This is a genomic window from Ruegeria marisrubri (assembly GCF_001507595.1).
Taxonomy (GTDB): domain Bacteria; phylum Pseudomonadota; class Alphaproteobacteria; order Rhodobacterales; family Rhodobacteraceae; genus Ruegeria; species Ruegeria marisrubri.
Genome location: NZ_LQBQ01000012.1, coordinates 338,048 through 449,981 on the forward strand (window position 1 = coordinate 338,048; position 111,934 = coordinate 449,981).

Here is a 111,934-nt window from a genome sequence, read left to right on the forward strand (position 1 = left end):
AACATCAGGAATTCGGTGCGCCTGTGATAGCGCGAAAAATGGGCGTCCTTCCAACTGGCTTCCAGCGATGCCGAATTGCCGGAAACGTGCAGGTTGAAGGAAAGCGTCGGGTCGATGAAACGGTGAAAGCGGGTGGTGTTTTCCATCACCTGCCTGAGATCGCGGGAATATTTGCTGATATAGCCGGCCAGGGTGGTCGTAGAAGTGAACTGCAGCCCGCTTCTTGCGGCAAAAGTGATATCGCCCAGGACGTCGCAGGCGTAACGTATGAACTTCGCCTCTGTTTCCGCGCTGACTTGAGTGGCTGGCGAAGAGATGTCCCTGTCCGCGATGCCGCTGAGCTCGTGCACGCGAGCCACGGCCTCTGGGCCGGGGGCTTCTTGTCTCAACTGGGTGTCCAGCAACTGAATTCTGGCGATTTCAACGTCCATCTGGTTTTCCGGTCAGGTTCGGTCCGCCAATAATGTGGCAGCTTTGCGCAAATGAATAGTGGGTTGCCCCCGGACGAGCCCTTGATGTGTGCCATTCACGTTGGCTCGGCGAATTTGGCGTGTTTTCGCAACAACCCGGCATCCCCTCGAATGAACGCGCAGTCCCGCGCGGTTACATGGCGGTCTGTGCCGGGTTGTTCCCCCAGGGGATGGGGCGAGCCGGGATAATCGCGCGCAAGACGAGATCCCAGGCTCCCCGGCACTCCACCATCAGTTTTCTGAACCTGCGGCAATTGAAACGCTGCGCGCCGGGCACGGGCCCGTTTGCCGGGATCGCGAAGTTACACAATGCCGTATGGTTGGTGAATTCAGGCTCGCGACAATGTCCGAAATGGGTATGATGTGTTCCGGTATCGGAATATCAGCGGATCGGTCTAGGCTGCACGCAGCAACAGGGAAAACTTCCAATATGAAGCGAACAATGAGAGTCCTTGCGCTGATTGCCACCGCAACGAGCTTTGTTTCGATGGCCGGCGCGGCCCCGAACGGATTTCGGGCGGAAGCCATAAACAGCACAGATTTCGAGGTCATTCCGCGGTCCCGAAACGATATCAGCGGCTACTGGTGCGCCGCGGCGGATTTCGCCCGGCGAAAGCTGGGGGCAGGGTGGACGCAACCTATTTATGTCCTGCGTGGTTTCGGGCCGAGCGTGACAACCGGGCGCAAGACGGCGGTTCAGTTCACGTTGGATCCGGGGGCCGCAGGGCTGGTTCCATCGGACCAGGGATGGATCCGAAGCGGCCTGAAGCCCGGCGACAGCATGTCCGTGCAACGGGCACAGGGGTTCTGTGAACCGGTTCCGGTCCGGCCCTGAGTGCAGTTCCGCAAGACACTGAGGGTGGGCGACAGGTCATGCAGACGGAGTTTCAGATTTCCACGCGGGGGCAGGGCCTTTACGAGTTCACGTCGCAGGTGCGCGGCTGGCTGGGCGACACCCGCGCGGATGGGCTGTTGACACTGTTTGTCAGGCATACGTCCTGCTCGCTCCTCATCCAGGAAAATGCCGACCCCGAGGTGCAGACGGACTTGCAGGCCTTCTTCGAGCGTCTCGTGCCACCGTCGGATCACCCTGAGATGTCCTATCTGCGGCACACCTACGAAGGGCCCGACGACATGCCGGCCCATATCAAGGCCGCCATGATGCCGGTGTCTCTGTCGATCCCGGTATCGGGCGGGGTGCTGGCCTTGGGCACATGGCAGGGGATTTACCTGTTCGAGCACAGGCGCGCCCCGCATATCCGCAGGGTCGCAGCGCATCTTGGATAGCCCCATTATTTAGGGGTGTGAATTTCCTTCTACCCAAACTCTAGCGGCTGTCCTATAGTTGTGGATAAGTGGGCCACAACACTCACAAAAAGAGGCGTTCAAGGGACGAGGAGACGGCGGATGCGCTGCCCGTTTTGCGGAAACATCGACACTCAGGTTAAGGATTCACGCCCGGCAGAGGACCATGTGGCGATCCGGCGGCGGCGTTTCTGCCCGGCATGTGGTGGCCGCTTTACCACTTACGAGCGGGTGCAGCTGCGCGACCTGGTGGTGATCAAGTCGAACGGCAAGCGCGAGGACTTCGACCGCGACAAGTTGGAGCGTTCGATCCGGATTTCCATGCAGAAACGGCCGATTGATCCCGAGCGGATCGACCAGATGATCTCGGGCATCGTCCGGCGCTTGGAAAGCATGGGCGAGACCGACATCCCCTCGAGCAAGATCGGCGAAATCGTCATGGAGGCGCTGGCGCGGATTGACACCGTGGCCTATGTTCGCTTTGCCAGCGTGTACAAGAATTTCCAGGCGGCCGACGATTTCGAGGAGTTCGTCCACGAGTTGCGACCGCCGCAGCCATCGACCGACGAGTGAGCGATTCAGACACCCGATACATGGCGTTGGCCCTGTCGCTGGGCCGACGCGGGCAGGGCACGTGCTGGCCGAACCCGGCGGTGGGATGTGTCATCGTGCGTGACGGCCGCATCGTCGGGCGTGGCTGGACACAGCCGGGCGGGCGTCCGCACGGGGAAACGCAGGCTCTGGCGCAGGCCGGCGAGGCGGCCCGGGGGGCGACGGCCTATGTCTCGCTTGAACCCTGCGCGCATCACGGCAAGACGCCGCCCTGCGCCGAGGCGCTGATCGCGGCTGGCGTGGCGCGTGTCGTCTGCGCGGTCGAGGACAGCGATCCGCGCGTGGCCGGGCAGGGCATTGCCATGCTGCGGGACGCAGGCGTCGAGGTGACGACGGGTGTTCTGCGGGACCAGGCGGCGCGCGATCACGCCGGGTTCTTCATGAAGACCGAACAGGGCCGCCCGCTGGTGACGCTCAAACTGGCCAGCAGCTTTGACGGCCGCATCGCCACGGCAACCGGGCAGAGCAAGTGGATCACCGGCCCCCAGGCGCGCCGTGTCGTCCATGCCATGCGCGCACGCCATGACGCGGTGCTGGTGGGGGGCGGAACGGCGCGGGCCGACGATCCGTCTCTGACCGTCAGGGACATCGGGGTCGAACATCAGCCGGTGCGCGTCGTCGTTTCACGCTATCTGGACCTGCCGCTGATGGGGCAGCTGGCCCGGACGGCCAAGGACAGCCCCGTCTGGCTGTGCCATGGCCCCGGCGCCGATGTCGAACGCGCCCGGGCGTGGGAAGGTCTGGGCGCGCGCCTCATCCCCTGCGCCGTTCACGGCGTGCAGATCGACACCACGGATCTGCTCCAGCAGCTTGGGAACGCGGGGTTGACGCGCGTGTTCTGCGAAGGCGGTTCGGCGTTGGCGGCCTCGTTGCTGGCCGACGATCTGGTCGATGAGCTTGTCGGGTTTTCCGCCGGCATCGCGATCGGCGCGGAAGGGTTGCCTGCGATCGGGGTTCTGGGCCTGAGCCGGCTCGAAGAAGCGCCCCGGTTCGAACTGGTTGAAACGCGCGCCGTGGGGCCGGATATCCTGCACCGGTGGGCCCGCCCTCTGCGGTAGCCGGCCGCGGGGAGTCAGCGCCAGAGATGCGCGTGGGTGGCCAAGACACCCTGAGCTTTCGCCAACAGCCGGTTGAGAAACCCGGTCTGGGCAGGCAGCCCCGCTTCCAGCCGATCCACGGCGACCTCAACCGGGCAGGGAAAGCCGGTTACCGGATCCAGATAGCGGGGATAGTCGATCAAGGCGGCATGGACGAGGCTCAGGAGCGAGGGGCGCGCGCCGCGTCGTGCCGGGACGACGCCCAGATCGGTCGTCAGCCCCCATCCCGCGTAGAACGGCGCGCCAAGCGTGGTGACGGGAACCCCCCGCATCAACGCCTCGAAGCCGATCAGCGAAGTCATCGTCCAGACCTCGTGCACCTGCGCCAGCAGCATGGCAGGGTCCGTGTTCGTGGCCACGACGTCGGCGAGACCGCCAGTGTCGATTGCCCCGTCCCGCAGCCCGGCTTCGACATCGGGATGGGGCTTGTAGATGATCACGGCATCGGGGTTCGCTTCGCGTGTTTTGCGCAGCAACTCCAGATTGGTCCTGACCTCTCCGGCGCCCTTGATGATCGAGGCGTCATCTTCGACCTGTCCGGGCACAAGGATGCGGTGTCCCTCGGGAAGCGTGGGAAGCGGCCCGCCGACATTGTATTTGCTCAGCCCCGCGCTGATCAGGCGTGCCACCAGCCGTTCCGCACGCAATTTCTGGTCCGGGCGCAGGGTTTCGCGCAAGGCAATCAGCGATTCCAGCCGGCTGGGCCGGGTCGGATCGTAGTAGATGCCCAGATCGTCGGTCACCAGCGACAGCGGCGGCACCAGGTCCGCGCCAAGGCCGCGTGACCGCAGGAACCCGTCCTCGACCCTGGTGATTCCATCCTCGGATCCAGCCTGCCCCGCCCAGACCATGTGGGGTCGCGCACCCGACAGATCGGGCTTGTCGGTGAAGCGGATTTTCTTCTGCTGCCCGAACATCCTCTGAAGGTGCGGGCGCTTCCACAGGCGCATACCCGAGGCGGTCCATCCCCTGTGATCCTCGCGCCAAGCCCGGGTCTGAGCCTCGAGCGTATCCAGCACCGTTTCGAGTTCACACAACTCGTCGCGATAGGGGTCATACCAGGTCGGGTAGAGCAGCATCGCCGCCCCGAACAGCTGCGCGCGGGTCAGGTTTCGCTGCCGGCGGGGCAGAGGGTTTTCGTCCTGCGTCAGCCCCCAGCCTGCATAGAATGGCTGGCCGAATACCCGTGGCTTGTGTCCGGCCAGTATGGCTTCGAAGCCGAACTGCGAGGACAGGGTGTAAACCGCAATGGCCCCTTCGAGCAGTTGCCACGGGCTGACCGGCTGATCCACGAGGGCCACGCGCTCGGACGTATCGGCCTGCGAGAAATAGCCGGCGCGATACCCGGCGGCCGTTTCCGGGTGGGACTTGATCAGGACGCGCGCGCCGGGGTTTTCCTCCTGCGCCAGAACGAGCATCTCGCGGAACAGCGCCTCGTTTCCTCCGCTGGCCAGCACCGAGGCATCATCGCGGGCCTGATCGACGACCAGAACATAGCCGGGCTCGGGCGGGGCTATGTCGGGGTCGAAGGCGGAATACTTGCTCAGCTGCAACTCTCGCATCCGCTCCATCGCTCCGCGCGCCCGGTTCAGCAGCGCGGTATCGTCCAAGGGGTGCGAGGTCAGCAACTGTTCCAGATCCGAGGGCGTTCGGGGGTCGAAATGCAGGCCGGAACGGTCCAGCAACAAACCCAGTGGCGGGTCGCCGCTGCGCCCCAGGTGCAGCGAGCGCAGAAAGGCGTCTTCGACACGCAGCAGCGGGACGTTTCGGTCTGCCGCAATGCGAATGCCGCGATGTGCGGTCGGGCTGTTGCCCCAGATACCGACCATATCGCCCGGACCCGGCAGGCCAAGCCGAACGTCATAGCCACTCAGCGACAGGATGCGGCGAACACGCCGCTGTGTCAGGAACCCTCCGTTGAAAACGAAAAGCCGAGAGCGTTCACTCTCGGCCTCATTGGTTTCGTCAGGGGGCATGTCCTCAGCCGCCTGTCAGGGTTGCCACATTGGCAAAGGGCGTCAGGCCGCCCGAGACCAGCGAGATGGTTTTCGTCCATTGCGAGTAGGGCGCTTCGGTCACATAGATCGTGTCATCGTCTCGGATCACGAAGTCGCGCGCCACGAACAGCCCGTTGGGGCTGGTCAGGTTCAGCACATAGACCATGCGCTGTTCGCCCTGCAATTCGGGCCGTCCCAGAACCTGTCTGGCAATGTCCTGACGTTCGTCGCGCAGAATGAAGATACCGGTCGGGTCGGACGACAGCGAGAGCAACCCGCCGACCTGCGCAAGCGCCTCGAGCGCCGAGAGGTCCTGACTTTCGAAGGCGACGCGGGCCTGGCTGCCGGTCGCGCCGAGCGCGGTATAGGAGCGGGTGTCTTTTTCGACCAAAATCCGGTCGCCACCCCGCAAGGCGATGTCGAGGCCGGGGTTTCTGAACAGATCCTGATACCACACCATGCCCCTCTGATCGCCGCGGATCACGGTCACCTGGGCAATTTCCGGGGCCACCGCGACCCCGCCGGCCTTTGCCAGCATGTTCGACAGGGTCCGCGTCGGGCGCTCGATCGGATAGACGCCGGGTGCGCCGACGGCGCCGGTCAGGGATACGGTCGCGCCGTCACCGGCAATGCGCCGAACCTGAACCTGCGGGTCCGGTGTCTGTTCCTCCAACTTGGCGGTGATCAGTTCCCTGAGTTGCTCGGGCGTGTTGCCTGACGCGCGCACGCGACCGGCATAGGGGACGAAGATGTAGCCTTCGCTGTCGACCTGCACCTCTTCCAGCGTTGTCGCGTTCCCGGTTTCGCCAGCCAGCAGACCGTCATCCACGTTTTCCCAGATCGTCAGCCCCAGCACGTCGCCCGGACGGACGGAATCAGAGGTCAGGTTGGCCGCACTGCGGAACGAAGACGAAAACCCCAATGCCGGGCTTACCGCGGTGGCCCGTGCGACCCGGTCATCGACGGCCACCACGAAAGCATCGCCGCCACTTTCAACAGAGCCGGCGAGAATCTCGCTCTTGTTCGGGCCGGATTTCGGCAGCTGACACGCTGCCGCGATGCTGCATAAGACGACAAGGGCGACCCGTTTCGCCCAACGCGCAGAGTAGGATTTCACCGCCGAGGTTCCTCAACCATTGTTCTTGCTGCTACGGATTCTATCGGCAATCTATCGGCTTCGTTCTTCAACATCCAGCCTCGGGCCCGCGGGAATGTCACTTGACCACCCGCAACTGGGGCTTTGGGAGCGATTGTCCGGCTTCAAGCGCCTCATAGGGATCTTTCTGGCTCAGAATCTTGTCAGCGACCCGCCGCAACAGCTGCCGTCTGCCTCTGTGGGAGTAATATCCCCCGGGTATCTGGCTGGTTTCGAGAAGATATCTGCGATAGGCGCGATAGGCAGCGCCATCGGGGCGTTGGGGCCGGTCAAAAAACTGGTCGATCGGTTGCGTCGAGACAATCTCGGGCTTGTCATAGACCGATCGGCCGAAGACCCTGAGCGGGATGCCGCGCCAGAGCGCCTGCTGGCCGGCGGTGGAGTTGATCGTTACTGCCGAGCGGGCGTCGTCCAGCAGCGCCGCGAGCTTGCCGCCGGGTATATAGTGCGTCCGATCACAGATCCCGTGCAGCCGGGCCAGCCGGCGTGCCTCGCGGCGCAGAGCCGTGCCCTGGCTTTCCAGGGGGTGCTCCTTGATGACCAGGTGATGATGGCGGGGGGCGCCCTTGGCGAAGCCTCTGAAAACCTGATCCAGAAACCCGCTCGCGCAGTCAAAGTCAGAATGGCTCTGCACCGAGCTGTCATGCGCCAGTTGCATCAGGACAAGATGATAGGGAGCGCCGCTCCGGTGAAGCCGGGCCGTGGCCCAGATGCGTTCCAGCCGATGTGCGGGCATCAGCAGAAGGCGCCGGAAATGCTGGCGGAATTCCTGCGCGACAGTCAGAGCGCGATGCGGGCGGAAGTTTCGATACTTGCGGTTCGCGAACATCACGAACCAGTGGTAAACCGCGCCGTAGAAGATGTGTTCGCGCATGTCGCCCCAATGGGCCGGGGGCGGTGGCGCTTCGGCGTCTGAATGGGTCAGCGCCTTGCGCATGTCGTCGATGTCCATGCTCATCAGGCGCGAGTTGCCGTTCGAACCACCCCTCTCATATGTGATCCACCACGGGCGCAGGTAGCCTTCTTCGAAGACGTGAATCTGCAATCCCCGGTTTCTGGCGATTTCCACCGCGGTGGCGTGAACGGGCCGGGTGTCGCCGTAAAGGATGACGTCGGTCACGCCAAGCTGGTCCAGCAGCTTCTGAAATGTTGCGGGCCAGTCCTCTGGGCGGCCGAAATAGGGGATATAGCTGCGTCGATCGAACCAGAAGGCACGGTCACCCGCGTTGAACCCGACACGCCAGACAGCGGCGCCGGTCTTGCGCAACATGCGGCCCAAGGAATGAAAGAACGGGCCGTGAGGGCCTTGCAGGAAAAGAAAGACGCGAGTCTCGGCCGAGCTGGCAGGTGTCGGGTTGTTCCGGTTCATGGTGTGCGGCTCGGCCTCTCTTCGCTCAACGAAATTTATGGACGCCTCACCTCTTGCTGGCAAGGCAGGGCTTGCCGGGGCGCGCTCATATCGTTACCTCGGCACCTGAGGCTAGGTCCAAGAGGGTTACCAAGATGTTTACTGGGATCATCTCCGATATCGGCACCGTGATCGAACTGGAGCAGAAGGGTGATCTTCGCGCCCGTATCCGGACGGGTTACGACACCGGCACCATCGACATCGGCGCATCCATCGCCAGCGATGGCGTATGCCTGACGGTGATCGCTCTGGGCGAGGACTGGTATGACGTTCAGATCAGCGCCGAAACCGTGTCCAAGACGAATCTGGGCGACTGGAAGGTTGGCAAGCGCGTGAACCTCGAACGGGCGCTGAAGGTCGGTGACGAGTTGGGCGGTCACATCGTCTCGGGGCACGTGGACGGCGTTGCCGAGGTGGTTTCTGTCGTTGACGAGGGCGACAGCACCCGTGTCACCCTGCGCGCGCCAAAGGACCTGGCGAAGTTCATTGCGCCCAAGGGATCGGTGGCGTTGAACGGCACTTCGCTGACGGTGAACGATGTCGAGGGCTGCGAGTTCGGAATCAACTTCATCCCCCACACCAAAGAGGCGACCACCTGGGGCGAGGTCGCCGTCGGTGACCGGGTGAACCTGGAAATAGACACGCTGGCCCGTTACGTGGCGCGCCTGGCCGACTGGAGTTAGTACGAGGGGTCGGAAAACCTTTTGGCGAGCGTTTTGGCGAACCACCAGCAGATGCCGGCGATCACGATGGAAAAGTAGCCGTCGACCGCATAGTGCCACCCAAGATGCACCGATCCGATCAGGATCGAGCCCGCGAAAACGGCCATTGCCCAACCCAATACACGGGAATAGCTGAAGGCGAAGAGGGCCAAGAGCACACTTGTGGCCACATGCATGCTGGGCATTGCGGAAATACCCCGGACCGGGCCGTCCGCCCTGTAGTTGTCCAGCAGGATCTGTTGTACCTCAAGCGACCAGACCGGGCTGATTTCGTTCAACTCCGCCAGCTTCTGCATTTGCGCGGCAAAAGTGTCCCCAAATCCGAAGGCCTGATAATACACGGGGCCGGCGGAAGAAAACAGCGTTGCCAGAACGGTGCCTCCGACGATCCAGGTCAGCGAGAAGGCCACCAGAAACGCCATTGATCTCTCGGGATCGCGCCGATCGAAGGCGGCGACGAACACGGCAACGTAAAGCAGGATGAACCACGCGTGATAGGCCGCGTTCAGCACCGTGGTGAAAAGCGGAGTCCCGAATACCGGCCAGAGCAACGTCCACGCGTCCACCCCGCCGTGCAGGAAACGGTCAAGCTCGGCGAATTGCGGATCCCACGAGAACGGCTGAAAGCTGGGTATCAGGTCTTTGAAAAAGGTGAAGGTGGCCGCCATGAAGCCGACGGCCATGAAGCACAGCGTGCCATCGACCAGGTTCATCGAATTCAGCACGGCTCCGCGCAGGTCGGCGAGCAGCCAGTGGATGGGCTTCTCGGGCTTTACGGACGTCGCCGCGTAGATGAACCGCCAGATTATCCAGATCGTCGCAAAGGAAATCAGCATCAGCTTGAAGATGTCGAGGATGCCGAGAAGAACCGGAACCGTGCCGGACCAGAACGAAACATTCTTGGCGAGGCTCACCCCCACTCCGGCCAGGACGTACAGCGCCACAATCGACAGGAAAAGCCGGTTCCGCCAGAATATGGCTCCCAGCAAGGATCGCTGGGCGGGAAGCTCGATCTGCATGGTCATGGCAGGTGTCTGTTCTCCGGATCACATTCGAGAGGACTCGGAAGGGACTGTGCTGCTGCAGTTTGACCGTTCATGGACGCCATTCGGGTATTTTTGCGGCGCGCAATTGAGCGGGTGCGGCCGGCCCGCGCCTTACCACATGTCGCCGACGGTATAGCCCGACGGGAAGGGATCGGTTGGATCAAGTGTCCAGTTGGCGGTTCCGTGGATCCAGCCCTGCCCGGACAGGGTCGGCACGATGGCGGGGTAGGGGCCGACCGTGGTCGTCTCGACGATGCGCCCGGTGAAGGTGGTGCCCAGCGGGCCGGCGTTCACATAGTTCTCGCCCACGCCCAGCAGACCCCGCGCGTGCAGAACCGCCATCTTGGCGCAGGTGCCGGTGCCGCAGGGGGAACGGTCCAGAATGCCCGAGGCATCCTGCGGTCTGGCCGGATCGAACGGGCCGGTCGAAAGGGTGATCGCGCCGCGCCCATGCGTGCCTTCGCCGACCGGCGCGCCCCAGAGATTGGTGATCGTCGGCCCGGTGATCGCGGGGTTGTCGGGGTGTGACACGGGAAGTTGCTCGGCCGTCGCGTGGCGGATCGCCTCGGAGACCCGGACGATCTCGGCCCCGTTTCCGGCGTCCAGCGACACGCCCAGCTTTTCGGCCTCGGCCAGAACGAAGAACATCCCGCCCCAGGCCACGTCCACGGTGACCGTGCCCAGCCCCGCAACCTCGACCGGCGCATCGAGGTGCACGGCAAAGGCGGGGACATTGCGGAACTCGACCCGCGTGACCTTGCCGTCGCTGCATTCCGCCCGAACGCGGATCAGGCCCGCCGGGGCTTCGAGTGTCAGTTCGGTGACCGGTTCGACCATCGGCAGGATGCCGGTTTCCAGCAGCACCGTGACCACGCAGATCGTGTTCGAGCCCGACATCGGCGGGTATTCCGTCTGCTCCATGATGATGAAGCCGGCATCCGCCGAAGGATCGCAGGGCGGCACCAGCGCGTTGCAGCACAGGCCGGGATTGCCGCGCGGCTCGCGCAGCATCAACAGGCGGACCTCGTCCAGGTTTTCCTGCATCCACTGCATCTTTTCGAACACCGAATTGCCCGGCATGTGGGGCAGACCGCCGGTGATGACGCGACCGGGCTCTCCCTCGGCATGGGCTTCGACGGCAGTGATCATGCGGGACAGGCGCATATCGTCCTCCTTGTTCCTCCGCCGCACGCTAGCGCCCGTGGCAACGCCGCGTCCAGTCCCCTCGATGCCGTTTGCGGTCTGGTCTTTGCGGCCCGGGTGGTCTATCCCGCCATGCAAGACATGCTCTGCGAAAGGCTGCCCCATGAGCTTTGAGACCCCCGGCCCGGTCGAGGCCCAGTTGCGCGATGCGATCAGCCCGATCGAGGAGATCATCGAAGAGGCCCGTCAGGGCCGGATGTACATCCTTGTCGACCACGAGGATCGCGAGAACGAGGGTGACCTGTGCATCGCCGCCGAGTTCGCCGATGCCGACGCGATCAACTTCATGGCCACCCATGGACGCGGGCTGATCTGCCTGCCGATGACGGCCGAGCGGATCGACCGTCTGGGCCTGCCGATGATGGCGGTGAACAACTCGTCGCGGCACGAGACGGCCTTTACCGTCTCGATCGAGGCGCGCGAGGGCGTCAGCACCGGCATTTCCGCCGCCGACCGGGCGCTGACCATCGCGACCGCCATCAACGAACAGAACACGATGGCGCATCTGGCCACGCCCGGCCATGTCTTTCCGCTGCGCGCCAAGCGGGGCGGGGTGCTGGTCCGGGCCGGCCATACCGAGGCCGCGGTCGACATCTCGCGGCTCGCGGGGCTGAACCCCTCGGGCGTGATCTGCGAAATCATGAAGCCGGACGGAACCATGGCGCGACTGCCCGATCTGGTCGACTTCGCCAAGGAACATGGGCTCAAGATCGGCACGATCAGCGACCTGATCGCCTATCGCTCGCGCAACGACAACTTGGTGGTCGAAACCTCGCGCGAGGTCGTCACCTCGGAATACGGCGGTGAATGGGAACTGCGCCTCTTTACCGACCAGACCCACGGCATCGAGCATGTGGTGATGATCAAGGGCGACATCACCACGCCCGAGCCGGTTCTGACCCGCACCCACGCGCTGCACGAGGCGTCGGACGTTCTGGGCATCGGCCCGAAATCCCCGCACGAGCTGCCCCGCGCGATGGAGAAGATCGCGGAAGAAGGCCGCGGTGTCGTGTGCCTGTTCCGGCAGCCGCGGAACTCTCTGTATGCCAGCGACGACGAAGGGCCCCGGACCATCAAGCAAACCGGTCTTGGGGCGCAGATCCTGTCCAAGATGGGGCTGCATGAACTCATCCTGCTGACCGATTCCCCCGAAACCAAGTATCTGGGTCTGGACGCCTTCGGGCTGTCCATCGTCGGGACCCGACCGATCCTGAAGGACGAATGATCATGGCCGGACAAGAAAGCCACTACATCCTGCCGCGCCCCGAATTCGACAAGCCGGTCAAGCTGTTGATCGTCGTGGCGCCGTATTACAAGGACATTGCCGACAACCTGGTTGCCGGCGCCAAGGCCGAGATCGAAGCCGTGGGCGGCAGCTGGGAAATCGTCGAGGTGCCTGGTGCATTGGAAGTGCCGACCGCGATCGCCATGGCCGATCGCCAATGCAACTTTGACGGCTACGTCGCGCTGGGCTGTGTCATCCGGGGCGAGACCACCCATTACGATACGGTCTGCAACGACTCCAGCCGGGCGATCCAGTTGATGGGGCTGCAGGGGCTTTGCATCGGCAACGGCATCCTGACCGTCGAAAACCGCAGACAGGCCGAAGTGCGCGCGGATCCGGCCGATCAGAACAAAGGCGGCGGCGCGGCGGCTGCGGCCTTGCATCTGATCGCACTCAGACGTAAGTGGGGCGCTTCGAAAGAGGGCGTCGGGTTCAAGCCGCCGTCCGAGTCCATCCTCGTGGCGGGCGACAGCAACGGATCAACGACAGCATGACCCAGACAGACACGCCGAAACCGGCCAACCGGAAACGCCTGATGAAATCCGCCGCGCGGCTTTACGCCGTGCAGGCGCTGTTCCAGATGGAGCAGTCGGGCCAGACGACCGAGCAGGTGGTCAACGAGTTTCTGGATCACCGGTTCGGCGCGGTCTACGAGGGCGAGGAAATGCTGGAGGGCGACATCTCGCTGTTCCGCAAGCTGGTGGATGACGCGGTCAACTACCAGGCGCCGATCGACCAGATGACCGACCGGGCGCTGGTTGCGAAATGGCCGATCGCGCGAATCGACCCGACGCTGCGCGCAACGTTCCGCGCCGCGGGGGCAGAATTGACGCAAGGCGATACGCCCCCCAAGGTGGTCATCAACGAGTTCGTCGATATTTCACGCGCCTTCTTTCCCGAAGGCAAGGAGCCGAAATTCGTCAACGCCGTTCTGGATCACATGGCGCGCGAGGCCCGGCCCGAGGCGTTCTGATTTTCCGTCCGGGTGCTTTACCTGAGTTTGATATGCGCTAAACTGAATGTCAGAGCGCAAGGAGACTCACCATGCCCAAACTGATCCGCCTTTACATCACCCAGGTTGCCATCGGATTTGCCGTCGCGGCCGTGTTCGTGGGATTGCTGCTTGCTCTGAACGTGGCCAACCTGCGGCATCTGATAACCGGGTCCGATAGCGGATTGATCGCGCTGGGCATGATCTGGTTCATGAACGGCATCGTTTTCGCCGGTGTTCAGTTTGCCTGGGCCATCATGAACATGGCGGAAAAGCCGAAGGGTCCGCGCGGGGGAGCACCCGTGGCGCATGGCCTCAAGCCTGCACCGGTCAAGCAGGAAGCGCGTGCGCAGCGCTGATATCCTGAAAATCTGGATGGGAGAAGTGGCGGGACCGCCGGTCAACCGTGGGGCGTTGATTCCCGAGGACCTGCATGTACAGGTGGGCGCCAGGTAATCAGGCCAGGACCTGAACAGAGCCAGCTCCCTCGGAAATGGTTAAGGCCACCGGAATGCTGCCTGACACGAGAAGGGCAGAACCCGCCACACGCCTAATTAGGGGGGGCGGACGGTTTGCACAAGGGGGAAGGCGAAAACTGTATCCCGCATCGCCCTGCCCAGTGGCCCGCGCGAGCGGTCAGGGTGTGAGGCACGGACGCGCCCTTGATTTTTGTTCACTTATTGTTCACATTTTGCCCATGACCTTGGAACTGCAGCCCGGACAGAGACTCGCGCGTGGGGTGGCCCGTCATCTGGCCAGTCATGGCTTTGTTTCCGTTGAGGAATTCGTGCCCACGCGCGGTCTGCGGGTCGATGTGATGGGGCTGGGGCCGAAAGGCGAACTCTGGGTGATCGAGTGCAAGTCGAGCCGCGCCGACTATCAGGCGGATTCGAAATGGCAGGGATACCTTGATTGGTGCGATCGGTTCTTCTGGGCGGTGGACACCGAGTTTCCGACCGATCTGTTGCCGGTGGAGACCGGTCTGATCATCGCAGACGCCTATGATGCCGAGATCATCCGCATGGCGCCCGAGGTCAAACTGGCGCCGGCGCGGCGCAAGAAGATGGTCCAGAAATTTGCAATGGATGCCGCGCGCAGGCTCAGGGCGCTGCGCGATCCGAGGCTTTGACGTCAGCCCTTGAGGCTGCGGGCGGCCTGCGCAGCGGCACGGATTTCTTCGGCGATCTCGTCGGCCTCTTCGGGGTCGAAATCCATCGGGATTTCTATGCCGTCCGCTTCGATGAAGAGGCGCACCATGCCCTTGTCGGTCGGGCCGATCTGCAGATTCGCTTCGATGTCGCGCTCGGTATTGATGCCCATGTCACCCTCCGGAATGAGCGTTCCTGCTAACCTGCAAATGCTTGAGAATCAAGCGCCCCACATATTCTTTCGGTGACTGAAGACCATGTTGGGGGTGCGCCTTTGCGGCCGTATGCGGACAATGTTCGACAGTCTGCAAAATGGCTCGAAGCCTTGGGGTTGTCTTGACCCGCGCGGGAGGAAATTTCGTCCATATTCCCCTTGCAATCCCCCGGCGCGTTGGTTACATCGCCCCTCACAAGTGCCGCCTTAGCTCAGTTGGTTAGAGCGCTGGATTGTGGATCCAGAGGTCCCCTGTTCAAGCCAGGGAGGCGGTACCACTCCTAGCCCCCCCGTGAAGTGCGAAAACACCCGTCAAGGCAATGGTCGCGCAGGATTCCATGGCCTATGGGATTTCGCGCTGCGCAGCTTGGCCAAGGGGCCAAGCGCACTGATATTTGGTCGGGGTGATCGCCCGTGTTCAGTTTTCGCGGAACGCGCGGGACATGCTGTCGACGATCGGCTTCGCGATATAGGCGGCGAAGGTTCGCTCTTCGGTCTGGATCATGATCTCGGCCGGCATCCCCGGTGTCGGGATGAACCCGCGGACCCGATCGATTTCGTCGGGCGTCAGGGAAATCCGCGCCAGATAAACCTCTTGCGGAATCCCGGATGTTTCCTCCAGCAGGGCATCCGCCGACACGTAGAAAACCTCGCCATAGAGGACAGGGGTCGTGCGCTGGTTCAGTGCCACCAGCCGCACCGTCGCTTGCTGTCCGGTGACAACGGTGTCGATGTCCGTCCTCGGAATTTGTGCTTCGATGATCAGCGGCGCATCCGCCGGCAGTATCTCCGCGATTGGCTCGCCGGTTTCGATCACGCCGCCGGGGGTGAAGAAGTGCAGGCGGACAACGGTTCCCGCGACGGGGGCTCTGACGACGGCGCGGTCAAGCACACTCCGGGCTTGCAGAGCCTTTTCGCGCACGCTTTCCAGATCCGCCTCGATCAGGCCCAGCTCGTCCAGCGCCGCCTGGCGGTAGGCCGAGCGGGTTCTGGTGATCTGTTCCTGGTATTTCAGCAACATCTGGCTGATTTCGTTGATCTCGGCCTGCAGCCGCGCCAGCTGACCGTCAGCCTCGGCCTGCACCCGCCGGATCGTATTCAGTTCGCCCTTTCGGACCAGCCCCTTTTCAAAGAGTGAGTTCTTGGTTTCGAATTCCTCCTTCAGAATTTCCGACCGCAGCTTCAACGCCTCAAGCTGCCCCGCGAAACCACTTTCCCGGATCTTCAGGGCTTCCATGTTGCGTTCGAGCAGGGCGATGTCGTTCAACAGGGTCTTGCGGGACACTTCGAAAGTCAGTTTCTGGGAATCCAGAATGGAGGCCACCTCGGTGTCCGTTGAAGCAGCGATCAATTCGTCGGAAAATTCGAGCTTGTCCTCCTCGTGATACTCAGCCAGCAGCCGTTCGGCCATGGCCTGCAGGCGGATCTTGCGAATGAACAGTTCGCGCTCGTTGGATTCGGCCGATGTCCGGTCCAGCGTCACCAGTATATCGCCGGCCTGGACAGTCTGGCCTTCGGCGACAAGAATCTTGTCGATGATGCCGCCCTCCAAGTGCTGGACGATCTTGTTGCGACCGGTGGCAACGAAACTGCCCTGCGCGATCACGGCGGCTGCGAGAGGGGCCGTGAACGACCAAACCCCGAAGCCGCCAAAGCAGACGGCCAGCAAGAGCATCCCGATCCAGATCAGGCGATTGATGGAGCGGGGCACATTCGAATACCACAGTGTCGGATCAGTTGATTGGGTCAGATCGGTCATTTCTCTTCACCCCCCTGATTGCCTTTCAGTTCCGGCGGTACCTTGGAACCGTGCAACTGTTGCAGGACCTTGTCGCGTTCACCGAACAGCGCCACGCGCCCGTCGTTGAGCAGCATGATCTTGTCGACGACATTCAGGAGTGTCGGTTTCTGGGTGATCACCACGACGGTGATCTTGTTGGCTTTGGCCTGCTCGATGGCCCGTGCCAGCGCCTTGTCACCGGCCACGTCAAGGTTCGAGTTGGGCTCGTCCAGCACCACCATGCGCGGATTTCCGAAGAAGGCCCGGGCCAGTGCAATCCGTTGCTTCTGGCCGCCCGACAGCGGCGAGCCATCGGCGGCCACGACCGTCTCGTAGCCCTGCGGCAAGGTCGCGATCATGTTGTGCACATCGGCCAGGACAGCGGCATCGTGGATCTGCTCGTCAGTGGCGTCGTCGCGCATCCGGCCGATATTTTCCTTGATGGTGCCGGGGAACAGCTGCACGTCCTGCGGCAGATACCCGATGCTTTCACCGAACTGGCGCGGATCCCAGTTGCGGATGTCCATCAAATCCAGCCGGACGCTGCCCGAAGTGGGCAGGATCGAGCCAACCAGCGTCTTGCCCAGCGTCGTCTTGCCGGCACCGGAATTTCCGATGATCGCAAGCGTTTCGCCAGGGCTGAGCGAGAAGGTTATTCCGTTGAGAACCACGCGTTTTGTCCCGCCTGGAACATAAAGCAGACGCTCCACGTCCAGACGTCCTTCGGGGCGGGGAAGGCGCAGTTTTTCGTATTGCAGTGCAGAATTGGCAAGAAGGTTGCGGATGCGCCCATATGCACCGCGGGACAGAAGGAACGTGTTCCACCCCTCGATGGAGCCCTCGATCGGCGCAAAGGCGCGGCCGGCGATGATGGATGCCGCGATCACCATGCCGCCGGTGATTTCACCCTGCAGAGCCAGGAATGCGCCCCAGCCGAGAATGCCGATCTGGGTGAACAGGCGCACCGTGCGCGAGACTGCGGCAAAGACGATGTTGCGATCCTGTGCCCTGACCTGCCAGGTCAGCGAGGCGGCCGTGTCTCGGCCCCAGATCCGCACGGCCTCGGGGATCATCGCCATGGCATTGATGATCTGGCTGTTTCGGGACATTGAATCGAGGTGCAGGTTTGCCTTGGACTGAGCCTGGTTCGCCTCGGCGAAAGGTTTGGCCGTCATTTTCTGGTTGATCAGCGCGATCGTCATCAAGACCAGCGCCGTCACGACCACGATCATTCCCAGGTCTGGATGTACGAGGAAGATCATCAGAATGAACAAGGGGGCAAAAGGCACGTCAAGGAACGAGATCAGAGTCCCCGACACGAGAAATCCGCGTACCTGCTGCAAGTCACCGAGCGTTTGATACTCGCGCCCCGAGCCGTGCAGCGACGCGTGCGCTGCGGCGCTCAGGATAGGCGCGCCGAGACGCGCGGCAACTTCAACCCCCGTGCGCATCAGCATGAAGCGGCGGATGGCGTCGAACGCGGACTGGAAGGCCACGGCTCCCAGTGCGATGATGGTCAGCATGATCAGCGTGTCCAGAGACCGGCTGGTCAGAACCCGGTCGCTGATCTGAAACAGGTAGACCGGGATCGCCAGAACCAGCAGGTTGGTCGCACAAGTGAGAACCAGCACGAAACCGAGGTTGCGCCTGACCGCCCGCAGGGCGGTTCGCAACAGGTTCTGGAAGTCTTCGGGCGGGGTGCGTCGGTGAAAGGACCGGGGCGGGCCACCGTTGTTGCCGCCGCCGCCACCGGACTTGAGCACCGGCTGGTTGGCCTTGCCTTCGATGGTCGTGCCGACCCGATTTTCGGAACCTGCCCGCGATGGGGGGGACGGTTGAACGGTCTGTTCCAAAAGCTTGTTCGGGTCGGCACGTTCGGCCACAGCCGGTTCGGCGGTGACATTGGCGCCGTCTTGTCCGGCATCGGAGGGACGCCGGTCGGGCGAAACACGATCTTCGTTTTCTCCGCGTGCAACACGAAAGTCAGACGACAGCACCAGCCTGGACGGCTTTGACTTTCCCGGTTCAGAGCCAGCCCAGCTGTTCGCCGGTTTCACCTCTTTCACTGAAGGCTTGCTCAAGTTCGCCTTGTTCGGTTGTTCAAGCGGCTCGTCGAATTGGGGGCGTCGTGACGAATTAACCGTTGCCATATTTGTAACCTTTTAAAAACTCGCATTCGTAACAGAGGCGTCATGCAAGCATGTTTTGCATGCCATCAGCGTCATCAAACTGGTTCATGTCCTTGGCAATGGACTTGTCGAAGCCTTTTCCGTTGTGCGCCGCTTCCGGAAGGAGGTCGTCTTCCATCAGGAAGGCGATGGCCTCGTTCACCAGTTCGTCGCCGCTCTCGGTTTCAGGCGTGTCAATCAGGCTGGCCTGATGCAGCAGCAAATCCGAATAGGTGTCCGAATTCGCCATGACGACGGAATCGACACCGTGTTTGGTGATATTTGCCTTGTTGAGCAGGGCGTTGCTGCTTTTGACGGTATGCAGTCCGCTCTTGCCCGGGCCGATCACCTGCACATCATCCTGATCGGCCAGAATGCCCACCTGTTCGATGATGTTCACCTGCAGCAGGCTGCCGTCGACCTTGAGAACCCGCAACTGCTCGAGCCCGGCAAACATCGGGTCATTCAGCAGCGCCTGCTCCAAGGCCTCCTGGTTCGAGTCCTCTATTGTCAGCATGTCGCTCAGACTTGCGGAAATGCTTTCCTTGCTGTCTTCGCCCAAGGTCTTCAGGCTGGCCTGATTCATCAACAGGTTGCCCTCGTCCGGTGCAGTTGTCGAAGAGGGGCCGGGTGCTTCTTCCTCCTCGTCTTCGACAGCGGCCAGCAGTTCCGGCGCGTCGGTCGAATGGTCGTCGTCATTCAAAACGAGCGTCTGGAAAACCATGTCGACCGAGATCATGTCCTCGCCAATCAGGATCATGTCGTAGTAGCTGCCGACCTCCACGATCTTGTTGCTGTTGACAAGTTCATTGTCGCCGAGCGCGAAATAGCTCGAAGTGGCGGATATCTCCGTGTTGATGTGATCAATATCGGTCGCTTCGGCGACTTGTTTCACGAAGTTGGCGACAAGCAGATCGCCCGTGATCCAGTCGATGTTCGCAAAGGTCGGTTGCGCATCGCCGGTTGGATCCTCTGGCAGCCAGGGCGCGGCGTTGCTCTCGTTCTCGATCTGAGCCGCCTGCACGACCTGCGTTCCGGAGGTGCTTTGCCCCTGGGCCCCCTGATCGCGGTCGGAAACGACGGCCACCTGGCTGATCATGGTGAGTTCCATGAGCTTGCCGCCGAGAGCAATGAAGGGCGCGTCAACCCAGCCGATCGAGATGTCCGTTTCGTTGATCAGAAGGTTGCCACCGGTGATCACGGTGTGGCCTGTCTCGAATTCCAGATCCTCCGATTGGTCCCATTCCTCTGGATAGGCGGATACTTCGTCCTCTGTGCTTTCAGTATCATCTGGCTGGTGGAAAAGCGGTAGGAGCGTCTCCCACTCGGGCATTTCCTCGACATGTTCGCCGTTCACGACCGTGCCGAGCGCATCCTCGCCGTAGAAACGGTGGATCGTGACGCCATCAACCTCTGTGTTGAACTCTGCGCGCATCGCCTCGGCCAGGGCTTCGACGTTGCTGATGGAGAGAAAATGCCCGATGGCCGATACCGGAACCGGCATGGCATGCAGGATCTCTGCCTGCATGTGTGCGGCCACGATCTGTTCGATCATTTCGCCGACATCGCGAAAATCCCCCTGGCCCAGGGTGTCATTGTCGCTCAGGTAAAGATACTGGGCCGTGAAGGTAAAAGCTGAGCCCTGAAATTCATCTACGGGATCGGGGTCCGCTGCCTGGCTGGCATGTGCCGCAATCGCCACCTGCTGGACGTCAACGTCACCGCCGCCCTGCTGTTCGACCACTTCGGTCTGTTCGTTGCCAAGCGGAGCCTGCGACGGGGGCAGGCTTTCATCGGGCAGGGAAACCTGCGGAGCTATCGGGGCGTCCTCGGAAGGGGCCTCCTGAAGCTCATGGGGCAGTGGCTTGTACTCGCCCGATTTCAGCTCAAGATCCGAATTGATATCTATCTTCGTCGGGTCCGCCAGCTTGTCCAGTTCTGCCTGCCGCCTGAGTGCCGTGAACTCCTCGTATTGTTCGCGAAGCCTGGCTTGTTCATTCGTCAGGTCAAATACGCCGATAAAATGAGCAATCGTCTCTGTAATCTTGTCGAGCGCCATGATGGTGTTCCTTGCCGCCCAGGCCGATGCCGGATGTAGGGCATCGGGAATGAAGGGTGTCCCAGGGCCAAGAATTTGGCCCTGGGTGCTGCGAATTGGGCGTTCTTAGACGTCGGTGTCGTCGCTTGCGTAGGACGAGGTCATCGAACCGCCAACCATGGTCGTGTCGACGTTGTTGCCGAGAACATTGGCACCCATCACGATCGACTGGTTGAAGGCCGAGGTGTCGACCACTGCGGCTGCCGAGGCGTAGGACTCGCCAGTGACGATGCCGTCGCCACCGTTGTTCGCGCCCCATGCGCCGCCGTTGCCGCCGGCTCCGCCGTCGCCCGAATAGGCACCAGCAGAATCGCCGCCGTCGGTCGCGCCGCCGTAGGTGTCACCGGACATGGCATCGGCCATCGAATAGCCGGAGGTTCCGCCCATCGACGTGCCGCCTTCGCCGCCGCCGCCGCCGCCGCCGCCTGCTTGGCCGCTGGCCTCGCCCGATCCGGCCGAGGTGGCGTCATTGTCGGCGCTCTGGGTGCCGCCGTAGCCGGCGATGGCTTCGGCAAGGCTGTCGGCCGTTCCGTCGGTGTCCGCGGTTGCAAAGACATCCGCGCCGCCGCCGCCGCCGCCGCCGCTCATCACGTCGGCATTGCCCGCGCCGCTGCCTGCGGAGTCGGCCGTCGAAGTGCCGGTCCCGCCGTCTCCGGCGCGGCCTTCATTCCCCGAATCTGCAGTGCCGGTGCCGTTTGCCGTGCCATTGGCGTTGTTGGCGCCGCCGTTGCCGGCGATGGTGTCAGCGTCCACAGCTGCATTGGCTGTGCCGTTGACGTCACCGGGGGCCTGGTTGACATTCGGGCCATCGCCCGTGGACTGGTCGCCTACGCCCTGGGCATCGGCGTTGCTTGCCGCGTTGCCCGCGCCGTCGCCGCCATTTCCGTCGCCCGCGTCAAGGGTATTGCCGCCGGCTGTGTCGGCTTCCGCGTCGCCCTTGTTTTCATTGTCATCTTCGGCGTCGCCGGTGATTTCCTGATACAGCGCGGCAACCGCAGCCTCGACGAGACCTGCAAAGCCGCCTTCACCGTTGCCGCCATCGCCGTCAGCATCGCTGTCGGAATCGCTGTCGGCATCGCCGTCGGCATCGTTGCTGCCGGCAGTGGCGTCGTTGGCTTCGGTGTCGGCTTCGCTGCGGTTGTCGGCCGCGCCGTCAGCCTGCGAGTCGGCATCGCCGCCATTCGCGCCTCTGGCCGACGAGTCGTTGTCGGCATCACCATCGCCGTCGGCGTCGGAATCCTGGTCGTTGTCACCGCCGTCCGCGCGGCTGCCCGCGCCGGAAAGTGACAATCCAAGGCCAGCGCCCAGGCCATGAGAGTCGGCATAGCCGCCGTCACCGGCCTCGCCATGGGCGTCGGAAGTGCTGTCGCCAGTGTTGTCGCTGTCAGCGTCGCTGTCAGCGTCGCCGCCGTTGGCGCCGTCGTTGTCGCCATCTGCGTCCGCTTCCGACCGGCCTTCGGCATCGACATCGTTGTCGGCGTCGCCGCCGTCACCGCCGCGGCCGCCGGAATCCCATGCGTCCGCGTCACCGGTCTCGCCGCTGTCGGCGTCGGCATCGCCCCCGTAGGTTTTTCCGCCATCTGCTGCACCGCCATAGCTGGTGCCGCCCTGGCCGGATTCACCACCGTCGTTCCGCGTGCTGATGCCTTCATCCGCATCCGCATCGCCGCCGGATGCATCACCCTTCTGGTAGAATTCACCGGAGTTTGACACCGAAGCGCCGTTGAGCACGTCGTTGTCGGTCAGGCTGGCGATCTGGCTGTTGATGGACGACAGGTCGTTGCCCGGACCATCCAAGGAGATGTCCAGGTCCATGTCGTCGCCGGGATCGTAGTTCAGGTCGTTTCCAGCAGTGATGACATCGCCGATTTCAGCATCGTCATCCATGTCGATGTCCACCTGATCGTCGTCACGCGGAATCCACTCGCCGCCACCAAAGTCGATGTTGACGTTGTTGGTGTTGGCGTTGGCGTTGCTGTCGTCGCCGCCATTGGTGTTTTGTTGCTGCTGGTTCTGGGCCTGGTCCTGACGTTGGTCCTGATCCTGATCCTGGTCCTGATCCTGATCGTTCTCGTTGTCAACGTCTGTCGACTGAGCCTGATCCTGATCCTGCTGCTGAGAATCCGACGTGTCGACGCGGTTGTCGACGTCCTGATCCTGCTCTTGCTGCTGAGCGTTCACGTCCGCTTCGACGTACGCTTCCTCGACGTTGACGTCCGTATCGAAGCTTGCTTCGAGGGATTCAACTTCCACTTCATCGATCACAATGGTCGTTTGAGAGGGATTGTGTCCGTTTCTTCTCATGGTAAATATCCGATCGTTAGACGCCGGACTGCCAGTCATCTCCAAGGCAGAATTCGGCGAGTTTCATATCGATTGATTGTTGATTGCAGTCTGCAGGCCATATCCGGCGGCCTGAACTCGTACTGCTGTGCTAGAATTAAGGCTGCTCCGTGCGTCACCTCCTTTCGCTCAAATCAATTTGGCGTGTGCTGGCCTGGTGCTGAAAAATGCAGTCGGCATCACGCAGGTCTGAAAATACGTTTCCCAATGAAACCAGAGTATCGTTGCAGTTGGGGGTCGGCATGCCTAGCTGATCAAAAGGTTTGGTTCCTGCAATGGCTTGAAAGAAAAGGAATAAGTCGCACAAGCGAAGGGCGTGCTGGAGGCGGGTTGCCCAAAAAATGCCGCAAAATCACCAAATAACGGCCTCGATTTGCTTGACCTGAACTATTGGTCAGGAGACGGCCTCGCCGGGCTTAAACCCTAAACAAATGGTTAAGAAATGGGTTTAGACCCGCCTCAATCTGTTGATCGGTGAGGAACTTTCGGATACCCTGAGCGTCGGAATATTTTTCTGTCTGGCACTTGGCCCCGCGTTTTGGGTGCGAAAGTTTTTCAATTGTTGGCGGTCTTTCCGCCGTTGTGTATCTTAGTTGGAGGAGTGTTATGAACCTCCCGGTTGCGAGTGAAGTATCTGATCAATTCCGCGAAGCAGAAGGCATCTCGATGCTTTTCCTGGGAAAGGAATTGTTCTTCTCAAATCAGACCCTGAGAAGCGTTCAGTCTGAATTTGGAGTTCTTGTCCGTCGTCAGGAAAATCTGGACCGCGCGTTGCATGTCTTTGGCGGCAACGTCCCGTCGCTGCGGGTGTTGGTCGTGGACCAACTGCTTGCGGAAGATCTCTTGCGCAGGCCGGAGCTGTATCTGGAAGTTGCCGGATCGGGGCGCATCGCCTTTGCCTATCGAAAGGAGGATGTGGCCCGGTCGCTGTTTGCGCGGTGGGACCGGCGGGAATATGGGGATATCGGCTATCTGCCGATGAATGTGACACCGGATGTCTGGCGTTCGATCCTGCGTCTGCTGCTGCATGATGAACTTTTCCTCCCGACCATTTTGGTCGATCCGAAAGAATCGGCTGACGGCGGCTCTGCCGGGCAAGAACAGTCCGGAGGAGGGGGGGGCAAAACCGAACCTGACCGCAAAGCGCTTTTCGAGAAGCTGACCCGCCGGGAGAAGCAGGTTCTGAGCCTTGTGTCAAAAGGCGAAAGCAACAAGGTCATTGCGTCGAGACTCGGCATTACCGAGCATACCGTCAAACTTCACATGCACAATGTCGTCGGAAAGCTCGGGGTCAGCAACCGGACGGCCGCAGCTCATTTCTTTTTCGAGGCGGCGCCGTCCGACGCGCGTCAAACGCGTCATGGATAGCGCGGCAGATCCCAGCTTCGACCGCCTGATCCTGCTGGTCGGGCGGTTGAACTACATGTGGACCAATACCGAAAGTCTTTTGATCCATCTGATCGCCGGGCTGACAGGGACGACCAAGGATGTCGCGGTCATCATATTCCTGACGCTGAACACGACGCGCGCCCGGGTCGATCTGGTGGAGCGGCTTGCAAAAATGGATGGGCGCGACCCCAAGGTGCGCGACCTCATCCTGGAGCAGACACAGCGTTTGATCAGGCTGTCAGGGGTCCGAAACAAGTACAACCATTGCATCTACTCGTTCGATTCTGACAGCGGCACTCCGAAAACGATCCTGATGCGCATCGCAGACCGGAAGACGGGCATCAAGCTGGGGCGCACGGATACGGTCGATGACGAAGCGATGGAGAAGATCGAGGACGTGCTGTCACAACTGAATCTGGCAAACCGGGAGATATGGCAGTTGATCGGTCAGCTAGGATATCCTCTCTGAATGCAATCCCCGTGGGCGTGCCCGTCAATCGCTCAGAATGACGTGCGTATCCCATTCCCTGCACTTTCGGGATAACTCGTCCGGCAGGGGGCGATCGGTATAAAACGTGTTCACGCTGGACAGCGAGGCAATTCGCGCCGGTGCGGTGCGCTGGAACTTCGAGTGATCCGCCACAAGATAGGTGCGCCGCGCCTGGTTGACGATGGTCTGGCTTACGCTGACTTCCTGAAAGTCGAAATCCAACAGATCCCCGTCCGCGTCGATGGCAGAGCAGCCGATGACCGCGAAATCGAACTTGAACTGTTCGATGACCGAAGCGGTGAGCGTGCCGACCAACCCGCCATCCGAACGCCGCAGCACGCCGCCTGCCACCACGATCTGGCAGTCGGGATTGGCGACGAGGATGTTGGCGACATTCATGTTGTTGGTGACGACCATCAGGTTCTTGTGGCCCAGCAGTTCGCGCGCCACCGCTTCGGTCGAAGTCCCGATGTTCAGGAACAATGAGGCGCCATCGGGGATGTCGGCCGCGCAACGCGCGGCGATCCGTGCCTTCTCTGCGTCATTCAGGCCGCGACGGTCCTCGTAGCCGATGTTCGACACGCCCGAGCGAAGCACGGCACCACCATGCACGCGGTCCAGCTTGCCGGCCTCGGCCAGCTCGCCCAGGTCGCGGCGGATGGTCTGAACCGTGACCCCGAACCGCTCGGCCAGATCGTCCACGGTCACCCGGCCTTCGCTGCGGGCGATCTCAAGAATGTCGGATTGGCGAAAGGATAGCGACATGACCGGGTCTCGAACCACGTTTTGAGTATAGGTTTTTGCCCTTTTGGCATATCCGGCAAGCGTTTTCGAGTCCGCTCTTTTGGGGCTGGAAGCAGGGATGTCAGAGCATATTGACGCCAAAACGGAAAAAAACGAAAAGAAAAGCTGATCATGGGAAATGCATTCGCGTGATTCCAACACATGCGCCCGCTTTGTAGGAGCTACCGACGTGAACGATACACGCGACGACATCTGTGACCTGTTTGTGATCGGCGGCGGCATCAACGGCTGCGGCATCGCCCGTGACGCGGCCGGGCGCGGTCTTTCTGTCACGCTGGCAGAAAAGGGCGATCTGGCGTCAGCCACGTCCTCGGCTTCGACCAAGCTGTTTCACGGCGGGCTGCGCTATCTGGAGTATTTCGAGATCCGGCTGGTGCGCGAGGCACTGAAGGAACGAGAGACCCTTCTTTCCGCCATGCCCCATATCAGCTGGCCGATGCGCTTTGTTCTGCCCTATCACAAGGACATGCGCTTCGACGCGGAAACGCCGGTGTCTCGCATCCTGGGCAGCGTCATTCCGTGGATGAAGGGGCGGCGGCCTGCCTGGCTCATCTGCCTCGGGCTGTTCCTCTATGACCACCTTGGCGGACGGAAGATCCTGCCGGGAACGCGCACGCTCGATCTGCGCTCGGCGCCCGAGGGCGAGCCGTTGCAGGAGAAGTATCGCAGGGCCTACGAGTATTCCGATTGCTGGGTCGAGGATTCCCGGCTGGTGGTGCTCAATGCCCGCGATGCCGAGGCGCGCGGGGCGACCATTCTCGTGCGAACCGAGGTCTTGTCGGCCAAGCGGGCAGGGGGGCTGTGGGAAGTATCCATTCAGGATCGAGAGCACGGCGAGACACGCACGGTTCGCGCAAGGGCCCTGGTGAACGCGGGCGGCCCCTGGGTCGGTGACATCATCCAGGACAGGATCCACATCGACTCGCGCGAGGGCGTCCGGCTGGACCGGGGCAGCCACATCGTGACGCGCCGTCTTTACGATCACGACAAATGCTATTTCTTTCAGGGCGAGGACGGGCGCATCATCTTTGCCATCCCCTATGAGCAGGATTTCACCCTGATCGGGACCACCGACTGCGAGCATCCCGACCCGTCGGTGCCGCCAGTCTGCACCGAGGAAGAACAGGATTATCTGTGCGCCTTTGCCTCGAAATACTTCAAGCGCCCGGTGACGCGCGAGGATATCGTCTGGACCTATTCCGGCGTGCGGCCGCTCTATGACGACGGATCAAGCAGCGCCACGGCGGCCACCCGGGACTATGTGCTGAGCATCGATGAACAGGGCGGGGCGCCGGTACTCAACGTGTTCGGCGGCAAGATCACCACCTACCGCAGGCTGGCCGAGCACGCGATGGACAAGCTGGCCGGCCATTTCCCCGGCCTGCCCGGTCCGTGGACTGCGGGTGTCCCGCTGCCCGGTGGCGACTTTGCCGTGGACGGGTTCGCGACTCTGGTTGCGCGTCTGCGGGCGGATTATGCTTTTCTCTCCGACTTCTGGGCGCACAGGCTGATCCGGGCCTATGGCACCGAGGCTTGGGGCGTGCTGGGGCAGGCAACGGCCCCAGGTGATCTGGGCGAGGATTTCGGCGCCAGCCTGACTGCGCGCGAAGTGTCATGGTTGATGGCGCGCGAATATGCCCGCACCGCCGAAGATGTGGTCTGGCGGCGCAACAAGCTGGGGCTGCGGCTGAGCCAGGAGCAGGTTGCGGCAATTGACGATTGGATGGCCCGGCAGGGCCGGAGCAACGCGCCAAGCGCGGCGTGACTTGAACCGGTCAGATTGGTCTGCATCCGAACTGCCCGCGAGAAAAAGCCCCGGCCGAGGGCCGGGGCTTTTCCAGTTACTTCCGATCACCTGGATCAAGCCGCGGTATCTTCCGTGGTTGCAGGGTCTTTTTTGCCAATTCCCTTTATCCATTCCCGGAATCCCTGCATCGTCGCATAAAGCACCGGCACCAACACCACACCGACGACAGTCGCGGCCAGCATTCCGCCAAAGACCGCAAAGCCGATGGCCTTCTGGCTGGCGGCGCCGGCACCGTTGGCAAGCATCAAGGGCACCACCCCCAGCAGGAAGGACAGCGCCGTCATCATCACGGCCCGGAACCGCTGATGCGCCGCTTCGGCCGCGGCGTCACGGATCGAAAGCCCGTGGGCCCTCTGCTCCATCGCGAACTCGACGATGAGAATGCCGTTTTTCGACGCCAGCCCCACCAGCATGATCATCCCGATCTGGGTATAGAGGTTGATGTCGCTGCCAACGATGGCAACGGCAGCCACCGCGCCGAACAGGGCCACGATGACCGACAACAGGATCGCGACCGGCATGCTCCAACTCTCGTACTGGCCCACCAGGAACAGGTAGCCGAACAGAATCGCCAACCCCAGGATCACGACCACAAGCCCGCCCGAGGCCAGCTGTTGCTGCGCCGTGCCGGTCCATTCAAAGGCATAGCCCGGGGGCAGCGCGGTCGCCGATTCCTCGGTCATCACCCGGATCGCGTCGCCGGTCGACAGGCCCTCGGCCTGCACCGCCGTGACCGTGGCCGAGCGGAACAGGTTGTGCCGTTTCAGCAGCACCGGCCCCAGCACGTTTTCGACATCGACGAGGGTGCCCAGCGGCACCATCTCACCCTTGGTCGAGCGCACCCACAGGTTCGAGATGTCGTCGACCTTGTCACGATACGACCCCTCGGCCTGGATCATCACCCGATAGACCCGACCGAACAGGTTGAAATCGTTGACGTAGAACGACCCCAGCTGCGCCTGCATGGTCTGGAAGATCTCGCCGACCGAAACCTGCAGCGTCTTGGCCTTTTCGCGGTCCAGATCGACGAAGAGTTGCGGGACGTTCGCACGGAAGGTCGTAAAGGCCTGCGCGATTTCGGGGCGCTGGTTGGCGGAATAGACCAGCGATCCTACGGCGGCGGCCAGATCCTGCGGAGAACCGCCGCCGGTCTGCTGCACCTCCATCTCGACCCCGGCGGACATGCCGAGGCCCTGGATCGGGGGCGGGTTGAAGGCGACGATCGAGGCGGCGGATTCCCCGTAGGCCACGCCCAGAACCTTCTGCAGAATGGCGTCGGCGCTCAGGTCTTCGTCCTGCCTGTCATCCCAGTTGTCGAGGTTGACGATGATCATCGCGCCGTTTGGCGTCAGGCCGTTCAGCAGCGAGAAACCATTGACCAGAACCGTATTCGCGACACCCGGAATGGCGCTCAGTTTTTCGTTCACGCGCGCGGTCACGACTTCGGTCCGGGTCAGGGTCGCCGCGTCGGGCAGTTGCACGTCCACGAACAGGTAACCGTTGTCCTCCAGCGGGATGAAGCCCTTGGAGGTGTTGCTCATGATGGTCCCGGCACCCATGGCGATCAGAACGATGATGCCGATCGAGACCACCGGGATCACCAGCAGCATCCGAACGATCGACACATAGCCGCTGCGGACCGTCCCGATCAGCCCTTCGAACAGGGCCAGAAGCCCTTTGGGCGGTCCCGAGCGGGGCTTGAGCACCAGACCGCACAGCGCCGGCGACAGCGTCAGCGCGTTGATCGACGAGATCACCACGGCGGTCGAGATCGTCACCGCGAACTGCGAATACAGCCGCCCGCTGATCCCGGGCATGAAAGTGACGGGCACGAAGACCGCCAGCAGAACCAGCGTGGTCGCGATCACCGGCCCGGTAATCTGCCCCATCGCCTTGCGGGTGGCCTCGGGGGGGCTGAGGCCCTCTTCGGCAATGATCCTCTCGACGTTTTCGACGACCACGATGGCGTCGTCCACCACGATCCCGATCGCCAGCACCAGGGCGAAAAGCGAGATGGTGTTCAGAGACATCCCGAACAGCAGAAGGAAGGCGAAGGTGCCGATCAGCGACACCGGGATGGCCACCGCCGGAATGACGGTCGCGCGCCAGTTGCCCAGAAAGACGAACACGACCGATATCACGAGGATGAAGGTCATGACGAGGGTCGAGACCACATCGTTCAGCGATTGCTCGACAAAGTCGGTGGTGTCGAAGGGCACCTGGTATTCCACGTCCGAGGGGAAGGCCCGCGAAAGGCGCTCCAACTCGGCCCGGACACGTTCGGATACCGCCAGCGCGTTGGCGCCGGGCGCCTGGTAGATACCCAGAACCGTGGCCGGCTGCCCCTGAAAGAAGCCGGACGCCGCGTAGAACTCGGCGCCCAGTTCGACCTTCCCTATGTCCTTGACGCGCACGATCGAACCGGCGTCGCCGGCGCGAACCACGATGTTGCCGAACTCTTCGGGCGTTGTCAGGCGGCCCTGCGTCTTGATCGTGTATTGAAAGGTCTGGCCCTCGGGCGCGGGCGGCGCGCCGATCGAGCCCGCCGAGACCTCGACGTTCTGTTCACGGATCGCGTTGATCACGTCGCCCGGTGTGATCGACAGGGCTGCCATCCTGTCCGGGTCCATCCAGACCCGCATGGCGTATTCCAGGTTGGTCAGAACATCCGCCTTGCCGACGCCCTGAACCCGGGCCAACGCATCCTTGAGGTTGATAGAGGCGTAGTTGGACAGGAACACGCTGTCATAGGTGCCGTTGGGCGAGGTCAGAGTGACCACCAACAGCATGTTGGTGGAGGCCTTTTCCGTCACCACGCCCGAGGCGGTCACCTCGGTGGGCAGCGAGGCCATGGCCTGCGCCACCCGGTTCTGCACGTTGACCGAGGCAATGTCGGGGTCGGTGCCAACTTCGAAAGTGACATTCAGCGAGTAGGCGCCATTGTCGCTGGAGGTGGACGTCATGTAGATCATGTCGTCCACGCCGTTGACCTGCGCCTCGATCGGCGCGGCGACCGTGTTTTCCACGGTGCCCGCATTGGCCCCGGTGTAATTGGCCGAGACGCTGACGACCGGCGGGGTGATGTCGGGGAATTGCGCCACCGGCAACACTGTATAGCCGATCATCCCCATGATGGTCAGAACCAGTGAAATGACCAGGGCCAGCTTTGGCCGGCTGATGAAAAGGGCAGAGAACATCGGTTATTCTCCCGGCTGTTCTGTTGCCAATACGGCATCGACGGCCACGCCAGGGCGAACCCTTTGCAGCCCTTCGACGATCACGCTTTCGCCTTCTCGCAGTCCGTCGAGCACGATCATCGAGGTTCCGTGGGGCTCTCCGGTGGTGATGTACCGCTGTTCAACCATTTGCTGGTCGGTGACCACCAGAACGAACTCGCCGCGTTGGTCGCGCTGCAAGGCGGCCTGTGGCACCAGCACCCGCAGCGTCGGCTCAAGTGCTTCGATCCGCACGTTCAGGAACGCTCCGTCTACAATGAGACTGGACTTGTTCTCGAACTCTGCCCGCATCGCGATTGCGCCGGTCAGCGGGTCGATCCGGTTGTCCACGAAAACGATCTTCCCGGTCTCGTCCAGTTCTCTTCCATTCGGTAGCGTCAGCCTGACGACCGGGCTTTTCCCGCTTTCCGCAAGCGTATTCGGGTTCTCTTCCAATGCCTCCAAGACGGAAACAAACTGTTTCTCGGTGAGCGAGAAGTTCACATAGATTGGCGCTTCGCGAACCAGTGTGACCAGTGGTGGCTCCGTCGGGCCGACCACGTCCCCGACGCTGGTTTCGATGCGCCCGATGCGCCCGGAGAAAGGCGCGGTGATCTTGGTGTAGCTGAGATCCAGTTCCGCCTTCTGGATTGCCGCCTGAGCTGCCCTAACCTCGGCCTCGGCCACCAACTCGTTGGCGCGGGCTACGTCGCGCTCGGCCTCCGGTGTCGCGCCGCGCTGGAACAGCTCTTCCTTGCGGGTCAGATCAAGCTTGGCCAGTTCCAGGTTCGCCTCGGCCCGCGCAAGATCCGCATTCGCAGCATCCAAGGCGGCTTGGTAAAAGTAGGGTTCGATCTCGAACAACAGATCGCCTTCCTGAACTTTCTGGCCGTCCTCGACGTGCCGCTTTTCCAGAAATCCGTTGACGCGGGCGACGATATCGACCTTGTCGATCGCCTCACCCCGGCCGATGAAAACCGCTTCATCGGTGATTTCCTCGGTATAGGCCGCGGCGACCGAGACTTTCGGAGGTTGTCCCTGTTCCTGCGCAACAGCCGGCACTGCGATGCTCAGACAGGCAAGTGCAGCGCCCAACCGGATGATTCTGCCTGGCAATCCAAGGGAGGCTGAATTTGTAGGCGACAAAGAAAGGGGCATGATGAAAGCCTCGTATTCTGTGCGAAAAAAGTACAACGAAGGGTCCGACCGGACGACCGAGTCGGCATATCTGATCGGCAGGATGGCCGGTTTGCCCTGTTATCTCAAGCTTAACTGCAGCGCATTTCGCATTGTTTTTTCGGGTGTTTCGCCGGAGCGCTCAAAATTTGCCGCCAACGACGGATTGCCGGCCGGAGGCCTCTATCGGCGCCGAAGGTCTTGAAGATGACCAATGCGCCAAAGAAAAACCGGCGCTCCGTCATTGGCGCGCCGGTTGGTTTGAGATCTGGCGTGTTGCCGGTCGATGGCTTGGATCAGGAACGGGTTCCCGCAAAGCGCTCCTGCCATTCCTCGCGCTGTTCGTCGGTGATCTTGGCGAACAGGACGTCCGGGACCGTGAACGCGTGACCGGCGGGCAGGGCGTTCAGCGCAGCAGCCACGTCCTCGGGCCAGCTGGTGTCGAGCGTGTTCATCGCGCTCAGCATCCTGGCCGAGGTCTCGGGGATGAAGGGCGCGCTCAGCACCGCGTAAAGCCGGATCAGGTTCAGGCCCAGCCGCACTTGTGCCGCGGCCTGTTCGGGGTCTTCCTTGAAGGTCGACCAGGGCGCGGCGGCCTGCAGGTATTCGTTGCCGGCCACCCAGATCGCGCGCAACTCCTGCGCCGATTTGCGGACTTCCATCGCCTCCATATGCGCCTCGTAGGCGCGGATGCGCTTGGTCAGTTCCTCGATCAGCGCCTGCTCGCGTTCGCCGTAGTCTCCGCCGGCGGGAACCTCTTCGCCGAATTTAGAGCGGCAGAACTTGGTGATGCGGCTGACGAAGTTGCCCAGAACGTCGGCCAGGTCCTTGTTCACCGATTGCTGGAAATTCTCCCAGGTGAATTCGCTGTCGCTGCTTTCGGGCGCGTGGCTCAGCAGCCACCAGCGCCAGTAGTCGGCGGGCAGGATGTCCAGCGCCTGATCCATGAACACGCCGCGACCCTGGCTGGTCGAGAACTGGCCGCCGTCATAGTTGAGGTAGTTGAACGACTTGATGTAATCGACCAGCTTCCACGGCTCGCCCGAGCCCAGGATGGTGGCCGGGAAGGACAGGGTGTGGAACGGCACGTTGTCCTTGCCCATGAACTGCACATAGCGCACGTCGTCGGCGCCCTTGTCGGTGCGCCACCAGCGTTCCCATTCCGCATCCGGCTTGCCGTGCGCGTCGGCCCATTCCTTGGCGCAAGCGATGTATTCGATCGGCGCGTCGAACCAGACGTAAAAGACCTTGCCCTCCATGCCGGGCCAGTCTTCGTCGCCTTTCTTGACCGGGATGCCCCAGTCCAGATCGCGGGTGATGCCGCGGTCCTGCAGGCCATCGCCGTCATGCAGCCATTTCTTGGCGATCGAGGTGGTCAGCACCGGCCAGTCGGTCTTGCTGTCGATCCAGGCGTCCAGCTGATCCTTCATCGCCGACTGGCGCAGATACAGGTGCTTGGTCTCGCGTACCTCAAGGTCGGTCGAGCCGGAAATCGCGCTGCGCGGATTGATCAGGTCGGTCGGGTCCAGCTGCTTGGTGCAGTTTTCGCACTGGTCGCCGCGGGCCTTTTCATAGCCGCAGTTGGGGCAGGTGCCCTCGATATAGCGGTCGGGAAGGAACCGGCCGTCGGCGTTGGAATAGACCTGCTTCTCGGTCACTTCGCGGATCAGCCCGGCCTCGGCCAGCTTGCCGGCGAAATGCTGGGTCAGCTTGTGGTTCTGCGGGCTGGAGGACCGCCCGAAATGATCGAAGCTGAGGCCAAAGCGCTTGGCGATGTCGGCCTGCACCTCGTGCATCTCGGCGCAATACTCGGCCACCGGCTTGCCCGCCTTTGCGGCGGCCAGTTCGGCCGGGGTGCCGTGCTCGTCGGTGGCGCACAGGAACATGACCTCGTGGCCGCGGCCGCGTTGGTAGCGCGCGAACAGATCCGCCGGCAGCTGCGAGCCGATCAGGTTGCCAAGGTGCTTGATCCCGTTGATGTAAGGGATCGCCGAGGTAATGAGAATTCGAGCCATTTTCCGTTTCCGCCTATCTGTCTGCGCGCGCTCTATCAAACCGGATCAGGAAATCCCAGCCCTTGTTTCCTAGCGCCCCTCGCGCGAGCGTTTCAGCAGACGGCCGATGGTGAAGGATGTGCGCGGCGCGTAGACATAGTGCGTGCGGTCCTCGGGCGTCGGGCGCGACCGCATGCGCGCCAGGCCAAAGGCGATCAGGACCACATGACCCAGCGCCACGAAGGCGAACAGCGCGCCGGGGCCGAATTGCTGGATCAGTGTCGAGGAGAGGTAAGGCGAAGCAATGGCACCCAGCGCGTACCAGAACATGAGTGCCGCTGACAGTTCGACCCGCTGTTCGGCGGTGGCGAAGTCGTTGGCATGGGCGGAGGAGATCGAGAAGATCGGGAAGGTGGTGATGCCGAACAGGCCGGCGGCCAGCATGACGCCCACGGTTCCGGTGCCGCTGGCGGCCATCGTCACGCCGCAGCTGGCGACGGCGGCAACGGACATCCAGATCAGAACCCAGCGGCGGTCGTATTTGTCGGCCAGCCAACCCACCGGGTACTGCGCCAGCGCGCCACCAAGGACGAAGGCCGCCAGGAAAAAGGCGATCTGGTCGACGACCAGCCCGACCTCTTGCCCATAGACCGGCCCGACCATCCGGAACGACGCCGAACTGAGCGCCGAGACGATCACGCCTGCCACCGCCAGCGGCGAACAGCGCCAGGCCAGGTTCGGGCGCAGGCGCGGGGCTTCGGGCGTCTTAGGCTGGTTGGCGCGCGTCAGCGTCAGCGGCAGCAGCGACGCGCAGCACAGGATGGCCAGCAGGTTGTACGAGACGTATGAGGCCGGCGGCAAAATTGCGATGATCAGCTGCGCGCTGAGCGATGCGCCCATGTCCACGATTCGATAGGTCCCCATCGCGCGACCGCGTGTTTCATTGGTCACCTTGTCGTTCAGCCAAGCCTCGATCACGGTATAGCAACCCGCCACGCACAGCCCCGACGCTACCCGCATGGCCGCCCAGGCATAGGGGGCTTCGGTCAGGGTGTGGCCGATCAGCCCCATGGCGCCCAGAGCGGTGCAGGCCGCGAAGGCGCGGGAATGGCCGACGCTGCCCATCAGGCGCGGTGCCCACCAGCAGCCGATGAAGAACCCCAGAAAATGCGCCGACCCCAGCAGGCCGATCTGTTCGGTGGAAAACTCCAGCTTCAGTCCGGAAATGGCGTCCAATGGACCGACGCCGCCGGTCGAAAGCTGCAACAGGATGACCGAGAGGAACAGGGCGGCAAAGGTTATGATCGTGCGCATAATGGGGCTACCTTGCCGGCCTTGTCAGGCGATGCGCGTGTATAATCGACCTTGGCGCGTCGGTTTTGGCCCTTGGCGCGCTCATGCGAGGGTCGCCGGGCGCCTGGGGCGCGAGCGGGCCAGCAACATGACCATGATCGCGATGTTCAGACCATTCCAGACAATGCCGTTGATGAACGCCATCTGGTAACTGCCGGTCACGTCGTAGATCCAGCCCGACAGCCAGCCCCCCAGCGCCATGCCCACGATGGTCATCATCATGACGAAGCCGACGCGGGCGCCGGCCTCGCGCGGGGGCATGTACTCGCGTACGACAAGCGCATAGCTGGGCACGATCCCGCCCTGCGCCAGGCCGAACAGGGCGCTGATGACATAGAGCGAGACCATCCCGTCATAGGGCAGGAACAGGAACAGCGCCGCGCATTGCAGGACCGATCCGGCCAGCAGGGTGCGGACGCCTCCGAACCTGTCGGCGACCAGTCCCGAGATCACCCGGCTGACCACGCCGCCCAGCAGCATCAGCGACAGCATCTCGGCGCCGACGGCGGGGCCATAGCCCAGCCCCACGCAATAGGCCACGATGTGAACCTGCGGCATCGACATGGCGATGCAGCACCCGATGCCGGCGATCCCCAGGATGTATTGCAGGGCACGTGGTGAGAACCCGGCGCTCTGCGCGTTCAGCTGTGCCGCGGCCTCGGCGGTGCCGTGGGCCTCGATCGGCACCTGCCGCCGCAGCAGCAGCGACAGGGGGATGACGGTCACCACCGTGATGACAGCCAGCACGAGGTAAACCTGCTGCCACCCGTTTTTCGCCAGGATTCCGGCCAGCACCATCGGCCAGATCGCCCCGGACAGGTAGTTGCCGCTGGCCACCAGCGCCACAGCGATGCCCCTCCGCCGCATGAACCAGTGCGAGATATCCGCGATCAGCGGACCGAACCCGACAGAGGTTCCCAGCCCCAGCAGCAGATGCGCCGCGGACAGCGTCAGCATCGAGGGCGCGAGCGTGGCCAGAACATAGCTCGCTGCACTCGTGACGGCCGCGCCGATCAGGGCCTTGGTCACGCCGAGCCGGTCCAGCAGCTGCCCCAGCCACATGTTGCCCAAGGCAAAGCCAACCATGGTCAGCGTGTAGGGCATCGAGGCCTCGGCCCGTCCGGCGCCGAACTGTGCCTCGATATCCGGCATGACGACGATCACCGCCCACATGCCGACATTCGCCACCGTGGCGATGGCGAGTGTTATCAGCAGTCTCAGCCACGAATACCGGCTGTCATGGATCGGGTGCGTCATGCGGGCACGCTAGAGAGGGGGCGGGGCTTTGACCAGTGGCAAGTTGCGCGGGGCGGGCCTTTTGCGTGGGCGTCACGCTGGTGCGGGCTCGCCGCCGATCCGCTCCAGTTCCATCCCGGTGCGTGGGGCGGTCTGGGTTGCCCGCCATGTGGCCGGGGGCAGGGCGCGGGCGCGGCGGCGGGCCAAGGTCCAGCAGCACACCTCGCCCCGATGCGCCGGGGCCATGTGCCAGCGCGTCTCGATCCCCTGCGCACCGCCCTCGCCGGGGGTCAGCAGCAGCCCCAGCGGCGCCCGCCCCATCGCGCCGCCCTGTTCGGCGGCCAGGTGCATCCGCCGCACCGGCGTCAGCCCCGGCGCCCCCGGCAGGTCGGCCACCACCAGCGGCACCGCCCCGCTGCGCAGGGTCTCTTCCATGCACCACAGCAGATCCTCGGGGCGGGTGGGGCGCACGAACAGGAACCGGGCCGGATCGGCAAAGGGCATCATCCCGTCCGGGTTCAGCTGGTCGGCCTCCCACGCGGGCGAGATCCACAGCACCGGCCCCTGCGCCCGACCGGCCAGCCACAGGGCGAAGCTGCGCCGGGCCGGGCCGCAGGCCTCGTGCACGCGGGCGAGCGGCAGGCTGATTTCGGGATGCAGGGCCAGCGCAGGAACGTCCCGCGCCGGCCTGCGGCTGAGCAGGTGAGTCGACATGGGGGGAGTTTAGCGCGTTCGCTTTTTGTTCTCAACGGCTCCGTTCGAGGGTCAGAGTTCGGCCATGGTCCGATCTGCAATGGCGAGGGTCGGACAAAGCCTGCCTCACACGCATGCTCACCGGCCGTCACCAAGGCCTGTTGGTTCGCTGGCTCTTGCGAAGTCGCCAAAGTCACCAGACAGCAGGCACCGCCTCACTCTCTATTCTCGACCCGTCCACCCTGCTTCACCCATTCGGTGAAGCCGCCCTCAAGGTGCATCACCGGGCTCAACCCCATCTCCTGTGCAACCTTGGCGCTCAGCGCCGAGCGCCAGGCGCTGGCGCAGTAGAAGACATAGGTCTTGTCCTGGTTGAAAATGTCCTTGTGGTAGGGGCTTTCGGGGTCGATCCAGAATTCCAGCATGCCGCGCGGGCAGGAAAAGGCGCCGGGGATCTGGCCCGAGCGTTGCAACTCGCGGATGTCGCGCAGATCGACGAAGACATAGTCGGGATTGTCATAGAGCGCCTTGGCCTTGGCAACGGGTAGTGTCCGGACGACCGCGTTTGCCTCGGCCAGCAAGCTCTTGATTCCCTTGGTGATCGATTGCGGCATCTTTCCCTCCATCGTGCTCGGGGGAACGCTGGCGGAATTTCCTTGCGGGCACAAGGGGGCTTGTCCGCGCCGGCCCCCTCGCTAGGGTTGCGCCATTGCGGCAGGAGGAAATGCGATGAAGAGGAAGCCTTTGGGGCGCACCGGGATGATGGTTTCGGAACTGTGCCTGGGCACGATGACTTTCGGCACCCAGACATCCGAGGCGGAGGCCCACGCCCAGATGGACATGGCGCTGGAGGCGGGCATCAACTTCGTCGATGCCGCCGAAATGTATCCGGTGAACCCGGTTTCGAAAGAGACGGTCGGACGGACGGAAGAAATCCTGGGCAACTGGAACGCCGCGCATCCCGGCCGACGGGGTGATTACATCCTGGCCACCAAGCACTCGGGAGAGGGATTCCAGCACGCGCGGGGCGGGGCTCCGATCTCGGGCAAGACCATCCCCGAGGCGGTGGAGGGCTCTTTGCGGCGGCTGAGGACGGATTACATCGACCTCTACCAGTTTCACTGGCCCAATCGCGGCAGCTACATGTTCCGCCAGAACTGGACCTATGACCCCTCAAAGCAGAACCGCGCCGAGACGCTGGCCAACATGGAAGAGTGCCTCCAGGCGCTGCAGGCGCAGGTGGACAAGGGTAACATCCGCGCCTTCGGCCTGTCGAACGAGAGCGCCTGGGGCACGGCGCAATGGCTGCGGATCGCGGAAGAGAGGGGGTGGCCACGGGTCGCCTCGGTTCAGAACGAGTATTCGTTGCTGTGTCGTCTGTTCGATACCGACATGGCCGAGCTGAGCGTGAACGAGGATGTGGGGCTGATGGCGTTTTCGCCGCTGGCGGCGGGTTTGCTGACCGGCAAGTATCAGGGCGGGGCGGTGCCCGAGGGCTCGCGCATGTCGCTGGTGTCGGAAATGGGCGGACGCAAGTCGCCGCGCGTGTTCGATGCGGTGGCGGCTTATCTGGGGATCGCGCAGCGGCATGGGCTGGATCCGATCCACATGGCGCTGGCCTGGTGCAACACGCGGCCCTTCATGATGTCGGCGATTTTCGGGGCGACAACGATAGGGCAGTTGGAGCACGTCTTGCGCGGGGCGGATTTGGAGTTATCCGAAGAGATTCTGGCGGAAATCAATGAGGCCCATCGGGCGCATCCCATGCCCTACTAGCAGGAAGGGGGCGCTGCCCCCGTCGCGCTTTGCGCGACTCCCCCGGAGTATTTGGGAAAAGATGAAGGTTCTGGGGCTTCAGTGATGGGTGGGCTGCGCTCTCTCCTGCCGCAGGTCACGCGCCGACAGGCCGTGGGCCGTGCGGAAGGCGCGGGCAAAGCTGGATTGCGAGGTGAAGCCGGTGGCCAGCGCCACGTCCATCAGGGGCATGTCGGTGTCGGTGACGAGGCGGCGTGCTTCGGCCAGGCGCAGTTGCAGGTAGTGGTCCTGCGGCGTGGTGTTCAGGCGCAGCCGGAACTGCTGTTGCAGGGTGCGCGTGCTGGTGCCCAGGGCTTCGGCGATCTCGGTCAGGGGGAGCGGTTCGTCCAGGGCCGCTTCCATCAGCGCGTTGGCCTTGGCCGTCAGCGCATTGTGGCGGTGCGGCGCGCCGATCCGGCTTTGCGGCCGGGAGGGCGCGGGGGCTCCGTCATAGAGAAATAGCCCCGAGACGCGCGAGGCGAAGCCCGCGCCGTGGCGGGCCGCGATGATATGCAGCATCATCTCGATCGCCGGGATCGCGCCGCCCGAGGTCAGGCGATTTTCCGACACGGCGAACCTGTCGCGCAGCACCGTCACTTCGGGAAACCGGGCAGCAAAGTTGTCGAGGTCTTCCCAATGTGTCGTGGCGCAATGGCCGTCCAGCAGCCCGGCTTCGGCCAGAAGCCATGGTCCTCCGTCTATCCCGGCCAAGGTCGCGCCCGTGCGGGCGATGCGGCGCAGCCCGGCCAGCAGGCTGGGGGTCGCGTGGCGGGCAAGCTGGAAACCAGCAACGACGATCAGCAGGTCGCAGCTTTCCAAGCGCGCCAGCGGGATGCCGGGGACACTCAGCGCGCTGGTCAGCATCGCGGGTGCGCCGGTTGCGGTGACATAATCCCAGTCGAAGGCGGGACGATCCGCGAGCCGGTTGGCCGCGCGCATGGGGTCGACCGCGGCGGCGAAGCTGAGCGTGTTGCAGTCGTCGAGCACCAGTACCGCCGTTTTCAGGGCGCGATGTTCCGGCTGGAGTATGTTTTTTGCGGATTTCATCAAGTGTGATTCGCATTTTGGAAAGTTGTCGGATCAAGGCTGCGCCAGAGTCGGGGCCAGACGCAAATCGGAATCCGGGGAGAAGTCTGGGGAAAACCCGGGGTGAAACCCGGTACAACTTGGGGAAAACGCCATGCCTCTGGAAATGAACCGCGAAGTCTTCATCACCTGTGCCGTCACCGGGTCGGGCAGTACGCAGGATCGCAGCCCGCATGTGCCGCGCTCGCCCAAGCAGATCGCCGACAGCGCGATCGCGGCGGCAAAGGCCGGGGCCGCCGTGGTGCATTGCCATGTGCGCGACCCGGAAACCGGCAAGCCGTCGCGCCGGCTGGACCTGTATCGCGAGGTGACGGACCGGATCCGCGACGCCGAAGTGGATGTCGTGCTGAACCTGACGGCCGGCATGGGCGGGGACATCGTCTTTGGCGGGGTCGAGAGCCCGTTCCCGGTGGACGAGGCCGGGACCGACATGATCGGCGCCTCTGAGCGCGTGGCGCATGTGGCCGAGTGCCTGCCCGAGATCTGTACGCTGGATTGCGGCACCATGAACTTTGCCGAGGCGGACTATGTGATGACCAACACGCCGGGCATGCTGACCGCGATGGGGAAGATGATGACCGAGCTTGGCGTCAAGCCCGAGATCGAGGCCTTTGATACCGGCCATCTTTGGTATGCCAAGCAGCTGGTGAAGGATGGCGTGCTGGAGCCCAACGCCCTGGTGCAGCTGTGCATGGGGGTGCCGTGGGGCGCGCCGGATGATCTGAATACCTTCATGGCGATGGTCAACAACGTGCCGGATGACTGGACCTTCAGCGCGTTTTCGCTGGGTCGCAACCAGATGGCCTATGTCGCGGCGGCCGTTCTGGCCGGCGGCAACGTGCGCGTGGGGCTCGAGGACAACCTTTGGTTGGACAAGGGCGTGCTGGCCGAGAACTGGCAGTTGGTCGAACGCGCGGGCACGATCATCGAGAACATGGGGGCGCGGGTGATCGGGCCGGCGGAGGTGCGCGAGAAGCTGGGGCTGGCCAAGCGCGCGCCGGTGGCGAAGTAGCACGTTGCACGTCCGGGCGGGATTGGGGGCCAGCCCCCAAACCCCCGGAGTATTTGGGAAAAGATGAAGAATTGGGGTGCGGCAAGGGTGCCGGGGCTGGAGGTTTGAGGATGACGACAGCGGCGATCATCGGTGGTGGTGTGATAGGCGGCGGTTGGGCCGCGCGGTTTTTGCTCAATGGCTGGGATGTGCGGGTGTTCGACCCCGACCCCGAGGCCGAGCGCAAGATCGGCGAGGTTCTGGACAATGCCCGGCGATCCTTGCCGGGGCTGAGCGACGTGCCGCTGCCGCCCGAGGGAAAGTTGAGCTTTCACACGGACATGGCCGAGGCGGTTCAGGGGGCGGCATGGATACAGGAAAGCGTACCGGAACGGCTGGACTTGAAGCTGAAGGTTTACAAGGGATTGCAGGAGGCCTGTGATCCAGGCGCTGTCATCGGGTCATCGACCAGCGGATTCAAGCCGTCGGAATTGCAGGAAGGTGCGCTGCGCCCTGAACAGATCGTGGTGACGCATCCGTTCAACCCGGTCTACCTGTTGCCGCTGATCGAGTTGGTTCCGACAGACAAGAACTCGCCCGAGATGGTCGAGCGCGCCAAGGAGATGTTGTCTTCGGTGGGGTTCTTTCCGCTGCACGTGAAGAAGGAGATCGACGCGCATATCGCCGACAGGTTCCTTGAGGCGGTCTGGCGCGAGGCTTTGTGGCTGGTCAAGGACGGTATTGCCACGACCGAGGAAATCGACGAGGCGATCCGTATGGGGTTCGGCATCCGCTGGGCGCAGATGGGCCTGTTCGAGACCTATCGCGTGGCCGGCGGCGAAGCCGGGATGCGGCATTTCATGGCGCAGTTCGGCCCGGCGCTGAAATGGCCCTGGACCAAGCTGATGGATGTGCCCGAGTTCACCGATGAGCTTGTGGACATGATTGCCGATCAGTCTGACGCGCAGTCGGGGCGATACTCCATCCGCGAACTCGAACGCATCCGCGACAACAACCTTGTCGGCATGATGCGGGCGCTCAAGCATCAGGACTGGGGCGCGGGCGCGGTGCTGAATCAGCATGACAAGCGCATCAAGGCGGGCGCGATGCCTTCGCACATCGACGAAATCGAGGATCTGTCGCAACCCATCCTCACGCTCTCGCGCGCGGTGCCGTTGGACTGGACCGACTACAATGGTCACATGACCGAGTCGAAATACCTTGAGGCCTTCGCCAACTCCACCGACAGGTTCATGGAACTTATCGGCTGCGATGCCGATTACATCGCCAATGGCGGCAGCTATTTCACAGCCGAAACCCATATCCGGCATCTTGACGAGACCCATGCAGGCGCTCGGATCGAGGTGCGGACGCAGATGCTGCTGGGACAGGGCAAGAAGCTGCACCTGTTCCACAGCATGTACGAGGGCGACAAGCTGCTGGCCACGGGCGAGAGCTTTCTGCTGCATGTCAGCCTGGAAACCCGGCGCCCCTGCGCGCCCTCTGCCGAGATCGAGGCCGCGATGGCGAAGATCGCCCAGGCGCAGGCCAAGTTGCCTTATCCCGAGGGGGCGGGCAGTTCGATCCGCAAGCCCGCATGAGCAGCCGGGTTCTGATCACCGCCGGGGCCTCGGGTGTCGGTCGGGCAATGGCCGAGGCTTTCGACGCGTCCGGTGCGCGGGTCTGGATCGCTGATGTGGACGAAGTGGCTCTGGCCGGGTGCCCGGATCACTGGCAACGCTCGCGAGCCGATGTTGCGGACGAAGCGGCGGTGTCTGCCCTGTTTCGCGAGGTCGAAGCGGAGTGGGGCGGGTTGGACGTGCTTTGCGCCAATGCGGGCATCGCTGGCCCGACCGCCCCGATCGAAGATGTCAGGCTGGACGACTGGCGCACCTGTCTGGCGGTCAATCTGGAAGGGGCGTTTCTGTGCTCGAAACATGCCGCGCCCGTGTTGAAACGGCAGGGCTGCGGGGTGGTCCTGATCACCTCGTCCACCGCAGGGCAATACGGCTATCCCAACCGTGCGCCCTATGCCGCGGCGAAATGGGGCGTCATCGGCTTGGGCAAGACGCTGGCGATGGAGCTTGGTCCGTTCGGGGTGCGCTGCAACGTGATCTGTCCCGGTGCCGTCGAAGGGCCGCGGATGGAGGGCGTTCTGGAGCGCGAAGCGGCGGCCAAGGGGATGACGCGGGACCAGGTTTACCAAGGCTATGCGTCGGGAACTTCGATGGGGCGCTTCGTGGAAGGACGCGACATCGCAAATATGGCCGTTTTCCTGGCCTCAGATGCGGCGCGGCTGGTGTCGGGGCAGGTGATCGCCGTGGATGGCCACACCGTAAACCCGGACCCGAAACTCTGACTCGCGTCCGGGGCCAGACGAAAAAAATACCGGCCCGCATTGCGGGGCGGCCTCAGTTTGTCATCGGGCGGTCTCAGCCCTGGTTTGGGCCGCGGATCTGCCGGATGGCCTGGCGTACCGCTTCCCAGTCTTTGGCTTCGCTCATGTTCCCGGCGGCCTCGCAGGCGCGCATTTTCTGCGCGGCTTCGGCCTCGGCCTTGTCGCCATGCGCCGAGTAGAGGGCACGTGCATATTCAGCAGCTTTGATTGCGTCCATTCGTCGAATCCTCCGTTGTTTGGTGCAACTGGTTGGAGTTCCTTTAGGCTCGCGCCGGACGACTATACTACATCGCTGGCCCTGCTGCACCTTTTGGTCGGGGACATCCGCGCCGCCTTTCAGGGCGCGGGTCAGGTGATGGCCACCCGCAGCTGCCGTAGATGCGTCGGCAGGTGACGGGCGGTCAGGTCAGCCTCGCGCACCAACGCGTCGAAATGGCGGGTGAAAATCTCGACCCGGTCGCGGTCACGGAACGCCATGTAATGGCTGCCGACATAGAACACGCAGAGCAGGGGGCCGAAAATCGTCAGCGGCGCGGAATAAAGCCGTTTGGCGTCAAACAGGTAGATGCGCAGGCGCGGGTATAGCTGCTCGCACAGATCCAACAGGTGGTCGATCTGCTCCAGCCGGACTGCCAGCGGAAGGCCGTCGTAATAGCCTGTCGCGTGGGCGAAGCTGTGGATTTCATACAGCGGCATGGCGATTTCATAGTCCGACTGGGCACTGCGCATCCATGACAGGCGGTCCTCCGAGGCGCCGATCGCCTGATCGGCGGTGCGCCCCAGATGCGGGGCATATTCCCATTCCAGCACCGCGCGGGTCTTGAGCATATCAGGCAGGGTGGCCGGCACATAGCGGATCTTGTAGCCCGCAGCCTCCTGGTGCCATTCGAAAATGCGTTCATCGACCAGCGCGCGGGGGGCCTCGGTCATCGTCAGCGAGCTTGCCAGCAACTCGGCGGCGCTTTCCGGCCGGTCGGACAGGCTGAGCAGCCAGTCGGCGGACACCCCCAGCGTTTCGGCGCAACTGCCGATCACATGGGCATTTGGCAGGCGCGCGCCCTGATCTGTCAGGAGCTGCGAAACCGTCGAACGGTCCACGCCGATACGACGGGCCAGTTCGCTCTGACTGACCTGCTTATCTTCCATTGCGCGCGCCAGGCGTTGGCGAAACTGGGCGGCGCGATCACGCTTGTCGATTTTGTCCTGCATGTGGTGATTTATATCATGTTTGATGAATTTTGTTAATCATATTCGGAATTCTCAACGATGTCAGAGCCGATTAACAAAAGTGCGAAAAGCAAGAAAAACGGGTAACGGAATGGAATCGCGGCAAAGATCGGTCGTGAAAGCAGTCATCTGGAACATCCTTGGTTTGGTCACCATGACGCTGGTCGGTTTGGTGGCCACGGGGTCGGCTGCGATCGGTGGAACATTGGCAATCGTGAACACGGTCATCGGGTTCACCCTGTATGTGCTTTATGAACGAGTGTGGGCGGGTATCCGTTGGGGGCGCAATGTCTGAGCGCCACACCAACGTGACTTCGCCCGAGTGGGGCACCTTTTTTCTGATCCTTGCCTGCTACGGCGCATGGCTGGGAGCGGTTTTCTGGCTTGCCGGGTGGAGCCTGTGGTTTGCCATCCCGGTGATGGGGCTGGTGGCCGCCCTGCATTCCTCGCTGACGCACGAGGTGCTGCACGGACACCCGTTCCGCTCCAAGTGGCTGAACGAAGCCCTGATGGCACTGCCGCTGACCCTGTGCATCCCATATAACCGGTTCCGCGACTTGCATCTGGCGCATCACCAGGACTCGAACCTGACCGACCCCTATGACGACCCGGAATCGAACTATCTGGACCCCGCCGTCTGGGTCGCCCTGCCGGACTGGAAGAAACGGCTTTACGCGGCCAACAACACGCTTTTGGGGCGGATGGTGCTGGGGCCGGCGATCGGGCAGGTGGCCTTCCTCCGCGACGAGTGGCGCGGCGCGGTCAATGGGGATCGCGCCATCTGGCTGGCCTGGGCGCTGCACATTCCCGGTGTGATTGCGGTGTTGTGGATCGTTTCCCTGTCCGCGATGCCCGTCTGGGCCTTCCTGCTGTCGGCCTATATCGGCCTCGGCCTGCTCAAGATCCGCACCTTCCTGGAGCACCGCGCGCACGAGAAGGCGCGGGGGCGCACGGTCATCATCGAGGATCGGGGCCCGCTGGCATTCCTGTTTCTGAACAACAACCTGCATGTCGTTCACCACATGAATCCCGGTGCCCCGTGGTATCGGCTGTCCGCCCTCTACCGCGAAGGCAAAGAGCGATACCTGGCCTGCAACGAGAACTACGTCTACCGCTCCTACGGCGAGGTTTTCCGCCGCTACTTCTTCAAGGCGAAAGATCCGGTGCCGCATCCGCTCTGGCCTCGGGGCTGATTTCACGCCACAAGAGACCCCATGAGCTTGTGGGTTCCCGTCACCATCGCCGCCGCCCTGTTCCAGACGGTGCGGTTCATGCTTCAGAAAACGCTCAGCACCGTGCGGCTGTCGGCCGCCGGGGCGACCTTTGCGCGCTTTGCCTATTCTGCGCCACTGGCGGTTCTGGCCTTGGGGCTTGCGGTCATGGCGGGCGGCGCCGAGGTGCCCGCGCTGTTGCCCAAGTTCTGGTTGTTCGTCGCGATCGGAGGAACGGCGCAGATTCTGGCGACGGTCTGCGTCGTGGCCCTGTTCAAACAGCGCAACTTTGCGGTCGGCATCACCTTCAAGAAAACCGAGGTGATCCAGACCGCCATCGTTGGCCTGATTATCTTGGGCGAGGGCGTGACGCTGGGCGCGCTAGGCGCGATCCTGTTGGGGTTGATGGCCGTTCTGCTGCTGTCCAGGACGCCGGGCGGCGGCGGGGCGTGGTGGAGGCACCTGACGAACCGCGCCTCGCAGCTTGGGCTGGGCTCGGGAGTGCTGTTCGCCTTTTCAGCCGTCAGTTATCGGGGCGCGTCGCTGCAACTGCAGGACACCGACGCATGGCTTCGGGCGCTGATCACGCTGGCGGCCGTGACCTCGTTCCAGTTGCTCAGCATGGGCCTGTGGTTGTTCTGGCGTGACCGGGCCGAGCTGCGCGCCGTGTGGGAGACGCGCCGCACCGGCATATTCGTGGGCCTGACCAGCCTCGGCGGCTCTTTCTGCTGGTTCCTCGCCTTCACGTTGCAGAACGCGGCCTACGTGAAGGCGCTGGGGCAGGTGGAACTGATCTTCAGCCTGCTGGCCTCGACCCTGTTTTTCCGCGAATCCATCACGCGCCGCGAACTCACGGGGATCGTGCTGTTGGGCCTGTCGATTCTGGCACTGGTGCTGGCGATCTAGCCCGCGCGGCGTTCGTCGAAACTCAGCGCGATGAAGCTGGGCAGATGGTCGCCCATGCCCACTACGGCCTGACCATTGTCCGCCTTGCGGTCGCGGCCACGCCCCTTGGAGTCCTTGGCCTTCCTGGCCTCTGCCGGCTTTTGGTCTTTCGCCTTCTTCTTCTCAGGCTTGGCCGTTTCCGCCTTGGCTTCGGCCTTTGCCTTTGGCTCTGCCTTTTTGCCTTTGACGGGGTTTTCCAGTCGCGGAATTTCCTTTTGGATCAGCTTCTCGATCGCATCCAGCGCCTTTTCATCGCGCGGTGAGCAGATCGTGATCGCCTTGCCTTCGCGACCGGCCCGGCCGGTGCGGCCGATGCGGTGCACATAGTCCTCGGCATGGCCGGGAACGTCGAAGTTGAACACGTGGCTGACCGAGGGGATGTCCAGGCCCCGCGCGGCGACGTCAGACGCCACCAGCAGCCGGAGCGAGCCGTCACGGAAACCGTCCAGCGTTTTCATGCGCTGCGATTGGTCCAGGTCGCCATGAATCGCCGCCGCGTTGTAGCCGTATTTCTTCAGCGACTTGGCGCAGATATCCACGTCGGTCTTGCGGTTGCAGAAGATGATGGCATTGGTGCACTTGTCGCCTTCGGCGTCGATCAGCGCGCGCAACACCTTGCGTTTTTCGCTGCCCTCGCGATCGCGGCGCGAGGGCTTGAACATCACCACGCCCTGTTCGATCGTTTCCGAAGCCGTGGCCTGACGGGCCACCTCGACCCGCGCGGGGGCCGACAGGAAGGTGTCGGTGATGCGCTCGATCTCGGGCGCCATGGTGGCCGAGAAGAACAGGGTCTGCCGGGTGAACGGCGTCAGCGAGAAGATGCGCTCGATATCGGGGATGAAGCCCATGTCGAGCATCCGGTCGGCCTCGTCCACCACCATGATCTGCACGCCGGTCAGCAGCAGCTTGCCGCGTTCGAAATGGTCCAGCAGGCGGCCCGGTGTGGCGATCAGAACGTCGACGCCCCGGTCGATCAGGGCCTCTTGTTCCTTGAAGCTGACGCCGCCGATCAGCAGCGCCTTGGTCAGCTTGAGGTGCTTTGCATAGGTGTCGAAGTTCTCGGCCACCTGTGCTGCCAGTTCCCGTGTCGGGCACAGCACCAGGCTGCGCGGCATCCGCGCCCGGGCGCGGCCGCGCGCCAGCAGGGTGATCATCGGCAGGACGAAGCTGGCGGTCTTGCCGGTTCCGGTCTGCGCAATGCCCAACACATCGCGCCCTTCGAGGGCGGGAGGAATGGCGCCTTCCTGAATCGGTGTGGGGGTTTCGTATCCGGCTTCCTCAATGGCCTTGAGGACCTTCGGGTTCAGGTTCAGTTCGTTGAATTTTGTCATATATGTCCGGTTCATGCGGACACTGATCCCGGCCCGCGCGTCTGAGAATAGCCGGGCCCGGATGGCCATGCGCCCCATGCGCGTTTCGGCTTGCGGGCGGACATAGCAAAAAGGCCGGGCCGGGTCAAATGCGCAAACGCGGCACCGCCCGGGCGGCTGGTTTCGTCAGGTTCCCCTACACAATCGAGGCGATTTCGCGAAAGTGTTTCCCGCCCCTTCCATCAGATGACCGTCTCAGGTCATCATCTCTTTGGTGGCCGACAGCCTGAGCGCGGGATAATCGCGCACCACGCGGTCGATGTCCCACTGAAGCCGGGTCAGATAGACGATGTCGCCGTCGTGGTCATGGGCGATGTGCTGCTTGTTGGCGGCCAGGAACTTGTTGATTTCGGCCTTGTCACCGGACACCCAGCGCGCGGACGTGAATTGCGAGGCTTCGAACCGAACCGGCAGGCCGTATTCCATCTCGATCCGGCTGGCCAGCACTTCGAATTGCAGCGCGCCCACGACGCCGACGATGAAGCCCGAGCCGATCGAGGGCTTGAACACCTTTGCCGCGCCTTCCTCGGCAAACTGCATCAGCGCCTTTTCCAGATGCTTGGCCTTCATCGGGTCGCCCGCGCGCACGCCTTGCAGCAGTTCCGGCGCGAAGGACGGGATGCCGGTCACGCGGATCGCCTCGCCCTCGGTCAGGGTGTCACCGATGCGCAGCTGGCCGTGGTTGGGGATGCCGATGATATCACCGGCCCAGGCCTCTTCGGCCAGTTCCCGGTCCGAGGCCAGGAACAGCACGGGGTTCGACACTGCCATAGGTTTCTTGGTGCGCACATGGGTCAGCTTCATGCCGCGCTTGAAATGGCCGCTGGCCATGCGCACGAAAGCCACCCGGTCGCGGTGCTTGGGGTCCATGTTGGCCTGCACCTTGAAGACAAAGCCCGCCACCTTCTTTTCGTCCGGCGAAATCTGGCGCGGTTCGGCCGATTGCACCTGCGGCTGCGGGCCGTACTGGCCGATGCCCTCCATCAGTTCCTTGACGCCGAACGAGTTGATGGCCGAGCCGAACCAGATCGGGGTCATGTGGCCTTCCAGAACCGCCTGCGGGTCCAGTGCGGGCAGTAGTTCGCGCGCCATCTCGACCTCTTCCAGCAGCTTGTCCAGCAGATGCGCGGGCACATGCTCGGCCAGTTTGGGGTCGTCCAGCCCATTGATCTCGATGCTTTCGGCCACCTTGTTGCGGTCGGCGCGGTCCATCAGCTCCAGCCGGTCGCGCAGCATGTCATAGCAGCCGATGAAGTCGCGCCCCATGCCGATGGGCCAGCTCGCCGGGGTCACGTCGATGGCCAGCATCTCCTGGATCTCGTCGATAATCTCGAACGTGTCGCGGCTTTCGCGGTCCATCTTGTTGCAGAAGGTCAGAATCGGCAGGTCGCGCAGGCGGCAGACCTCGAACAGCTTCTGCGTCTGGCTCTCCACGCCCTTGGCCCCGTCGATCACCATGATGGCGGCGTCGACGGCGGTCAGGGTGCGATAGGTGTCCTCGGAAAAATCCGAGTGGCCGGGCGTGTCCACCAGGTTGAACCGGTAGGGGCCATAGTCGAACGACATGGCCGAAGCCGAGACAGAAATGCCCCGGTCCTTCTCCATCTGCATGAAATCGGACCGCGTGCGCCGTGCCTCGCCCTTGGCGCGCACCTGTCCGGCCATCTGGATGGCGCCGCCATACAGCAGGAACTTCTCGGTCAAGGTCGTCTTGCCCGCATCCGGGTGCGAGATGATGGCAAAGGTGCGGCGCCGGGCGATCTCGGGCGGCAGGGTGGGTTGGTTCGAGGCGGTGTCAAGCATGAGCGCGCATATATGTAAGGTTGTGGGGCCACGCAAGGAAAAGCCGGCGCACAGCTCTGGCCTTGCGCTGCCCGTTGGTGCTACCCCGGTGGAAACAATGAAATCGACCACGGGGAGAAAGCAATGGATCTGGGAATCGCAGGAAAACGCGCGCTGGTCTGCGCCAGCAGCAAGGGGCTGGGTCTGGGCTGTGCCGAGGCGCTGGCGGGGGCGGGCGTCGATCTGGTGATGAACGCGCGCGGTGCCGAGGCGCTCGAAGAATCGGCCGACCGTATTCGCGCCGAATATGGTGTCGATGTGCAGACTGTGGCCTGCGACGTGACCACGCCCGAGGGGCAGGCGCAGGTGATCGAGGCGGCGCAGGGCGTCGATATCCTGGTCAACAACGCCGGTGGCCCGCCGCCGGGCATGTGGATGGACTGGGACCGCGAGGACTTCATCAAGGCGCTGGACGCCAACATGCTAACCCCGATTGCCTTCATGAAGGCGCTGATGCCGGGGATGATGGACAAGGGCTGGGGCAGGGTGGTCAACATCACCTCGCAATCCGTCCGGGCGCCGATTGCCGTTCTGGGGTTGTCCAACTCGGCGCGGACGGGCCTGACCGGCTATGTGGCCGGCACTTCTCGGCAGGTGGCGCCCTATGGCGTGACGATCAACAACCTGCTGCCGGGCATTCACGCCACCGACCGGGCGGATTCGCTGGATAGTGGCGTGGCGCAGCAGAAAGGCATTTCGATCGACGAGGCGCGGGCCGAGCGCGCGGCGACCATCCCGGCGCGGCGATACGGGACGCGGCAGGAATTCGGCGCGGCCTGCGCCTTTCTGTGCTCGCAACATGCCGGGTTCATCGTCGGGCAGAACATCCTGCTGGATGGTGGGGCGACCAACCTGACCATGTGACGATGGCGCAGGGTTTCTCGCTCAAGGACCAGCTCTTCAATCTTGAAAAGACCCGCTATCTGGCGGGTCTGTTCGCCTCAGCTGATGCGGGTTTCGATGCGCATAGGTTCGAGGCGCAGGTCATGGCGGAATTGTCGTCGCTGGAGCTCAAGCAGCGGATCACCTAGATCGCGGATTGCCTGGCCGAGGCGCTTCCCGGCGACCTGCCCGAGGTGGCGCCGGTGATCCTGCGCGCCTTGCCGCCGCCGCTCGACCCGACGCTCAAGGACGGTGATTTCGGTGATTTCATCTTTGCACCCGTGGGCGAGTGGGTCGCGGCAAGGGGGAGCGACCACCCGGAACTGGCGCTGGATCTGTTTGAGGAGTTGACGCAGCGATTTTCGATGGAATGGGCGATCCGGCCCTTCCTGAACCGCTGGCCGGATCTGGTGCTTGGACGGATGGGTGAGTGGTGCGACCACCCCAGCTATCACGTGCGCCGCCTGGTCAGCGAAGGCACCCGCCCGCGCCTGCCGTGGGGGATGTCGGTATCACTCGGGCTGGAAGACCCGCTGCACTTGCTCGACCGTCTTCATGCAGACGAAACCCGCTATGTCACACGATCCGTGGCGAACCACCTCAACGACATCGCAAGGAAAGACCCCGATCTGGTTTTCAGCCGTCTGGACCAATGGCGCCAAGAGGGCCGACAGCATCCTGGCGAACTTCGGTGGATGATGTCTCATGGCCTGCGGGGTCTTGTGAAATCCGGCCACCCGGCTGCCCTGCAGATGCTGGGATACGACCCGGATGCCCCGGTTGAGGTGACATTGGACCTGCCCGCCGAGGCGCGGATCGGCGAAGTTCTGGATTTCTCGGTGCAGATCGAAGGTCCGATTGGGCAGCCGGTTCTGGTCGATTACATCGTTTATTTTCAGCGATCTGGAGGGAAAACCTCACGCAAGGTTCACAAGCTGAAACAGGCGGCTATAGGCGACGGTCCGTTGCAACTGGTCAAGCGGCACAAACTCAAGGGCGATGCGACGACCTTTCGGCTGGTCCCCGGCCCGCACCGGCTCGAGGTGCAGGTCAATGGCCGGGTGCGGGCGGCTGGCGGTTTCGAGCTGCTGGAGTGACCGCCGCCCCATTGCCACGGCTGGGGTCGAGATGCTGTTGACGCCTTGCGCCTTGGGGGCATGGTTGCTATCCCGGCCAAGCCCGATGAATTTGATCGGGAAAGACAATGGGGCCCATCGTTGACGGACGCAGCTAAACCTCCTCGCCTGGAAATCCGCAACCTTGTGTGCTCGTTCGAGGGGCGCACCGTCGTGGACGACGTGTCCCTTTCCATCGAAGCGGGGCGGGTGACCTGCCTGTTGGGGCCGTCCGGTTGCGGCAAATCCACGACGCTCAGGGCGATCGCCGGCGTCGAGATGCAGAACTCGGGCGAGATTTACGTGGATGGCAAGCTGATCTGCGACACGGTGTTCCGCGTCCCGCCCGAGCGGCGCCAGATCGGCCTGATGTTCCAGGATTTCGCGCTGTTTCCCCACCTGAGCGTCGCCGAGAACGTCGCCTTCGGCCTGAAGGGCACGAAAGAGGAAAAGCGCGCCCGCGTCGAAGAGCTTTTGGACAAGGTGCATCTGCTTCGCTACATCGACGGCTATCCGCACCAACTGTCTGGCGGCGAGCAGCAGCGGGTGGCGCTGGCCCGCGCCCTTGCGCCGCGCCCGCGGATCATGCTGATGGACGAGCCCTTCTCGGGCCTCGACAACCGGCTGCGCGACGGTATCCGGGACGAGACGCTTGCCATTCTCAAGGAAGAGGATGCCGCCGTCCTGCTGGTCACGCACGAGCCCGAAGAGGCCATGCGCATGGCCGACGAGATCGCCCTGATGCGGCGCGGAAAGATCGTGCAGCAGGGCGCGCCCTACAACGTCTATACCCGTCCGGTGGACAAGGCGGCTGTCGCATTTTTCAGTGATGTCAATGTCTTGAAGGCGACAGTTAACGGGGCGCTTGCTCAGACCCCGTTCGGTCAGTTCCTGGCGCCCGGCATTCCTGACGGCACCGAGGTCGAGATCGTCTTTCGCCCGCAGCACCTGAGGCTGGATTTCGACCGCGGCGGCAAGGGGCCGGTGCCCACGCCCAGCGAGGGCGTGGCCGCGCGCGGCGTGGTGGAGCGCGCCCGGTTTCTGGGCAACGAAAGCCTCGTCGAGTTCCGGATGGACTATGACGGTTCGATCCTGAAGGCCACGGTTCCGAACGTGTTCGTTCCCCAAAAGGGCCGCGTCATGTGGCTGACGATCCGGCGTGACAAGTGCTTTGTCTTCCCGGCGTGACAGCGCCTGATCGAGGGCGACAGACCGCCGAGAACGTGCCGCAGGGCAAAGTTTCCGAATGACTGGTGCGGGAATGCCTCAGGTTGCGGCCAGCGACCGCTTGCCGCCTTGCCGGGGGGCGTCTATCAAGAGCCAAACGTGGGGTGGAGCGGTCCATGCGAATTCTTCTGACCAATGATGACGGCATCAACGCACCGGGCCTGAGCGTGCTCGAGGCGATTGCGACCCAACTGGCCGGTCCCGACGGTGAGGTCTGGACCGTGGCGCCGGCCTTCGAGCAGTCCGGGGTCGGGCATTGCATCAGCTACACGCACCCGATGATGATCGCCAAGCTGGGCGAGCGGCGCTTTGCCGCCGAGGGCTCTCCGGCGGATTGCGTGTTGGCGGGGCTCCACGACGTGATGAAGGATAACCCGCCGGATCTGGTTCTGTCCGGGGTCAACCGGGGCAACAACTCGGCCGAGAACGCGCTCTATTCCGGAACGCTTGGCGGCGCGATGGAGGCGGCGTTGCAGGGGCTTCCGGCGATCGCCCTGTCGCAGTATTTCGGTCCGCGCAATCTCGGGCTGGAAAACACCTTTGAAACCGCCGAGCGCCACGGCGCCGATCTGATCCGCCGCATTCTCGATGCAATGCCGCAGGAGGAAGCCGATTACCGGTTATTCTACAACGTGAATTTCCCTCCGGTCCCGGCCAGCGACGTGCTTGGCTTCCGCGTGGTTCCGCAGGGCTTCCGTCGTGGCTCGCGCTATAGCGTCGAGCCGCACAGCTCGCCCTCGGGGCGGCGCTTTCTGTGGATCAAGGGCGGCTATCAACACCATCCGACCGCGCCGGGCACGGATGCGGCGGTGAATCTGGACGGCTATGTCTCGATCACGCCGATGCGGGCGGACCTGACGGCGCATGACGCCCTGGAGGAACTGAAGGCAATCGAATGACCGGCCCCACCCCCGAAACCAAGATGCAGTTTCTCTTCGCGCTCCGTTCCAAGGGGGTGACGGATGCGCGCGTGCTGCGGGCGATGGAAGAGGTCGACCGTGGCCTGTTCGTCAAGGGGCTGTTTGCCGAGCGCGCCTATGAGGACACGCCGCTGCCGATCGCCTGCGGACAGACCATCAGCCAGCCATCGGTCGTGGGGCTGATGACGCAGGCGCTGCAGGTGGGGCCGCGGGACACGGTGCTCGAGGTTGGAACCGGCTCGGGCTATCAGGCGGCCGTCCTCGCCAAGCTGGCGCGGCGCGTCTACACCGTCGAACGTCATCGCCGGCTGGTGCGCGAAGCGGGGCAGTTGTTCCGCGAGCTTGGCCTGTCGAACATCACCGCGATGCTGTCGGACGGGTCACACGGGTTGTTCGAACAGGCACCGTTTGACCGTATCCTCGTCACCGCAGCCGCCGAAGACCCTCCGGGGCCGCTCTTGGCGCAACTCAAGATCGGCGGTATCATGGTCGTGCCGGTGGGGCAGTCGGATACCGTTCAGACGTTGATCCGGGTTCGGCGCACCGAGACCGGGTTCGAGTATGACGAGTTGCTGCCCGTCCGTTTTGTTCCTCTGCTGGAGGGGCTTGGCAAGGACGACAACTAGAATATGTTTTTGCTTTGAACGCCTGAACCCCGATCAACAGGGGACGGCACCGAGGATAGTGAGATGAGAGCAGTTTCCAGAACAGCAATGCCCCGCCTTCTGTCGGCCGTTGCGGCTTTGGCGGTATTGGCCGGGTGCGAGCAGCCGCTCGACTATGATCTTCGCGGACAGATCGGGGGGTTCAGCACGACCGAGGCCGCCCAATCCGCCACCGCAAACAGACCGGCGCCCGATGCGCGCGGGGTCATAACATACCCGAACTATCAGGTCGCAGTGGCCCGCAGCGGCGACCGCGTCAGCGACGTTGCCAGCCGCGTGGGTCTGCCGGTGGCCGAACTGGCGCGATACAACGGGCTCGAGCCGGACACGGTGCTGCGCGCAGGCGAGGTGCTGGCGCTGCCGCGTTCGGTCGGTTCGGCCGGTGGTTCGGTGGACATCGCCGCCGTGGCAGGCAGCGCCATCGAAGCGGCGCCGGGCGGCTCTCAGGTGCAGACCACGCCCCTCGAGCCTGCCAAACCGGCCTCGACCCCATCGGGCCCCGAGCCCGTGCGCCACAAGGTGAAACGGGGTGAGACGGTCTATACCATCTCGCGGCTGTACCAGGTGCCGGTCGAGGCGCTGGCCGAATGGAACGGGCTTGGCCCGGATTTTGCCGTGCGTGAAGGCCAGTATCTGCTGATCCCGGTCAAGCAGCAGTCGGCTTCGGCGAACAGCTCGGCTGCGGCAGCCACGCCTGTTGTCGTGACCCAGCCGGGGCAGGGGTCTCCGACCCCGACGCCGCCGAGCGCCACGCAGCCCTTGCCGGACGAGAAGGTGGCGCCGCTCAAGACACCCGAACCTGCCGTCACGACCGCAGCCCCCACCAGTTCGAGCAAATCGGCCCTTGCCCTGCCGGTCTCGGGCAAGATCATTCGCCCCTATCAGAAGGGCAAGAACGAAGGCATCGACATCGCGGGCACGCCCGGATCGCCGGTCTCGGCGGCCGAGGCCGGGACGGTGGCGGCAATCACTGCCGATGCCGACAAGGTCCCGATTATTGTCATCAAGCACAGCAAGGATCTGCTGACCGTCTACGCGAATGTGGATTCGATCACGGTCAAGAAAGGGGATCGGGTCAAGCGGGGCCAGAAGATCGCGAGTTTGCGCGGTGGCAACAAAGCCTATGTGCATTTCGAGGTTCGTAAGGGGTTCGATTCCGTCGATCCCCAGCCCTACCTGAAGTGAGCGGGGATGGCCCGTTCCGGGCCATGCCTCCGGCGGGAGTATTTTTGAAAAGATGAAGAGTGCGCTCAGGGCTGGTAGTCGCTTAGGCGCTTGCCCGGCTCGTCCGCAAAGAGTTCGGGCAAAGGGGTGACGTCCTCGATCAGGTCCAAGCGAAACACCCTGAAGGCCTGGCGCAGTTCACACCAGGCGGTCAGTGTCCAGACCCGGCCCCAGCTTTCCATTTGCAGCGGGCGGACGACCTGTTCGGAGGCGGTGCCTTCACTCTCCCGATACGTCAGGCGCAGCTTTTGCCGCGACTTGATGGCAGCGCGCAGAGGGGCCATGTGGGCAAGCCCGCGGGCGGCATCGGCAAAGGGGTGGAGCGCGATTTTCCATTCATCCGCCGCGGCGATGGTCTGGGCCGGAAGGCCAGTGTCGATCTTGTCCGCCAGTGCTTCGGCCGCGGCCCTGAGATCCGCGTCGGCGGCTTCGGCGACGATCGCTATCCCCAGGTTCAGGGCATCGAGTTCGGGCCGGGTCAGAGACAACGGTGGCAGGGTGATCTGATCGCGCAGCTGATAGCCCAGCCCGCGTTCGCCTTCGACCGGAACGCCCGATTGAGAGAGCGTTTCCATGTCACGATAGATGGTGCGGACGGACACGCCCAAACGGTCTGCTACATCGGACGCGCGGTGCAATTTTCCGTCGCGCAGAATCTGGATGATGTCGAACAGGCGGTCGGTGCGGCGCATGCCTACACCCTTGACGCCCCGTGGCTGCTCTCGTCAAGCGTCCAATCCCGTTTGCCGGGGTGGAGCGGGCGAAAACATACTGACAAAAACCTGTCAGGTGTGGTTCTGTGATCTGCCGGTCGCCGGAAAACGCGTGATTTCCGGGCGCATTTGGCTGGCTTGGCCCTTTGCCCCGCTGGCAGGCAGGCGTAAACACGAACCAAATTCGGATCACCGGCGCGAAACGTGCCGAGAAAAGAGGAGAAACATCATGCTCAACAATATCGGCCTTCCGGGTCTTCTGCTGATCGCCGTCGTGGTTCTGGTGCTTTTCGGGCGCGGCAAGATCAGCTCGCTGATGGGCGAAGTGGGCAAGGGCATCACCGCCTTCAAGAAGGGTGTCAAGGACGGCGCCGAGGAACTCGAGCAGGACAAGGCCGAGATCGCCAAGGACGTCACGCCCGAGTCCGAGAAAGACAAGGTTTAACCTCGCATGTTTGATCTTGGCTGGACCGAGCTTCTGGTCATCGGCATCGTTGCGTTGATCGTTGTCGGGCCGAAGGATCTTCCGATCCTGTTCCGCAATGTGGGGCGCTGGGTCGGCAAGGCCCGTGGCATGGCGCGCGAATTCAGCCGCGCCATGAACGAGGCAGCCGACGAAGCCGGCGTTAACGAGATCACGAAGGGTATCAAGGCTGCGACCAACCCGGTGAACACCGCGATGGACGGGGTGAAGAAGGCGGCACAGGACCTCACGTCCGAGATCGATCCTTCCAAGTTCGACCCGGACAGCGAAACCGGCAAGCTGGCTGCGGAGCGGGCCGAGCAGGCCAAGAAGATCCAGGCCGCGACCGCCCGTGCCGCCGCCGAGCGCAAGGCTCGTGAAGCCGCCGAGGCGCAGGCCAAGGCCGAGGAAGCCGAAGCCGCGCTGAAACCCGAGACGGACAAGACATGAGCAACACCGACGAGATCGACGACACTTCCGCGCCGCTGATCGAGCATCTGACCGAACTGCGCACGCGGCTGATCCACAGCGTGGTGGCCTTTCTGATCGGCATGGTGATCTGCTTTACGGTGGCCACGCCGATCTTCAACTTCCTGACCGCGCCCTTGTGTCAGGTGCTGTCCGAGCGCGGGCAGGATTGCGGCCTGATCTTCATTTCGCCGCAGGAGGGGTTCTTCGTGGCCATCAAGGTCTCGCTGCTGGGCGGGTTTATCCTGTCGTTCCCCTATATCGGAATGCAGATGTGGCGCTTCGTGGCGCCGGGGCTCTACAAGTCGGAAAAGAACGCCTTTCTGCCCTTTCTGCTGGCCTCGCCCTTCATGTTCCTTCTGGGTGCCAGTTTTGCCTTCTACGTGGTCACGCCGCTGGCCTATGATTTCTTCCTTGGATTCCAGCAGTTCGGGGCCGAGGGTGAAGTCGTTGCCGAAGGCGCCACAGCACCGCTCAGCGTCGTGTTCCAAGGCTCGGCGCAGGAATACCTGAACCTGACGATCAAATTCATCGTGGCCTTCGGCCTGTGCTTCCAGCTACCGGTTCTGCTGACCTTGATGGGCAAGGCTGGGCTGGTCAGCGCCGAGGGGCTGGGCGCGGTCCGCAAATACGCGGTCGTCGGCATCCTGATCCTCGCCGCGATCGTGACCCCGCCGGACGTGATTACCCAGATCATCCTCTTTACCGTGGTCTATGGGTTGTACGAGGTTTCCATCTTCCTCGTCGCTCGCGTCGAGAAAAAGCGCGAAGAGCAGCTGCGCGCCGATGGCTTCTATGATGACGAGGAAGCAGTGGATGATGAGTTGATGGCCGAGTTCGACGAGGAAGCGAAGTAACATCAGCCGTCTGGCTCGAGACAGGCGCGCGGGATGACCCGCGCGCCATTTTTTGTTCAACGCTCTTGTTGGCGACGCCCGAAAATGGTTTGAAACGCACCAGACAACTGGAGGAGCGCATGGACAGTCAGGCCCTGAACCGCATCGCCGAAGCCCTGGAACGGATTGCCCCGGCGCCGCTCGCCGCGCCCGATTTCGACGCCGCCCCGGCCTTCGTCTGGCATGTGGAGCCCGACCGCCTTGAACCGGTTGCCGAGGTCAACCGAGTCGATCTCGACCTGCTGGTGGGCATCAACCGCTCGCGCGACACGCTGCTCGACAACACCCGCCGTTTTGCCCAAGGGTTCAAGGCCAACAACGCGCTGCTCTGGGGCGCGCGCGGCATGGGGAAATCCAGCCTCGTCAAGGCGGTGCACGGCACACTTCAGGCCGATCATCCCGATTTGAAACTGGTCGAACTGCAGCGCGAGGACATGGGCTCGGTCGCGCGCCTGCTGAACCACCTGCGCGCCGCGCCGCACCGGTTCATCCTGTTCTGCGACGACCTGTCCTTCAGCCATGACGACCAGCACTACAAGTCGCTCAAGGCGGTTCTGGACGGCGGCATCGAAGGGCGGCCCGAAAACGTGGTCTTCTACGCCACCTCGAACCGCCGCCACTTGATGCCCCGTGACATGATCGAGAACGAACGCTCCAGCGCCATCAACCCGTCCGAGGCGGTCGAGGAAAAGGTCTCGCTCAGCGACCGTTTCGGCCTCTGGCTGGGCTTCCACCCCTGCAGTCAGGACGAATACCTCGCAATGATCGACCGCTATTGCAGCGCCTACGGCGTCAACGTCGACCCTGAAACCCTGCGCGCCGAGGCGATCGAGTGGCAGGCGACCCGTGGCGCCCGCTCGGGCCGGGTGGCCTGGCAGTTCTTCGTCGATCTGGCCGGGCGTCAGGGCGTCCACATCGCATAGAAAACGGCGCCTCGAAGGGCGCCGCCTGAACTTCATCTTTTCAAAAATACTCCCGCCGGAGGCATGGCCCGGCACGGGCCATTCCTACAGCATCGCCACGATGCGCGCGGCCTCATCCGCGGGCTTGGCCAGAACCGAGCGATCCTCTCCAGGATGGAACCGCGCCCGCAGGGCCGTGGCCATCGGCGCGGGTTGCACGATGGTCACATGCGGGCCTGTCCTGACGGCCTCGGCCGCCCAGCTGCGCGCCAGCGCCATCTGGGCCGCCTTGGTGGCACCGTAGGTGGAAAAGAACTTCTCGCCCGCCCTGGGGTCGTCAAAGAACACCGCCTGCCCGTCCTGTCCCAGCAGAGGCGCGACATAGGGGATCAGGACCGAGGTCGCGGTGGCGTTGATCGAGATGGATTTCTCCCAGTCCTTTGGGTCGATGAAGGGGGCGGGGGTCAGCGGTGCCGCGTGGATCGCCGTGTGCAGCCACAGATCCAGCTTGCCCCAGCGGTCATGGATGCCCCGGCACAGGGTCGCCATCGCGTTCGGGTCGGTGATGTCCATCGGCGCCAATGTGGCCGAGCCGCCCTTGGCCTGGATGCGGTCATCCAGTTCCTCCAGCGCGCCCGTGGTGCGGGCGACGGCCACGATGTGACAGGCGGGGGCAAGGGCCTCGGCCAATGCGGCGCCCAGTCCGCGCGAGGCTCCGGTAATCAGGGCGATTTTGGTCTGATCGGTCATGCGGGCGGTTTGAACCCGCACAGGCCAAGCGTCAAGAGAAGATCAGCTTCCAGGAATGGTGATCCGCTTGGTCTGGCCGCTTTGTCGCAGCATCACACCCGTTGCGTCGATGGCGATGACCTTGCCTGAGCCGACCCGGCTGCCGGGTTTCACTTCCTTTATGCGTCCGCCCGAAAGGCGCACCAGGGCGCGGAGATTGTTGGCGGGGCCGAAAACCCCCAGGACTGCAACAGAGTGCTTCGACAGCGCGCCCCGCTGCGTGGCCGCGCCATTCACTTTGGAGTTCGACATGATTTCGTCCCGGGGCATCGCGCCCCGGTTCCTTTTTCCCGGTGGTGGAACCGCTGCTGCCTATCAAAGGCCTCGCCCGACGAAAAGGGTGGCCAGAACGTGGTGGCAGAGTTCTGCCGCTCTCTTGCCAATGCACAAAAAAGGGGCAGGCGCCCCTTTTTTCGATCCCATTGTTTTCCCGCCCTATTTGGCTGCCGGCTGCATCTTGAAGCCCTGTTCGACCATATCTGCTGGGGTGACCGGGTAGTCCCCCGAAAAACAGGCATCGCAATATTGCGGGCACTTCCCGTCACGACCCTGCGATTCGCCGACCGCACGATAAAGCCCATCGAGCGTGATGAACTTGAGGCTGTCCACCGCCAGATACTTGGCCATTTCCTCTTCGGTCATGGTCGCGGCCAGCAGCTTTTCGCGCTGCGGCGTGTCCACGCCATAAAAGCAGGGCCAGGCGGTCGGTGGCGAGGCGATGCGGAAATGCACCTCTTTCGCGCCGGCGTCCAGGATCATCTCCTTGATCTTGCGGCTGGTGGTGCCGCGCACCACCGAGTCATCGACCAGGATCACCCGCTTGCCCTCGATCAGAGCGCGGTTCACGTTCAGCTTGAGCCGCACGCCCATGTTGCGGATCTGCTCGGTGGGTTCGATGAAGGTCCGGCCCATGTATTGGTTGCGGATGATCCCCATCGCATAGGGAATGCCGGATTCCAGCGAATAGCCGATCGCCGCCGGCGTGCCGCTGTCGGGCACCGGGCAGACCAGATCGGCCTCGACCGGGCTTTCCTTGGCCAGTTCGCGGCCAATGGCCTCGCGGGTTTCATAGACGGAACGCCCGCCCAGGATCGAGTCGGGGCGCGAGAAATAGACATGCTCGAAGATGCAGAACTTCGGCGGCTGCGGGCGGAAAGGGAAGTTGCTCTGAACGCCTTCCTCGGCGCTGATGACCACCATTTCGCCCGGCTCGATCTCGCGGACGAACTCGGCACCGATGATGTCCAGTGCGCAGGTTTCCGACGACAGGCACCAGCCGTCGCCCAACTTGCCCAGCACAAGCGGACGCACACCCATCGGGTCGCGCACGCCGATCAGCTTGGTGCGGGTCATCGCCACGACCGAGAAGGCCCCCTCGACCCGGCGCAGCGCGTCCTCCATCCGTTCGGGGATGTTGCGCTGCAACGACCGCGCCATCAGGTGGATGATGCATTCGCTGTCCGACGAGCTCTGGAAGATCGAGCCGCGCTCGATCAATTCGCGCCGCAGGGCGTTGGCATTGGTGATGTTGCCGTTGTGGGCGATTGCCGCGCCACCCATCGAGAACTCACCGAAAAAGGGCTGCACGTCACGGATCGCCGTCTGCCCCTTGGAGCCGGCGGTGGAGTAGCGAACATGGCCGATCCCCAGCGATCCGGGCAGGGCTTCGATGATGTCGGTCGAGGTGAAGTTGTCGCGCACATAGCCGAAGCGACGAACCGAGTTGAAACCCTTTTCGGCGTCGTGCGTGACGATCCCGCCTGCTTCCTGCCCCCGATGTTGGAGGGCATGCAGGCCAAGGGCGATGAAGCTGGCGGCGTCCTGAACGCCGATAACGCCGAAAACGCCGCACTCCTCGCGGAGTTTGTCATCGTCGAACGGGTGGGCGGGGGGCATCTGCGGGCTTTGCAAGTCGGGCAGCTCCGATTCCTTGGCGTATTTGGCCTTCACATAATGCCTTGGGCCGCATCTGTCATCAAAGGAACGCATTATTGTTGCGGCGCTGGTCGGGTGAATTGCCGCATCCTGCTTGCACATTTCGCCCGGATGGGGGCTTTCGCCAACTCGGCAGGCTGTTTGGTTGGGCGACCGCAAGAAAAATGCCCGGCGCGGTGACCGGGCATTTCCTGTGTCAATTCCTAGAGAGTTCAGCCGTCCTGCTGAGGCTGATCCGCATTGCAGCTTCCGACCAGTTCCTCGTACTGCCGCGTCACCCATCCAAGGGCTTCTTCCGGGTTTTGTTCCTGAATCTTTTCGCTGACCTGAGCAAATACCTGGGCCGAGCGGCTTTCATCCACGATGGTGAAGTTCTGGCCAGTCATGACCGTATCGTAGATGAAAAAGGCGATCGCGACCAAGAGAATGCCGCGCGCCACGCCGAAGAAGAACCCCAGAGCCTGATCCAGACCTCCAAGCGCCGAACGCTGGACGACCGACGAGAACAGCGGTGTGAAGATGCTCATCACGATCAATGCGACGGCGAACACGGCAGCGAAGGCCGTGATGACCGAGAGTTCGCAATTGCCTTCGAGGAACTCGTTGATGACCGGAATTTCCTTGATCAGCGGCATCGCCTGGGGCGCGAAGATGAAGGCCAGAACCGCCGCAGCGACCCAACCTGCTATTGCAAGTGTTTCCCGCACCAGCCCTCGGGAATAGGCCAGCAGTGCCGACACCACTATGATCAGGGCGACAACCCCGTCGATGATTGTAAAGCCTTCCATGGTCCTCGCCTGTCGTTGTTTTCCGCCCCTTTGCGGGGCGATCTTAACCTGCTCCGAAGGTTTCGCCAACAAACCCGACCAAATCAGACGGGCGAGTCAGTGACAGTCCTGCCACAGTGCCGGTTTTTCCTCCTGCCGGAGCAATTGCTTTCGAGAAACCAAGTTTTTGTGCTTCTTTCAACCTGTTTTCGGTTTGCGGCGCTGGGCGGAGTGCGCCAGAGAGCGAGATTTCCCCGAAAACAACCGTATCGGCGGGCAGGGCGGAATCCTCGCGGGCGCTGAGCAAGGCGGCCGCGACGGCAAGGTCGGCGGCCGGCTCCGAGATCTTCATCCCTCCCGCCACGTTCAAGTAAACGTCGAGCCCCGCAAACGGAATGCCGCAACGCGCCTCGAGCACGGCGAGGATCATCGCCAGACGCCCGCTGTCCCAACCAACCACCGTCCGACGGGGCTGCGAAAGCGGAGAGGGCGCAACCAGCGCCTGCAGTTCGACCAGAACGGGCCGGGTGCCCTCTATCCCGGCGAAGACCGCCGATCCGGGGCTGGGGGTGCCGCGTTCCGACAGGAACAGGGCAGAGGGGTTGTGGACCTCGGACAGCCCGCCGCCGGTCATTTCGAAGACCCCGATCTCGTCGGCGGGGCCGAAGCGGTTCTTGACGGCCCGCAGGATGCGGAACTGGTGGCCGCGTTCGCCTTCGAAATAGAGCACCGTATCCACCATGTGCTCGACCACGCGGGGGCCGGCAATCTGGCCTTCCTTGGTGACATGGCCGACCATGATGATCGAGACACCATGGCGCTTGGCAAAGGAAGTGAGTTCGTGCGCGGCGGCGCGCACCTGGGAGACCGAGCCCGGCGCGCTGTCGACATTGTCGGCCCACATGGTCTGGATCGAGTCGATGATGGCGAGGCCGGGTTTCTCGGCCTCGAGCGTCGTCAGGATGTCGCGAAGATTGGTCTCGGCGGCAAGCTGAACCGGTGCGTCGGACAGGCCAAGCCTGCGGGCGCGCATGCGCACCTGTGCGCTGGCTTCCTCGCCTGAGACGTAGATCGTCTTGAGCCCCGCGCGGGCGAACCGGGCCGCGGCCTGCAGCAGCAGGGTCGATTTGCCGATGCCCGGATCGCCACCCACCAGAATGGCCGAGGCGGGCACCAGCCCACCACCCAGCACCCGGTCCAGTTCGGCCATGCCGCATTGCGTGCGGGGCGGGGGCGCCTCGTCAGCCGCGAGGTCGCTGAGCCGGACCGGCTGGCCGCGCCTGCCGCCCAGAGTTTTCGATGCAGGGCCGGAAGACAGCGGAACGTCCTGCGTGATCGTGTTCCACTCGCCACAGGCGTCGCAGCGCCCCGACCAGCGCGAATGCGCCGCGCCACAGGCGGAGCAGGAGAAGGATTTCGTCTTTGCCATGAGCACCTTGGTGCCCGACTGCTGGCAGTTCTTCAAGCCCTTGCGGGCTTTCATCTCTGCCGGTGGCGCGGCGCCTCCTCAGACCCGGCGGGCCATCGTCGGCACCGGGCCGCCCTGACGGCCCTGTCGGGCCTTGGGTGGCCTGTCACTCTGCGGCGCGAGGCGGTTGCATGGCGATGACGCTGGCCGCTGCGGGATCGTCGCCGTCGGGGGGAGAGCGCAGCTGGGCTGAAAGCTCGGGCAGCAATTCGAACAACTCATCCCGCAGCCGCCCCAGCTGTGCCTTGGCGATCGACTCTTCGATATCAACGTCGCGCGTCCACTGCCTGAGCTCGTGCAGGATGATCTGAGCATCCTCCAGCCTGTCCTTGAACAGTTCGATCTCTTCCTGCCGCTGTTTCAGGAACGCGCGGGCGCGCTCGACCTTGGCGTCGGAATAGACCGTGGCCAGTTCGTGACTGATCTGGCTCATCTGTGAGGCCAACTCGAGCACTTCCGGTTCGAGACCTTGCAGATCGGGGTGGTCGCGCAGATAGGCCAGCCGCTCTTTGACCGCGTCGAACTCGGAGGCCAGCGTGAATACGCCGGAACGATCCGCCGCGTGGGCGACCTGGTAGGCGTGAACGATGTCCTGCATCTGCAGGTCGAATTTGCGATGCGTGTTCTCCAATGCCATGATCCGCCCATTTGCTGGCAGGTAGAAGGCCAGCATCAACACCAGGCAGGTCAGTCCGATCTGGGCGAACATCCCGGCGTTCGGATAGGCTGTTTCTCCGAACCCGGCCTCCAGTGTCAGCCAGGGCCAGATGCCCAGTGCGGAAAGTGTTGTCGCCGTCACGGCGAATAGCGCGGCGGCGCAGATCAGAAAAAATGTCAGTCGAAGAAATACCGTTTGAAACTGCAAAGTAAGTTGGTGGAACGAGGCCATAGCGCTCATCTCCTTTCGAAACCGGTTTTGAACCGGATCCAAAGCGGAGAAACAATGAACCAATCACGTCGATCCGCGGCGGATCCGATACTGAAAACACATGGCTGCTCGAATATGCAAACGATACTCAGGTTTTCCTGTCCGATCAATCAGGCCGAGAGATTTCCTGACCGTAGTTGCCTTTCCGTCATATGGCCCAGCACGAAAGAGGCCAGTATGCAGCCCGTGAACAGGTACAGGCCCCAGGCTGTTTCGACGGTGACATAAGAAATGCCCTTGGCCAAGGTAATGTAGAGCGCGATGAGAAAGATGTCGGCCATGGCCAGTTTGCCGAGAAGATGCAGAACCGGCTGAACCCGTGGATCAAGCAGATCCCACTGGACCAAGGCCAGGCCGATGGTCTTGAGATAGGGCGCGAAGAGCGCAAAGGCGGTGACCACCAGCGCCAGGAACACGTCCGATCCCCACAATGCCTGCAACCCGGTGATGACGCTGATCTCGGACAGGCCGAAGATCGGCAATATCCCCGCCCTCATCAGAGGCGCGAACCATGCGATGGGGTAGAGGATCAGCAGAGACAACGTGGCTAGGCGCAGGGGCATCTGGCAGAACCTTTGCGAAAACAATGCTCTCCACCTAGTAACTGTTGGCCAGACAGACAAGCAAACAGCGGGATTTGCTGCGGCAGCGCCAGCAAACTACCGTACTGACTCGATTGGCCCTTCGGCGCGGCCGTGGATGAACTGGTCCAGATAGGGATCGCCGCTGTCGTCCATCCGGGAAACGGGCCCGGTCCAGCGGATCTTGCCGCCGTGCAACATCGCCACGTTGTCGGCGATTGCCCGGACCGAGCTCATGTCGTGGGTGATGGTCATGGCGGTGGCGCCCATCTCGGTCACGATCTCGCGGATCAGTTCGTTGATGACGCCGGCCATGATCGGGTCCAGCCCGGTGGTGGGTTCGTCGAAAAAGATGATCTCGGGCTCGGCGGCGATGGCGCGGGCGAGGCCCACGCGCTTTTGCATGCCTCCCGACAGTTCCGCCGGATAGCGGTCGGCCACGTCGGGCTTCAGGCCCACGCGCCGCAGTTTCTCGATGGCGATGGCGCGGGCCTCGTCCACCGGGCGCTTGAGCGACCCGCGCAACAGGCGAAAGGCCACGTTCTGCCAGACGGTCAGCGAGTCGAACAGCGCGCCCCCCTGGAACAGCATGCCGAACTTGGCCAGAAAGGCATCACGGTCGCCGGTTGCCGCATCCTGACCATCGACGTAGATCTTGCCGCTGTCCGGGTTGATCAGGCCCAGAATGCATTTGAGCGCCACCGACTTGCCGGTTCCCGAGCCTCCGATGATCACCATCGAGGTGCCCGTCGGAATCTCGAGGTTCACGCCGCGCAGCACGTGATTGTCGCCAAAGGCTTTGTGTACGTTCTCCATCCGGATCATAGCGAGAAGAACACCCCCGTGAGAACGAAATTGGCGGCCAGGATCAGCACGGCGGCGGCCTCGACCGAGCTTTTGGTGGCGCGGCCCACACCCTGCGCGCCGCGGCCCGAATGCATGCCGAAATAGCAGCCCATGATCGCGGCGATCATCCCGAATGCCGCGCCCTTGACCAGCGACGAGACGATGTCCAGCGGTTCGAGGAAATCGGCAGTATTTTTCAGATAGGCCGCCGGGTTGAAGCCGAGGTTCTGCGTGGCCACCGCATAGCCGCCGGCGATGCCGATGATGTCGCCAACCGCCACCAGAGCGGGCACGGTGATCAGGGCCGCCAGAATGCGCGGGGCGGTGAGGTATTTCATCGGGTGGGTCGACAGGGTGACCAGCGCGTCGATCTGTTCGGTCACCTTCATCGTGGCGATTTCGGCCGCGATCGACGAGGTGACGCGTGCCGCGATCATCAGGCCGACCATGACGGGGCCAAGCTCGCGCACCATGCCGATGGCGACGATCTGGGGCACCACGGCCTCGGCGTTGAAACGGGCGCCGCCGGCATAGATCTGCAGCGCCAGCGCGCCGCCGGTAAAGATCGTGGTCAGCCCCACGACCGGCAGCGACAGCCAGCCGATATGCAGCAGGGCCGCGGCGAATTCACGCGGGTAGAAGGGCGGGCGAAAGATGTGAGACAGGGCGTCGAGCGCGAACAGGGTCACACGCCCGAAAACGGCAAGCAGCGTCAGAACCGAGCGGCCCAGCCCGGCCAACCAGGCGATGGGGCTCATTCCACGTAGCCCCGCGAATAGCGCGATCCAAGCGAGGTCAGGATTTCGTATCCGATGGTGCCGGCCGCCTCGGCCAGATCATCCACCGTCTGATGACCGTTGAGGATGCGCAGCGAGGTCGGCATTTCCTTGAGGTCGGTGACATCGACGGTGATCAGGTCCATCGAGATGCGCCCGACCACCGGGCAGGGCTGCCCGGCCGAGAACGCGTCTATGCCGCCACCGATGGCGCGATGCAGCCCGTCGGCATATCCCGCCGCAACGGTGGCGATCTTGGACGGGCGACGCGCTGTCCAGCTGTTGCCGTAACCGACCGTTTCGCCGACCGCGACATCGCGAATCTGGATCACCGGCAGATCGACGGTGACCACCGGGCGTGCCTCCTCGTAGGGCAGGCCGCCATACAGGCCGATGCCGGGGCGGCAGAGGTCGAAGTGATAGTCGCGCCCAAGCAGGATGCCACCCGTGGCCGAAAGAGACCGCGGCACATGAACTCCGTCCGTCATCTGTTTGAACGCACGCAATTGTTTCGCGTTCATCGGATGGTCGGGCTCGTCCGCACAGGCCAAGTGCGACATGATGAGAACCGGGTGTTGGCCCAGCACCAAGTCCCTGAGTTCCGCCCAGTCTGCGGGCTCCATTCCCAGCCGGTTCATGCCGGTGTCGAGCTGGATGCCGAAGGGATGAGCCGGAAGCGCCTCGAGGTGCCGTTTCAATTGCTGCGCCGAATTGAGCATCGGCACCAGCCCATGCTTGCGCAGCAATTCCGCGTCACCTTCCATGTGCCCCGAGAATACGCCGATCATGGGGCCGGGGCCGACGGCTTCGCGTACGGCCGCGCCTTCTTCGGCCACGGCGACAAAGAACTTGCGGACCCCCGCTTCGACCAGCGCGTCGGCGACCGGCTCGACGCCCAGACCGTAGGCGTCCGCCTTGACTACGGCTGCCGTCTCGGCGGCGGTCATCGCGTCGAGCGCCCGCCAGTTGCGGGCAATGGAATGCAGGTTGATCGTCAGGCGTGCGGTGGTCATGCCCTGTTCATGACACCGGCGCTTCTCAGGTCAAGAGGGAAAGCCGCCATACATGCCGGTTTGTGCCAGTTGCGGGCCGTTTCGACCCTGCGGAACGCGAGGATACACGGCTCGACGCAACCCGGAATTGCCGGCTGCCGTAACGGCACTCAAATCTTGGGACTGTTTTTGCACCGGCTCCAAAAAGGGATATCGGGCGGGATCGTTCACATCCCGGCACGGCTTGCAGTCCGGCGTCAATAGCCTTCGATCTGGCCGCCTTGTTGCCAGGGTTTCACCAGGTTGCCAAAGCGGGTGAACTGCGCCTCGAAGGCCAGCTCGACCGTGCCGATGGGGCCGTGGCGCTGCTTGCCGACGATGACTTCGGCCTTGCCGTGCAGCCGCTCCATCGCCTGCTTCCACTCTTCCATCTTCTCCAGCTCGTGATCGCCGGGCTTTTCGCGTTCCTTGTAGTATTCCTCGCGGAACACGAACATCACCACGTCGGCGTCCTGCTCGATCGAGCCGGATTCGCGCAGGTCGGACAGCTGCGGGCGCTTGTCGTCCCGGCTTTCGACCTGACGCGACAGCTGCGACAGGGCGATGACGGGGATGTTCAGTTCCTTGGCGATCGCCTTCATCCCCATCGAGATCTCGGCGATCTCGTTCACCCGGTTGTCGGACATGCCGCGGCACAGCTGCAGATAGTCGATCACAAGCAGGTCCAGCCCGTGGGTCCGCTTCAGCCGTCGCGCACGGGCGGCCAGTTGGCTGATCGGCAGGGCGGGGGTGTCGTCGATGAACAGCGGGCAGGCCTCAAGCTCCTTGGCGGCATCGACGAAACGCCGGAACTCGGCCTCGGTCATGTCGCCCTGGCGGATCTTGTGGCTGGAGATTTCGGATGCCTCGGCCAGAATACGGCCCGCCAGCTGCTCGGCGCTCATTTCCAGCGAGAAGAACCCGACCACGCCGCCGTCGATCGCGCCCTCGGTCCCGTCGGCCTTGATGCCGCGCTTGTAGGCCTTGGCCACGTTGAAGGCGATGTTCGTCGCAAGCGAGGTCTTCCCCATCGAGGGGCGACCGGCAAGGATGATCAGGTCGGACGGGTGCAAACCGCCCAGTTGCTTGTCCAGATCGACCAGACCGGTCGAGATTCCCGCCATGCCGCCGCCACGCTGGTAGGCCTCGTTGGTGACGTTCACGGCCTCGGTGACGGCCTTCAGAAAGGATTTGAACCCCGACTCGGTCTGGCCCTGCTCGGATAGTTGATAGAGTTTCTGCTCTGCTTCTACGATCTGCTCTTTCGGTTCACTTGCCACATCCACCCGCGCAGCCTTGTCCGAGATGTCGCGGCCCAGCCGGATCAACTCGCGCCGGATCGCGAGGTCATAGATCATCTGGGCATAGTCCCGCACGGCAAAGGCGCTGATCGAGGCGCCGGCCAGCTTGACCAGATAGGCGGGGCCGCCCAGTTCCTTGAGCCCCTCGTCGTCGGCCATGAACGACTTGAGCGTGACCGGAGAGGCCAGTGCGTTCTTTGCGATGCGGGCGGCCGCCACCTCGTAGATGCGGGCGTGGACCGGGTCATAGAAATGCTCGGCCCCGATGATCGAGGCGACCCGGTCATAGAGGTCGTTGTTGGTCAGGATCGCGCCCAGCAATTGCTGTTCGGCCTCGACCGAATGCGGCATCGTGTCTGGGTTCTGAATCTCGGCTGGTGCCTGCTCGAAACTGCGGATCTCGTTCATTGCTGCTCTAACCACCCCTCGGGTCCGGGTCATAACCGCACGTCCCGAGTCGGTGCAAATTGTATGTTTCTGGGGATAGATTGTGCATATCTTCCCGCCCCATCATATTGCAGGGTGGAAAGGGACGGCGTCAACATCTTGTGGCGGTCGCCGATCTGCTGAATAGGCGGGACGGACTGCCGCCCCACCTGACCCTGCGTCAGCCCTTGTGCGCCTCTTGCCAGGCGCGTGGGTCGTTCAGGAAGGCTTCGACCCCATCCAGCGTTTCCGGGTCAAAGGCACCCTGTGCCTTGGCCTCGGCCAGAACATCCCACCAGGTGCAGAGGTAGTGCAACTGAACCCCATGATCGCCCAGCGTTTTCTCGGTTTCCGGGAAGATGCCGTAATAGAAGATCACTGCCGTGTGGCCGCAGCTGGCGCCGGTTTCGCGGATCGCATCGACGAAGGACAGTTTCGAGCCTCCATCGGTGGTCAGGTCTTCGACCAGCAACACGCGCTGACCTTCGCTCATCGCGCCTTCGATCCGGGCGTTGCGGCCATAGCCCTTGGGCTTCTTGCGCACATAGGTCATCGGCAGGGCCATACGCTCGGCCACCATGGCGGCAAAGGGGATGCCCGCGGTCTCGCCGCCGGCGATGTTGTCGAAGGCCTCGAAACCTGCGTCGCGCATGACGGTGACGGTCAGGAAATCCATCAGCGCCGAGCGGATGCGCGGATACGAGATCAGCTTGCGGCAGTCGATATAGGTGGGGCTGGGCAGGCCGGATGCCAGCGTGAAGGGCTCGCGCGCGTTGAAATGCACGGCCTTGATTTCCAGCAGCATCCGCGCGGTCAGGCGGGCGATTTCCGATTTTTCGGGGAAACTGGCAGGGATCATCCTCAAATCCTTGGTCTGGGCGGAGAGTGCGGGAGCCTCCGGCGGGAGTATTTGTCGAAAAGATGAAGTCAGGCGACGCGCCAATGCAGCGGGAAGCCAGGGTCGAACACGGTGACGGGGCCATCGCCGGTTTCGATCTTGGCTGGGTAGGTCACCGGCTCGCCCTTGGTCAGAGTGATCGTCTCTTCGTTGACCGGCAGGCGGTAGAAGGCAGGGCCATGCAGCGAGGCAAAGCCTTCGAGCTTGTCCAGCGCGTTTTCGCGTTCGAAGACCTCGGCCAGCAGCGACATGGTGTTGGTGGCGGTGAAGCAGCCGGCGCAGCCGCAGGCCATCTCCTTGTTGGCGTCCGTATGCGGCGCGCTGTCGGTGCCGAGGAAGAACCGCGCGTCGCCCGAGGTGGCGGCGGCGACCAGTGCAAGGCGGTGCTCCTCGCGCTTTGCGACGGGCAGGCAGTAATAGTGCGGCTTGATCCCGCCAACCAGGATGTGGTTGCGGTTGATGATCAGGTGGTGCGCGGTGATCGTGGCGCCCAGATCGGCCTCGTTGGCGCGCACGTAGTCGACCCCGTTCGACGTGGTGATATGCTCCATGACCACGCGCAAACCCGGCGTGGCCTTGCGGATCGGGTCCAGAACCCGGTCGATGAACACCGCCTCTCGGTCGAAGATGTCGATCTCGGCATCCGTGACCTCGCCATGCACGCAGAGCGGCAGGCCGATCTCGGCCATCTTCTCCAGCACGCCCCGCACCTTTTCGAAGTCGCGCACGCCAGAGGCCGAATTCGTCGTGGCCCCGGCCGGATACAGCTTGACCGCCTTCACCAATCCGCTGGCATGGGCGGCGGCCACGTCTGCGGGGTCGGTGTCCTCGGTCAGATACAGCGTCATCAGCGGCTCGAAGGACATGCCCTCGGGCAGCGCCGTCATGATCCGGTCGCGGTAGGCGGCGGCCTGTGCCCCGGTCACCACCGGCGGCACCAGATTCGGCATGATGATCGCGCGCGCGAAATGGCGGGCGGTTTCGGGCAGGACGGCCTGCAACATGTCGCCATCGCGCAGGTGCAGATGCCAGTCGTCGGGGCGGCGGATCGTGAGGCTTTGGGTCATGCGGCACCCGCTATCACAGGCTTGCCACGCGGGAAAGCCCCACGGCCAGGGGGCGAGGCAATTTGCGCGGTTCCAAGGGGTGCCGCACCAATGCAGGCTGCAGGTCAGGGAGAGAGTCGTGAAACGCACGTTGACCTTCAGGCATGTCTATCCTGTGGATCCGGACCGGCTGTTCGAGCTGGTAACGGATCTCGATACGCTCGAAGCGGTGACAAAACCCTGGATGCGCTTTGATCACCTTCCGTCGGGTCCGGTGCGCGAAGGGCAGGTCATAGACGTGGACATGTCCCTTTTCGGTCTTTTCCCTGCGCGCCCTTACAAGATCGTGGTGACCAAATGCGCGGGGAGCCAGCATGTCATGACCTCGGACGAGACAGGCATGGGCTCTCACCTCGTCCACATGCTCGAAGTGCATCCCAGCGGGGAAGGTTCTGCGGAACTGGTGGACAGGATCGAAGTCGAAGCAGGCTGGGCGGCGCCATTGGTCGCGATGTGGCTATGGCTCACGCATCGCTGGCGACATCACGTCCGCCTGCGCCTGTTGCGAAGGTTGGCCGAGCAGCCAGAATGACCAATGCCGTCCGACCGTTCCGGCCGCGGCCATGCGGACTTGACGCGCCGGGTCAGCCGTGACCTGTTGGGCGCAACAGGAGGAAGAGAAATGGATCTGCCGCAAAACATCGACGCCGTGCAAGAGATGCTGGGCGCCCAGGGCTATGTCTGCGACCGTGCGCTTGCCACCGTCGTGTTCCTGGCGCTCAAGCTTGGCCGCCCACTGTTTCTCGAGGGTGAGGCCGGCGTCGGCAAGACCGAGATCGCCAAGGCGCTGGCGGCTGGCCTGAACCGTCGCCTGATCCGGCTGCAGTGTTACGAAGGTCTGGATGCGTCCTCGGCCGTCTACGAATGGAACTTCCCGGCGCAAATGGTGGCGATCCGCACCGCCGAGGCGGCAGGCGGTTCCGACCGCAAGGCATTGCAAGAGGAACTCTTCAGCGGTGACTACCTGATCCGCCGCCCGTTGCTGGAAGCGATGGAGCCTGACCCGCTCGGCCCGCCCGTGCTGCTGATCGACGAGCTCGACCGCACGGATGAACCCTTCGAGGCCTTCCTGCTCGAAGCCCTGTCCGATTTCCAGGTCACGATCCCCGAAATCGGCACCATCAAGGCCCCCGAGCCGCCCATCGTCATCCTGACCTCCAACCGCACGCGCGAGGTGCACGACGCGCTCAAGCGCCGCTGCCTGTATCACTGGGTCGATTACCCGGATTTCGAGCGCGAGGTCGAGATCCTGCACGCCCGCGCTCCCGAGGCGGCGGAGACCCTCAGCCGCGAGATCGTGGCCTTCGTCCAGCAGTTGCGCACCGAGGATCTGTTCAAGAAACCCGGCGTCGCCGAAACCATCGACTGGGCTAAGTGCCTGCTGGCGCTCGACGTGATCAACCTCAGCCCCGAGGTGATCGGCGACACGGTTGGCGCGATCCTGAAATACCAGGACGACATCCAGAAGCTTCAGGGCTCCGAGGCCAAGCGCATCCTCGATCAGGCCAGGGCATCGCTCGAGCCCGCCTGATGCTTCATCTTTTTCCAAATACTCCGGGGGTTTGGGGGCAGCGCCCCCAATCGGCGTGACCATGGCCGAACAACTCCCGCTCGATATCCCCGAAAACCCTAAGCTGGTGCAGAACATCACCCATTTCGCCCGCGCGCTGCGCAAGGCGGGCCTGCCGATCGGAACCGGCCGGGTGATCGACGCAATCCGCGCGGTCGAGGCGGCGGGGTTCACCGAGCGGCGCGATTTCTACTGGACCCTGCACGCCTGTTTCGTCAGCCGCCCCGAGCATCGCACGGTCTTTGCCCAGATCTTCCGCCTCTACTGGCGCGATCCACGCTATCTCGAACACATGATGTCGATGATGCTGCCCGCCATCCGCGGCGTGCAGGAAGAACGCGCAGCGCAAGCCGGCGAAAAACGCGCGGCCGAGGCGCTGCTGGATGGCGTCGAGCGTGACCTGCCCGAGTTCGAGGAACAGGAGGAAGGCTCCGAGATCGAGGTGGACGCCTCGCTCACCGCCTCGACCGAGGAACGGCTGCGCTCGCTGGATTTCGAACAGATGAGCACCGAAGAGATGGCGCAGGCCAAACGGATGCTCGTGCGGCTGTCTCTGCCGGTCAAGCCGATTCCGTCACGCCGGGGGCAGGCCAGCCATCTTGGGCTTCGTATCGACCGCGCCAGGACGCTGCGCAACGCCATGCGCCAGGGGGGAGAACTGCGCGACATTGCGCGAATGCAGCCCCGCCCGCGCTGGCCCAACCTGGTGGTGCTCTGCGACATTTCGGGTTCGATGAGCCAGTATAGCCGGGTGATCCTGCATTTCCTGCACGCCGTTTCCAACGCCAAGGGGGCCGGCTGGGCCAAGGTGCACGCCTTTACCTTCGGCACGCGGCTCACCAACATCACCCGCCACCTGCATCAGCGCGACGTGGACGCGGCGCTGGCCGCCGCCGGGGCCGAGGCGCAGGACTGGGAAGGCGGCACCCGGATCGGTGAGTGCCTGCACGAGTTCAACCGCGACTGGTCGCGCCGGGTCATGGGGCAGGGGGCGGTGGTGCTTCTGATCACCGACGGGCTGGACCGTGGCGACCCTGACCGATTGGCGCACGAGATGGAGCGGCTGCACCTCTCTTCGCGCCGCCTGATCTGGCTCAACCCGCTGCTGCGATGGGACGGTTTCGCGCCCAAGGCGCGCGGGGTCGCGGCGATGCTGCCGCATGTGGACAGTTTCCGCGCGGGTCATTCGATCGCGTCGCTCGAGGAACTGGCCGAGGCAATCTCGCGTCCCGACGACGTGGGCGAGAAAGCACGACTGATCGCCGCGCTTTCCGCCTGAAGGTCACTGAGTCTGCTTGGCGTTGCACTCGCGGGCCATCTCGATGGCCTTCTTGGTGCCGGTCAGATCGACGGTGAAACCAAAGGATTTTTCGGGGAATACGGCCATCACCTTTTCATTGGCAATGGCATCGACGAAGTCGGGATCGTCGGTCAGGACATAGCCGCCGGAATAACCCTTGGTGATGTTGCCGCGCATGCCGGTCGCTTCGCCCACGAACAGCTTGTCGCCCAGCATGATGCCGACGCCCTCGGTGTCGCCCTTCTTGATGTCGGTCTCGGCCTTGGTGAACACGCCCACATAGGCCACGCCGCGATCCTTTGTCAGGCCCATCTGGACCACGTTTTCGGCGCCATCGACGGCCTCGATCAGGCAGGACTTCTTGTCCTGATCCACATAGACCTTCCAACCATCGACCTCGCCATAGCGCAGAAAATTGTCCGCCCATGCGGAAGTCGAAGCAAGCAGTCCGAGGGTTGTTGTCCCAATTGCAAGAAAGCGTTTCAAATCCCTGTCTCCTTTCTGAAAATGCACAGTCCGGCCAAATCGATCCATCCAAAGCCCGAATGTTTCGCAAATCCGGCCGACCGCGCGCGCAGGCTACAGCCGTGCCTCGGGGATAACAACGCCCGAAAATCCGCGCCCCCAGTTTGATCTGGATCATGCCGAAATGAGAACGCATAATATATTCGGAATATGAAATGCAATCTGCATGAAAGGAATCGCCATGCCCTTGAACTGGAAAACCGGGGGGCTTTTGCTGGGACTGGTGTTCTTTGCTGCCGTCCTGCTGGTCAAGCCCATCGGCGTCTCGACGCAGTTCGTCATCCTCGACGGCATCATCGCCGACGCCGTCAATCCCGAACTCGTCACCCAGACCGACGAAGGCTATACCTCGACCAACGCCTACCTGGCGAAGTCGGGCGGCAAATACGCCAAGTCGGTCGCCAACCCGCTGAACTATTCCTTCGTCTTCGTGATCGCCATGATGATCGGCGGCTTCGTGTCGGCCATGGCCCGCGGCGGCATCCCGCGCGAGGACCGCAGCGTGCCCGCCCTGTGGCGCGCCAATTTCGGGGGCAGCCCGGCCAAGCGCTACGCCGCGGCCTTCCTCGGCGGGTTCATCGTGCTCTACGGCGCGCGCCTGGCCGGGGGCTGCACCTCGGGCCACATGATGTCGGGGATGATGCAGACCGCGCTGAGCGGCTACATCTTCGCCGCCGGCGCCTTCCTTGCCGCCATTCCCGTCTCGATGATGATGTTCAAAAAGGAGGCCTGACCCATGACCTCGATTCTTCTCGCATTGGTGATCGGTGCCGCCTTTGGGGCTGTTCTTGACCGGGTAGGGGCCTCGAACCCGACCATCATCAACAAGATGCTCAACCTGACCGACCTGAGCCTGGCCAAGGCGATCCTGCTGGCCATCGGCACCGGCTCGGTCCTGATGTTCGGCGGCCAGATGCTGGGCCTTGTCGATGTTGGCCACATGTCGGTGAAAACCGCCTATGTGGGCGTGTTCATCGGCGGCCTGCTGCTGGGCGCCGGATGGGCCATCGCGGGCTACTGCCCCGGCACCGGCGTCGTGGCGGCGGCTTCGGGCCGCAAGGATGCGTTGTTCTTCATCGCGGGCGGCCTGCTTGGGGCGGCGGCCTACATGGTCACCTATCCCTCGTGGAAAGCCTCGGGCCTGCTCGACAAGATCGCCGGCGGCAAGGTGACCCTGGGCACCATCCCCGGCGCCAAATACGAAGGTCTGACCGCCCTGCCGGGTGACATCCTTGGCATCGTGCTGGGGCTGGCCTTCATCGCGGTCGCCTTTGCCCTGCCGGAACGTCTGGTCGGACAACCCGCGCAGGCGCAACCGGCGGAGTAATCCGCGATCCACAAGTTTCGCGTGGCGTTTCGCGCTATCATTCCCCGCCACGCGTCGCGGCCCGGCGTTTCGTGTTCCCGCCGGGCCGCTTTTCATTGCGTGAAACCTCCCTATGTTGGTGCCTGTCACCCGGGAGGCTTCGATGGAAAGATTTGACAACAGTCCGGAAACCGCTTTGCGCTGGCATCGGAACGGCAAGGGCGCCGCGCTGGCCACGGTGGTCGAAACCTGGGGCAGCGCGCCGCGCCGTGTCGGCTCTCAGCTGGTGATCGGCGGCGACGGGCGGATCGAGGGCTCGGTCTCGGGCGGCTGCGTCGAGGGCGCGGTGATCGTCGAGGCGCTCGAGGCCATCGACGAGGGCGAGGCCCGGCTGCTGGAATTCGGCGTCAGCGACGAGGACGCCTTTGCCGTCGGTCTGGCCTGCGGCGGCACCATCCGGGTGCTGGTCGAGCCGGTGGGTTCGGTCCTGCCCGAAGAGATGCTGGCCGAACTGGTCGAGGCCCGGGCCCGGCGCGAGGCGCTGGCCTACGAGGTGAACCTTGCGACCGGCCACCGTGCGCTGCGCCGCAATGCCTACCCCGAGCGGATGCGCATGGACCGATCGGGTTTTGAAGAAGACGGCCAGACCTTCGTCGCCGTCCACAACCCGCCGCTGCGGCTGATCGTGGTGGGCGCGGTTCACATCGCGCAGGCGCTGGTGCCGATGGCGCGGATTGCAGGCTATGATCCGGTGATCGTGGACCCGCGCGAAGCCTTTGCCTCGGAAACGCGCTTTCCCGGCGAGACGATCATGACCGACTGGCCTGATGAGGCCGTGACCAAGCTGGGGCTGGACGCCCGCACGGCGCTGGTGCTGCTGACCCATGATCCCAAGCTGGATGACCCGGCGCTCGAATCCGCGATTGGCGCCGGCGTGTTCTATATCGGCGCGCTGGGCTCGACCCGGACCCATGCCAAGCGCGTGGCGCGGTTGAAAGAACGCGGGTTCTCCGACGAGCAGATCGCCCGGATCCACGGGCCGATCGGGCTGGATATCGGCGCGGCGGGGCCGGCGGAGATCGCCGTTTCCATCCTGGCCGAGATGACCGCCGTTCTGCGGGGCAAGGCATGAGGTTCGGCCCCGTCCCCCTCTCCGACGCCGAGGGCGCGATCCTTGCGCATTCGGTCAAGGCCGGATCGCGCAAGCTGCGCAAGGGCATGACCTTGCAGGCCGAGCATCTCGAGCTGCTGGCCGATGCGGGCATCCCCGAGGTGATCGTCGCCCGGATGGAGCCGGGGGACTGCCACGAGGACGAGGCCGCCCGCCTGCTGGCCCGGGCACTGGTGCCCGATCCTGCAGCCGCCAACCTGCGCGTGACCGAGCCCTTCACCGGCCGGGTCAACATCCTGGCGGATGGCCCCGGCGTGGTGGAACTCGATGTCGCCGCCATCGAGCGGTTCAACCAGGTGCATCCGATGATCACCGTCGCCACCGTCCCGCAATATCAGCAGATGGGCGAAGGCGGCATGGTGGCGACGATCAAGGTGATCTCCTACGCCGTTCCGCGCGCCGATGTGGATCGGGCCTCGGAAGCGGCCCGGGGCGCGATCCGGCTGCTGCCCGCCCGCCATGCCACGGCGGGGCTCGTCGTCACCGAGATCCCCGGCGGCCCGTCGAACGACAAGGGCATCGCCGCCATTCGCGGCCGGGTCGAGGCGCTGGGCATGGAACTGGCCGACACCCGCATCGTGCCGCACCGGACCGGCGAACTGGCCGAGGCGATTGCCGAGGTCAAAGGCGACCTGGTGATGATCCTGACTGGCTCGGCCACGTCGGACCCCGATGACGTCGGCCCCAGCGCCGTGCGTCAGGCCGGGGGCCGCGTGGACCGGTTCGGGATGCCCGTCGATCCCGGCAATCTGCTGTTCCTCGGGCAGGTCGGCGAACGCCCGGTCATCGGCCTGCCCGGTTGCGCGCGCTCTCCGGCGCTCAACGGTGCCGACTGGGTTCTGTCCCGCGTGGCCTGCGGTGTCGAGACCACAGGCGCGGACATCGCGGCGATGGGTGTGGGCGGTCTGCTCAAGGAAATCCCGACCCGGCCGCAGCCGCGCGCGGGCAAATCGCGCAGCCGTTCCATTTCGTAGCCGGGGAAACAAGTTAGACCTTAGTCTAATCTTCGAAGAAACCTGTTCTCAAACGAGAGTCGCCATGCTTAACTCCCTCCCGAGGGAAGAAAACCAAAAGGGAGGATCTCATGGCACAGGTCTCGATGACCGTGAACGGAAAGTCCGTGAGCGGTGACGTGGAGGGGCGGACGCTGCTGTCCAGCTTTCTGCGCGATCACCTGTCACTGACCGGAACCCATGTGGGCTGTGACACGGGCCAGTGTGGCGCCTGCGTGGTGCATGTGAACGGTGAATCGGTCAAGTCGTGCAACATGCTGGCCGTGGAAGCCGATGGCGCCGAGGTGGGCACCATCGAAGGGCAGGCCAACCCCGATGGGTCGCTGAACGTGATCCAGCAGGCGTTTCAGGAACATCACGGCCTGCAATGCGGCTTCTGCACGCCCGGCATGGTGATGTCTGCGGCGGCGCTTCTCAAGGAGAATCCAAAGCCGACCGAGGCCGAGATTCGCGAATATCTCGAAGGCAACATCTGCCGCTGCACCGGCTATCACAACATCGTCAAGGCGATCATGGCGGCGTCCGGACAGGATGTCGGAGCCATCGCCGCCGAATGATGCCGCATGGGCGCGCAGACGGTGCGCCCGGGGCCTGATGTAGGGTGCGTGCCTGCACGCATTTCCAATGGGAGGAGAACAAGCAATGCCCAAAGACAGTGGCATCGGAGCCAGTTCCAAGCGCCGCGAGGACGTGCGCTTTCTGACCGGAGCGGGCAATTATACGGACGACATCAACATTCATGGTCAGGCGTATGTCTATTTCCTGAGATCCGACATCGCGCATGGCCGGATCAACAGCATCGACACCGCGGATGCCGAGGCCATGCCCGGCGTGGTCCGCGTGTTCACCGGTGCGGATTTCGAAGGCGTGGGCGGCATGCCCTGCGGCTGGCAGGTGACCGACCGCCACGGCCAGCCCATGCAGGAACCGCCGCATCCGATCCTGGCCCAGGGCAAGGTGCGCCATGTGGGCGACCCGATCGCCGCCGTGGTGGCCGACAGCCTCGAACAGGCCCGCGACGCCGCCGAGGCCATCGCCTTCGATATCGAGGAACTGCCGGCGGTCGTCGACATGAGAGAGGCCGCCAAGGGCGGGGCCACCAAGGTTCACGACGACCTGACCTCGAACATCTGCTACGACTGGGTGCTGGGCGAAACCGACGACGCCAAGGTTGACGAGGTGTTCCAAAACGCGGCCCACGTCACCACGCTGGAGCTGACCAACAACCGTCTGGTCGCCAACCCGATGGAGCCGCGCGTCTGCGTGGCCGAATACAGCCGGGGCACCGACGAATACACGCTCTATACCACCTCACAGAACCCGCATGTGATCCGGCTGCTGATGTGCGCCTTCGTCCTCGGCCTGCCCGAGCACAAGGTCCGCGTCGTGGCGCCGGACGTGGGGGGCGGCTTTGGCACCAAGATCTTCCACTATGCCGAAGAGGCGTTCTGCACCTTCGCCGCCAAGGCCTGCAACCGGCCGGTGAAATGGACCGCCAGCCGCAGCGAGGCCTTCATGTCCGACGCGCAGGGCCGGGACCACGTGACCAAGATCGAACTGGCGCTGGATTCCGACAACAACTTCGTCGGGCTGCGGACCGATACGCTCGCCAACATGGGTGCGTATCTGTCGACGTTTTCGAGCTCGGTTCCGACCTGGCTGCACGGTACGCTGATGGCCGGCAACTACAAGACGCCGGTGATCCAGGTGAACGTGAAGGCGATCTTCACCAACACCGTGCCGGTCGATGCCTATCGCGGCGCCGGGCGGCCCGAGGCGACCTTCCAGCTAGAGCGCGTCATCGACAAGGCCGCGCGCGAGTTGGGCGTCGATCCGATCAAGCTGCGCCGCCAGAACTTCATCACCGAGTTCCCCTATGACACGCCGGTCGCGCTGACCTATGACACCGGCGACTACAACGGCACGATGGACAAGCTGGAGGCCGCGGCGGACATCGCCGGCTTCCCGGCTCGGCGCGCGGAAAGCGAGGCCAGGGGCAAGCTGCGCGGTCTGGGCGTGAACTGCTACATCGAGGCCTGCGGCATCGCGCCATCGAACATCGTCGGCATGCTGGGCGCGCGCGCTGGGCTTTACGATGCCGCGACGGTGCGGGTGAACGCCACCGGCACGATCAGCGTCATGGTCGGGGCCCACAGCCACGGGCAGGGGCACGAGACCGCCTTCCCGCAGGTGGTGGCCGAGATGATCGGCATCGACGAATCGATGGTCGAGATCGTGCATGGCGACACCTCCAAGATCCCCTTCGGCATGGGCACCTATGGCTCGCGCTCGCTGGCGGTCTGCGGCTCGGCCATGGTCCGCGCCACCGAGAAGATCATCAACAAGGCCAAGAAGATCGCGGCACACCTGCTGGAAGCCTCCGAGGCGGATATCGAGCTGAAGGACGGCCAGTTCACCGTGGCCGGCACCGACAAGTCGGTGGCCTGGGGGGATGTCACCCTGACGGCCTATGTGCCGCACAACTTCCCGCTCGAGGATATCGAGCCGGGGCTGGAGGAGACCGCCTTCTACGATCCGGCGAACTTCACCTTCCCGGCAGGCGCCTATGCCTGCGAGGTCGAGGTCGACCCCGAAACCGGCAAGGTGACGATCGAGCGCTTCACGGCGGCGGACGACTTCGGCAACATCGTCAACCCGATGATCGTCGACGGCCAGGTGCATGGCGGCATCGGTCAGGGCATCGGCCAGGCGCTGCTGGAAAACTGCGTCTATGACGAGAACGGCCAGTTGCTGAGCGCATCCTACATGGACTATGCGATGCCGCGCGCCGATGACGTGCCGTTCTACACCGTGGACCATTCCAGCCAGACGCCCTGCACCCACAACCCGCTGGGCGTGAAGGGCTGTGGCGAGGCCGGGGCGATCGGGTCTCCGCCGGCGGTGGTCAACGCGGTCATCGATGCGCTGCAGTCGGGCGGCAAGACTGTCGATCACATCGACATGCCGGTCAGCCCATCGCGCGTCTGGGCGGCGATGAACGGATAAGCGGATGGTGCGGGACCGGGGGCCAGCCCCCGGACCCCCGGGATATTTTCAGCCAGATGAAGAGCGGATCGGAGCTCTTCGGAAAGGAAAGCGAAATGTACAGTTTCGAGTTTGAAAAGCCCTCGACGATCGCGGAAGCGGTTGCCGCACTCGGTGCGGAAGAGGCGCAGGCGTTGGGTGGCGGGCAAACCCTGATCCCGACGCTGAAACAGCGGCTGGCGGCACCGGCCAAGCTGGTCAGCCTGAGCGGCATCGCCGAGTTGAAAGGCGTGTGTGTCGAAGATGACGGAGCACTGGCCATCGGTGGTGGCACGACCCATGCCACCGTGGCGCGCGAGGCGGCGGACAAGTATCCGGCGCTTGCCGATCTGGCCAGTCATATCGGCGATCCGGCGGTGCGCAATCGCGGCACGATCGGTGGCTCGCTGGCCAACAACGATCCGTCGGCCTGCTATCCTGCGGCCGTGCTGGCCTCGGGTGCCACGATCCGCACGAATTCTCGGGATATCGCGGCCGACGATTTCTTTCAGGGCATGTTCACCACGGCTCTGGCGGATGGCGAGATCATCACCTCGGTCCGGTTCCCGGTGCCGCAGGCGGCGAATTACCAGAAGTTCCTGCAGCCGGCATCGCGCTTTGCCCTTGTCGGGGTATTCGTCGCCAGGTTTGCCGATGGGGTGCGTGTCGCGGTGACGGGGGCCTCGGAAGATGGCGTGTTCCGCTGGACCGAGGCCGAGCAGGCGCTGAGCGCGGATTTCCGGCCTGACGCGGTCAAGGACCTGAAGGTCGATCCGTCTGGCATGATCGGCGATCTGCATGGCAGCAAGGAGTATCGCGCCCATCTCGTCGGTGTCATGACGCGCCGGGCGGTTGCAGCGGCAGGCTGATCCGGGTTTCTTCGCTGAACAGGGCCCCCGTTGAACGGCGGGGGTCTATTTCTTGTCGGTTCACTTCGACCGGATTCGCGGCGGGCGCGGACCCTTCCAGTAGGCGGCGGTATCCTCGCGCATGGCCTCGTAGTCGGCGATGCGCTGGCGGGCCTCGGGGCCACCGGCGGCGACAAGGTGGCCCAGCAGGCAATCGAGCACCACCATCGCGCCCGCGAAACAGCCGAAATGGTGCTGCGACTGGATGCTGACCGGCAGAGTGACGCTGGGCTCGATCCCGGGCGCGATCACTTCGCTGTCCGACAGCAGGACGATGCGCGTGCCGCGTTCGCGGGCGAAGCGGAGGGATCTGATGGTTTCCGCCGAATAGGGCGTGAAGGTTATGGCCAGCAGGCAATCGCCTTGGTCGGCGTCCAGAAGATCGTCCAGCGCCGATCCCATGTGTCGTGGCACCAGCTGCAATCCCGGCAATGCCATGCGCCCGACATAGTGGAAATAATACGCCAGGGCGTAGCTGGCGCGCGTGGCCGTGACAAAGCACCGCCTGGCCTGCGTGATGTGGGTGACGGCGGCCTGCAACTTTTCGGGGCCGACCAGTCTCAATGACCGGGAGACCAGGTTGATCTCGTTGCGCGCCAGCGCGGATTGTGCCCGCGCAAAGGTGTCGCCCTTCGCCATCCGATCCAGCCAGTCGGTGCCCAGCCGATCCTCACTCTCGGTGACGAGAGCCGCGCGGAAGGGTTCCCGGAATGCCTCGAACCCGTCGAACCCCATCCGTTCGGCAAGCCGGACGATCGCATTGGTGCTGACCCCGATGCGCGCAGCGGTGACGCGGATCGGATCAATGCCGAAGTCGCCGGGGTGATCGATGATGTGTTTTGCCACTGCTTGCAGTTGAGGCGGCAACTCGTCAATTCCCGCCCTCAGGCGGGCTGTGATCTGGGCGCGTGTCGGAGGCATGGCATGATAAAAACATATGTTACGAACTTTGACAATTGAAAACGAATGTGGATGGGCGCATCCATAAACCTGAAAAAGCCTTTCAAGGTGCGCGATGAACCAGATCTTTGCTTCTTTCAGTCCGGACCAAGACGCGGGTGGGGCGGTGCGCCGACCCTACATACTCGTGGCGCCCAATGGCGCGAGGCGCGGGCGCCAGGACCACCCGACGCTACCAGTGGATACCGATGCGATCGTCGCCACCGCGCAGGCATGTCTTGCGGCTGGCGCGCAGGGGCTGCACCTGCATGTGAGGGACGCCGAAGGCCGGCACACGCTTGACGCGGGGCGATATCGCGAGGTGTTGGGTGAATTGCGGCACGCTGTGCCCCGGATGGAAGTTCAGATCACGACCGAGGCCGCCGGGATCTATGATGTGCAGGCCCAGCTTGACTGTCTGGAGGCGGTCCGGCCGGGCTGGGCCTCGATCTCGGTGCGCGAGATTGCCCGCTCGCCGGAGCTGGCCGACCGCGTTTACGGTGTGTGCTTCGCGCAGTGCACCCGGGTGCAGCATATCCTCTATGATGCCGATGACGCGACTCTGCTGGCCCGATGGCGGGCAGAGGGGATCGTGCGGCCGGAACAGGACGAGCGGTTGTTCGTTCTGGGCCGCTATGGCTCGGGGCAGGTGTCCCGTCCCGGTGATCTGGAACAGTTCATGCCCGCAAGCAAGCCCTGGATGGTCTGCGCCTTCGGCCCGCAGGAACATGCCTGCCTGCTGGCCGCCGCCGCGCGTGGCGGCGATCTGCGGGTGGGGTTCGAAAATGGCCTGACCGATGCCGATGGCATCCCCTGGGCCGACAATGCCGCATCGGTTGCGGCGCTGGTCAATGCGCTCGAAAGGACCCGGAAATGAGCCATGTCTTTCCCCGCCACACAAAATCCGTTCTGCCGACGGTTGCGGGCGGTGACGGTTGCTATCTGATCGACGCCGAGGGCAAACGCTATCTCGATTGTGGCGATGCCGCCGTGTCCTGCCTGGGCCATTCCAACCCGGCCGTCATCAAGGCAGTGCAGGAGCAGGTCGAGAAGATCGCCTTTGCCCATACCGGCTTCATGACCTCCGAACCGGCCGAGGCGCTGGCCGATCTGCTGATCGAACATGCACCGGGCGACTTGGACCGGGTCTATTTCGTGTCGGGCGGATCCGAGGCGACCGAGGCGGCGATCAAGCTGGCGCGCCAGTATTTCCTTGAGATGGGGCAGCCCGAGCGCCGCCGCGTGATCGCCCGCAGGCAGAGCTATCACGGCAACACGCTGGGCGCCCTGTCGGCTGGGGGCAACGAATGGCGGCGTGCGCAGTTCGCGCCGCTCTTGATCGAGATGAGCCACATCGCCCCGTGCTATGAGTATGCCGAGAAACCCGAGGGCGAGAACAGTTTCGACTACGGCCAGCGCGTCGCCAACGAGCTTGAGGCCGAGATCCTGCGCCTCGGCCCCGAAACCGTCATGGCCTTCATGGCCGAGCCGGTCGTGGGCGCGACGCTGGGCGCAGTCCCGGCGGTCGAGGGCTATTTCAAGCGCATCCGCGAGATCTGCGACCAATATGGCGTTCTGCTGATCCTCGACGAGGTGATGTGCGGCATGGGGCGCACCGGCCACCTGTTCGCCTGTGACCACGACGGGGTCGCTCCGGACATCCTGTGCATCGCCAAGGGGCTGGGCGCGGGCTATCAGCCGATCGGCGCCATGCTGTGCTCGGGCGCGATCTATGACGCGATCAGCAACGGCTCGGGCTTTTTCCAGCACGGCCACACCTATATCGGCCACCCGGTGGCCACGGCGGCGGCGCTGGCCGTGGTGCGTGAATTGACCGGCCGCGATCTGCCGGCTCGTGCCGGTGTCATGGGGGACAAGCTGAACGCGGCGCTGGAAAGCGCGTTTGGGCAGCACCCGAACGTGGGCGACATCCGGGGGCGCGGGCTGTTCCGCGGGATCGAGCTGGTGGCCGACCGAGACAGCAAGGCCCCCTTTGATCCGGCGTTGGGGCTGGCCGGCAAGATCAAGAAGGCTGCCGTGGCCGAAGGGCTGATCTGTTACCCGATGTCCGGCACGCGGGATGGCAGGAACGGCGACCACATCCTGCTGGCGCCGCCCTTCATCATCGAGGACGCGCAGATCGGCGAACTGGCCGAGAAACTGTCGCGGGCGATTTCCGCGTCGCTGCCGCGATAGCCTCAAACCCCAAAAGAAAAAGGCCCCGCCAGAGCATCTCTGACAGGGCCATTTTTTCATTGCCTTCCGCCGTTACTTCTGCGGCAGCGGTCCGATCATCATGACCATCTGGCGGCCTTCCATCTTCGGCATGTTCTCGATCTTGCCGATCTCCTTGACGTCCTCGGCCACACGTTCCAGCAGCTCGCGCCCCAGATTCTGGTGCGCCATCTCGCGGCCGCGGAAGCGCAGGGTGACCTTCACCTTGTCGCCGTTTTCCAGAAACTTCACGACGTTCCTCATCTTCACGTCGTAGTCATGGGTGTCGGTATTCGGCCGGAACTTGACCTCCTTCACCTCGATGATCTTCTGTTTCTTGCGTGCCTCGCTCTCGCGCTTCTGCTGTTCGTACTTGTATTTGCCATAGTCCATGATCTTGCAGACCGGTGGCTTGGCATTGGGCGAGATCTCGACCAGATCGAGGCCGGCATCTTGGGCCATTTGCAGGGCTTTGGCGGGATGAACCACCCCGACATTTTCGCCATCGGCGCCGATCAGACGGATTTCGGGGGCACGGATCTTGTCATTGACGCGCGGGCCGGTGTCGCGTTGCGGCGGCGCGTTGTGAGGTCTGCGAGCTATGGGTTCATTCCTTTGATTATTGCAGAATTTCGAGCCCGGAATTTAGACCGGGGCGCACGGCGTTTCAAGCCGCAACAAGCGCGAAGGCAAAGGTTTTCGGGAAGATTTGCGGCCTCAACCCGCATGTGCGGCAACAAAGTCGCGCAGCAGACGGCGGAACTGGTCATAGGCCGGCGTGCCCGGCAGCAGCATGTGGTTGTTGCCGGGCAGGGTCACGAACTCTGCCCCCGGAATCAGCGCCGCCATGCGCCGGCCTTCCTCGAGGGGCACGCGCTTGTCGCCCTCGGAATGGGTCACCAGAACGGGAACCGTGATCTGTTTTGCCAGGTCCGAGACATCGCAGCTGCCGTTCATTTCGTTGATGCGCGCCGCGTTTTCCGCCGAAGACGCGACCCGCTGAAGCTCGTCGAAACTGCTTTTCTGGGTCGGGCTGCCATCGGGCAGGAAGATCTCGGTGAACATATGCCGAAAGGCGGGAATGACCGAGCCCCAGCCCGCCCGGATGATTTGCGTCGTGGCGCTGTGCAACTCTTCCTGATCTGGCATATCCCGCATCAGCGGCCCGCGCACGAACCCGCCGCACATGACGATGCAATGGACCCGCTCGGGATGCTTCACCGCGTAACGGATCGCGATCGCGCAGCCTTGCGATGCGGCGAGAATCGAGAAACGGTCAAGCCCCGCCGCATCGACGACCTTTTCGACATCCGACAGCATCGCCTCGTTGGAGATGTCGTCCACCGCCCAGTCCGACAGCCCGGTGCCGCGCTGATCGAACCGAACAAGCCTGTAATACGTCGCCAGGTCGTGCAGAAGCGGACCCCAGATCGGGCTCGCCCAATCATATTCCAGGTGGTTCAGCCAGTTGGGCATCTTGAACAGGGCAGGGCCGTCTCCGACCGCCGCATAGGCCAGCTGAACGCCGTCCTGGGCCATGCAGAATTCGACCTTCTGCATCCGCATGATCTCTTCGGCGCCGGCAAAGCGGTCGCGGGTTTCCGGTGTCCATTGCCAGGCGCGGACGCGGCGCGAGATGTTCTTGACCGAATGCGAGCCAAGATCGGTAAAGGTTTCGGGAATCTGGTTCGAGACCAGTTGATGCACGGCGTCCGAGACGCAGATACCGCCGGGTTCCGCCAGCTGTTCCAGACGGGCTGCGACATTGACGCCATCCCCGAACAGGTCGCCATCTTCTTCGACGACGTCGCCTATGTTGACCCCGACCCGGTATTGAATCCGGTTGCCGTCGGGCTGGTTCCCCTCGCGTCTCAGCATCTTGAGCTGCACGTCGATGGCACAGCGAACCGCCTCGCGAACGCTGGGATATTCCACCAGCATGCCGTCGCCGGTCGACTTGACGACCCTGCCACGGTTCTTTTCGATTGTCGGGTATACCAGTTCGCGCAGGTGCGCGCGCTGCCGCCCCAGAATTCCGTCCTCGTCCGCTTCGACAAGGCGGCTATACCCAGCTGTATCGGCAATCAGAACAGTGGTCAGCCGACGTTGCATGCTGCCCTCCAGACTTCTCCCCGATATCCGCCATTACTTTACAACAAAAAGCCCCCGGAACGAAGGATTGTTCCGGAGGCGAAAACAATGGGGTAGGTTCCGATCTAGCCGACGAAGGCTTTTTCGATCACGAATTCCTTGGGCTCGGAATTGGCGCCTTCGCGCAGGCCGAACTCTTCGAGAATGGCCTTGATGTCATGGTTGAAGGCTAGGCTGCCGCAGACCATGGCGCGATCGGTTTCCGGCTTGATCCCGCCCTCGATACCCAGATCCTTGAACACGGTGCCGTCTTTCAGCAGGTCGGTGATCCGGCCCATCCTGGGGCTCTCTTCGCGGGTGGTCGTCGGGTAATAGCGGATCTTGTCGGCAAAACCTTCGCCGATCAGCTCTTCCAGCAACTCGTCCTGCTTGATCTTCTCGATCAGTTGGCGGCCGTATTCCAGATCGGCCACCTCGCGGCAGGTGTGGGTGATGATGACCTCGTCGTAGTCCTCGTAGGTCTGCGGCTCGCGCAGCAGCGAGGCAAACGGCGCAAACCCGGTGCCGGTGGCAAAAAACCAGATGCGTTTGCCGGGCAAAAGCGCGTCATGCACCAGCGTTCCGACCGGCTTGGGGCGCAGGATGATCTGATCGCCCGGCTTGATGTGCTGCAGCTTCGAGGTCAGCGGCCCGTTCGGCACCTTGATCGAGTAGAATTCCAGCTCGTCATCCCAGGCCGGCGAGGCGATGGAATAGGCGCGCAGCAGCGGCTTGCCGTTGTCGCCCAGCAGGCCGATCATCACGAACTCGCCCGAGCGGAACCGCAGAGATTGCGGGCGCGTCACCTTGAACGAGAACAGACTGTCGGTCCAATGCTTCACTTCGGTGACGGTCTGAGCGTCAGGCAGGGTAGGGGCCTTCACGGCGGTTGCTTCGGTCACGGATTTCATCTCTGTCATCGTTTCACTGCCGGTCTGCTAAACCGGCATCTCCGTTTAAGCTTTGATCCATGTCAGGAAAAGGGGGCAGATTGCCCCGTTCGTTGCGTCACCCGCGCAGGCGGGCCTGATAGTCGTGGTCCTGCCAGTTGGCGCGGGCCAGCCACTGATCCTCGGGCTGGCGGGCAGCAAGGGCATGGTCGATCTCGACCTCGTCGAAGCCGCTGCGGCGCGCCATGGCGTATTGGTCGGCCAGCACATGCCCCTTGGCGCGCAGGCGGCCCTTGTAGCCTTTCAGGCGCAGGGTGCGGGCGATGGTAAACCCCCGGCCATCGGCGAAAGAGGGGAAATCCACCCGCACCATTTTCACCCCGCCCAGCCGCTCGGCCAGGTCATCGGGGTCGGTATCTGACGTCACGTCCAGCGCCACCACGTCATTGGCGGCATCGTCCAGCGAGACAAAGCCGTCGGTCCAGTCGTCGGGCGCAAAGCCTTGGTCGGTCACGATTACGTTCATGTTTTCTCTCCGCTGCGCACCATCTTGCCGTTCACGAAATGGATGCCGCATTCTTCCTTGTCCTGATCGCGCCAGCGCCCGGCGCGGGGGTCTTCGCCGTCCTTCACTGGCGAGGTGCAGGGCGCACAGCCGATCGAAGGGTATCCCTTGGCCACCAGCGGATGCCGGGGCAGGCGGTTTTCTTCCATATAGGCGCGCACGTCCTGAGGCGCCCAGTGGGCCAGAGGGTTGACCTTGATCCGGCCGGTGCCGTCCTCGACCTCGAAGAACTCGAGCGTCGCGCGGGTGCCCGACTGGAACCGCTTGCGCCCGGTGATCCAGCCGTCATAGCCCGCCAGCGCCCGCTGCAACGGGATCGTCTTGCGCAGGGTGCAGCAGGCGTCCATGTCGCGCAGGCGCAGCGCGCCATAGGGGTCGTCCCGCTCAACCTCTTGCGCGTCGGCGCGGATGACCCGCACGTTCTTCAGCCCGAGGCGCTCGCTCACCTCCTGCTGATAGATCAGCGTCTCGGTGAACAGCATCTGGGTGTCCACGAACAGCACCGGGGTGTTCTTGTCGATCACCGCCGCCATGTGCAGCAACACCACCGACTCGGCGCCAAAGCTGGAAACCAGAGCGATCTTGCCGGCATGTTCCAGCGCCCCGTGCATCACGTCATGGGCGCTGTGATGCCGGTAGCGGGCGTTGAGCGCCTCGACCTTCTCGGTCAGCGCCTGGCGCTCCTTGCCCAGCTCGGTCTGGATTTCGTCAAGCGGCATTGGCGCGCGCCTCGGGGTACAGGGCCGCCTTGAACGGCGCCATGCCGACACGGCGATAGGTCTGCAGGAAGGTCTCCTCGGGGCTTTCGCGCTGGTCCAGATAGGTCTCGATGATCCGCTCGATGGCGGGCACGATCTCGTCATAGGCAAAGCCCGGACCGGTGCGGTCGCCGATGGCGGCCGTTTCGGTGGCGTCTCCGCCCAGCGTGATCTGGTAGTTCTCGACGCCCGCGCGATCCAGGCCCAGGATGCCGATGTGACCCACGTGGTGATGCCCGCAGGCGTTGATGCAGCCCGAGATTTTGATCTTCAGGTGGCCGATGTCGTGTTCCAGCTTCAGCTCGTCGAACCGGGTCGCGATCTGCTGCGCCACCGGGATCGAGCGGGCCGTTGCCAGCGCGCAGTAGTCCATGCCGGGGCAGGCGATGATGTCGCTGATCAGGCCGATATTCGCGGTGGCCAGGCCGTGTTCCTTCAGCTTGGCGTGGATCGCGGGCAGGTCCGATTTATGGACATGCGGCAGGATCACGTTCTGCTCGTGGCTGATGCGCAGCTCGTCATAGGCGTATTGCTCGGCCAGATCGGCCATCACGCGCATCTGCTCGGCGGTCGCGTCACCCGGCGTTGCCCCGTGCTTTTTCAGCGAGATGGTGACGATCGCGTGATCCGCCTGCTTGTGCGGCGCGATGTTGGTGTCGATCCACGAGCGGAACACCGGATCGTTGGTGTAAGTGCTCTCGAACTCCGCGACCGAGCCTTCACGGAAGGCGGGCAGGGCGAAATGCGCCTTGATCTCGTCCAGCAGAGCCATGTCGGCGCCCTTGAATTGCGGGCGGATCTTCAGGAAACGTTCGTTGACCTTGGCGCGGATGGCGTCGATGCCGTGCTCGTGCACGGTGATCTTGATGCGCGCCTTGTACTTGTTGTCCCGGCGGCCGATCTGGTTCCAGACCGAAACGGTGGCTTCCAGATAGGCCAGCAGGTCGTCGAAGGCGACGAAATCGGACAGTTCCTTGCCGATCATCGGCGTCCGGCCCAGACCGCCGCCCACCAGAACGCGAGCCCCCAGAGCGCCGTCGCGCTCGACCAGTTGCAGGCCGATATCGTGGGCCTTGATCACGGCGCGGTCATGCTCGGACCCGGTGATGGCGATCTTGAACTTGCGCGGCATGAACTGGAACTCCGGGTGGTCGGTGGACCACTGGCGCAGCAGCTCGGCATAGGGCCGCGGGTCGGCAATTTCATCCGCGGCGGCGCCGGCGAAATGGTCGGCGGTCACGTTGCGGATGGTGTTGCCGCTGGTCTGAATCGCATGCAGGCCGACCTCGGCCAGCGCGTCCAGCATGTCGGGCACGTCGCGCAGCTTGGGCCAGTTGTACTGGATGTTCTGACGCGTGGTGAAATGGCCGTATCCCTTGTCCCACGTCTCGGCCAGCAGGGCCAGCTGCCGCATCTGGGCGCTGTTGAGCGTGCCATAGGGGATGGCCACCCGCAGCATGTAGGCGTGCAGTTGCAGATACAGGCCGTTCATCAGGCGCAGGGGCTTGAATTCGTCCTCGGTCAGCGATCCGTCGATGCGGCGCTCGACCTGCGCGCGGAACTGGGCGTTGCGCTCGGCCAGGAATGCTTTGTCGAACTCGGAGTAGCGATACATGGTCTGGCTGTCCTTGTTGCAGCCCCGGACCCGGGGCCTTTTGAGGGGAGAGAAGGGGGCCGTGATCAGGCCCGGGGCTGCGGGGAAGATTCCTGTTTGCCGTGGGCATAGTTGGACGGGCCAGTCCGGCGGAAATCTTCCCGGAAATGGGTGGGCTCGGGGCCGTTTTCACCGGCGACGGCATCTGCCAAGTAGGCCCCCACGACCTTGTTTGCCTGCCGCTCGGCCTCGAGCAGCCGCAGCTGAGCATGGGCCTCGTCGGTGATCAGTTCCGCTTCCGACAGATCCCGCGTCCAGCGGTCATCGGCGGTCAGATAGATCACATCTCCGTCCAGCAGGTCGTTGGCGGTAACGACTTTCGGTGTAAAAGCGCGTGCCATCAGGCGAGCTCCATCTTGAAATCGGGCGGGTCGCGTGCCTCTGCCCCGTGTTTGACTTGACCTGCAATATAGGAAATATTCCCGTATTGATGCCATATGGCTTGCGAAATAAGAACAAACGTTCCGATTTCGAAAGATCGAGGAACGTGGGTTTCGGTGGAAAGGAAAATCAGGAATGTCAGTGCGGATAGACGAGACGGATCGGAAAATTCTGGTTGAGCTTCAACGCGACGCCAGCCAGTCACTCGATGAAATCGCCGCGCGTGTGGGCAGTTCAAAGACGCCGGTTTGGAATCGAATCCGCAAGCTGAAGGGCGCAGGTATTATCGGGCAGCAGACGGTCCTACTGGATGCCGAGGCGTTAGGGTTCGAAGCTACGTTCTTTGTCCTCATCCGCACCTCGGAACACGAAGCCGAATGGCAAAAGCACTTCTTGAAGGCATTGCGCGACCGGCCCGAGGTGCAGGAGGCGCACCGACTGGCCGGAGACATCGATTATATCCTCAAGGTCCGGGTCAAGAACGCACGCGCCTATGACGCGTTTTACCAGGCTCTGATTTCGGAAGTGCGGGTGTATAACGTCACGGCCCTGCTGTCGATGGAAGAGATAAAATCGACCACCATGCTGCCGCTCGACGCCCTGGCCGAGAACTGAGAGGCAGGGTGGGGGCGCTGCCCCCGTCGCCTGCGGCGACTCCCCCGGGATATTTGTAGCCAGATGAAGACCGAGCCCCTTCTTCATCTGGCCCAAAATATCCCCGCCGGAGGCATCGCGCGGCACGCGCGATTTTTCGGATGCTGCTTCACAGTGGAGCGCGGGCTTGCCATGAACGCTCGCTAATGCAAGACCCTATGTGATGCATCGCGTATTGGTCATATCCGGTTTTCTTCTCGCCGTCGGACTCCTGTCGGCGTCGGTCTGGTCCTACGGCTACCGCCAGGCGCTAACGCAATTGAGCGAGAAGGCTGAGGCGGATCTGGAATTGGCTTCAGACCGTCTCAGCACCCAGCTTCAGGTCTATCAGGAACTGGCGGTACTGATGGCCGAGCACCCTTATCTCCGTGATCTCGACGACCCCGACCGGCAAGCCGCCGCGGCGGCCCTGTTGCTGGAAGTGGCCGACAAGACTTCGGCAATGGACGTGCTGTTCGCCGATGAAAACGGGCGGGTTCTGGCGGCGGCCCGTGGTGTGATCGGACCGGAGGCCACCGGCAGCGCCGCCTTCCGGCGCGCGATGCAGGGCGCTTTGGGTAGCGAACATGGCATTCTTCGCCCCCAAGGTCAGCGCACCTATTCCTATGCCGCTCCGGCCTTTGACGAAAACGGGCGGGTACGCGGAGCCTTGATGGTGATTGCCGATGTAGAGGACGTGGAACAGACTTGGCGCGGCAGCACCGAGGCCGTGTTCTTTACCGACCGGCAGGGAAGGGTGTTCATCTCGAACCGTTCCGAACTGCTGTTTTGGACTCGGCCCGAGGGGGAACCGGGGCTGATCCCGCCGAATGCAGAACCGCCGGTGTTCAGCGCCGACTGGGTCGGGCCTCACGAGGTCTGGCGGTTGGGTTGGGGGCCATATCTGCCCGAACGTGCCCTCCACCTGATCCGCGATCTGCCGGTGATCGGCATGACCGGCGAGGTTCTGATGGACGTGGCCCCGGCCCGTCGCTTGGCTTCGCTGCAGGCGGCCGCCGTGGCGGCGATCTGCCTGGCGTTTGGCGCAATGCTTTACCTGGCGACCGAGAGGCGCCGCACCCTGGCCGAGGCGAATGCCGTGCTGGAAACCAGGGTGCAGCAGCGTACCCGCGCCCTTACTGCCGCAAATGCGGCGCTGCGTCGCGAAGTGTCCGAGCGACAGGAAGCAGAGGCTGCGCTCAAGCGGGCGCAGGCGGATCTGGTGCAGGCGGGCAAGCTCAGCGCGCTGGGGCAGATGTCGGCCGGCATCAGCCACGAGTTGAACCAGCCGCTGATGGCGATCCGGCAGTTTGCTGACAATGGTGCAGCGTTCCTCGCGCGTGGCAATTCCGAAAAGGCGGCAGAGAACCTAGGCCGGATCTCGGACATGGCGGCCCGCATGGCCCGCATCATCAAGAACCTGCGCGCCTTTGCCCGCAACGAGAGCGAACCGATGGGCAAGGTCGATCTGGTGCAGGTTCTGAATGCAGCCGTGGAACTGACCGAAGCGCGCCTGCGCGCCGATGGGGTGGATTTGGACTGGCAGCCACCGAACGAGCCTGTTTTCGCATGGGGTGGAGAGGTTCGGCTGGTGCAGGTCTTTGTCAACCTGATCAACAACGCGGCCGATGCGATGGCCGATCAGGAAGGCAAACGTATCCAGATTTCGCTGCGAACCGGGCCGCGTCTGGCGGTTTCGGTGCGCGATACCGGTCCCGGCATAAAGGATCCGGAGAAGATATTCGAGCCATTCTATACGACCAAGGCGGTTGGAAGTTCCGAGGGCATGGGGCTGGGCCTGTCGATCTCTTACGGGATGGTGCAGAGTTTCGGCGGCGACATCCGGGGCGCGAACACACCGGAGGGAGCGGAATTCACGGTCGAACTCGACCCCTGGCGCGAGGATGAGGCCGCATGATCCGCAAGGTGCTGTTGGTGGACGACGATGCGGCCGTGCGCGAGGCGCTGGGGCAGACCCTGGAACTGGCCGATTACGAGCCGGTAACAGCCGGGTCCTTCGTGGCCGCCAAGGATCACATCCGGCCGGACTTTCCCGGTGTGATCCTCTCGGACATCCGTATGCCGGGCCGGGACGGGTTTCACCTGCTGTCCTATGCACAGGGCATCGACCCTGAACTGCCGGTGATCCTGCTGACCGGCGAGGGTGACATTCCGATGGCGGTTCAGGCGATGGGGCAGGGCGCCTTCGATTTTCTCGAAAAACCCTGCGCCGCCGCCGATCTGCTGGCAGTACTGGAAAAAGCGTTTCAGGCGAGGGCGCAGGTGCTGGAGCACCGCGCCATGAAACGCGAGTTGGAACGCGGCGACCCGGCTGCGCGGTTGCTCTTTGGCCTGTCGCCCCAGGCCGAGGCGCTGCGCGAACGGGTGCGCAGCGTGGCGCCCACCGGGGCCGAGGTGCTGGTCACCGGCCCGCCGGGCAGCGGCATCTCGAAAGTGGCCGAGGTGATCCACCTGATGTCGCCGGCCAGCCAGGGCCCCTTTGTCAAGCGCCCGGCCTCCGGTCTGGCGGCTACGGAGTTTTCTCGCCTGTGTTCGGATGCGGCTGGCGGGTCGCTGTTCCTGGACGAGGTCTCGGCCATGCCCGAGGGCACGCAATACGCCGCGCTGGAACTGATCGAGCAGGGGGCCGGGCTGCGCATCATCGCGGGCACCACCGCCGATCTGTCCGACCTGGTCGCAAGAGGGCAGTTCAATGCGGACCTGTTCTATCGCCTTGACGTGATGCGGGTGCGTATCCCTTCTCTGGCCGAGCGGCCCGAGGACATTCCCGTCATCTTCCGCCACTATGTCGCGCAGGCGGCTGAACAGGCGGGTATTCCCGCGCCCGAAGTGACTCCGGACCACCTTGCGGCGCTGATGGCGCAGGACTGGCCGGGCAACGCGCGGTCGCTGATGTCGGCGGCGATGCGCTTTGTTCTGGGCATGCCCGAAGAAGTGGCCGAGGCATCGGGGCTGGGGCTGGCCGAACAGATGGCGCGGGTGGAACGCTCGCTGCTGATCGCGGCACTGGGGCGGCACAACGGCAAGGCGTCCGAGGCCGCCAAGGCGCTGAAACTGCCGCGCAAGACGTTCTACGACAAGCTGGCCCGATACGGTATCCGCCCCGAGGACTACCGTCGCTGACACCGGGGTGCTCCCGCCCCCTTTGCCAGCATCGAAGATGCAGTCAAAGGCGTTGGGCCGGGCAGCCCGCCGGGGCGGGCTGCGGTCATGCCATTGATTCTTGCGCCTGATTCGGAAGCTGTGCGAAATTTCGCACAGGTGCCTGTCTGGATGTGCGGAAAATCGCACAACCCAAAAGTTGGCACTGAAACTCAACATTTGGGTGTCCTCGTAAAGATCTGAAAATAAACGAATATCGCCGTTCATGACGTTGCGTCCGACAAAACGTTGAGCGGTGCCGCCCGATTCGCTTCACTTCCGGCAATGCGACGCCATCCGTGCGTCCAGCAGAGAAGATTCAGAATCTCGGGAGGAAATGAGAGATGAAATTCCTGACAACAGCCGCCACCGCCCTGGCCCTGAGCGTGACCGCGACCGCCGGTTTCGCCGCCTGCGACGAGGGCGAGATCGTCGTCAAGTTCGCGCATGTGACCAACACCGACAAGCACCCCAAGGGGATCGCCGCCTCGCTGCTGGAAAAGCGCGTGAACGAGGAAATGGACGGCAAGATGTGCATGGAGGTCTATCCGAACTCCACGCTCTACAATGACGACAAGGTGCTCGAGGCGATGCTGCAGGGCGACGTGCAACTGGCCGCGCCCTCGCTGTCGAAATTCGAGAAGTTCACCAAGCAGTTCCGCCTGTTCGACCTGCCGTTCATGTTCAAGAACATCGACGCGGTGGATGCCTTCCAGGCCTCCGAGGCGGGTCAGGAGATGAAGGACAGCATGCAGCGCCGCGGTCTGCAGGGGCTGGCCTTCTGGCATAACGGTATGAAGCAGATGTCGGCCAACAAGCCGCTGATCGAGCCCAGCGACGCAAACGGCCTGAAGTTCCGCGTGCAGTCCTCGGACGTTCTGGTGGCCCAGATGGAAGCCATCGGCGGCAGCCCGCAGAAGATGGCCTTCTCGGAAGTCTACGGCGCGCTGCAGCAGGGCGTTGTCGACGGGCAGGAGAACACCTGGTCGAACATCTACGGCAAGAAGTTCTTCGAGGTGCAGGACGGCATCACCGAAACCAACCACGGCATCATCGACTATCTGGTCGTGACCTCGGTGGACTGGCTGGACAGCCTGGAACCGGACGTGCGTGAGCAGTTCCTGACCATCCTCGCCGAGGTGACCGAGCAGCGCAACAAAGAGGCGTTTGCCGTCAACGAGCAGGCCAAACAGGCGATCATCGACGCCGGCGGCACCATCCGCCAGCTGACGCCGGAACAGCGCCAGGCCTGGGTCGACGCGATGAAACCGGTCTGGGAGAAGTTCGCCGGTGACGTCGGTCAGGACAAGATCGACGCGGCACAAGCCATCAACGCAGGCTTCTGACGGCCTGTTCAAGGCCGCCGCGTCCGGGGACTGGGGAGTTGTGGACGCGCGGCCAAAGGCGGGCCTGAAAAACGGCCCGCCGCTTCAAAACTCACGAAAAACATGGGGGCAACGAGATGTCTGGTGCGAAATCCGGCCCGACCGGGCTGGTCGACCATATCGAAGAAACCCTGATCGCGGCGCTGCTCGGTCTGATGACCGTCGTGACCTTTGCCAACGTGATCGCCCGGTTCGTCTTCAATTCCAACATCCTCTGGGCGCTGGAACTGACCGTATTCACCTTTGGCTGGCTGGTGCTGCTGGGGGCATCCTACGCGGTCAAGAAACACGCCCATCTCGGTGTCGATGCCATCCTGAACATGCTGGCTCCGGGGCCGCGCCGGATCATGGCGCTGGTTTCCGTCGGGTTCTGCCTGATCTTCTCGCTGCTGATGCTCAAGGGGGCCTATGACTACTGGGCGGTCTTTGCCGACCTGCCGCCGACCTCGGGCCGCTGGTTCCCGACCGGGTTCGATTTCTCGGCACGCAGCCAGAGCTTCTACGAGGTGGACGACATCCCGATGGTGGCGCCGCTGCGCTTTCTCGAGGATCTGATCAACTACGGCGAAGCCTACGAGAAGCTGCCGAAAGTGGTGCCTTACCTGGTGCTGCCGGTTTCGATGCTGCTGCTGGTGGTCCGCTTTGTGCAGGTCGGGTTGCAAATCTGGCGCGGCGAAGCCGACCGCATGGTGGCCAGCCACGAGGTCGAGGACGAACTCGAAGAGGTGCGCTCCAAGCAGGGGGAGAATGACTGATGGACGTTGTCTTTCTCTTTGCCATGGTCATCGGCCTGCTGATGATCGGCGTGCCGATCGCGGTGGCGCTCGGCCTCAGCTCGACCATTTTCCTGCTGGTCTATTCCGACAGCTCGCTGGCCTCGGTCGCGGCCACCCTGTTCGAAGCCTTCGAGGGGCATTTCACCCTGCTGGCGATCCCGTTCTTCATCCTTGCGTCGTCCTTCATGACGACCGGCGGGGTGGCGCGGCGGATCATCCGCTTCTCCATCGCCTGCGTCGGGCACCTGCCGGGCGGTCTGGCAATCGCGGGCGTGTTCGCCTGTATGCTGTTTGCGGCCCTGTCGGGGTCCAGCCCGGCAACGGTGGTGGCCATCGGCTCGATCGTGATCGCCGGGATGCGCCAGGTCGGCTATTCCAAGGAATTCGCCGCCGGCGTCATCTGCAACGCGGGCACGCTGGGCATCCTGATTCCGCCCTCGATCGTGATGGTCGTCTATGCCGCCGCCGTCGAGGTCTCGGTGGGTCGGATGTTCATGGCGGGCGTCATTCCGGGCTTACTGGCCGGCCTGATGCTGATGGTCACGATCTATGTCATGGCCAAGGTCAAGAACCTGCCCAAGGGCGACTGGCTGGGCTGGGGCGAGATCTTTGAATCGGCGCGCGAGGCGGCCTGGGGGCTGTTCCTGATCGTCATCATCCTGGGCGGCATCTACGGCGGCATCTTCACCCCGACCGAGGCTGCTGCGGTGGCGGCCGTCTATGCCTTCTTCATCGCCAGCTTCGTCTACAAGGACATGGGGCCGCTCAGCACCGAAGGCGACGCCAAGAACCTGTCGCTGTTCAGAAAACCCCACGCGCTGATCACCGCGTTCTTCCACGCCGACACCAAGCACACGCTGTTCGAGGCCGGCAAGCTGACGGTGACGCTGCTGTTCGTCATCGCCAACGCGCTGATCCTCAAGCACGTTCTGACTGACGAGCAGGTGCCGCAGCACATCGCCGGCGCAATGCTCTCGGCGGGGCTGGGGCCGGTCACGTTCCTGATCGTGGTGAACGTGATCCTGCTGATCGGCGGGCAGTTCATGGAGCCCTCGGGCCTGCTGGTCATCGTCGCGCCGCTGGTCTTCCCGATCGCCATCGAACTGGGGATCGACCCGATTCACCTGGGCATCATCATGGTGGTGAACATGGAGATCGGCATGATCACGCCACCGGTGGGGCTCAACCTCTTCGTGACCTCGGGTGTCGCCGGCATGCCGATGATGAGCGTGGTGCGGGCGGCTTTGCCCTTCCTCGCCGTGCTCTTCGTCTTCCTGATCATGGTGACCTACATCCCGTGGCTCTCGACGTTCCTGCCGAATACCTTCATGGGGCCCGAGATCATCACCAAGTAGACCGGGTGACGGAAAAAACCGAAAGCCGGGCCAATTGGCCCGGCTTTTTCGTTCTTGGAGGGGCGAACCGCTGCGGCGGGAAAGGGTTCAGGCGCTCTCCAGCGCCTCGATGATCGGAGAGAAATCGGCCGCTTTCAAGCTGGCGCCTCCCACCAGCGCCCCATCGACATTGGGCACGCCAAAGATCTCGGCCGCGTTGCCCGGCTTGACCGAACCGCCATAGAGCAGCCGCACAGACCCGCCCACTTCCGCGCCGAACCGGCGCTCCAGTTGGCCGCGCATGAAGTCATGCACCTCTGCGATCTGTTCCAGCGTCGGCACCTTTCCGGTGCCGATGGCCCAGATCGGTTCATAGGCGACCACCAGATTTTCCCCGGTGGACTCGTCCGGGATCGACCCGGCCAACTGCCCGCCGATGATATCCAGCGTTTCGCCCGCCTCGCGCTGCGCAAGGCTTTCGCCGACGCAGATCACGGCGACCAGTCCGGCCCGCATCGCTGCGCGGGCCTTGGCGCATACGGTTCCATTGCTCTCGGCATAACTTTCGCGCCGCTCGGAATGGCCAAGAATGACGGCGCTGGCGCCGGCATCCTTCAGCATCCCGGCGCTGATGTCGCCGGTATGCGCGCCCGAGACCTCGGCGTGGCAGTCCTGGCCCCCGACAGAAATCGCCGATCCGGCCACGGTCTGCGCGGCGCGGTGCAGCAGGGTTGCAGGGGGGCAGATCAGAATGTCCACGGAGGGGGCAGGGTGGCCATGCGCCAGTGCTTCCAGTTCCGGCAAGGCCGTGCCGGTTCCATTCATCTTCCAGTTGCCTGCCGCCAGCTTGCGCCGCATCCGCCTGTCCCCTTGTCTCGTTCTTGATGGCTGGGTTCCCGGATAGCACCCGATGCGGTGACTGACAATTCCGCTTGCCGATGCATCGCCCGACCGAGGCCGGAGCGAGGACACATTCGCCGCGCCCCGGTTCGTTTCAGATCAGGCGGGAATGGTCAGCTCTGCGAGGGCAGGCTCTCGTCGAACTTGATCGACTCGCCGCAGCCGCAGGCATCGACCACGTTCGGGTTCTTGAACTTGAAACCCGATTCCAGCAGCGACACCTCATAGTCGATCTCGGTGCCGAACAGGAACATCTGCGCCATCGGCGCGATCATCACGCGGGCGCCGTCCTGCTCGACCACCTCATCATTCGGGTCGGGCTGATCGACATATTCCATCGTGTATTCCATGCCCGCGCAGCCACCCTTCTTGACGCCGATGCGCAGACCGGCGTGACCGCCCTTTTCCATCAGGCGGCTGATCTGGGCTGCGGCCCTCGGGGTCATGGTCACGGCCTGTTTGCCGGGAATGCCGAACATGGGGTTCTCCGTTTTCGCGCGTTGGACTTAATCTAAGTCGCCGGCAGGCCGGGCTCAAGGGGTGGTTCAGCCCGAAGGAACCACGTCCGGGCGCGGGTGGCGCACGCGCCCCGGCAATCCCGGCGCGCCAATTTCGTAACTCTGCGGTGTCTCCGGCGGAGGAACCTTTGGATTCCTACATGAAACCCAGCTCCAGCCGCGCCTCGTCCGACATCATCTCCATGCCCCAGGGCGGCTCCCAGGTCAGTTCGACATCGACGCTCTTGACGCCCGGAACAGGCTCGATCGCGTCCATGACCCATCCGGGCATGTCCCCGGCCACCGGGCAGCCCGGCGCGGTCAGGGTCATGATCACCTTGACGTCATTCTCGGCGTTGATGTCGATGGTATAGATCAGGCCCAGTTCGAAGATGTTGACCGGGATTTCAGGGTCATAGACCGTCCGGCAGGCTTCGACCACCGCATCGTAAAGCGGGTGGTCAACGGTGGACGGCGCAATCAGCGGCGCCCCTTCAAGCGGTTCGGTCGCGTGGGTCATCAGGTCCTCGAGGTCCTTGGTTCAGTTACCTGAGCGATTATATAGGGAAATCGTGTTCCGGGGTCCAGAGGGCGCGACGTCATTCCCCGATTGCAACCCAGACATGGCCACCATCAACCCGCGTCGGGAACACCTGCAACGGGTTCTGGTTCTTCGAGATGTCGCCCAAGTGCTCCATGCCCTCGGACGTGCCGTCCTCGTTCAACAACTCGCACCACGAGACCACCTCTCCGGTATCCAGGTCGAACCGGCTGCGGTGCCAGCGGCAGACCACCTCGTTGGCGTTGGCCTCGCTCTCGTCGGGGCGCAGTTTCTCGGGGCAGTCCAGGTTCTGCTGCCGGTTGAACAGGGGCAGATGGACATGCGGGCAGGCGTTGTTGAAGGCGTGGAACGTGTCGCCATGCCGGACAAGAACCAGATCGAGGCTGGGCAGGTCGAACACCCTGACCTCGCCATCGTCCAGCGCATCGACCGCGATCAGGCGCGACCAATCGCGCCCGGCAAACCGCATGGTCTCGCGGTCCGCGGCGGCGTTCAGCGCGGCCGAGGCCTGCGGCGTCAGCCCCGAAATCTCGTAGAGCGTCGTGCGCTGCGAGGTGCCGGGCAGGCGGATGCGCACGAAATCCGACATCTCCACATCATCCCGCACCTGTTCGTACAGCGACTCGGAGACCAGAAAGCGCGTCCCGGCCTCCTTGTTGGCGGCTTCGACGCGGCTGGCGACGTTCACCACGTCGCCGATGGCGGTCAGCCTCTCGCTGCCGATCGAGCCGACCGAGCCGATCACCGCCTCGCCCCAGTGCAGCCCGATTCGCACCTCGAAATCGATGTCGTACATGCTCTTGAAAAACGGTTTCATCCGGTCGATCGCCGCCTGGCATTGCAAGGCGGCGTTCACCGCCCGCAGGGGTGCGGCCTCGGGGTTGTCGATGCCGAAGATCGCCATCATCCCGTCCCCGACGAACTTGTCCACGAAACCGTCATTGGCCTCGATGATCTCGCCCATCTGCGCGAAATAGCGGTTCAGCAGGTGCAGCACGTCATAGGGCAGCAGGTTTTCCGAGATGCCGGTAAAGCCCTTGATGTCGGAAAAGAAGATCGCAACCTGCTTCAGTTCGCCCGCCTTGCGGTTGCGTCCGCCGTCCAGCTGGCTGGTCAGCAGGATGTCGGTTTCGTCCAGAACCAGCCGGCGGAATTTCAGATAGCCGGTCGGCCGCAACTGGCACGACAGCCGCACATGCGGGTCAAGGCCCAGTTGTTCGGCCAGATCCGCCTCTTTGCCGGTGCGCTCGGGGCAGTTTTCCAACCCGTCCAGTATCCAGACCCGGCAGGTGGAACATTTCGCCTTGCCGCCGCAGACATGGGTCAGCGGCAATCCGGCGCGCCGGGCGGCCTCCAGCAGGGTTTCCCCGTCCTCGCAGGAAAAGGAGAAGTCGTCCGGGAATGAGTGCAGCGTTGGCATGGCGCGCCTCCAGAGGCCGAAGGTGAGCCTGCACTGTAGCACGCGCGGCGCCCAAACGGTGCAGCTATCTGGCGCCGCCTGTCGCTTCGATCACTCGTTGATGTCGTGATCGAACGTCTTGACCTGTCCGTGGGGCAGGGCAAAGACCCGCCGCAGCACCAGCCACGCGATCAGGGACAGCGCGGCAAAGATCAGCAACAGCACCGCCAGATGCACCGAAAAGTCCGGAAGCAGCAGCAACAGCCCGGTGATCGCCGCGCCCACGGCAAAGCCCAGAAAGATGAAACCGGGCAAGAGCACCTCGAGAATGGCCAGAACCAGAGCCCCGGCCATCCAGACCCACCAGATCGTCCAGAAGGGATCGGCCATCACTTGCCTCCTTTCAGCATCTTGAAGGCGTCTCCGAAGGCCTCGATGGCATTCGCCGGCAGGACGATGGTCTGCTTGCCGTCACCGTTGCCCAGCGCGTTCAGCGCCTCGACCTGCTTCAGCGCCACCTGGTACTGCGCCGCCTCGATGCCGTTCTCGCGGATCGCCTTGGCGACGACCTCGGTGGCATAGGCCTCGGCGTCGGCCTGGATGCGGCGGGCCTTGGCGGATTGCTCGGCGGCATACAGTTCGGCATCGGCCTGCAACTCGACGGCCCGCTTGCTGCCCTCGGCCTCGGTCACCTGCGCGCGGCGGGCACGCTCGGCATTCAGCTGCTGCAGCATCGCCTCGCGGGTCGCCGCATCCAGGTTCACGTCCAGGATTTCGGCGCGGGTGACCTCGATCCCCCAGTTGTCCACCGCGTCCTCGACGCTTTCCTTGATGCGCATGATCAACTGGGCGCGGTTCGACTGCACCTCGTCCAGGTCCATCTTGCCGATCTCGGCGCGCACGATGCCGGCGACCGTGGTCGCGATGGCCGCGTCCACGTCACGGATCCGGTAGACCGTCTTTTCCGGCTCGAGGATGCGGTAGAAAACCGAGGTTTCGACCTGCACCAGCACGTTGTCCTTGGTGATCGCGTCCTGCGTGGCATTGGGCAGCTGGCGCTCGAGCACCGAGATCTTGTGACGCGCAACGTCCAGAAACGGAACGATGAAGTTGATGCCGGGTCCCAGCACGGAATGCAGGCGTCCGAACCGTTCCACCACGTATTTTTCCGACTGCGGAACGATCTTCACGCCCTTGAAGATCACGATGACGATGAAAATCGCGCCGAGTAGATAAATGACGTTTTGTGTGAGCAATCCGATTACCTGATCTTCGGTCATATCCGTCCCTGTCAATTGTGTGCTGTTGTATACATTTCGGGGTTGAGCCCCTGTCTTTCAATACCGGTAAGGCGTGAACGGGTGGCGAGGCAAGTATGCAGAGCAATGAGAAACCACACAAGAACGTGCTTGTGCCCTTGTTGCCATGATACCGGCCGGTTGCGCCGGAACGAGGGCGGCGCAAACCGCCTGACGGGTTGCATTGCGCGCGCCGATCGGGCAAAGCCTGCCCGGTTCAGCGATCCGAGGCGATGACATGACCCAGCGTTTCTCATTCGAGTTGAAGGCAACCGACGGCAAGGCCCGGACGGGCGTGATCAACACCCCGCGCGGAGAGGTGCGCACCCCCGCCTTCATGCCAGTGGGCACCGCCGGAACGGTCAAGGCGATGATGCCCGAAAGCGTGCGCGCGACCGGGGCCGACATCCTGCTGGGCAACACCTATCACCTGATGCTGCGCCCCACGGCCGAACGGATCCACCGCCTGGGCGGCCTGCACAAGTTCATGAACTGGCACCGACCGATCCTGACCGACTCGGGCGGGTTTCAGGTCATGTCGCTGGCAAGCCTGCGCAAGCTCACCGAAAAGGGCGTGACCTTCAAATCCCATATCGACGGCTCGAAACACGAACTGACCCCGGAACGCTCGATGGAGATCCAGCGGCTCTTGGGCTCGGACATCGTCATGTGCTTCGACGAATGCCCCGCGCTGCCCGCCGACCGCGACCGGATCGCGACCTCGATGCGCCTTTCGATGCGTTGGGCGGCCCGCTCGCGCGATGCCTTTGGTGACCGCCCCGGCCATGCGCTGTTCGGCATCCAGCAGGGCGGGCTCGAGCGTGACTTCCGCGAGGAAAGCGCCGAGGCGCTGAAGCAGATCGGTTTCGATGGCTACGCCGTCGGCGGCCTTGCGGTGGGCGAGGGGCAGGAGGCGATGTTCGGCGTGCTCGATTTCGCGCCTGACATGCTGCCGGTGGACAAGCCGCGTTATCTGATGGGGGTGGGCAAGCCCGACGACATCGTGGGTGCGGTGGCCCGCGGCATCGACATGATGGACTGCGTGCTGCCCTCGCGCTCGGGCCGCACCGGGCAGGCCTTTACCCGCCGCGGCGTCGTCAACATCAAGAACGCCCGCCACGCCGACGACCCGCGTCCGCTGGACGAGCACTGCACCTGCCCGGCCTGTTCGAACTATTGCCGGGCCTACCTGCACCACGTGTTCCGCGCCAACGAGATGATCTCGGGCATGCTGCTGACCTGGCACAACCTGCATTACTTTCAGGAGATCATGCAGGGCATGCGTGACGCGATTTCAGCAGGCACGTTCGAGACATGGCAGGCCGAGTTCCACGCGCAGAGGGCGCAGGGCGACATCGAACCTCTTTGAAAGTCAGCTGGCGGATCAGCCCGATCGCGGCACCGCAACGGCGGCCGGGAAAGCTGGTCTTGCGCTGGTGGCAGGGCGCTGAAGGCGGTCGCTGACGCGCCCCAAACTGTCATCCATCCAGTTTCTGAGCGACAGGGCCAAGGGCTGAGCCGGGGCCGATTCCGCGTATCTGGCATGGGGATTCGCCCCCTGATCGGCCAGCAGGAACGCCGCCAGATCCGGTGCGTGCCGGTTCTGCTCTTGCTCGCGCTGCTCAATCACAATGGTCTGATGTCGTTCCGCTTCGCGATGCAGGGCCCGCGGCGACCAGTGGCCGTAGACCAGCTTGCTCAGAACCGCCGCCGCGCCGACCAGCAGGGCCGCGCTCAGTTCCGGCGATCCCCTCAGCGCCTCGCCGAGGCCGGGCAGAAGAAAGGCCGTCACCGCGATCAGCAGGCGTGCAACGGCGATGGATTCTATCATGAACCGCAGACGTGGCAGAAAAACGCAGATCGACACCGCGGCGACAAGGATCGCAACGGCATAGGTCATGCCGGTGAAAACTGGAACCGCCATGCCGAATACCGTCCCGTGCATATGCGCGTAGAGCAGATACCCGGAGACAAACGCCATCGCCGTGCCAAAGGCAATCCGGCGCCGGCTGCGGAAAACCCTCTGATATGCGTGCCTTAACAGCAGGGACGGGCTTGGAATATCTACCTGAACGAAAGCCATGAACATATGGCTAGAGACAGATTTGGGCCGAATTGCGGCCTGGTTTGGCCGGTATCTTGAACATGCGAAAAAATTGCGGGCAACCGCCGACCGGCAAATTCGCCGCATTGATGCCTTGCCCTCCCTCCGGCAAGGGTCCATGCTGGTTTTCACAAACCGGCGCACAAGGTTGAAATCGGCGTGTTAGCGCCCCACCTTTACCGTCCAAGAACAGGAGATGGCCGATGGTCGCCTCGTAGAGGGATCAGTGCCATCTTGCCAACGATTAAGGATAGAGCATGCAAGAGCCTCTGAATTCCTCCTACCCCGTATTGCCGCTGCGCGACATCGTGGTTTTCCCCCACATGATCGTGCCGCTCTTCGTCGGCCGCGAGAAATCGGTCCGCGCGCTGGAAGAGGTGATGCAGGACGACAAGCAGATTCTGCTGTCGAGCCAGATCGATCCCAGCGTGGACGATCCGGGCACCGACGGCATATACCGAACCGGCGTGCTGGCCAACGTGTTGCAGCTGCTGAAGCTGCCCGACGGCACCGTCAAGGTGCTGGTCGAGGGCCAGGTGCGCGTCAAGATCACCGAATTCCTCGAAAACGAGGAGTTCTTCGAAGCGCGGGCCGAGCACTTGACGGAAATTCCCGGCGACGTGACCACGACGCAGGCGCTGTTGCGTACCGTGGCGGACGAATTCGAGCGTTACGCCAAGGTGCGCAAGAACATCCCCGAAGAGGCGCTGGCGGCGGTGGGTGACACCACCGAGCCGTCCAAGCTGGCCGATCTGGTCGCGGGGCATCTGGGCATCGAAGTCCAGCAGAAGCAGGACCTTCTGGAAACCCTCAGTGTCAGTGAGCGGCTGGAGAAGGTCTATGGCCTGATGCAGGGCGAAATGTCTGTCCTGCAGGTCGAGAAAAAGATCAAGACCCGCGTCAAGTCGCAGATGGAGAAAACCCAGCGCGAGTACTATCTGAATGAGCAGATGAAGGCCATTCAGAAGGAACTGGGCGACGGCGACGACGGCTCGAACGAAGTGGCCGAGCTGGAACAGAAGATCGCCGAGACCAAGCTGTCGAAAGAGGCACGCGAAAAGGCCGAGGCCGAGCTGAAGAAGCTCAAGAACATGTCGCCGATGTCGGCCGAGGCCACGGTCGTGCGCAACTACCTCGACTGGATCCTGTCGCTGCCCTGGGGCACCAAATCCCGGGTCAAGAAGGATCTGAACCGCGCGCAAGAGATTCTGGATGCCGATCACTATGGCCTTGAGAAGGTCAAGGAACGCATCGTCGAGTATCTTGCCGTGCAGCAGCGCTCGAAAAAGCTGAAAGGCCCGATCCTGTGCCTTGTCGGCCCTCCGGGCGTGGGCAAGACCTCGCTGGGCAAGTCGGTGGCGCGCGCCACCGGGCGCGAGTTCATTCGCATCTCGCTGGGCGGCGTGCGCGATGAATCCGAGATCCGCGGCCACCGTCGCACCTATATCGGTTCGATGCCCGGCAAGATCATCCAGGCGCTGAAAAAGGCGAAAACCACGAATCCGCTCATCCTGCTGGATGAAATCGACAAGATGGGGCAGGATTTCCGTGGCGACCCGGCCTCGGCCATGCTCGAGGTGCTGGACCCCGAACAGAACAACACGTTCATGGACCACTATCTCGAGGTCGAATATGACCTTTCGAACGTGATGTTCCTGACCACGTCCAACAGCTACAACATGCCCGGGCCTCTGCTGGACCGGATGGAGATCATCCCGCTGGCCGGCTACACCGAGGACGAAAAGCGCGAGATCGCCAAGCGTCACCTGATCCCGAAGCAGATCAAGAACCACGGCCTGAAAGCCAAGGAGTTCGAGCTGACGGACGAGGCGCTGACCGCGATCATCCGCACCTATACCCGCGAGGCGGGCGTGCGGAACCTCGAGCGCGAGATCGCCAAGGTGGCCCGCAAGGCGCTGACCAAGATCATCAAGGGCGAGGCGGAAGGCGTGAAGGTCACGCCGGAAAACCTGGACGAATTCCTCGGCGTGCCCAAGTACCGTTATGGTCTGGCCGAGAAAGAGGATCAGGTCGGCGTGGTGACGGGTCTGGCCTATACCTCGGTGGGGGGCGAGCTGCTCTCGATCGAGGCGCTGCGCCTGCCGGGCAAGGGCCGGATGAAGACCACCGGCAAGCTGGGCGACGTGATGAAGGAATCGATCGAGGCGGCGTCCTCGTATGTCCGGTCGATCTCGCCTCAGCTGGGCATCAAGCCGACGCAGTTCGACAAGTGGGACATCCACGTTCACGTCCCCGAAGGCGCCACGCCCAAGGACGGCCCCTCGGCCGGCTTGGCCATGGTGACCTCGATCGTCTCGGTGCTGACCGGCATCCCGGTCCGCAAGGACATCGCGATGACGGGCGAGGTGACGCTGCGCGGCAACGCGCTGGCCATCGGTGGCCTCAAGGAGAAGCTGCTGGCCGCGCTGCGCGGCGGCATCAAGACCGTGTTGATCCCGCAGGAGAACGAAAAGGACCTGCCCGAGATCCCCGACAACGTGAAGGAAGGGCTCGAGATCATCCCGGTCAGCCATGTCTCCGAGGTGCTGAAGCACGCGCTTGTGCGCCAGCCCGAGCCGATCGAATGGGACGAAGCCGCCGAAGAGGCCGCCGCAGCCGCGGCCAAGGCCGGTGACGAGTCAGGGGCTTCGGCGAGGGCCCACTAGTCAGACACCATGGAAACGGAAAAAGGCGGGCCAGATGGCCCGCCTTTGCCTTTGGGTCTCTCTCGGTGCCTGCGATTTTTCAGCCAAGGGCATAGCCGGCGCCGCGCACGGTGCGGATGGGGTCGCTGCCGCCGTTCCGGCTCAATGCCTTGCGCAGCCTGCCGATATGCACGTCCACGGTGCGCGTATCGACATAGATGTCCCGGCCCCAGACACGGTTGAGAAGCTGCTCGCGGCTCCAGACCCGGCCGGGCTTTTCCATGAAGGTGGACAGCAGACGAAACTCGGTCGGTCCGAGCTTGAGCTCTTCCCCCCCGCGCGTGACCCTGTGGGTCTCGGAATCGAGCGTGATGTCTTCGAAGGTCAGGCGCTCGCCGACGGTCGCCGGGCGCGACCTGCGCAGCTGCGCCTTCACACGCGCGAGAAGCTCGATCAGCGAATAGGGCTTGGCCACATAGTCATCGGCGCCGGTTTCTAGGCCGCGGACCTTGTCCACCTCTTCGGACCGGGCCGAGATCATGATGACCGGCGTGGCGCGGAACTCAGGCTTGATCTTGATCTGCCTGCAGACTTCGATCCCCGACGTGCCGGGCAGCATCCAGTCCAGCAGGATCAGGTCCGGCCGCTCCTCTTCGATCAGCAGCAGCGCCTCGGCGCCGTCGGCCGCGGTCAAGACCCGAAAGCCTTCGCTTTCCAGGTTGTAGACGAGCACTTCTCTCTGGGCCGGCTCGTCCTCGACCACCAGAACGGATGGCTGCAAGTCGGCCATCAGACGTCGCCTTCCTGCAGCGTGGTCAGGGTGCGGTCCTGTTTCGGCCGGTCGTCATCCGGCAGAACGCCCGACACCAGATAGATCGTCTGCTCGGCGATGCCGGTCGCATGGTCGCCGACACGCTCGATGTTCTTGGCGATGAAATGCAGGTGCATCCCCGCCGCGATGTTGCGAGGGTCTTCCATCATGTGCGTCAGCAGCGACCGGAACAGCGTGTTGTAGATCTGGTCGGCCTCGAGATCGCGCTCGATGATCTCCTCGGCCTTTTCCTGGTCGCGCTGGATATAGGCGTCGAGCGCGTCCTTGACCATCGCCTCGACAAATTTCGCCATGCGGACGAGGCCCGACATGGCCCCTTCGATCTCGTTGCTGCCTGCCATCGCCATCGTGCGCTTGGCGATGTTCTTGGCATAGTCGCCGCAGCGTTCCAGATAAGAGCTGATCTCCATGACCGACAGGACGGTGCGCAGATCCACCGCCGCCGGGGCGCGCAGCGCCAGCAGCCTTGCCGCATCCGCCTTGATGGCCTGGTTGAGCTCGTCCACCACCCGGTCGCCCTTGCGCACCTTCTCGGCCAGTTCCAGATCGCGGGTCTTCAGGGCCGTGGTCGCCTCGGAGAGCGCGACCTCCACAAGGCCGCCCATTCGCATGACCATGGCCTGGATGCCTTCCAGTTCCCGGTCGTAGGAGGAAACGATATGCTGTCTTTCAGGTCCCATCTGGGTCTCCATTAACCAATGCGGCCGGTGATGTAGCTTTCGGTGCGCGGGTCGGTGGGGTTGGTGAAGATCTGGCTGGTGTCGCCGAATTCGACCAGCGTTCCGAGGTGGAAAAAGGCGGTCTTCTGGCTGACCCGCGCGGCCTGCTGCATCGAGTGCGTTACGATCACCACCGAATAGTTCTGCTTCAACTCGTCGATCAATTCCTCGACCTGTGAGGTCGCGATCGGGTCAAGCGCCGAGCAGGGCTCGTCCATCAGCAGAACCTCGGGTTCCGTCGCCACGGCGCGCGCGATGCACAGGCGCTGCTGCTGGCCACCCGACAGGCCCGTTCCCGGTTGGTCGAGGCGGTCCTTCACCTCGTCCCAGATCGCGCCACGGCGCAGGGCCTTTTCCACGATCTCGTCCAGATCGGCCTTCGACTTGGCCAGACCGTGAATGCGCGGGCCATAGGCGATGTTGTCGTAGATCGACTTGGGGAAGGGGTTGGGCTTCTGAAACACCATCCCCACCTGCGCGCGCAGCTGAACCGGATCGACGGACTTGGCGTTGATGTCCCTGCCGTCCAGTTCGATCTTGCCGGTGACCCGGCAGATGTCGATCGTGTCGTTCATGCGGTTCATGCACCGCAAGAAGGTGGACTTGCCGCAGCCCGACGGCCCGATGAAGGCGGTGACGGTCTTGTCGGCGATGTCCACGTTCACGTCCTTGATCGCGTGCGTGGCGCCATAGTGGACATTCACGTTCCGGGCCGAGATCTTCGTGTCGGTGATCCCGATATCCCGCTCGATCTTTTGCATGTTGGTCATTTCGTAATCCTCGTTCGGAACGCTTACCATTTGCGTTCGAATTTCTGGCGCAGGTAGATGGCGATCGCGTTCATCATCACAAGAAAGCCCAGCAGCACCAGGATCGCGGCCGAGGTGCGCGAGACGAAGCCGCGCTCGGGGCTGTCGGCCCAGATGAAGATCTGGGTCGGAAGCGCGGT

General features: G+C 63.4%; 107 protein-coding genes, 1 tRNA gene and 1 pseudogene (2 of these 109 cut by a window edge). 51 read left to right on the top strand and 58 right to left on the bottom strand.

The features are described from left to right. Positions 1-431: the beginning of a helix-turn-helix domain-containing protein gene (locus tag AVO45_RS08660; protein WP_068345980.1), read on the bottom strand. The gene continues 589 nt to the left of window position 1, outside the view; only the first 431 of its 1,020 coding nucleotides appear in the window; it begins with the start codon at positions 429-431; the stop codon falls past the left edge of the window. Positions 432-912: 481 nt separating this feature from the next. On the opposite strand from AVO45_RS08660, the gene AVO45_RS08665 reads away from it, so the two are divergent. The 4 genes from AVO45_RS08665 (at position 913) to ribD (ending at position 3,445) form a co-directional block, all read left to right on the top strand. Further along, entirely contained in the window at positions 913-1,305 is a 393-nt protein-coding gene (locus AVO45_RS08665) for a hypothetical protein (RefSeq protein ID WP_240482101.1), read from the top strand. Positions 1,306-1,343: 38 nt separating this feature from the next. Further along, positions 1,344-1,757: a secondary thiamine-phosphate synthase enzyme YjbQ gene (locus AVO45_RS08670; RefSeq protein WP_068345985.1), complete on the top strand. Its 414-nt coding sequence runs from the start codon at positions 1,344-1,346 to the stop codon at positions 1,755-1,757. 120 nt (positions 1,758-1,877) lie between these two features. Continuing rightward, positions 1,878-2,348, top strand: coding sequence for a transcriptional regulator NrdR (gene nrdR, locus AVO45_RS08675; RefSeq protein WP_068345987.1), 471 nt, complete (start codon positions 1,878-1,880; stop codon positions 2,346-2,348). Beyond that, entirely contained in the window at positions 2,345-3,445 is a 1,101-nt protein-coding gene (gene ribD / locus AVO45_RS08680) for a bifunctional diaminohydroxyphosphoribosylaminopyrimidine deaminase/5-amino-6-(5-phosphoribosylamino)uracil reductase RibD (protein WP_276202401.1), read from the top strand. Before nrdR ends, ribD begins: the two co-directional genes overlap by 4 nt. Positions 3,446-3,459: 14 nt before the next feature. Here the strand turns inward: ribD and AVO45_RS08685 are convergent, their stop codons facing one another. From AVO45_RS08685 to AVO45_RS08695, 3 genes are all read right to left on the bottom strand, one after another. After that, the gene (locus AVO45_RS08685; protein ID WP_068345990.1) at positions 3,460-5,460 is read right to left on the bottom strand and encodes a capsular polysaccharide biosynthesis protein; all 2,001 of its coding nucleotides are present in this window, start codon (positions 5,458-5,460) and stop codon (positions 3,460-3,462) included. Between the two features lie 4 nt (positions 5,461-5,464). Further along, a complete protein-coding gene (locus AVO45_RS08690) occupies positions 5,465-6,598 on the bottom strand; it encodes a polysaccharide biosynthesis/export family protein (protein WP_068345993.1) in 1,134 nt (377 codons plus the stop codon). Between the two features lie 97 nt (positions 6,599-6,695). Next, positions 6,696-8,006, bottom strand: coding sequence for a capsule biosynthesis protein (locus AVO45_RS08695; RefSeq protein WP_068345994.1), 1,311 nt, complete (start codon positions 8,004-8,006; stop codon positions 6,696-6,698). Between the two features lie 134 nt (positions 8,007-8,140). On the opposite strand from AVO45_RS08695, the gene AVO45_RS08700 reads away from it, so the two are divergent. After that, the gene (locus tag AVO45_RS08700; protein WP_068345996.1) at positions 8,141-8,728 is read left to right on the top strand and encodes a riboflavin synthase; all 588 of its coding nucleotides are present in this window, start codon (positions 8,141-8,143) and stop codon (positions 8,726-8,728) included. Here AVO45_RS08700 and AVO45_RS08705 read toward each other — a convergent pair. Together AVO45_RS08705 and AVO45_RS08710 are read right to left on the bottom strand one after the other, a co-directional pair. After that, positions 8,725-9,792: a phosphatase PAP2 family protein gene (locus AVO45_RS08705; RefSeq protein ID WP_068345997.1), complete on the bottom strand. Its 1,068-nt coding sequence runs from the start codon at positions 9,790-9,792 to the stop codon at positions 8,725-8,727. The genes AVO45_RS08700 and AVO45_RS08705 overlap by 4 nt on opposite strands. Positions 9,793-9,924: 132 nt before the next feature. Beyond that, positions 9,925-10,977 carry a proline racemase family protein gene (locus tag AVO45_RS08710; RefSeq protein WP_068346686.1) on the bottom strand — a complete coding sequence of 351 codons (1,053 nt, stop codon included), beginning with the start codon at positions 10,975-10,977 and terminating at the stop codon, positions 9,925-9,927. Positions 10,978-11,119: 142 nt separating this feature from the next. On the opposite strand from AVO45_RS08710, the gene ribB reads away from it, so the two are divergent. The 5 genes from ribB (at position 11,120) to AVO45_RS08735 (ending at position 14,421) form a co-directional block, all read left to right on the top strand. Next, positions 11,120-12,241, top strand: coding sequence for a 3,4-dihydroxy-2-butanone-4-phosphate synthase (ribB, locus tag AVO45_RS08715; protein ID WP_068345999.1), 1,122 nt, complete (start codon positions 11,120-11,122; stop codon positions 12,239-12,241). Between the two features lie 2 nt (positions 12,242-12,243). Then, entirely contained in the window at positions 12,244-12,795 is a 552-nt protein-coding gene (locus AVO45_RS08720; protein WP_068346688.1) for a 6,7-dimethyl-8-ribityllumazine synthase, read from the top strand. Next, positions 12,792-13,274: a transcription antitermination factor NusB gene (nusB, locus tag AVO45_RS08725; RefSeq protein WP_068346001.1), complete on the top strand. Its 483-nt coding sequence runs from the start codon at positions 12,792-12,794 to the stop codon at positions 13,272-13,274. Before AVO45_RS08720 ends, nusB begins: the two co-directional genes overlap by 4 nt. 71 nt (positions 13,275-13,345) lie before the next feature. Beyond that, positions 13,346-13,651, top strand: a complete 306-nt coding sequence (locus tag AVO45_RS08730) for a hypothetical protein (RefSeq protein WP_068346003.1) — start codon at positions 13,346-13,348, stop codon at positions 13,649-13,651. Positions 13,652-13,989: 338 nt separating this feature from the next. Further along, on the top strand, positions 13,990-14,421 hold the full coding sequence (locus tag AVO45_RS08735; protein ID WP_068346005.1) for an MmcB family DNA repair protein: 432 nt from the start codon (positions 13,990-13,992) through the stop codon (positions 14,419-14,421). A gap of 2 nt (positions 14,422-14,423) precedes the next feature. Here the strand turns inward: AVO45_RS08735 and AVO45_RS08740 are convergent, their stop codons facing one another. Continuing rightward, positions 14,424-14,612 carry a DUF6324 family protein gene (locus AVO45_RS08740; protein ID WP_068346007.1) on the bottom strand — a complete coding sequence of 63 codons (189 nt, stop codon included), beginning with the start codon at positions 14,610-14,612 and terminating at the stop codon, positions 14,424-14,426. Between the two features lie 243 nt (positions 14,613-14,855). On the opposite strand from AVO45_RS08740, the gene AVO45_RS08745 reads away from it, so the two are divergent. Further along, positions 14,856-14,932, top strand: a tRNA-His gene (locus AVO45_RS08745). Between the two features lie 140 nt (positions 14,933-15,072). On the opposite strand, the gene AVO45_RS08750 is transcribed toward AVO45_RS08745, so the two are convergent. From AVO45_RS08750 to AVO45_RS19560, 4 genes are all read right to left on the bottom strand, one after another. Further along, the gene (locus AVO45_RS08750) at positions 15,073-16,413 is read right to left on the bottom strand and encodes an HlyD family type I secretion periplasmic adaptor subunit (protein WP_068346009.1); all 1,341 of its coding nucleotides are present in this window, start codon (positions 16,411-16,413) and stop codon (positions 15,073-15,075) included. Continuing rightward, positions 16,410-18,515, bottom strand: a complete 2,106-nt coding sequence (locus AVO45_RS08755) for a type I secretion system permease/ATPase (RefSeq protein WP_420819930.1) — start codon at positions 18,513-18,515, stop codon at positions 16,410-16,412. Before AVO45_RS08755 ends, AVO45_RS08750 begins: the two co-directional genes overlap by 4 nt. Positions 18,516-18,624: 109 nt before the next feature. Continuing rightward, the gene (locus AVO45_RS08760) at positions 18,625-20,661 is read right to left on the bottom strand and encodes a hypothetical protein (RefSeq protein WP_068346014.1); all 2,037 of its coding nucleotides are present in this window, start codon (positions 20,659-20,661) and stop codon (positions 18,625-18,627) included. Between the two features lie 105 nt (positions 20,662-20,766). Then, the gene (locus AVO45_RS19560; protein WP_068346017.1) at positions 20,767-23,004 is read right to left on the bottom strand and encodes a hypothetical protein; all 2,238 of its coding nucleotides are present in this window, start codon (positions 23,002-23,004) and stop codon (positions 20,767-20,769) included. A gap of 645 nt (positions 23,005-23,649) precedes the next feature. Between AVO45_RS19560 and AVO45_RS08770 the strand changes: the two genes are divergently transcribed. Both AVO45_RS08770 and AVO45_RS08775 read left to right on the top strand, forming a co-directional pair. After that, entirely contained in the window at positions 23,650-24,411 is a 762-nt protein-coding gene (locus AVO45_RS08770) for a helix-turn-helix transcriptional regulator (protein WP_068346019.1), read from the top strand. After that, complete coding sequence (locus AVO45_RS08775; RefSeq protein ID WP_068346021.1) at positions 24,404-24,901, top strand: hypothetical protein; 498 nt, start codon at positions 24,404-24,406, stop codon at positions 24,899-24,901. The genes AVO45_RS08770 and AVO45_RS08775 overlap by 8 nt, the downstream gene beginning before the upstream one ends. Positions 24,902-24,925: 24 nt before the next feature. Here the strand turns inward: AVO45_RS08775 and AVO45_RS08780 are convergent, their stop codons facing one another. After that, on the bottom strand, positions 24,926-25,687 hold the full coding sequence (locus AVO45_RS08780; protein WP_068346023.1) for a DeoR/GlpR family DNA-binding transcription regulator: 762 nt from the start codon (positions 25,685-25,687) through the stop codon (positions 24,926-24,928). A gap of 208 nt (positions 25,688-25,895) precedes the next feature. On the opposite strand from AVO45_RS08780, the gene glpD reads away from it, so the two are divergent. Then, the gene (gene glpD / locus AVO45_RS08785) at positions 25,896-27,491 is read left to right on the top strand and encodes a glycerol-3-phosphate dehydrogenase (RefSeq protein ID WP_068346690.1); all 1,596 of its coding nucleotides are present in this window, start codon (positions 25,896-25,898) and stop codon (positions 27,489-27,491) included. 95 nt (positions 27,492-27,586) lie between these two features. Here the strand turns inward: glpD and AVO45_RS08790 are convergent, their stop codons facing one another. From AVO45_RS08790 to AVO45_RS08825, 7 genes are all read right to left on the bottom strand, one after another. After that, positions 27,587-30,730 (bottom strand): efflux RND transporter permease subunit, encoded by a 3,144-nt coding sequence (locus AVO45_RS08790; RefSeq protein ID WP_068346025.1) that lies wholly within the window; start codon positions 30,728-30,730, stop codon positions 27,587-27,589. 3 nt (positions 30,731-30,733) lie between these two features. Continuing rightward, positions 30,734-31,864, bottom strand: a complete 1,131-nt coding sequence (locus AVO45_RS08795) for an efflux RND transporter periplasmic adaptor subunit (RefSeq protein ID WP_068346027.1) — start codon at positions 31,862-31,864, stop codon at positions 30,734-30,736. Between the two features lie 356 nt (positions 31,865-32,220). Next, entirely contained in the window at positions 32,221-33,939 is a 1,719-nt protein-coding gene (gene metG / locus AVO45_RS08805; RefSeq protein ID WP_068346030.1) for a methionine--tRNA ligase, read from the bottom strand. A 69-nt stretch (positions 33,940-34,008) separates the two neighbouring features. Continuing rightward, positions 34,009-35,232, bottom strand: coding sequence for an MFS transporter (locus AVO45_RS08810; protein WP_068346032.1), 1,224 nt, complete (start codon positions 35,230-35,232; stop codon positions 34,009-34,011). A gap of 81 nt (positions 35,233-35,313) precedes the next feature. Then, positions 35,314-36,528, bottom strand: a complete 1,215-nt coding sequence (locus tag AVO45_RS08815; protein ID WP_068346034.1) for an MFS transporter — start codon at positions 36,526-36,528, stop codon at positions 35,314-35,316. Between the two features lie 72 nt (positions 36,529-36,600). Then, positions 36,601-37,221, bottom strand: coding sequence for an ImuA family protein (locus AVO45_RS08820; protein ID WP_068346036.1), 621 nt, complete (start codon positions 37,219-37,221; stop codon positions 36,601-36,603). Between the two features lie 194 nt (positions 37,222-37,415). Then, positions 37,416-37,814 carry a rhodanese-like domain-containing protein gene (locus tag AVO45_RS08825; protein WP_068346692.1) on the bottom strand — a complete coding sequence of 133 codons (399 nt, stop codon included), beginning with the start codon at positions 37,812-37,814 and terminating at the stop codon, positions 37,416-37,418. A 115-nt stretch (positions 37,815-37,929) separates the two neighbouring features. Here AVO45_RS08825 and AVO45_RS08830 point away from each other — a divergent pair, with 115 nt between their 5' ends. Next, positions 37,930-38,976: an aldo/keto reductase gene (locus AVO45_RS08830; protein WP_068346038.1), complete on the top strand. Its 1,047-nt coding sequence runs from the start codon at positions 37,930-37,932 to the stop codon at positions 38,974-38,976. Positions 38,977-39,054: 78 nt separating this feature from the next. Here AVO45_RS08830 and AVO45_RS08835 read toward each other — a convergent pair whose 3' ends face one another. After that, a complete protein-coding gene (locus AVO45_RS08835) occupies positions 39,055-40,041 on the bottom strand; it encodes a GlxA family transcriptional regulator (protein ID WP_068346040.1) in 987 nt (328 codons plus the stop codon). Between the two features lie 133 nt (positions 40,042-40,174). Between AVO45_RS08835 and bcoG the strand changes: the two genes are divergently transcribed. The 3 genes from bcoG (at position 40,175) to AVO45_RS08850 (ending at position 43,430) form a co-directional block, all read left to right on the top strand. Next, on the top strand, positions 40,175-41,092 hold the full coding sequence (bcoG, locus tag AVO45_RS08840; RefSeq protein WP_068346042.1) for a 3-dehydrocarnitine:acetyl-CoA trimethylamine transferase BcoG: 918 nt from the start codon (positions 40,175-40,177) through the stop codon (positions 41,090-41,092). 110 nt (positions 41,093-41,202) lie between these two features. Beyond that, a complete protein-coding gene (locus tag AVO45_RS08845; RefSeq protein WP_068346044.1) occupies positions 41,203-42,672 on the top strand; it encodes a carnitine 3-dehydrogenase in 1,470 nt (489 codons plus the stop codon). After that, positions 42,669-43,430, top strand: a complete 762-nt coding sequence (locus tag AVO45_RS08850; protein WP_068346046.1) for an SDR family oxidoreductase — start codon at positions 42,669-42,671, stop codon at positions 43,428-43,430. The genes AVO45_RS08845 and AVO45_RS08850 overlap by 4 nt, the downstream gene beginning before the upstream one ends. 73 nt (positions 43,431-43,503) lie before the next feature. Here AVO45_RS08850 and AVO45_RS08855 read toward each other — a convergent pair whose 3' ends face one another. Both AVO45_RS08855 and AVO45_RS08860 read right to left on the bottom strand, forming a co-directional pair. Then, complete coding sequence (locus AVO45_RS08855) at positions 43,504-43,686, bottom strand: hypothetical protein (protein ID WP_068346048.1); 183 nt, start codon at positions 43,684-43,686, stop codon at positions 43,504-43,506. A 131-nt stretch (positions 43,687-43,817) separates the two neighbouring features. Beyond that, the gene (locus AVO45_RS08860) at positions 43,818-44,678 is read right to left on the bottom strand and encodes a helix-turn-helix domain-containing protein (RefSeq protein WP_068346050.1); all 861 of its coding nucleotides are present in this window, start codon (positions 44,676-44,678) and stop codon (positions 43,818-43,820) included. A gap of 109 nt (positions 44,679-44,787) precedes the next feature. Between AVO45_RS08860 and AVO45_RS08865 the strand changes: the two genes are divergently transcribed. From AVO45_RS08865 to AVO45_RS08875, 3 genes are read left to right on the top strand one after another with little or no spacing between them, the layout of a single operon-like run. After that, entirely contained in the window at positions 44,788-44,991 is a 204-nt protein-coding gene (locus AVO45_RS08865) for a DUF2061 domain-containing protein (protein ID WP_068346052.1), read from the top strand. Next, entirely contained in the window at positions 44,984-45,889 is a 906-nt protein-coding gene (locus AVO45_RS08870; RefSeq protein ID WP_068346055.1) for a fatty acid desaturase, read from the top strand. Before AVO45_RS08865 ends, AVO45_RS08870 begins: the two co-directional genes overlap by 8 nt. Before the next feature lie 21 nt (positions 45,890-45,910). Continuing rightward, a complete protein-coding gene (locus AVO45_RS08875; protein ID WP_068346057.1) occupies positions 45,911-46,813 on the top strand; it encodes a DMT family transporter in 903 nt (300 codons plus the stop codon). On the opposite strand, the gene AVO45_RS08880 is transcribed toward AVO45_RS08875, so the two are convergent. Both AVO45_RS08880 and AVO45_RS08885 read right to left on the bottom strand, forming a co-directional pair. After that, positions 46,810-48,183, bottom strand: coding sequence for a DEAD/DEAH box helicase (locus AVO45_RS08880; RefSeq protein ID WP_205627868.1), 1,374 nt, complete (start codon positions 48,181-48,183; stop codon positions 46,810-46,812). The two genes, AVO45_RS08875 and AVO45_RS08880, sit on opposite strands and share 4 nt — an antisense overlap. Before the next feature lie 234 nt (positions 48,184-48,417). Continuing rightward, positions 48,418-50,025 carry a peptide chain release factor 3 gene (locus tag AVO45_RS08885; RefSeq protein WP_068346059.1) on the bottom strand — a complete coding sequence of 536 codons (1,608 nt, stop codon included), beginning with the start codon at positions 50,023-50,025 and terminating at the stop codon, positions 48,418-48,420. Positions 50,026-50,148: 123 nt separating this feature from the next. On the opposite strand from AVO45_RS08885, the gene AVO45_RS08890 reads away from it, so the two are divergent. The 6 genes and pseudogenes from AVO45_RS08890 to AVO45_RS08915 all read left to right on the top strand — a co-directional run bounded on the left by AVO45_RS08890 (position 50,149) and on the right by AVO45_RS08915 (position 56,058). Then, positions 50,149-50,928 (top strand): SDR family oxidoreductase, encoded by a 780-nt coding sequence (locus tag AVO45_RS08890; RefSeq protein ID WP_068346060.1) that lies wholly within the window; start codon positions 50,149-50,151, stop codon positions 50,926-50,928. A 2-nt stretch (positions 50,929-50,930) separates the two neighbouring features. Continuing rightward, positions 50,931-52,043, top strand: a pseudogene (locus AVO45_RS08895) (hypothetical protein). 120 nt (positions 52,044-52,163) lie between these two features. Further along, positions 52,164-53,249 carry an ABC transporter ATP-binding protein gene (locus tag AVO45_RS08900; RefSeq protein ID WP_420819931.1) on the top strand — a complete coding sequence of 362 codons (1,086 nt, stop codon included), beginning with the start codon at positions 52,164-52,166 and terminating at the stop codon, positions 53,247-53,249. A 155-nt stretch (positions 53,250-53,404) separates the two neighbouring features. Continuing rightward, complete coding sequence (surE, locus tag AVO45_RS08905; RefSeq protein ID WP_068346062.1) at positions 53,405-54,187, top strand: 5'/3'-nucleotidase SurE; 783 nt, start codon at positions 53,405-53,407, stop codon at positions 54,185-54,187. Then, positions 54,184-54,834, top strand: coding sequence for a protein-L-isoaspartate(D-aspartate) O-methyltransferase (locus AVO45_RS08910; RefSeq protein WP_068346064.1), 651 nt, complete (start codon positions 54,184-54,186; stop codon positions 54,832-54,834). Before surE ends, AVO45_RS08910 begins: the two co-directional genes overlap by 4 nt. A gap of 63 nt (positions 54,835-54,897) precedes the next feature. Next, entirely contained in the window at positions 54,898-56,058 is a 1,161-nt protein-coding gene (locus AVO45_RS08915) for a LysM peptidoglycan-binding domain-containing protein (protein ID WP_068346066.1), read from the top strand. A gap of 65 nt (positions 56,059-56,123) precedes the next feature. Here AVO45_RS08915 and AVO45_RS08920 read toward each other — a convergent pair whose 3' ends face one another. Beyond that, on the bottom strand, positions 56,124-56,789 hold the full coding sequence (locus tag AVO45_RS08920; RefSeq protein ID WP_068346068.1) for a helix-turn-helix transcriptional regulator: 666 nt from the start codon (positions 56,787-56,789) through the stop codon (positions 56,124-56,126). 250 nt (positions 56,790-57,039) lie between these two features. Here AVO45_RS08920 and AVO45_RS08925 point away from each other — a divergent pair, with 250 nt between their 5' ends. From AVO45_RS08925 to AVO45_RS08940, 4 genes are all read left to right on the top strand, one after another. Beyond that, positions 57,040-57,255, top strand: coding sequence for a twin-arginine translocase TatA/TatE family subunit (locus AVO45_RS08925; protein WP_068346069.1), 216 nt, complete (start codon positions 57,040-57,042; stop codon positions 57,253-57,255). 6 nt (positions 57,256-57,261) lie between these two features. After that, positions 57,262-57,723, top strand: a complete 462-nt coding sequence (gene tatB, locus AVO45_RS08930) for a Sec-independent protein translocase protein TatB (protein WP_068346071.1) — start codon at positions 57,262-57,264, stop codon at positions 57,721-57,723. Then, complete coding sequence (tatC, locus tag AVO45_RS08935; protein WP_068346073.1) at positions 57,720-58,598, top strand: twin-arginine translocase subunit TatC; 879 nt, start codon at positions 57,720-57,722, stop codon at positions 58,596-58,598. The genes tatB and tatC overlap by 4 nt, the downstream gene beginning before the upstream one ends. Positions 58,599-58,717: 119 nt before the next feature. Next, the gene (locus AVO45_RS08940; RefSeq protein ID WP_068346075.1) at positions 58,718-59,560 is read left to right on the top strand and encodes an ATP-binding protein; all 843 of its coding nucleotides are present in this window, start codon (positions 58,718-58,720) and stop codon (positions 59,558-59,560) included. 84 nt (positions 59,561-59,644) lie between these two features. Here AVO45_RS08940 and AVO45_RS08945 read toward each other — a convergent pair whose 3' ends face one another. The 13 genes from AVO45_RS08945 to pyrC form a co-directional block, all read right to left on the bottom strand. Then, a complete protein-coding gene (locus AVO45_RS08945) occupies positions 59,645-60,289 on the bottom strand; it encodes an SDR family NAD(P)-dependent oxidoreductase (RefSeq protein ID WP_068346077.1) in 645 nt (214 codons plus the stop codon). A gap of 42 nt (positions 60,290-60,331) precedes the next feature. Next, a complete protein-coding gene (locus tag AVO45_RS08950; protein WP_068346697.1) occupies positions 60,332-60,580 on the bottom strand; it encodes a hypothetical protein in 249 nt (82 codons plus the stop codon). A gap of 183 nt (positions 60,581-60,763) precedes the next feature. Then, entirely contained in the window at positions 60,764-62,224 is a 1,461-nt protein-coding gene (gene purF, locus AVO45_RS08955; RefSeq protein WP_068346699.1) for an amidophosphoribosyltransferase, read from the bottom strand. A gap of 251 nt (positions 62,225-62,475) precedes the next feature. Beyond that, the gene (locus tag AVO45_RS08960; protein WP_068346079.1) at positions 62,476-63,051 is read right to left on the bottom strand and encodes a CvpA family protein; all 576 of its coding nucleotides are present in this window, start codon (positions 63,049-63,051) and stop codon (positions 62,476-62,478) included. 43 nt (positions 63,052-63,094) lie between these two features. Next, positions 63,095-64,459: a DNA repair protein RadA gene (gene radA, locus AVO45_RS08965; protein WP_068346701.1), complete on the bottom strand. Its 1,365-nt coding sequence runs from the start codon at positions 64,457-64,459 to the stop codon at positions 63,095-63,097. A gap of 145 nt (positions 64,460-64,604) precedes the next feature. Next, the gene (locus tag AVO45_RS08970) at positions 64,605-65,387 is read right to left on the bottom strand and encodes a DNA repair protein (RefSeq protein WP_068346081.1); all 783 of its coding nucleotides are present in this window, start codon (positions 65,385-65,387) and stop codon (positions 64,605-64,607) included. A gap of 149 nt (positions 65,388-65,536) precedes the next feature. Beyond that, positions 65,537-65,989 carry a paraquat-inducible protein A gene (locus AVO45_RS08975; RefSeq protein WP_068346083.1) on the bottom strand — a complete coding sequence of 151 codons (453 nt, stop codon included), beginning with the start codon at positions 65,987-65,989 and terminating at the stop codon, positions 65,537-65,539. Positions 65,990-66,085: 96 nt separating this feature from the next. After that, entirely contained in the window at positions 66,086-66,832 is a 747-nt protein-coding gene (locus tag AVO45_RS08980) for an ABC transporter ATP-binding protein (RefSeq protein ID WP_068346085.1), read from the bottom strand. Beyond that, entirely contained in the window at positions 66,829-67,611 is a 783-nt protein-coding gene (locus AVO45_RS08985; protein ID WP_068346087.1) for an MlaE family ABC transporter permease, read from the bottom strand. The genes AVO45_RS08980 and AVO45_RS08985 overlap by 4 nt, the downstream gene beginning before the upstream one ends. Next, positions 67,608-68,642 carry an alanine racemase gene (alr, locus tag AVO45_RS08990; RefSeq protein ID WP_068346089.1) on the bottom strand — a complete coding sequence of 345 codons (1,035 nt, stop codon included), beginning with the start codon at positions 68,640-68,642 and terminating at the stop codon, positions 67,608-67,610. Before alr ends, AVO45_RS08985 begins: the two co-directional genes overlap by 4 nt. A gap of 236 nt (positions 68,643-68,878) precedes the next feature. Then, the gene (locus tag AVO45_RS08995) at positions 68,879-70,369 is read right to left on the bottom strand and encodes a replicative DNA helicase (protein ID WP_068346091.1); all 1,491 of its coding nucleotides are present in this window, start codon (positions 70,367-70,369) and stop codon (positions 68,879-68,881) included. A 199-nt stretch (positions 70,370-70,568) separates the two neighbouring features. Next, positions 70,569-71,246, bottom strand: coding sequence for an orotate phosphoribosyltransferase (locus AVO45_RS09000; protein ID WP_068346093.1), 678 nt, complete (start codon positions 71,244-71,246; stop codon positions 70,569-70,571). A gap of 68 nt (positions 71,247-71,314) precedes the next feature. Next, positions 71,315-72,352, bottom strand: coding sequence for a dihydroorotase (gene pyrC, locus AVO45_RS09005; protein WP_068346095.1), 1,038 nt, complete (start codon positions 72,350-72,352; stop codon positions 71,315-71,317). Between the two features lie 118 nt (positions 72,353-72,470). Here pyrC and AVO45_RS09010 point away from each other — a divergent pair, with 118 nt between their 5' ends. From AVO45_RS09010 to AVO45_RS09020, 3 genes are all read left to right on the top strand, one after another. Further along, a complete protein-coding gene (locus AVO45_RS09010; protein ID WP_157770130.1) occupies positions 72,471-72,923 on the top strand; it encodes an SRPBCC family protein in 453 nt (150 codons plus the stop codon). 90 nt (positions 72,924-73,013) lie between these two features. Then, positions 73,014-73,922, top strand: coding sequence for an AAA family ATPase (locus tag AVO45_RS09015; protein ID WP_068346100.1), 909 nt, complete (start codon positions 73,014-73,016; stop codon positions 73,920-73,922). A gap of 61 nt (positions 73,923-73,983) precedes the next feature. Then, entirely contained in the window at positions 73,984-75,240 is a 1,257-nt protein-coding gene (locus tag AVO45_RS09020) for a vWA domain-containing protein (RefSeq protein WP_068346102.1), read from the top strand. A 3-nt stretch (positions 75,241-75,243) separates the two neighbouring features. Here AVO45_RS09020 and AVO45_RS09025 read toward each other — a convergent pair whose 3' ends face one another. Next, positions 75,244-75,747 (bottom strand): hypothetical protein, encoded by a 504-nt coding sequence (locus AVO45_RS09025; protein ID WP_068346703.1) that lies wholly within the window; start codon positions 75,745-75,747, stop codon positions 75,244-75,246. A gap of 205 nt (positions 75,748-75,952) precedes the next feature. On the opposite strand from AVO45_RS09025, the gene AVO45_RS09030 reads away from it, so the two are divergent. The 7 genes from AVO45_RS09030 (at position 75,953) to AVO45_RS09060 (ending at position 83,169) form a co-directional block, all read left to right on the top strand. Further along, positions 75,953-76,519, top strand: a complete 567-nt coding sequence (locus tag AVO45_RS09030; RefSeq protein ID WP_240482103.1) for a YeeE/YedE thiosulfate transporter family protein — start codon at positions 75,953-75,955, stop codon at positions 76,517-76,519. Between the two features lie 3 nt (positions 76,520-76,522). Next, positions 76,523-77,113 carry a DUF6691 family protein gene (locus AVO45_RS09035; RefSeq protein ID WP_068346104.1) on the top strand — a complete coding sequence of 197 codons (591 nt, stop codon included), beginning with the start codon at positions 76,523-76,525 and terminating at the stop codon, positions 77,111-77,113. 142 nt (positions 77,114-77,255) lie between these two features. Beyond that, positions 77,256-78,224, top strand: coding sequence for an XdhC family protein (locus tag AVO45_RS09040; RefSeq protein ID WP_068346707.1), 969 nt, complete (start codon positions 77,256-77,258; stop codon positions 78,222-78,224). Then, the gene (locus AVO45_RS09045; RefSeq protein WP_068346106.1) at positions 78,221-79,237 is read left to right on the top strand and encodes a molybdopterin-binding protein; all 1,017 of its coding nucleotides are present in this window, start codon (positions 78,221-78,223) and stop codon (positions 79,235-79,237) included. Before AVO45_RS09040 ends, AVO45_RS09045 begins: the two co-directional genes overlap by 4 nt. A gap of 110 nt (positions 79,238-79,347) precedes the next feature. Beyond that, positions 79,348-79,833, top strand: a complete 486-nt coding sequence (locus tag AVO45_RS09050; protein WP_068346108.1) for a (2Fe-2S)-binding protein — start codon at positions 79,348-79,350, stop codon at positions 79,831-79,833. Between the two features lie 85 nt (positions 79,834-79,918). Next, the gene (locus tag AVO45_RS09055) at positions 79,919-82,282 is read left to right on the top strand and encodes a xanthine dehydrogenase family protein molybdopterin-binding subunit (protein WP_068346111.1); all 2,364 of its coding nucleotides are present in this window, start codon (positions 79,919-79,921) and stop codon (positions 82,280-82,282) included. Positions 82,283-82,377: 95 nt separating this feature from the next. Beyond that, complete coding sequence (locus tag AVO45_RS09060; RefSeq protein ID WP_068346113.1) at positions 82,378-83,169, top strand: FAD binding domain-containing protein; 792 nt, start codon at positions 82,378-82,380, stop codon at positions 83,167-83,169. 60 nt (positions 83,170-83,229) lie between these two features. Here the strand turns inward: AVO45_RS09060 and AVO45_RS09065 are convergent, their stop codons facing one another. Next, complete coding sequence (locus tag AVO45_RS09065; RefSeq protein ID WP_068346115.1) at positions 83,230-84,129, bottom strand: MurR/RpiR family transcriptional regulator; 900 nt, start codon at positions 84,127-84,129, stop codon at positions 83,230-83,232. Positions 84,130-84,223: 94 nt separating this feature from the next. Between AVO45_RS09065 and AVO45_RS09070 the strand changes: the two genes are divergently transcribed. Both AVO45_RS09070 and AVO45_RS09075 read left to right on the top strand, forming a co-directional pair. After that, the gene (locus tag AVO45_RS09070; RefSeq protein ID WP_082688728.1) at positions 84,224-85,024 is read left to right on the top strand and encodes a beta-keto acid cleavage family enzyme; all 801 of its coding nucleotides are present in this window, start codon (positions 84,224-84,226) and stop codon (positions 85,022-85,024) included. Then, the gene (locus AVO45_RS09075) at positions 85,021-86,343 is read left to right on the top strand and encodes an aspartate aminotransferase family protein (RefSeq protein ID WP_068346117.1); all 1,323 of its coding nucleotides are present in this window, start codon (positions 85,021-85,023) and stop codon (positions 86,341-86,343) included. Before AVO45_RS09070 ends, AVO45_RS09075 begins: the two co-directional genes overlap by 4 nt. 72 nt (positions 86,344-86,415) lie before the next feature. Here the strand turns inward: AVO45_RS09075 and infC are convergent, their stop codons facing one another. The 7 genes from infC to AVO45_RS09110 form a co-directional block, all read right to left on the bottom strand. Then, complete coding sequence (gene infC / locus AVO45_RS09080) at positions 86,416-87,006, bottom strand: translation initiation factor IF-3 (RefSeq protein WP_338055968.1); 591 nt, start codon at positions 87,004-87,006, stop codon at positions 86,416-86,418. A gap of 72 nt (positions 87,007-87,078) precedes the next feature. Beyond that, positions 87,079-88,473, bottom strand: coding sequence for an alpha/beta fold hydrolase (locus AVO45_RS09085; protein ID WP_068346121.1), 1,395 nt, complete (start codon positions 88,471-88,473; stop codon positions 87,079-87,081). Positions 88,474-88,577: 104 nt separating this feature from the next. Continuing rightward, entirely contained in the window at positions 88,578-89,411 is an 834-nt protein-coding gene (locus tag AVO45_RS09090; protein WP_068346123.1) for a ferredoxin--NADP reductase, read from the bottom strand. 88 nt (positions 89,412-89,499) lie between these two features. Beyond that, positions 89,500-89,907: a DUF934 domain-containing protein gene (locus AVO45_RS09095; protein WP_068346125.1), complete on the bottom strand. Its 408-nt coding sequence runs from the start codon at positions 89,905-89,907 to the stop codon at positions 89,500-89,502. Beyond that, the gene (locus AVO45_RS09100; RefSeq protein WP_068346127.1) at positions 89,904-90,665 is read right to left on the bottom strand and encodes a phosphoadenylyl-sulfate reductase; all 762 of its coding nucleotides are present in this window, start codon (positions 90,663-90,665) and stop codon (positions 89,904-89,906) included. Before AVO45_RS09100 ends, AVO45_RS09095 begins: the two co-directional genes overlap by 4 nt. Beyond that, positions 90,655-92,319, bottom strand: coding sequence for a nitrite/sulfite reductase (locus AVO45_RS09105; protein ID WP_068346129.1), 1,665 nt, complete (start codon positions 92,317-92,319; stop codon positions 90,655-90,657). The genes AVO45_RS09100 and AVO45_RS09105 overlap by 11 nt, the downstream gene beginning before the upstream one ends. A 65-nt stretch (positions 92,320-92,384) precedes the next feature. Further along, positions 92,385-92,699 (bottom strand): DUF2849 domain-containing protein, encoded by a 315-nt coding sequence (locus AVO45_RS09110; protein WP_068346131.1) that lies wholly within the window; start codon positions 92,697-92,699, stop codon positions 92,385-92,387. 175 nt (positions 92,700-92,874) lie between these two features. Between AVO45_RS09110 and AVO45_RS09115 the strand changes: the two genes are divergently transcribed. The 6 genes from AVO45_RS09115 (at position 92,875) to AVO45_RS09140 (ending at position 100,050) form a co-directional block, all read left to right on the top strand. After that, the gene (locus tag AVO45_RS09115; RefSeq protein WP_068346133.1) at positions 92,875-93,354 is read left to right on the top strand and encodes an Lrp/AsnC family transcriptional regulator; all 480 of its coding nucleotides are present in this window, start codon (positions 92,875-92,877) and stop codon (positions 93,352-93,354) included. A 202-nt stretch (positions 93,355-93,556) separates the two neighbouring features. After that, the gene (locus AVO45_RS09120) at positions 93,557-95,290 is read left to right on the top strand and encodes a sensor histidine kinase (RefSeq protein ID WP_068346135.1); all 1,734 of its coding nucleotides are present in this window, start codon (positions 93,557-93,559) and stop codon (positions 95,288-95,290) included. Then, positions 95,287-96,516: a sigma-54-dependent transcriptional regulator gene (locus tag AVO45_RS09125; RefSeq protein ID WP_068346137.1), complete on the top strand. Its 1,230-nt coding sequence runs from the start codon at positions 95,287-95,289 to the stop codon at positions 96,514-96,516. Before AVO45_RS09120 ends, AVO45_RS09125 begins: the two co-directional genes overlap by 4 nt. A 362-nt stretch (positions 96,517-96,878) precedes the next feature. Further along, complete coding sequence (locus tag AVO45_RS09130; RefSeq protein WP_068346139.1) at positions 96,879-97,880, top strand: DctP family TRAP transporter solute-binding subunit; 1,002 nt, start codon at positions 96,879-96,881, stop codon at positions 97,878-97,880. Positions 97,881-97,996: 116 nt separating this feature from the next. Next, a complete protein-coding gene (locus AVO45_RS09135; protein WP_068346141.1) occupies positions 97,997-98,674 on the top strand; it encodes a TRAP transporter small permease in 678 nt (225 codons plus the stop codon). Next, positions 98,674-100,050 carry a TRAP transporter large permease gene (locus tag AVO45_RS09140; RefSeq protein WP_068346143.1) on the top strand — a complete coding sequence of 459 codons (1,377 nt, stop codon included), beginning with the start codon at positions 98,674-98,676 and terminating at the stop codon, positions 100,048-100,050. The genes AVO45_RS09135 and AVO45_RS09140 overlap by 1 nt, the downstream gene beginning before the upstream one ends. Positions 100,051-100,137: 87 nt before the next feature. On the opposite strand, the gene tpiA is transcribed toward AVO45_RS09140, so the two are convergent. The 6 genes from tpiA to AVO45_RS09170 form a co-directional block, all read right to left on the bottom strand. After that, positions 100,138-100,887, bottom strand: a complete 750-nt coding sequence (gene tpiA / locus AVO45_RS09145; protein ID WP_068346145.1) for a triose-phosphate isomerase — start codon at positions 100,885-100,887, stop codon at positions 100,138-100,140. Between the two features lie 155 nt (positions 100,888-101,042). Further along, a complete protein-coding gene (locus tag AVO45_RS09150) occupies positions 101,043-101,408 on the bottom strand; it encodes a HesB/IscA family protein (protein WP_068346148.1) in 366 nt (121 codons plus the stop codon). 175 nt (positions 101,409-101,583) lie between these two features. Next, on the bottom strand, positions 101,584-101,946 hold the full coding sequence (locus AVO45_RS09155) for an SUF system Fe-S cluster assembly protein (protein ID WP_068346151.1): 363 nt from the start codon (positions 101,944-101,946) through the stop codon (positions 101,584-101,586). 79 nt (positions 101,947-102,025) lie between these two features. Continuing rightward, positions 102,026-103,408: an adenylate/guanylate cyclase domain-containing protein gene (locus tag AVO45_RS09160; protein ID WP_068346152.1), complete on the bottom strand. Its 1,383-nt coding sequence runs from the start codon at positions 103,406-103,408 to the stop codon at positions 102,026-102,028. Positions 103,409-103,498: 90 nt separating this feature from the next. Next, on the bottom strand, positions 103,499-103,777 hold the full coding sequence (locus AVO45_RS09165) for an NfeD family protein (protein WP_068346154.1): 279 nt from the start codon (positions 103,775-103,777) through the stop codon (positions 103,499-103,501). Further along, complete coding sequence (locus tag AVO45_RS09170; protein ID WP_068346156.1) at positions 103,777-104,667, bottom strand: SPFH domain-containing protein; 891 nt, start codon at positions 104,665-104,667, stop codon at positions 103,777-103,779. The genes AVO45_RS09165 and AVO45_RS09170 overlap by 1 nt, the downstream gene beginning before the upstream one ends. A gap of 256 nt (positions 104,668-104,923) precedes the next feature. Here AVO45_RS09170 and tgt point away from each other — a divergent pair, with 256 nt between their 5' ends. Further along, a complete protein-coding gene (gene tgt, locus AVO45_RS09175; RefSeq protein WP_068346711.1) occupies positions 104,924-106,054 on the top strand; it encodes a tRNA guanosine(34) transglycosylase Tgt in 1,131 nt (376 codons plus the stop codon). A 15-nt stretch (positions 106,055-106,069) separates the two neighbouring features. Here tgt and AVO45_RS09180 read toward each other — a convergent pair whose 3' ends face one another. Further along, positions 106,070-106,666, bottom strand: coding sequence for a hypothetical protein (locus AVO45_RS09180; RefSeq protein ID WP_157770131.1), 597 nt, complete (start codon positions 106,664-106,666; stop codon positions 106,070-106,072). Between the two features lie 380 nt (positions 106,667-107,046). Between AVO45_RS09180 and lon the strand changes: the two genes are divergently transcribed. Beyond that, positions 107,047-109,455 carry an endopeptidase La gene (lon, locus tag AVO45_RS09185; protein ID WP_068346161.1) on the top strand — a complete coding sequence of 803 codons (2,409 nt, stop codon included), beginning with the start codon at positions 107,047-107,049 and terminating at the stop codon, positions 109,453-109,455. A gap of 79 nt (positions 109,456-109,534) precedes the next feature. Here the strand turns inward: lon and phoB are convergent, their stop codons facing one another. The 4 genes in view from phoB to pstA are tightly spaced (at most 23 nt apart) and all read right to left on the bottom strand, a layout consistent with a single transcriptional unit that may run on beyond the window. Then, complete coding sequence (phoB, locus tag AVO45_RS09190; RefSeq protein ID WP_068346163.1) at positions 109,535-110,224, bottom strand: phosphate regulon transcriptional regulator PhoB; 690 nt, start codon at positions 110,222-110,224, stop codon at positions 109,535-109,537. Beyond that, entirely contained in the window at positions 110,224-110,946 is a 723-nt protein-coding gene (gene phoU / locus AVO45_RS09195; RefSeq protein WP_068346713.1) for a phosphate signaling complex protein PhoU, read from the bottom strand. The genes phoB and phoU overlap by 1 nt, the downstream gene beginning before the upstream one ends. 11 nt (positions 110,947-110,957) lie before the next feature. Beyond that, positions 110,958-111,755 carry a phosphate ABC transporter ATP-binding protein PstB gene (gene pstB, locus AVO45_RS09200; protein WP_068346715.1) on the bottom strand — a complete coding sequence of 266 codons (798 nt, stop codon included), beginning with the start codon at positions 111,753-111,755 and terminating at the stop codon, positions 110,958-110,960. Positions 111,756-111,778: 23 nt separating this feature from the next. Next, on the bottom strand, positions 111,779-111,934 hold the final stretch of the coding sequence (pstA, locus tag AVO45_RS09205) for a phosphate ABC transporter permease PstA (RefSeq protein WP_068346716.1). Its footprint extends 1,146 nt past the window's final position; only the last 156 of its 1,302 coding nucleotides appear in the window; its start codon lies beyond the right edge, outside the window; it ends in the stop codon at positions 111,779-111,781.

What these genes read in the sequence shown, in the direction of transcription:
- AVO45_RS08720 (WP_068346688.1), top strand. Translation starts at nt 12,244, where the DNA reads ATGGCCGGACAAGAAAGCCACTACATCCTGCCGCGCCCCGAATTCGAC.
- pstB (WP_068346715.1), bottom strand. Translation starts at nt 111,755, where the DNA reads ATGACCAACATGCAAAAGATCGAGCGGGATATCGGGATCACCGACACG.
- AVO45_RS09160 (WP_068346152.1), bottom strand. Translation starts at nt 103,408, where the DNA reads ATGCCAACGCTGCACTCATTCCCGGACGACTTCTCCTTTTCCTGCGAG.
- AVO45_RS09015 (WP_068346100.1), top strand. Translation starts at nt 73,014, where the DNA reads ATGGATCTGCCGCAAAACATCGACGCCGTGCAAGAGATGCTGGGCGCC.
- AVO45_RS08880 (WP_205627868.1), bottom strand. Translation starts at nt 48,183, where the DNA reads ATGACAAAATTCAACGAACTGAACCTGAACCCGAAGGTCCTCAAGGCC.
- AVO45_RS08790 (WP_068346025.1), bottom strand. Translation starts at nt 30,730, where the DNA reads ATGTTCTCTGCCCTTTTCATCAGCCGGCCAAAGCTGGCCCTGGTCATT.
- AVO45_RS09170 (WP_068346156.1), bottom strand. Translation starts at nt 104,667, where the DNA reads ATGACCGAAGATCAGGTAATCGGATTGCTCACACAAAACGTCATTTAT.
- alr (WP_068346089.1), bottom strand. Translation starts at nt 68,642, where the DNA reads ATGACCACCGCACGCCTGACGATCAACCTGCATTCCATTGCCCGCAAC.
- AVO45_RS09125 (WP_068346137.1), top strand. Translation starts at nt 95,287, where the DNA reads ATGATCCGCAAGGTGCTGTTGGTGGACGACGATGCGGCCGTGCGCGAG.
- AVO45_RS08695 (WP_068345994.1), bottom strand. Translation starts at nt 8,006, where the DNA reads ATGAACCGGAACAACCCGACACCTGCCAGCTCGGCCGAGACTCGCGTC.
- AVO45_RS08810 (WP_068346032.1), bottom strand. Translation starts at nt 35,232, where the DNA reads ATGCGCACGATCATAACCTTTGCCGCCCTGTTCCTCTCGGTCATCCTG.
- bcoG (WP_068346042.1), top strand. Translation starts at nt 40,175, where the DNA reads ATGCCTCTGGAAATGAACCGCGAAGTCTTCATCACCTGTGCCGTCACC.
- AVO45_RS08830 (WP_068346038.1), top strand. Translation starts at nt 37,930, where the DNA reads ATGAAGAGGAAGCCTTTGGGGCGCACCGGGATGATGGTTTCGGAACTG.
- AVO45_RS09165 (WP_068346154.1), bottom strand. Translation starts at nt 103,777, where the DNA reads ATGGCCGATCCCTTCTGGACGATCTGGTGGGTCTGGATGGCCGGGGCT.
- AVO45_RS09070 (WP_082688728.1), top strand. Translation starts at nt 84,224, where the DNA reads ATGAACCAGATCTTTGCTTCTTTCAGTCCGGACCAAGACGCGGGTGGG.
- phoU (WP_068346713.1), bottom strand. Translation starts at nt 110,946, where the DNA reads ATGGGACCTGAAAGACAGCATATCGTTTCCTCCTACGACCGGGAACTG.
- AVO45_RS08960 (WP_068346079.1), bottom strand. Translation starts at nt 63,051, where the DNA reads ATGGAAGGCTTTACAATCATCGACGGGGTTGTCGCCCTGATCATAGTG.
- AVO45_RS08705 (WP_068345997.1), bottom strand. Translation starts at nt 9,792, where the DNA reads ATGACCATGCAGATCGAGCTTCCCGCCCAGCGATCCTTGCTGGGAGCC.
- AVO45_RS08700 (WP_068345996.1), top strand. Translation starts at nt 8,141, where the DNA reads ATGTTTACTGGGATCATCTCCGATATCGGCACCGTGATCGAACTGGAG.
- AVO45_RS08815 (WP_068346034.1), bottom strand. Translation starts at nt 36,528, where the DNA reads ATGACGCACCCGATCCATGACAGCCGGTATTCGTGGCTGAGACTGCTG.
- AVO45_RS08740 (WP_068346007.1), bottom strand. Translation starts at nt 14,612, where the DNA reads ATGGGCATCAATACCGAGCGCGACATCGAAGCGAATCTGCAGATCGGC.
- radA (WP_068346701.1), bottom strand. Translation starts at nt 64,459, where the DNA reads ATGGCAAAGACGAAATCCTTCTCCTGCTCCGCCTGTGGCGCGGCGCAT.
- metG (WP_068346030.1), bottom strand. Translation starts at nt 33,939, where the DNA reads ATGGCTCGAATTCTCATTACCTCGGCGATCCCTTACATCAACGGGATC.
- AVO45_RS08980 (WP_068346085.1), bottom strand. Translation starts at nt 66,832, where the DNA reads ATGATCCGGATGGAGAACGTACACAAAGCCTTTGGCGACAATCACGTG.
- AVO45_RS08665 (WP_240482101.1), top strand. Translation starts at nt 913, where the DNA reads ATGAGAGTCCTTGCGCTGATTGCCACCGCAACGAGCTTTGTTTCGATG.
- nusB (WP_068346001.1), top strand. Translation starts at nt 12,792, where the DNA reads ATGACCCAGACAGACACGCCGAAACCGGCCAACCGGAAACGCCTGATG.
- AVO45_RS09155 (WP_068346151.1), bottom strand. Translation starts at nt 101,946, where the DNA reads ATGACCCACGCGACCGAACCGCTTGAAGGGGCGCCGCTGATTGCGCCG.
- AVO45_RS08975 (WP_068346083.1), bottom strand. Translation starts at nt 65,989, where the DNA reads ATGCCCCTGCGCCTAGCCACGTTGTCTCTGCTGATCCTCTACCCCATC.
- AVO45_RS09030 (WP_240482103.1), top strand. Translation starts at nt 75,953, where the DNA reads ATGAAAGGAATCGCCATGCCCTTGAACTGGAAAACCGGGGGGCTTTTG.
- AVO45_RS09135 (WP_068346141.1), top strand. Translation starts at nt 97,997, where the DNA reads ATGTCTGGTGCGAAATCCGGCCCGACCGGGCTGGTCGACCATATCGAA.
- tpiA (WP_068346145.1), bottom strand. Translation starts at nt 100,887, where the DNA reads ATGCGGCGCAAGCTGGCGGCAGGCAACTGGAAGATGAATGGAACCGGC.
- AVO45_RS09035 (WP_068346104.1), top strand. Translation starts at nt 76,523, where the DNA reads ATGACCTCGATTCTTCTCGCATTGGTGATCGGTGCCGCCTTTGGGGCT.
- AVO45_RS08710 (WP_068346686.1), bottom strand. Translation starts at nt 10,977, where the DNA reads ATGCGCCTGTCCCGCATGATCACTGCCGTCGAAGCCCATGCCGAGGGA.
- AVO45_RS09020 (WP_068346102.1), top strand. Translation starts at nt 73,984, where the DNA reads ATGGCCGAACAACTCCCGCTCGATATCCCCGAAAACCCTAAGCTGGTG.
- AVO45_RS08865 (WP_068346052.1), top strand. Translation starts at nt 44,788, where the DNA reads ATGGAATCGCGGCAAAGATCGGTCGTGAAAGCAGTCATCTGGAACATC.
- AVO45_RS08920 (WP_068346068.1), bottom strand. Translation starts at nt 56,789, where the DNA reads ATGCGCCGCACCGACCGCCTGTTCGACATCATCCAGATTCTGCGCGAC.
- AVO45_RS08670 (WP_068345985.1), top strand. Translation starts at nt 1,344, where the DNA reads ATGCAGACGGAGTTTCAGATTTCCACGCGGGGGCAGGGCCTTTACGAG.
- AVO45_RS08685 (WP_068345990.1), bottom strand. Translation starts at nt 5,460, where the DNA reads ATGCCCCCTGACGAAACCAATGAGGCCGAGAGTGAACGCTCTCGGCTT.
- AVO45_RS08985 (WP_068346087.1), bottom strand. Translation starts at nt 67,611, where the DNA reads ATGAGCCCCATCGCCTGGTTGGCCGGGCTGGGCCGCTCGGTTCTGACG.
- AVO45_RS08875 (WP_068346057.1), top strand. Translation starts at nt 45,911, where the DNA reads ATGAGCTTGTGGGTTCCCGTCACCATCGCCGCCGCCCTGTTCCAGACG.
- AVO45_RS09065 (WP_068346115.1), bottom strand. Translation starts at nt 84,129, where the DNA reads ATGCCTCCGACACGCGCCCAGATCACAGCCCGCCTGAGGGCGGGAATT.
- nrdR (WP_068345987.1), top strand. Translation starts at nt 1,878, where the DNA reads ATGCGCTGCCCGTTTTGCGGAAACATCGACACTCAGGTTAAGGATTCA.
- AVO45_RS08845 (WP_068346044.1), top strand. Translation starts at nt 41,203, where the DNA reads ATGACGACAGCGGCGATCATCGGTGGTGGTGTGATAGGCGGCGGTTGG.
- AVO45_RS08780 (WP_068346023.1), bottom strand. Translation starts at nt 25,687, where the DNA reads ATGTCGCTATCCTTTCGCCAATCCGACATTCTTGAGATCGCCCGCAGC.
- AVO45_RS08870 (WP_068346055.1), top strand. Translation starts at nt 44,984, where the DNA reads ATGTCTGAGCGCCACACCAACGTGACTTCGCCCGAGTGGGGCACCTTT.
- AVO45_RS09120 (WP_068346135.1), top strand. Translation starts at nt 93,557, where the DNA reads ATGCATCGCGTATTGGTCATATCCGGTTTTCTTCTCGCCGTCGGACTC.
- AVO45_RS08825 (WP_068346692.1), bottom strand. Translation starts at nt 37,814, where the DNA reads ATGCCGCAATCGATCACCAAGGGAATCAAGAGCTTGCTGGCCGAGGCA.
- AVO45_RS09045 (WP_068346106.1), top strand. Translation starts at nt 78,221, where the DNA reads ATGAGGTTCGGCCCCGTCCCCCTCTCCGACGCCGAGGGCGCGATCCTT.
- AVO45_RS09140 (WP_068346143.1), top strand. Translation starts at nt 98,674, where the DNA reads ATGGACGTTGTCTTTCTCTTTGCCATGGTCATCGGCCTGCTGATGATC.
- AVO45_RS08890 (WP_068346060.1), top strand. Translation starts at nt 50,149, where the DNA reads ATGGATCTGGGAATCGCAGGAAAACGCGCGCTGGTCTGCGCCAGCAGC.
- AVO45_RS08770 (WP_068346019.1), top strand. Translation starts at nt 23,650, where the DNA reads ATGAACCTCCCGGTTGCGAGTGAAGTATCTGATCAATTCCGCGAAGCA.
- AVO45_RS08950 (WP_068346697.1), bottom strand. Translation starts at nt 60,580, where the DNA reads ATGTCGAACTCCAAAGTGAATGGCGCGGCCACGCAGCGGGGCGCGCTG.
- AVO45_RS08885 (WP_068346059.1), bottom strand. Translation starts at nt 50,025, where the DNA reads ATGCTTGACACCGCCTCGAACCAACCCACCCTGCCGCCCGAGATCGCC.
- AVO45_RS08750 (WP_068346009.1), bottom strand. Translation starts at nt 16,413, where the DNA reads ATGACCGATCTGACCCAATCAACTGATCCGACACTGTGGTATTCGAAT.
- AVO45_RS08915 (WP_068346066.1), top strand. Translation starts at nt 54,898, where the DNA reads ATGAGAGCAGTTTCCAGAACAGCAATGCCCCGCCTTCTGTCGGCCGTT.
- AVO45_RS09150 (WP_068346148.1), bottom strand. Translation starts at nt 101,408, where the DNA reads ATGTTCGGCATTCCCGGCAAACAGGCCGTGACCATGACCCCGAGGGCC.
- surE (WP_068346062.1), top strand. Translation starts at nt 53,405, where the DNA reads ATGCGAATTCTTCTGACCAATGATGACGGCATCAACGCACCGGGCCTG.
- AVO45_RS09060 (WP_068346113.1), top strand. Translation starts at nt 82,378, where the DNA reads ATGTACAGTTTCGAGTTTGAAAAGCCCTCGACGATCGCGGAAGCGGTT.
- AVO45_RS08820 (WP_068346036.1), bottom strand. Translation starts at nt 37,221, where the DNA reads ATGTCGACTCACCTGCTCAGCCGCAGGCCGGCGCGGGACGTTCCTGCG.
- AVO45_RS09040 (WP_068346707.1), top strand. Translation starts at nt 77,256, where the DNA reads ATGGAAAGATTTGACAACAGTCCGGAAACCGCTTTGCGCTGGCATCGG.
- AVO45_RS09110 (WP_068346131.1), bottom strand. Translation starts at nt 92,699, where the DNA reads ATGGCACGCGCTTTTACACCGAAAGTCGTTACCGCCAACGACCTGCTG.
- ribB (WP_068345999.1), top strand. Translation starts at nt 11,120, where the DNA reads ATGAGCTTTGAGACCCCCGGCCCGGTCGAGGCCCAGTTGCGCGATGCG.
- lon (WP_068346161.1), top strand. Translation starts at nt 107,047, where the DNA reads ATGCAAGAGCCTCTGAATTCCTCCTACCCCGTATTGCCGCTGCGCGAC.
- AVO45_RS09115 (WP_068346133.1), top strand. Translation starts at nt 92,875, where the DNA reads ATGTCAGTGCGGATAGACGAGACGGATCGGAAAATTCTGGTTGAGCTT.
- AVO45_RS09075 (WP_068346117.1), top strand. Translation starts at nt 85,021, where the DNA reads ATGAGCCATGTCTTTCCCCGCCACACAAAATCCGTTCTGCCGACGGTT.
- phoB (WP_068346163.1), bottom strand. Translation starts at nt 110,224, where the DNA reads ATGGCCGACTTGCAGCCATCCGTTCTGGTGGTCGAGGACGAGCCGGCC.
- AVO45_RS09050 (WP_068346108.1), top strand. Translation starts at nt 79,348, where the DNA reads ATGGCACAGGTCTCGATGACCGTGAACGGAAAGTCCGTGAGCGGTGAC.
- AVO45_RS08850 (WP_068346046.1), top strand. Translation starts at nt 42,669, where the DNA reads ATGAGCAGCCGGGTTCTGATCACCGCCGGGGCCTCGGGTGTCGGTCGG.
- AVO45_RS09090 (WP_068346123.1), bottom strand. Translation starts at nt 89,411, where the DNA reads ATGACAGAGATGAAATCCGTGACCGAAGCAACCGCCGTGAAGGCCCCT.
- AVO45_RS09105 (WP_068346129.1), bottom strand. Translation starts at nt 92,319, where the DNA reads ATGTATCGCTACTCCGAGTTCGACAAAGCATTCCTGGCCGAGCGCAAC.
- AVO45_RS08760 (WP_068346014.1), bottom strand. Translation starts at nt 20,661, where the DNA reads ATGGCGCTCGACAAGATTACAGAGACGATTGCTCATTTTATCGGCGTA.
- tatC (WP_068346073.1), top strand. Translation starts at nt 57,720, where the DNA reads ATGAGCAACACCGACGAGATCGACGACACTTCCGCGCCGCTGATCGAG.
- AVO45_RS08945 (WP_068346077.1), bottom strand. Translation starts at nt 60,289, where the DNA reads ATGACCGATCAGACCAAAATCGCCCTGATTACCGGAGCCTCGCGCGGA.
- AVO45_RS09095 (WP_068346125.1), bottom strand. Translation starts at nt 89,907, where the DNA reads ATGAACGTAATCGTGACCGACCAAGGCTTTGCGCCCGACGACTGGACC.
- pyrC (WP_068346095.1), bottom strand. Translation starts at nt 72,352, where the DNA reads ATGACCCAAAGCCTCACGATCCGCCGCCCCGACGACTGGCATCTGCAC.
- AVO45_RS19560 (WP_068346017.1), bottom strand. Translation starts at nt 23,004, where the DNA reads ATGAGAAGAAACGGACACAATCCCTCTCAAACGACCATTGTGATCGAT.
- AVO45_RS09000 (WP_068346093.1), bottom strand. Translation starts at nt 71,246, where the DNA reads ATGATCCCTGCCAGTTTCCCCGAAAAATCGGAAATCGCCCGCCTGACC.
- AVO45_RS09085 (WP_068346121.1), bottom strand. Translation starts at nt 88,473, where the DNA reads ATGCAACGTCGGCTGACCACTGTTCTGATTGCCGATACAGCTGGGTAT.
- purF (WP_068346699.1), bottom strand. Translation starts at nt 62,224, where the DNA reads ATGCCCCCCGCCCACCCGTTCGACGATGACAAACTCCGCGAGGAGTGC.
- AVO45_RS08860 (WP_068346050.1), bottom strand. Translation starts at nt 44,678, where the DNA reads ATGCAGGACAAAATCGACAAGCGTGATCGCGCCGCCCAGTTTCGCCAA.
- AVO45_RS08735 (WP_068346005.1), top strand. Translation starts at nt 13,990, where the DNA reads ATGACCTTGGAACTGCAGCCCGGACAGAGACTCGCGCGTGGGGTGGCC.
- AVO45_RS09055 (WP_068346111.1), top strand. Translation starts at nt 79,919, where the DNA reads ATGCCCAAAGACAGTGGCATCGGAGCCAGTTCCAAGCGCCGCGAGGAC.
- AVO45_RS08910 (WP_068346064.1), top strand. Translation starts at nt 54,184, where the DNA reads ATGACCGGCCCCACCCCCGAAACCAAGATGCAGTTTCTCTTCGCGCTC.
- AVO45_RS08835 (WP_068346040.1), bottom strand. Translation starts at nt 40,041, where the DNA reads ATGAAATCCGCAAAAAACATACTCCAGCCGGAACATCGCGCCCTGAAA.
- AVO45_RS08970 (WP_068346081.1), bottom strand. Translation starts at nt 65,387, where the DNA reads ATGGCCTCGTTCCACCAACTTACTTTGCAGTTTCAAACGGTATTTCTT.
- AVO45_RS09180 (WP_157770131.1), bottom strand. Translation starts at nt 106,666, where the DNA reads ATGGCGTTTGTCTCCGGGTATCTGCTCTACGCGCATATGCACGGGACG.
- AVO45_RS08730 (WP_068346003.1), top strand. Translation starts at nt 13,346, where the DNA reads ATGCCCAAACTGATCCGCCTTTACATCACCCAGGTTGCCATCGGATTT.
- tatB (WP_068346071.1), top strand. Translation starts at nt 57,262, where the DNA reads ATGTTTGATCTTGGCTGGACCGAGCTTCTGGTCATCGGCATCGTTGCG.
- AVO45_RS08855 (WP_068346048.1), bottom strand. Translation starts at nt 43,686, where the DNA reads ATGGACGCAATCAAAGCTGCTGAATATGCACGTGCCCTCTACTCGGCG.
- tgt (WP_068346711.1), top strand. Translation starts at nt 104,924, where the DNA reads ATGACCCAGCGTTTCTCATTCGAGTTGAAGGCAACCGACGGCAAGGCC.
- AVO45_RS08925 (WP_068346069.1), top strand. Translation starts at nt 57,040, where the DNA reads ATGCTCAACAATATCGGCCTTCCGGGTCTTCTGCTGATCGCCGTCGTG.
- AVO45_RS08995 (WP_068346091.1), bottom strand. Translation starts at nt 70,369, where the DNA reads ATGAACGAGATCCGCAGTTTCGAGCAGGCACCAGCCGAGATTCAGAAC.
- AVO45_RS08940 (WP_068346075.1), top strand. Translation starts at nt 58,718, where the DNA reads ATGGACAGTCAGGCCCTGAACCGCATCGCCGAAGCCCTGGAACGGATT.
- AVO45_RS09100 (WP_068346127.1), bottom strand. Translation starts at nt 90,665, where the DNA reads ATGCCGCTTGACGAAATCCAGACCGAGCTGGGCAAGGAGCGCCAGGCG.
- AVO45_RS09130 (WP_068346139.1), top strand. Translation starts at nt 96,879, where the DNA reads ATGAAATTCCTGACAACAGCCGCCACCGCCCTGGCCCTGAGCGTGACC.
- AVO45_RS08775 (WP_068346021.1), top strand. Translation starts at nt 24,404, where the DNA reads ATGGATAGCGCGGCAGATCCCAGCTTCGACCGCCTGATCCTGCTGGTC.